The sequence below is a fragment of the Nonomuraea sp. B19D2 genome, from assembly GCF_040137845.1.
In the GTDB taxonomy this organism is placed as follows: Bacteria; Actinomycetota; Actinomycetes; order Streptosporangiales; family Streptosporangiaceae; genus Nonomuraea.
The window spans coordinates 332,852-446,650 of record NZ_JBEFAK010000001.1; the positions used below are offsets into that span (position 1 = coordinate 332,852).

At 69.8% G+C, this 113,799-nt stretch carries 104 protein-coding genes (2 of these 104 only partly in view); 49 read left to right on the forward strand and 55 right to left on the reverse strand.

What is annotated here, in order from left to right; all coding sequences use genetic code 11:
* Nucleotides 1-1,781 carry the 3' portion of a glycosyltransferase family 2 protein gene (locus ABN273_RS01755; RefSeq protein WP_349446796.1) on the forward strand. It extends 106 nt beyond the left edge of the window, so 1,781 of the gene's 1,887 nt are visible here — the last part of the coding sequence; the start codon falls outside the window, past its left edge; its stop codon occupies nt 1,779-1,781.
* Here the strand turns inward: ABN273_RS01755 and ABN273_RS01760 are convergent, their stop codons facing one another.
* Together ABN273_RS01760 and pseB are read right to left on the reverse strand one after the other, a co-directional pair.
* A complete protein-coding gene (locus tag ABN273_RS01760; protein ID WP_349446797.1) occupies nt 1,782-2,906 on the reverse strand; it encodes a DegT/DnrJ/EryC1/StrS family aminotransferase in 1,125 nt (374 codons plus the stop codon).
* Nucleotides 2,906-3,880 (reverse strand): UDP-N-acetylglucosamine 4,6-dehydratase (inverting), encoded by a 975-nt coding sequence (gene pseB / locus ABN273_RS01765; protein WP_349446798.1) that lies wholly within the window; start codon nt 3,878-3,880, stop codon nt 2,906-2,908. The genes ABN273_RS01760 and pseB overlap by 1 nt, the downstream gene beginning before the upstream one ends.
* A 103-nt stretch (nt 3,881-3,983) precedes the next feature.
* Between pseB and ABN273_RS01770 the strand changes: the two genes are divergently transcribed.
* Nucleotides 3,984-4,712, forward strand: coding sequence for a cytidylyltransferase domain-containing protein (locus tag ABN273_RS01770; RefSeq protein ID WP_349446799.1), 729 nt, complete (start codon nt 3,984-3,986; stop codon nt 4,710-4,712).
* Nucleotides 4,709-5,674 carry a PseG/SpsG family protein gene (locus tag ABN273_RS01775; protein WP_349446800.1) on the forward strand — a complete coding sequence of 322 codons (966 nt, stop codon included), beginning with the start codon at nt 4,709-4,711 and terminating at the stop codon, nt 5,672-5,674. Before ABN273_RS01770 ends, ABN273_RS01775 begins: the two co-directional genes overlap by 4 nt.
* Here ABN273_RS01775 and pseI read toward each other — a convergent pair.
* Both pseI and ABN273_RS01785 read right to left on the reverse strand, forming a co-directional pair.
* The gene (gene pseI, locus ABN273_RS01780) at nt 5,655-6,698 is read right to left on the reverse strand and encodes a pseudaminic acid synthase (RefSeq protein WP_349446801.1); all 1,044 of its coding nucleotides are present in this window, start codon (nt 6,696-6,698) and stop codon (nt 5,655-5,657) included. The two genes, ABN273_RS01775 and pseI, sit on opposite strands and share 20 nt — an antisense overlap.
* A complete protein-coding gene (locus tag ABN273_RS01785) occupies nt 6,695-7,186 on the reverse strand; it encodes a GNAT family N-acetyltransferase (RefSeq protein ID WP_349446802.1) in 492 nt (163 codons plus the stop codon). The genes pseI and ABN273_RS01785 overlap by 4 nt, the downstream gene beginning before the upstream one ends.
* 146 nt (nt 7,187-7,332) lie before the next feature.
* Between ABN273_RS01785 and ABN273_RS01790 the strand changes: the two genes are divergently transcribed.
* The 3 genes from ABN273_RS01790 to ABN273_RS01800 are packed head-to-tail and all read left to right on the forward strand — an operon-like array spanning nt 7,333 to nt 10,705.
* Nucleotides 7,333-8,778 (forward strand): glycosyltransferase family 2 protein, encoded by a 1,446-nt coding sequence (locus tag ABN273_RS01790; RefSeq protein ID WP_349446803.1) that lies wholly within the window; start codon nt 7,333-7,335, stop codon nt 8,776-8,778.
* Between the two features lie 48 nt (nt 8,779-8,826).
* Nucleotides 8,827-9,645, forward strand: coding sequence for a CDP-alcohol phosphatidyltransferase family protein (locus ABN273_RS01795; RefSeq protein WP_349446804.1), 819 nt, complete (start codon nt 8,827-8,829; stop codon nt 9,643-9,645).
* A gap of 22 nt (nt 9,646-9,667) precedes the next feature.
* The gene (locus tag ABN273_RS01800; RefSeq protein WP_349446805.1) at nt 9,668-10,705 is read left to right on the forward strand and encodes a sulfotransferase family protein; all 1,038 of its coding nucleotides are present in this window, start codon (nt 9,668-9,670) and stop codon (nt 10,703-10,705) included.
* Nucleotides 10,706-10,737: 32 nt separating this feature from the next.
* On the opposite strand, the gene ABN273_RS01805 is transcribed toward ABN273_RS01800, so the two are convergent.
* From ABN273_RS01805 to ABN273_RS01840, 8 genes are all read right to left on the reverse strand, one after another.
* Nucleotides 10,738-11,760, reverse strand: a complete 1,023-nt coding sequence (locus ABN273_RS01805) for a glycosyltransferase (RefSeq protein ID WP_349446806.1) — start codon at nt 11,758-11,760, stop codon at nt 10,738-10,740.
* Nucleotides 11,757-14,384, reverse strand: coding sequence for a CDP-glycerol:glycerophosphate glycerophosphotransferase (locus ABN273_RS01810; protein ID WP_349446807.1), 2,628 nt, complete (start codon nt 14,382-14,384; stop codon nt 11,757-11,759). Before ABN273_RS01810 ends, ABN273_RS01805 begins: the two co-directional genes overlap by 4 nt.
* A 92-nt stretch (nt 14,385-14,476) precedes the next feature.
* Nucleotides 14,477-15,181, reverse strand: coding sequence for an SRPBCC family protein (locus tag ABN273_RS01815; RefSeq protein ID WP_349446809.1), 705 nt, complete (start codon nt 15,179-15,181; stop codon nt 14,477-14,479).
* Nucleotides 15,182-15,257: 76 nt separating this feature from the next.
* Entirely contained in the window at nt 15,258-16,112 is an 855-nt protein-coding gene (locus ABN273_RS01820) for an FAD binding domain-containing protein (protein ID WP_349446810.1), read from the reverse strand.
* Nucleotides 16,109-18,475: a xanthine dehydrogenase family protein molybdopterin-binding subunit gene (locus ABN273_RS01825; RefSeq protein WP_349446811.1), complete on the reverse strand. Its 2,367-nt coding sequence runs from the start codon at nt 18,473-18,475 to the stop codon at nt 16,109-16,111. Before ABN273_RS01825 ends, ABN273_RS01820 begins: the two co-directional genes overlap by 4 nt.
* Nucleotides 18,472-18,954, reverse strand: a complete 483-nt coding sequence (locus ABN273_RS01830; protein ID WP_349446812.1) for a (2Fe-2S)-binding protein — start codon at nt 18,952-18,954, stop codon at nt 18,472-18,474. Before ABN273_RS01830 ends, ABN273_RS01825 begins: the two co-directional genes overlap by 4 nt.
* Nucleotides 18,955-19,025: 71 nt before the next feature.
* The gene (locus tag ABN273_RS01835; RefSeq protein WP_349446813.1) at nt 19,026-19,229 is read right to left on the reverse strand and encodes a hypothetical protein; all 204 of its coding nucleotides are present in this window, start codon (nt 19,227-19,229) and stop codon (nt 19,026-19,028) included.
* Nucleotides 19,219-20,739, reverse strand: a complete 1,521-nt coding sequence (locus tag ABN273_RS01840) for a PspC domain-containing protein (protein WP_349446814.1) — start codon at nt 20,737-20,739, stop codon at nt 19,219-19,221. The genes ABN273_RS01835 and ABN273_RS01840 overlap by 11 nt, the downstream gene beginning before the upstream one ends.
* Before the next feature lie 113 nt (nt 20,740-20,852).
* On the opposite strand from ABN273_RS01840, the gene ABN273_RS01845 reads away from it, so the two are divergent.
* The 3 genes from ABN273_RS01845 (at nt 20,853) to ABN273_RS01855 (ending at nt 23,783) form a co-directional block, all read left to right on the forward strand.
* A complete protein-coding gene (locus ABN273_RS01845; RefSeq protein ID WP_349446815.1) occupies nt 20,853-22,061 on the forward strand; it encodes an ATP-binding protein in 1,209 nt (402 codons plus the stop codon).
* Complete coding sequence (locus tag ABN273_RS01850) at nt 22,058-22,690, forward strand: response regulator (RefSeq protein WP_349446816.1); 633 nt, start codon at nt 22,058-22,060, stop codon at nt 22,688-22,690. Before ABN273_RS01845 ends, ABN273_RS01850 begins: the two co-directional genes overlap by 4 nt.
* A 139-nt stretch (nt 22,691-22,829) precedes the next feature.
* Nucleotides 22,830-23,783 (forward strand): L,D-transpeptidase, encoded by a 954-nt coding sequence (locus tag ABN273_RS01855; RefSeq protein WP_349446817.1) that lies wholly within the window; start codon nt 22,830-22,832, stop codon nt 23,781-23,783.
* Between the two features lie 123 nt (nt 23,784-23,906).
* On the opposite strand, the gene pcrA is transcribed toward ABN273_RS01855, so the two are convergent.
* The gene (gene pcrA / locus ABN273_RS01860; RefSeq protein ID WP_502910907.1) at nt 23,907-26,159 is read right to left on the reverse strand and encodes a DNA helicase PcrA; all 2,253 of its coding nucleotides are present in this window, start codon (nt 26,157-26,159) and stop codon (nt 23,907-23,909) included.
* A 95-nt stretch (nt 26,160-26,254) separates the two neighbouring features.
* Here pcrA and ABN273_RS01865 point away from each other — a divergent pair, with 95 nt between their 5' ends.
* Entirely contained in the window at nt 26,255-26,974 is a 720-nt protein-coding gene (locus tag ABN273_RS01865; RefSeq protein ID WP_349446818.1) for a PIG-L deacetylase family protein, read from the forward strand.
* Nucleotides 26,975-27,163: 189 nt separating this feature from the next.
* On the opposite strand, the gene ABN273_RS01870 is transcribed toward ABN273_RS01865, so the two are convergent.
* The 6 genes from ABN273_RS01870 to sucC all read right to left on the reverse strand — a co-directional run bounded on the left by ABN273_RS01870 (nt 27,164) and on the right by sucC (nt 32,598).
* Nucleotides 27,164-27,847, reverse strand: coding sequence for a CPBP family intramembrane glutamic endopeptidase (locus tag ABN273_RS01870; protein ID WP_349446819.1), 684 nt, complete (start codon nt 27,845-27,847; stop codon nt 27,164-27,166).
* Between the two features lie 102 nt (nt 27,848-27,949).
* On the reverse strand, nt 27,950-28,207 hold the full coding sequence (locus ABN273_RS01875; RefSeq protein ID WP_344997369.1) for a WhiB family transcriptional regulator: 258 nt from the start codon (nt 28,205-28,207) through the stop codon (nt 27,950-27,952).
* A gap of 121 nt (nt 28,208-28,328) precedes the next feature.
* Nucleotides 28,329-28,973 carry a neutral zinc metallopeptidase gene (locus ABN273_RS01880; RefSeq protein ID WP_349446820.1) on the reverse strand — a complete coding sequence of 215 codons (645 nt, stop codon included), beginning with the start codon at nt 28,971-28,973 and terminating at the stop codon, nt 28,329-28,331.
* On the reverse strand, nt 28,970-30,370 hold the full coding sequence (locus tag ABN273_RS01885) for a glutamate-cysteine ligase family protein (protein WP_349446821.1): 1,401 nt from the start codon (nt 30,368-30,370) through the stop codon (nt 28,970-28,972). The genes ABN273_RS01880 and ABN273_RS01885 overlap by 4 nt, the downstream gene beginning before the upstream one ends.
* 167 nt (nt 30,371-30,537) lie before the next feature.
* Nucleotides 30,538-31,413, reverse strand: coding sequence for a succinate--CoA ligase subunit alpha (gene sucD, locus ABN273_RS01890; protein ID WP_175600409.1), 876 nt, complete (start codon nt 31,411-31,413; stop codon nt 30,538-30,540).
* Nucleotides 31,414-31,416: 3 nt separating this feature from the next.
* A complete protein-coding gene (gene sucC / locus ABN273_RS01895; protein ID WP_349446822.1) occupies nt 31,417-32,598 on the reverse strand; it encodes an ADP-forming succinate--CoA ligase subunit beta in 1,182 nt (393 codons plus the stop codon).
* Nucleotides 32,599-32,913: 315 nt separating this feature from the next.
* On the opposite strand from sucC, the gene ABN273_RS01900 reads away from it, so the two are divergent.
* On the forward strand, nt 32,914-33,726 hold the full coding sequence (locus ABN273_RS01900) for a hypothetical protein (RefSeq protein ID WP_349446823.1): 813 nt from the start codon (nt 32,914-32,916) through the stop codon (nt 33,724-33,726).
* Nucleotides 33,727-33,943: 217 nt separating this feature from the next.
* Here ABN273_RS01900 and galE (ABN273_RS01905) read toward each other — a convergent pair whose 3' ends face one another.
* Nucleotides 33,944-34,921: a UDP-glucose 4-epimerase GalE gene (gene galE, locus ABN273_RS01905; RefSeq protein WP_349446824.1), complete on the reverse strand. Its 978-nt coding sequence runs from the start codon at nt 34,919-34,921 to the stop codon at nt 33,944-33,946.
* Nucleotides 34,922-35,165: 244 nt separating this feature from the next.
* Here galE (ABN273_RS01905) and ABN273_RS01910 point away from each other — a divergent pair, with 244 nt between their 5' ends.
* Nucleotides 35,166-36,791: a cell division protein PerM gene (locus ABN273_RS01910; RefSeq protein ID WP_349446825.1), complete on the forward strand. Its 1,626-nt coding sequence runs from the start codon at nt 35,166-35,168 to the stop codon at nt 36,789-36,791.
* Between the two features lie 58 nt (nt 36,792-36,849).
* Here the strand turns inward: ABN273_RS01910 and ABN273_RS01915 are convergent, their stop codons facing one another.
* Nucleotides 36,850-37,269, reverse strand: a complete 420-nt coding sequence (locus tag ABN273_RS01915) for a hypothetical protein (protein ID WP_349446826.1) — start codon at nt 37,267-37,269, stop codon at nt 36,850-36,852.
* Between the two features lie 68 nt (nt 37,270-37,337).
* On the opposite strand from ABN273_RS01915, the gene purN reads away from it, so the two are divergent.
* Together purN and purH are read left to right on the forward strand one after the other, a co-directional pair.
* Complete coding sequence (gene purN, locus ABN273_RS01920) at nt 37,338-37,973, forward strand: phosphoribosylglycinamide formyltransferase (protein WP_349446827.1); 636 nt, start codon at nt 37,338-37,340, stop codon at nt 37,971-37,973.
* On the forward strand, nt 37,970-39,508 hold the full coding sequence (gene purH, locus ABN273_RS01925) for a bifunctional phosphoribosylaminoimidazolecarboxamide formyltransferase/IMP cyclohydrolase (protein ID WP_349446828.1): 1,539 nt from the start codon (nt 37,970-37,972) through the stop codon (nt 39,506-39,508). Before purN ends, purH begins: the two co-directional genes overlap by 4 nt.
* A gap of 206 nt (nt 39,509-39,714) precedes the next feature.
* On the opposite strand, the gene ABN273_RS01930 is transcribed toward purH, so the two are convergent.
* The gene (locus ABN273_RS01930; protein ID WP_349446829.1) at nt 39,715-40,761 is read right to left on the reverse strand and encodes a trypsin-like serine peptidase; all 1,047 of its coding nucleotides are present in this window, start codon (nt 40,759-40,761) and stop codon (nt 39,715-39,717) included.
* Between the two features lie 224 nt (nt 40,762-40,985).
* On the opposite strand from ABN273_RS01930, the gene ABN273_RS01935 reads away from it, so the two are divergent.
* Nucleotides 40,986-41,162, forward strand: coding sequence for a hypothetical protein (locus tag ABN273_RS01935; protein ID WP_349446830.1), 177 nt, complete (start codon nt 40,986-40,988; stop codon nt 41,160-41,162).
* Nucleotides 41,163-41,387: 225 nt separating this feature from the next.
* Here ABN273_RS01935 and ABN273_RS01940 read toward each other — a convergent pair whose 3' ends face one another.
* From ABN273_RS01940 to ABN273_RS01950, 3 genes are read right to left on the reverse strand one after another with little or no spacing between them, the layout of a single operon-like run.
* Entirely contained in the window at nt 41,388-42,311 is a 924-nt protein-coding gene (locus ABN273_RS01940) for an ROK family protein (protein ID WP_349446831.1), read from the reverse strand.
* Nucleotides 42,311-43,279: a DUF7158 domain-containing protein gene (locus ABN273_RS01945; RefSeq protein ID WP_349446832.1), complete on the reverse strand. Its 969-nt coding sequence runs from the start codon at nt 43,277-43,279 to the stop codon at nt 42,311-42,313. Before ABN273_RS01945 ends, ABN273_RS01940 begins: the two co-directional genes overlap by 1 nt.
* A complete protein-coding gene (locus ABN273_RS01950; protein ID WP_349446833.1) occupies nt 43,276-47,544 on the reverse strand; it encodes a glycoside hydrolase family 38 N-terminal domain-containing protein in 4,269 nt (1,422 codons plus the stop codon). The genes ABN273_RS01945 and ABN273_RS01950 overlap by 4 nt, the downstream gene beginning before the upstream one ends.
* 261 nt (nt 47,545-47,805) lie before the next feature.
* Here ABN273_RS01950 and ABN273_RS01955 point away from each other — a divergent pair, with 261 nt between their 5' ends.
* Nucleotides 47,806-48,654, forward strand: coding sequence for a bifunctional methylenetetrahydrofolate dehydrogenase/methenyltetrahydrofolate cyclohydrolase (locus tag ABN273_RS01955; protein WP_349446834.1), 849 nt, complete (start codon nt 47,806-47,808; stop codon nt 48,652-48,654).
* Between the two features lie 115 nt (nt 48,655-48,769).
* Here the strand turns inward: ABN273_RS01955 and ABN273_RS01960 are convergent, their stop codons facing one another.
* From ABN273_RS01960 to ABN273_RS01985, 6 genes are read right to left on the reverse strand one after another with little or no spacing between them, the layout of a single operon-like run.
* Nucleotides 48,770-50,230 carry a benzaldehyde dehydrogenase gene (locus ABN273_RS01960; protein WP_349446835.1) on the reverse strand — a complete coding sequence of 487 codons (1,461 nt, stop codon included), beginning with the start codon at nt 50,228-50,230 and terminating at the stop codon, nt 48,770-48,772.
* Nucleotides 50,231-50,240: 10 nt separating this feature from the next.
* Entirely contained in the window at nt 50,241-51,827 is a 1,587-nt protein-coding gene (locus ABN273_RS01965) for a thiamine pyrophosphate-dependent enzyme (protein WP_349446836.1), read from the reverse strand.
* Nucleotides 51,824-52,594, reverse strand: a complete 771-nt coding sequence (locus ABN273_RS01970) for an ABC transporter ATP-binding protein (RefSeq protein ID WP_349446837.1) — start codon at nt 52,592-52,594, stop codon at nt 51,824-51,826. The genes ABN273_RS01965 and ABN273_RS01970 overlap by 4 nt, the downstream gene beginning before the upstream one ends.
* Nucleotides 52,587-53,378, reverse strand: a complete 792-nt coding sequence (locus tag ABN273_RS01975; RefSeq protein ID WP_349446838.1) for an ABC transporter permease — start codon at nt 53,376-53,378, stop codon at nt 52,587-52,589. The genes ABN273_RS01970 and ABN273_RS01975 overlap by 8 nt, the downstream gene beginning before the upstream one ends.
* Complete coding sequence (locus ABN273_RS01980; RefSeq protein WP_349446839.1) at nt 53,375-54,154, reverse strand: ABC transporter permease; 780 nt, start codon at nt 54,152-54,154, stop codon at nt 53,375-53,377. Before ABN273_RS01980 ends, ABN273_RS01975 begins: the two co-directional genes overlap by 4 nt.
* Nucleotides 54,151-55,077, reverse strand: coding sequence for an ABC transporter substrate-binding protein (locus ABN273_RS01985; protein ID WP_349446840.1), 927 nt, complete (start codon nt 55,075-55,077; stop codon nt 54,151-54,153). The genes ABN273_RS01980 and ABN273_RS01985 overlap by 4 nt, the downstream gene beginning before the upstream one ends.
* Nucleotides 55,078-55,178: 101 nt before the next feature.
* Here ABN273_RS01985 and ABN273_RS01990 point away from each other — a divergent pair, with 101 nt between their 5' ends.
* The gene (locus tag ABN273_RS01990) at nt 55,179-55,949 is read left to right on the forward strand and encodes an IclR family transcriptional regulator domain-containing protein (RefSeq protein ID WP_349446841.1); all 771 of its coding nucleotides are present in this window, start codon (nt 55,179-55,181) and stop codon (nt 55,947-55,949) included.
* A 29-nt stretch (nt 55,950-55,978) separates the two neighbouring features.
* Here the strand turns inward: ABN273_RS01990 and ABN273_RS01995 are convergent, their stop codons facing one another.
* Together ABN273_RS01995 and ABN273_RS02000 are read right to left on the reverse strand one after the other, a co-directional pair.
* Nucleotides 55,979-56,851, reverse strand: a complete 873-nt coding sequence (locus tag ABN273_RS01995) for a MurR/RpiR family transcriptional regulator (RefSeq protein ID WP_349446842.1) — start codon at nt 56,849-56,851, stop codon at nt 55,979-55,981.
* The gene (locus ABN273_RS02000; protein WP_349446843.1) at nt 56,836-58,272 is read right to left on the reverse strand and encodes a glycoside hydrolase family 3 protein; all 1,437 of its coding nucleotides are present in this window, start codon (nt 58,270-58,272) and stop codon (nt 56,836-56,838) included. The genes ABN273_RS01995 and ABN273_RS02000 overlap by 16 nt, the downstream gene beginning before the upstream one ends.
* Before the next feature lie 88 nt (nt 58,273-58,360).
* Between ABN273_RS02000 and ABN273_RS02005 the strand changes: the two genes are divergently transcribed.
* Entirely contained in the window at nt 58,361-59,890 is a 1,530-nt protein-coding gene (locus ABN273_RS02005; protein WP_349446844.1) for a glycoside hydrolase family 10-like protein, read from the forward strand.
* 215 nt (nt 59,891-60,105) lie between these two features.
* Here ABN273_RS02005 and ABN273_RS02010 read toward each other — a convergent pair whose 3' ends face one another.
* Nucleotides 60,106-60,753: an FHA domain-containing protein gene (locus ABN273_RS02010; RefSeq protein WP_106236302.1), complete on the reverse strand. Its 648-nt coding sequence runs from the start codon at nt 60,751-60,753 to the stop codon at nt 60,106-60,108.
* Between the two features lie 237 nt (nt 60,754-60,990).
* Between ABN273_RS02010 and ABN273_RS02015 the strand changes: the two genes are divergently transcribed.
* The 3 genes from ABN273_RS02015 to ABN273_RS02025 all read left to right on the forward strand — a co-directional run bounded on the left by ABN273_RS02015 (nt 60,991) and on the right by ABN273_RS02025 (nt 63,878).
* Nucleotides 60,991-62,112 (forward strand): citrate/2-methylcitrate synthase, encoded by a 1,122-nt coding sequence (locus ABN273_RS02015; protein WP_349446845.1) that lies wholly within the window; start codon nt 60,991-60,993, stop codon nt 62,110-62,112.
* A 192-nt stretch (nt 62,113-62,304) separates the two neighbouring features.
* Nucleotides 62,305-62,607: a DUF3017 domain-containing protein gene (locus ABN273_RS02020; protein WP_349446846.1), complete on the forward strand. Its 303-nt coding sequence runs from the start codon at nt 62,305-62,307 to the stop codon at nt 62,605-62,607.
* A gap of 53 nt (nt 62,608-62,660) precedes the next feature.
* Nucleotides 62,661-63,878: an NADP-dependent isocitrate dehydrogenase gene (locus ABN273_RS02025; RefSeq protein ID WP_349446847.1), complete on the forward strand. Its 1,218-nt coding sequence runs from the start codon at nt 62,661-62,663 to the stop codon at nt 63,876-63,878.
* 104 nt (nt 63,879-63,982) lie between these two features.
* Here the strand turns inward: ABN273_RS02025 and ABN273_RS02030 are convergent, their stop codons facing one another.
* Complete coding sequence (locus ABN273_RS02030; RefSeq protein WP_349446848.1) at nt 63,983-64,123, reverse strand: hypothetical protein; 141 nt, start codon at nt 64,121-64,123, stop codon at nt 63,983-63,985.
* A gap of 126 nt (nt 64,124-64,249) precedes the next feature.
* Here ABN273_RS02030 and ABN273_RS02035 point away from each other — a divergent pair, with 126 nt between their 5' ends.
* Nucleotides 64,250-65,281 (forward strand): polysaccharide deacetylase family protein, encoded by a 1,032-nt coding sequence (locus tag ABN273_RS02035; protein WP_349446849.1) that lies wholly within the window; start codon nt 64,250-64,252, stop codon nt 65,279-65,281.
* Nucleotides 65,282-65,305: 24 nt separating this feature from the next.
* Here ABN273_RS02035 and ABN273_RS02040 read toward each other — a convergent pair whose 3' ends face one another.
* Nucleotides 65,306-66,433, reverse strand: a complete 1,128-nt coding sequence (locus ABN273_RS02040) for a saccharopine dehydrogenase family protein (protein ID WP_349446850.1) — start codon at nt 66,431-66,433, stop codon at nt 65,306-65,308.
* Nucleotides 66,434-66,590: 157 nt separating this feature from the next.
* Here ABN273_RS02040 and ABN273_RS02045 point away from each other — a divergent pair, with 157 nt between their 5' ends.
* Nucleotides 66,591-68,603, forward strand: a complete 2,013-nt coding sequence (locus ABN273_RS02045; RefSeq protein WP_349446851.1) for a protein kinase domain-containing protein — start codon at nt 66,591-66,593, stop codon at nt 68,601-68,603.
* A gap of 56 nt (nt 68,604-68,659) precedes the next feature.
* Nucleotides 68,660-69,631, forward strand: a complete 972-nt coding sequence (locus ABN273_RS02050; RefSeq protein WP_349446852.1) for a malate dehydrogenase — start codon at nt 68,660-68,662, stop codon at nt 69,629-69,631.
* Nucleotides 69,632-69,840: 209 nt separating this feature from the next.
* Here the strand turns inward: ABN273_RS02050 and galE (ABN273_RS02055) are convergent, their stop codons facing one another.
* Complete coding sequence (galE, locus tag ABN273_RS02055) at nt 69,841-70,791, reverse strand: UDP-glucose 4-epimerase GalE (protein ID WP_349446853.1); 951 nt, start codon at nt 70,789-70,791, stop codon at nt 69,841-69,843.
* A gap of 86 nt (nt 70,792-70,877) precedes the next feature.
* Between galE (ABN273_RS02055) and ABN273_RS02060 the strand changes: the two genes are divergently transcribed.
* Nucleotides 70,878-72,191: a hemolysin family protein gene (locus tag ABN273_RS02060; protein ID WP_349446854.1), complete on the forward strand. Its 1,314-nt coding sequence runs from the start codon at nt 70,878-70,880 to the stop codon at nt 72,189-72,191.
* Between the two features lie 14 nt (nt 72,192-72,205).
* Nucleotides 72,206-73,210 (forward strand): tryptophan--tRNA ligase, encoded by a 1,005-nt coding sequence (gene trpS / locus ABN273_RS02065; RefSeq protein WP_349446855.1) that lies wholly within the window; start codon nt 72,206-72,208, stop codon nt 73,208-73,210.
* A gap of 60 nt (nt 73,211-73,270) precedes the next feature.
* Here the strand turns inward: trpS and ABN273_RS59360 are convergent, their stop codons facing one another.
* From ABN273_RS59360 to ABN273_RS02080, 4 genes are all read right to left on the reverse strand, one after another.
* A complete protein-coding gene (locus ABN273_RS59360) occupies nt 73,271-73,558 on the reverse strand; it encodes an alpha/beta hydrolase (protein ID WP_502910925.1) in 288 nt (95 codons plus the stop codon).
* A gap of 13 nt (nt 73,559-73,571) precedes the next feature.
* Entirely contained in the window at nt 73,572-73,787 is a 216-nt protein-coding gene (locus tag ABN273_RS02070) for a hypothetical protein (protein WP_349446856.1), read from the reverse strand.
* Between the two features lie 77 nt (nt 73,788-73,864).
* Nucleotides 73,865-75,055 carry a helix-turn-helix domain-containing protein gene (locus ABN273_RS02075; RefSeq protein WP_349446857.1) on the reverse strand — a complete coding sequence of 397 codons (1,191 nt, stop codon included), beginning with the start codon at nt 75,053-75,055 and terminating at the stop codon, nt 73,865-73,867.
* Nucleotides 75,056-75,275: 220 nt separating this feature from the next.
* A complete protein-coding gene (locus ABN273_RS02080; RefSeq protein WP_349446858.1) occupies nt 75,276-75,401 on the reverse strand; it encodes a hypothetical protein in 126 nt (41 codons plus the stop codon).
* A gap of 354 nt (nt 75,402-75,755) precedes the next feature.
* Between ABN273_RS02080 and ABN273_RS02085 the strand changes: the two genes are divergently transcribed.
* Nucleotides 75,756-75,962, forward strand: a complete 207-nt coding sequence (locus ABN273_RS02085; protein ID WP_349446859.1) for a hypothetical protein — start codon at nt 75,756-75,758, stop codon at nt 75,960-75,962.
* A gap of 32 nt (nt 75,963-75,994) precedes the next feature.
* Nucleotides 75,995-76,945 (forward strand): YihY/virulence factor BrkB family protein, encoded by a 951-nt coding sequence (locus tag ABN273_RS02090; protein ID WP_349446860.1) that lies wholly within the window; start codon nt 75,995-75,997, stop codon nt 76,943-76,945.
* Here the strand turns inward: ABN273_RS02090 and ABN273_RS02095 are convergent.
* Nucleotides 76,934-78,043, reverse strand: a complete 1,110-nt coding sequence (locus tag ABN273_RS02095; protein ID WP_349446861.1) for a D-alanyl-D-alanine carboxypeptidase family protein — start codon at nt 78,041-78,043, stop codon at nt 76,934-76,936. The genes ABN273_RS02090 and ABN273_RS02095 overlap by 12 nt on opposite strands.
* Before the next feature lie 83 nt (nt 78,044-78,126).
* Here ABN273_RS02095 and ABN273_RS02100 point away from each other — a divergent pair, with 83 nt between their 5' ends.
* Complete coding sequence (locus ABN273_RS02100; RefSeq protein ID WP_349446862.1) at nt 78,127-78,372, forward strand: SCO4848 family membrane protein; 246 nt, start codon at nt 78,127-78,129, stop codon at nt 78,370-78,372.
* On the opposite strand, the gene ABN273_RS02105 is transcribed toward ABN273_RS02100, so the two are convergent.
* Nucleotides 78,344-79,696 carry a peptide ligase PGM1-related protein gene (locus ABN273_RS02105; RefSeq protein ID WP_349446863.1) on the reverse strand — a complete coding sequence of 451 codons (1,353 nt, stop codon included), beginning with the start codon at nt 79,694-79,696 and terminating at the stop codon, nt 78,344-78,346. The two genes, ABN273_RS02100 and ABN273_RS02105, sit on opposite strands and share 29 nt — an antisense overlap.
* A 569-nt stretch (nt 79,697-80,265) precedes the next feature.
* On the opposite strand from ABN273_RS02105, the gene ABN273_RS02110 reads away from it, so the two are divergent.
* Nucleotides 80,266-81,417, forward strand: coding sequence for an amidohydrolase (locus tag ABN273_RS02110; RefSeq protein WP_349446864.1), 1,152 nt, complete (start codon nt 80,266-80,268; stop codon nt 81,415-81,417).
* A gap of 222 nt (nt 81,418-81,639) precedes the next feature.
* Nucleotides 81,640-82,014 (forward strand): hypothetical protein, encoded by a 375-nt coding sequence (locus ABN273_RS02115; RefSeq protein ID WP_349446865.1) that lies wholly within the window; start codon nt 81,640-81,642, stop codon nt 82,012-82,014.
* Nucleotides 82,015-82,440: 426 nt separating this feature from the next.
* On the opposite strand, the gene ABN273_RS02120 is transcribed toward ABN273_RS02115, so the two are convergent.
* Nucleotides 82,441-84,285: a Xaa-Pro dipeptidyl-peptidase gene (locus ABN273_RS02120; protein ID WP_349447174.1), complete on the reverse strand. Its 1,845-nt coding sequence runs from the start codon at nt 84,283-84,285 to the stop codon at nt 82,441-82,443.
* 308 nt (nt 84,286-84,593) lie between these two features.
* Here ABN273_RS02120 and ABN273_RS02125 point away from each other — a divergent pair, with 308 nt between their 5' ends.
* From ABN273_RS02125 to ABN273_RS02150, 6 genes are all read left to right on the forward strand, one after another.
* Nucleotides 84,594-85,661, forward strand: coding sequence for a BMP family lipoprotein (locus ABN273_RS02125; RefSeq protein ID WP_349446866.1), 1,068 nt, complete (start codon nt 84,594-84,596; stop codon nt 85,659-85,661).
* Between the two features lie 83 nt (nt 85,662-85,744).
* On the forward strand, nt 85,745-87,331 hold the full coding sequence (locus tag ABN273_RS02130) for an ABC transporter ATP-binding protein (protein ID WP_349446867.1): 1,587 nt from the start codon (nt 85,745-85,747) through the stop codon (nt 87,329-87,331).
* A complete protein-coding gene (locus ABN273_RS02135; RefSeq protein WP_349446868.1) occupies nt 87,331-88,473 on the forward strand; it encodes an ABC transporter permease in 1,143 nt (380 codons plus the stop codon). The genes ABN273_RS02130 and ABN273_RS02135 overlap by 1 nt, the downstream gene beginning before the upstream one ends.
* Nucleotides 88,470-89,750, forward strand: a complete 1,281-nt coding sequence (locus tag ABN273_RS02140; protein ID WP_349446869.1) for an ABC transporter permease — start codon at nt 88,470-88,472, stop codon at nt 89,748-89,750. The genes ABN273_RS02135 and ABN273_RS02140 overlap by 4 nt, the downstream gene beginning before the upstream one ends.
* Nucleotides 89,747-90,145, forward strand: coding sequence for a cytidine deaminase (locus tag ABN273_RS02145; protein ID WP_349446870.1), 399 nt, complete (start codon nt 89,747-89,749; stop codon nt 90,143-90,145). Before ABN273_RS02140 ends, ABN273_RS02145 begins: the two co-directional genes overlap by 4 nt.
* Nucleotides 90,145-91,422 (forward strand): thymidine phosphorylase, encoded by a 1,278-nt coding sequence (locus ABN273_RS02150; RefSeq protein WP_349446871.1) that lies wholly within the window; start codon nt 90,145-90,147, stop codon nt 91,420-91,422. The genes ABN273_RS02145 and ABN273_RS02150 overlap by 1 nt, the downstream gene beginning before the upstream one ends.
* A gap of 108 nt (nt 91,423-91,530) precedes the next feature.
* On the opposite strand, the gene ABN273_RS02155 is transcribed toward ABN273_RS02150, so the two are convergent.
* Nucleotides 91,531-91,917, reverse strand: coding sequence for a MarR family winged helix-turn-helix transcriptional regulator (locus ABN273_RS02155; protein WP_349446872.1), 387 nt, complete (start codon nt 91,915-91,917; stop codon nt 91,531-91,533).
* Between the two features lie 135 nt (nt 91,918-92,052).
* Here ABN273_RS02155 and ABN273_RS02160 point away from each other — a divergent pair, with 135 nt between their 5' ends.
* From ABN273_RS02160 to ABN273_RS02180, 5 genes are all read left to right on the forward strand, one after another.
* A complete protein-coding gene (locus ABN273_RS02160; protein ID WP_349446873.1) occupies nt 92,053-93,420 on the forward strand; it encodes an MFS transporter in 1,368 nt (455 codons plus the stop codon).
* Nucleotides 93,421-93,523: 103 nt separating this feature from the next.
* Nucleotides 93,524-94,111, forward strand: a complete 588-nt coding sequence (locus ABN273_RS02165; protein ID WP_349446874.1) for an AMIN-like domain-containing (lipo)protein — start codon at nt 93,524-93,526, stop codon at nt 94,109-94,111.
* 4 nt (nt 94,112-94,115) lie between these two features.
* Nucleotides 94,116-94,466, forward strand: a complete 351-nt coding sequence (locus tag ABN273_RS02170; RefSeq protein ID WP_349446875.1) for a cupin domain-containing protein — start codon at nt 94,116-94,118, stop codon at nt 94,464-94,466.
* A gap of 33 nt (nt 94,467-94,499) precedes the next feature.
* Nucleotides 94,500-95,573, forward strand: coding sequence for an adenosine deaminase (locus ABN273_RS02175; RefSeq protein WP_349446876.1), 1,074 nt, complete (start codon nt 94,500-94,502; stop codon nt 95,571-95,573).
* Nucleotides 95,570-96,181 carry a PH domain-containing protein gene (locus ABN273_RS02180; RefSeq protein ID WP_349446877.1) on the forward strand — a complete coding sequence of 204 codons (612 nt, stop codon included), beginning with the start codon at nt 95,570-95,572 and terminating at the stop codon, nt 96,179-96,181. The genes ABN273_RS02175 and ABN273_RS02180 overlap by 4 nt, the downstream gene beginning before the upstream one ends.
* A gap of 53 nt (nt 96,182-96,234) precedes the next feature.
* On the opposite strand, the gene ABN273_RS02185 is transcribed toward ABN273_RS02180, so the two are convergent.
* The 3 genes from ABN273_RS02185 to ABN273_RS02195 are packed head-to-tail and all read right to left on the reverse strand — an operon-like array spanning nt 96,235 to nt 99,102.
* Nucleotides 96,235-96,963: an enoyl-CoA hydratase/isomerase family protein gene (locus ABN273_RS02185; RefSeq protein ID WP_349446878.1), complete on the reverse strand. Its 729-nt coding sequence runs from the start codon at nt 96,961-96,963 to the stop codon at nt 96,235-96,237.
* Nucleotides 96,960-98,420 (reverse strand): AMP-binding protein, encoded by a 1,461-nt coding sequence (locus ABN273_RS02190; protein ID WP_349446879.1) that lies wholly within the window; start codon nt 98,418-98,420, stop codon nt 96,960-96,962. The genes ABN273_RS02185 and ABN273_RS02190 overlap by 4 nt, the downstream gene beginning before the upstream one ends.
* Complete coding sequence (locus ABN273_RS02195) at nt 98,380-99,102, reverse strand: TetR/AcrR family transcriptional regulator (protein WP_349446880.1); 723 nt, start codon at nt 99,100-99,102, stop codon at nt 98,380-98,382. The genes ABN273_RS02190 and ABN273_RS02195 overlap by 41 nt, the downstream gene beginning before the upstream one ends.
* A gap of 81 nt (nt 99,103-99,183) precedes the next feature.
* Here ABN273_RS02195 and ABN273_RS02200 point away from each other — a divergent pair, with 81 nt between their 5' ends.
* From ABN273_RS02200 to ABN273_RS02210, 3 genes are read left to right on the forward strand one after another with little or no spacing between them, the layout of a single operon-like run.
* Nucleotides 99,184-99,999: a MerR family transcriptional regulator gene (locus ABN273_RS02200; RefSeq protein WP_349446881.1), complete on the forward strand. Its 816-nt coding sequence runs from the start codon at nt 99,184-99,186 to the stop codon at nt 99,997-99,999.
* Entirely contained in the window at nt 99,999-100,910 is a 912-nt protein-coding gene (locus ABN273_RS02205; RefSeq protein ID WP_349446882.1) for a sigma-70 family RNA polymerase sigma factor, read from the forward strand. The genes ABN273_RS02200 and ABN273_RS02205 overlap by 1 nt, the downstream gene beginning before the upstream one ends.
* A gap of 10 nt (nt 100,911-100,920) precedes the next feature.
* A complete protein-coding gene (locus ABN273_RS02210) occupies nt 100,921-101,406 on the forward strand; it encodes a GyrI-like domain-containing protein (protein ID WP_349446883.1) in 486 nt (161 codons plus the stop codon).
* 144 nt (nt 101,407-101,550) lie between these two features.
* On the opposite strand, the gene ABN273_RS02215 is transcribed toward ABN273_RS02210, so the two are convergent.
* The 5 genes from ABN273_RS02215 to ABN273_RS02235 all read right to left on the reverse strand — a co-directional run bounded on the left by ABN273_RS02215 (nt 101,551) and on the right by ABN273_RS02235 (nt 107,808).
* A complete protein-coding gene (locus ABN273_RS02215; RefSeq protein ID WP_349446884.1) occupies nt 101,551-102,954 on the reverse strand; it encodes an ATP-binding protein in 1,404 nt (467 codons plus the stop codon).
* A 96-nt stretch (nt 102,955-103,050) separates the two neighbouring features.
* On the reverse strand, nt 103,051-104,679 hold the full coding sequence (locus ABN273_RS02220; RefSeq protein ID WP_349446885.1) for a phospho-sugar mutase: 1,629 nt from the start codon (nt 104,677-104,679) through the stop codon (nt 103,051-103,053).
* Between the two features lie 28 nt (nt 104,680-104,707).
* Nucleotides 104,708-105,511: a purine-nucleoside phosphorylase gene (locus ABN273_RS02225; RefSeq protein WP_349446886.1), complete on the reverse strand. Its 804-nt coding sequence runs from the start codon at nt 105,509-105,511 to the stop codon at nt 104,708-104,710.
* A gap of 3 nt (nt 105,512-105,514) precedes the next feature.
* Entirely contained in the window at nt 105,515-106,819 is a 1,305-nt protein-coding gene (locus ABN273_RS02230; RefSeq protein WP_349446887.1) for a M20/M25/M40 family metallo-hydrolase, read from the reverse strand.
* Nucleotides 106,816-107,808, reverse strand: coding sequence for an Lrp/AsnC family transcriptional regulator (locus ABN273_RS02235; RefSeq protein ID WP_349446888.1), 993 nt, complete (start codon nt 107,806-107,808; stop codon nt 106,816-106,818). Before ABN273_RS02235 ends, ABN273_RS02230 begins: the two co-directional genes overlap by 4 nt.
* A 111-nt stretch (nt 107,809-107,919) precedes the next feature.
* Here ABN273_RS02235 and ABN273_RS02240 point away from each other — a divergent pair, with 111 nt between their 5' ends.
* Complete coding sequence (locus ABN273_RS02240) at nt 107,920-109,221, forward strand: MFS transporter (protein WP_349446889.1); 1,302 nt, start codon at nt 107,920-107,922, stop codon at nt 109,219-109,221.
* On the opposite strand, the gene ABN273_RS02245 is transcribed toward ABN273_RS02240, so the two are convergent.
* Nucleotides 109,218-109,709, reverse strand: coding sequence for a gamma-glutamylcyclotransferase family protein (locus ABN273_RS02245; protein WP_349446890.1), 492 nt, complete (start codon nt 109,707-109,709; stop codon nt 109,218-109,220). The two genes, ABN273_RS02240 and ABN273_RS02245, sit on opposite strands and share 4 nt — an antisense overlap.
* Before the next feature lie 184 nt (nt 109,710-109,893).
* On the opposite strand from ABN273_RS02245, the gene ABN273_RS02250 reads away from it, so the two are divergent.
* Nucleotides 109,894-111,282, forward strand: coding sequence for an NAD(P)H-quinone dehydrogenase (locus ABN273_RS02250; RefSeq protein WP_349446891.1), 1,389 nt, complete (start codon nt 109,894-109,896; stop codon nt 111,280-111,282).
* Here ABN273_RS02250 and ABN273_RS02255 read toward each other — a convergent pair.
* Nucleotides 111,236-111,694 carry a MarR family transcriptional regulator gene (locus tag ABN273_RS02255; protein WP_502910911.1) on the reverse strand — a complete coding sequence of 153 codons (459 nt, stop codon included), beginning with the start codon at nt 111,692-111,694 and terminating at the stop codon, nt 111,236-111,238. The genes ABN273_RS02250 and ABN273_RS02255 overlap by 47 nt on opposite strands.
* 257 nt (nt 111,695-111,951) lie before the next feature.
* Here ABN273_RS02255 and ABN273_RS02260 point away from each other — a divergent pair, with 257 nt between their 5' ends.
* Entirely contained in the window at nt 111,952-112,197 is a 246-nt protein-coding gene (locus ABN273_RS02260) for a hypothetical protein (RefSeq protein ID WP_349446893.1), read from the forward strand.
* Nucleotides 112,198-112,460: 263 nt separating this feature from the next.
* Nucleotides 112,461-113,799, forward strand: the 5' portion of a protein-coding gene (locus tag ABN273_RS02265; RefSeq protein ID WP_349446894.1) for a TIM-barrel domain-containing protein. It continues 950 nt past the right edge of the window; the window shows 1,339 of its 2,289 coding nt (coding positions 1-1,339); its start codon is at nt 112,461-112,463; its stop codon lies off the right edge, out of view.

Below are 113,799 nucleotides of genomic sequence, written 5' to 3' on the forward strand. Positions count from 1 at the left end.
GCGTCGACGACGGCAGCGTCGACGGCGGCCCGGCGGTCGTCGAGTCCAGGCTGGCCGGTGACCGTCGGATCAGCCTCATCAGGCAGGACAACCAGGGCGTGGGCCGCGCCCGCAACGTCGGGGTGCGCCGGGCGACCGGCCGCTACCTCGCCTTCGTGGACGGCGACGACACCGTGCCGCGCGACGCGTTCAAACGCATGGTGTCCTCGCTCGAAACCACGGGCTCCGACCTGGCCTGCGGAAACGTCATGCGGCTCTACCGCAACCTGCTCATGCCGTCGTGGGCCCACAGGGAGGCGTTCGCCAGGCCGATCAAGGGCACCCACATCACCCGTCACCCGCTGCTGATCCGCGACCGCATGTTGTGGAACAAGGTCTACCGCCGCTCCTTCTGGGACCGCCTCGGCCTGAGCTTCCCCGAGCGCATGTACGAGGACCAGCCGGTCGCCGTGGCGGCCCACGTGGGGGCGGAGAAGGTGGACGTGCTGGCCGCGATCGTCTACCACTGGCGGCAACGCGACGAGGAGGGCGCCTCGATCACCCAGCGCTGCCTGGAGCCGGACAACCTGCGCGACCGCCTCCTGTCCGTGCTGGAGACCGCGGCCATGCTGACCCGCGGGGCGCCGGACCTCAAGACCGACTTCGACCGCGACACGCTGGACATCGACATGTCCGTCGCCGTGGAGGCCGTGGCCGCCCTGGGCGCGGCGGCGGACCCCTCCCTGGTGGACCTGGCCGTCCGCTACCTCGACGGCGTGTCGCGCGAGGCCTGGCAGAGCATCCCGTACGGGCTGCGCCTCCAGGCTCACCTGCTGCACCAGCGCCGCCTGGCCGAGCTGGCATACGTCTTCGCCCAGGACCGCTGCGGGCAGCTGCAGCCCCGGGTGGGCTCGACCGGGCTGCTGCGCAGGCGCTGGTACGGCAGGCACCCGTCGATGCCGGAGCACCTTTCGGAGGTCTCCGGCGAGCTGGCCCTGGTCGCCAGGCTGGTGAGCCTCGACTGGCGCGACGGCGTGCTCCACGGGGTGGGCCGCGTGGGGTTGGGCAGGTTCGATGTGGGAGAGCTGCGCCGGATGCGGGTCAGGGTCTGGCTGGAGGAGCGCAGGACCGGCGAGAGCGTGCTGCTCTCCGACGAGGAGAGCGCGCCCACCTGGGAGAGCGTCGCGCAGGAGGAGGGCGGCGCGCTGCCGGAGCACGCGTTCCCGTTCAGGCTCGCGTTCGACCCGGCCGCACTGACGCCCGCGCAGCTGGCCAGGCGTGGCCGCTGGGACCTGTGCGTGCGGCTCAGGGGCCACGGGCTGCGGCTCGACGGCCGGGTCGCGGGACCGCGCTGGTTGCCGCCCCTGATCCCCGCGCCGCGCCTCAGCAAGGGCGTGTGGCTGGTGCCGGTACGCAGCCCCAAGGGCGCTTGGGGCCTGCGTCTTCGCACGGCGCAGGCGACCATCGGCGAGTGCCGGGTGGACGACGGCGACCTGGTGTTCTCGGGCGAGCTGTCCGACTTGGGCGACGGGGAGCCGGTGGTCAGGCTGCGGCGCAGGAGCGACGGCGAGGAGATGTACTTCCCGGTGACGCTGGCGGGCCAGGGCTTCCAGGCGCGGGTGCCGCTGGCCGACATCGACGAGAGCGTCGGCCACGAGTCGTGGTGGGAGGTCGTCATCGACCAGGGCAAACCCATCCGGCCGCTGGTACGGACCAGGGAGCGGCCGGTCGCGACCGTCGCGGACCGGCGCTTCCTCGTCGACCGGGGTGAGGACGGCTGCCTGCTGCTGGCCGAGCGCTAGTCAGGTCAGGATGCCCGTGAGCCTCTCCACGACCCGGTCCTGCTGGGCGTCGGTCAGATCGGGGAACAGCGGCAGCGACAGCTGCTCGGCACAGTAGGCCTCGGCCCGCGGGCAGAGCCCCCGCCGGTAGCCGAGGTCCTCGAACGCCGGGTGCCAGTACGCCGGCAGGTAGTTGACCTGCACGCCGATGCCGGCGGCCCGCATGCGGTCGTAGACCTCGCGCCGCCGGCCGTCGTGGACCCTGACCGGGTAGAGGTGCCAGCTCGGCCGCACGTACGCGCGCTGGGCCGGCAGCGTCAGCCCCGGCACGTCGCGCAGCAGCGTGTTGTAGCGCGCGACCAGCTCCGACCGCCGCTCGCGGAAGGCCTGGAGACGCCTGAGCTGGCTGAGCCCGAGCGCGCACAGCACGTCGGGCAGCCGGTAGTTCAGCCCGAACTCGTGCACCTCCTGATGCCACCCGCCCACGTCCGGCTCGCGCTGGCCGGCCGGGTCCCTGACCAGGCCGTGGTTCCTGAAGCGGGCGGCCCGCAGCAGCAGCGCGGGATCGGCCGCCGCGACCGCGCCGCCCTCGGCGGTGGTCACGGTCTTGGTCGGGAAGAAGGAGAACGTGGTCAGGTCGGCGAGCGCGCCCACGGGCCGGTCCTTGTACGCGGCCCCGATCGAATGCGCCGCGTCGGCCACCAGCACCGCCCCGGCCGGGTCAGCGGCCGTGCGCAGCTCGTCGTAGTCGGCGGGGTGGCCCGCGTAGTCCACGGCCGTGACCGCCCGCGTCCGGTGGCCGACCAGCGCGGCGACCGCGTCGGGGTCGAGGTTGCCCGTGTCGGGCTGCACGTCGGCGAAGAGCACCCGCGCGCCCAGCAGCGCGGCCGTGGCCGCCGTGGCCACGAACGTCAGCGGCGAGGTGACCACCTCGTCGCCCGCCCGCACCCCGGCCGCCTCGTACGCGACGAGCAGCGCGGCCGTCCCCGACGTGACGGACACGGACGGCACGCCGCCCGTCCAGCGGGCCAGCTCCGCCTCGAACCGGCCGACGGCGGGCCCGGTGGTCAGCCAGTCGCCGCGCAGCACCTCGGCGACCGCCTCGACGTCGGACTCGGCGATCGACTGCCGCCCGTAGGGGAGCATCAGCCGGCCGCCATGGCACGCAGGTCGTCCACCGAGAGCCACTGGTCGTTGGTGTCGGAGCGGTAGGTGAACCCCTCCGGCAGCACCTCTCCGCCCGGCGGCGTGTAGCCCCAGGTGGCGATCGTGGGCTGGACGATGTACCGGTCGGCCAGGCGCAGCGTCCGGCGGCCGTCGTCGGGCGCGATCATCTCCTCGTGCAGCTTCTCGCCCGGCCGGATGCCGATCTCGTAGATCGTGCTGTCGGGCGCCAGCGCCTCGGCCAGGTCGGTGATGCGCATGCTGGGGATGCGCGGCACGTAGAGCTCGCCGCCCCGCATCAGGTCGAACGAGTCGACCACGAACCTGACGGCCTGGTCGAGCGTGATCCAGAACCTGGTCATGCGCTTGTCGGTGATCGGCAGGCTGGTGCCCTGCTCGGCCAAGCGCAGGAAGAACGGCACCACCGAGCCCCTGCTGCCGACCACGTTGCCGTAGCGGACGACGGAGAAGCGGGTCTCGTGGGCGGCGGCGTAGTGGTTGGCCGAGACGAAGAGCTTGTCCGCGACCAGCTTCGTGGCCCCGTACAGGTTGATCGGGCTGGAGGCCTTGTCGGTGGAGAGCGCGACCACCTTGCGCACGCCGCAGTCGATGGCGGCCTCGACGACGTTCTGGGACCCGGCGACGTTGGTGCGGACGTACTCGAACGGGTTGTACTCGGCCGTGTCCACCTGCTTGAGCGCGGCCGCGTGGACCACGTGGTCGACGCCGTGCATGGCGCGGGTCAGCCGGTCGCGGTCCCTGATGTCGCCGATGAACCAGCGCAGGCGGTCGTCGTCGCTGAAGAGCTGCCTGAGCTCGTACTGCTTGAGCTCGTCGCGGGAGAAGACCACCAGGCGCCGCACTCCCAGCGAGTCGAGGGCGTGGCGGATGAACGCCTTGCCGAAGGATCCCGTGCCTCCGGTGATCAGAATCGACGAACCACTGAGAATGCTCACGTGCCCCCCTGAAATCGCGTTTACACGCTGTAGTCGTTTGAGCAGGCGGTAGCATAGCGCGATCGATTGACCACGCAGAGCCACACGGGGGAATGGGGCTTCGGTGCGTATTGTCGGGGTTGTTCAGGCGCGCATGGGCTCGACCCGCCTGCCGGGCAAGGTGCTGCGGGAGCTGGGCGGCAGGTCGGTGCTGGGGTGGGTGGTCCGCGCGGCACGCGAGTCCGGCGTGCTCGACGATCTGGTGGTGGCCACCACGACCGAGGAGGCCGACGACGCGGTGGTGGCCGAGTGCCGCCGGCTCGGCGTGGCGTGGCATCGGGGGCCCGTGGACGACGTGCTGACGAGGTTCATGGAGGCGCTGGCAGGGCGGCGCGGGGACGCGGTGATGAGGTTCACGGCGGACTGCCCGCTGCTGGATCCCGCCGTGATCAGGGAGGCGGCGCTGGTGTTCCGCGCCGTGCGCGGGCTCGGCTATCTGAGCACGAGTCTGGCACGTACGTTGCCGCGCGGGCTCGACGTCGAGATCGTGAGCAGGGGCGCGCTCGAGCGGGCCGACGCCGAGGCCACCGGGTTCCACCGCACGCACGTGACCTCCTACGTCTACTCGCATCCGGGTGACGTGCGGCTGCTCGGGCTCGCGTACCAGCCGGCCGCCGACGACCTGCGGGTCACGCTCGACACGGAGGACGACTGGCGGCTCATCTCCCGGGTGGTGGACGCGCTGGGCGACCGGTGCCTGCCGTTCGGCAGGGTGGTGGGGTGGTTGCGCGAGCGGCCGGAGGTGTGCGGGCTCAACGCCCACGTACGGCAGAAGGCCCTCCAGGACGCGTGAGCGGCATCGGCTTCCGGTGCGACGCCGGCGTCAGGAGCGGCGTCGGCCATCTGGTGCGATGCGTGGCGCTGGCCGAGGAGCTGTGCGCGCGGGGCGTGCCGGTGGTGTTCCTCGGTGAGGTGCGCGGCTCGGACTGGGCGCGGGCCCAGCTCCGGGAGCGCGGCCTGCCGCTGGTGCCCGCTCCCGGGCAGCCGGCACGTCTGGCGGCGCTGGCCCGCGAGCTCCGGCTGGACGCCGTGGTCCTCGACTCGTACGAACTGCCGGACGGCACGGGCGCGGCACTCAGGGGAGCGGGTCTGGCCGTGCTGGCGATCGTGGACGGCGACCCGCTGGGCCAGGAGGCCGATCTCTATCTCGACCAGAACCTCGGCGCCGAGCGCCGCCCCTTCCCCCGGCCCGCCCGCCGCCTGGCCGGGGCCCGTTACGTGCTCCTGCGGGACAGCGTGCGGCGGCGCAGGCGGGCGCGCCGGGCCGGGCCGGTGCCGCGTGTGTTGTGCTTCTTCGGCGGGACCGACAGCGCAGGCGTGGCCCCCGCCTGGGCCGAGGCCCTGCGAGCGACCGGGGCGGCGTTCGAGGCCACGGTCGTCAGCCCGGCGCCGTTCGAGGCGGACGGGCCGATCACCGTGATCCCGCCGACCGACAGGCTGCCGGACCTCATGGCCGAGGCCGACCTCGTGGTCACCGCGGCCGGGTCGGCCATCTGGGAGCTGCTCTACCTCGGCGTCCCCACCGCCCTGAGCTGGGTGGCCGGCAACCAGCTCATCGGCTATGAGGAGCTCGTGGGCCGGGGCGTCGCGGCCGGGCTCGGGCGCACGGCCGACGCCCAGGCCGTCGGCGTGCTGGCCCGCCTGCTCACCGACCCCGCCGCCCGCGAGGAGCACGGGCGGCGGGGCAGGGGCCTGGTGGACGGCAGGGGCAGGGAACGCGTCGCGGATGCCCTTCTCAGATCAGATCCCAGCTGAGCGGCGTGCCGAACGGGACATCGCGGGTGAAGCGCCGCCCCATCACCTCTCCGGCCGCGTCGGGAGGCAGGCCGCCCGCGGGCCGGATCGAGCGTACGTTCGCCGGGGTCACGGCCTCGCCCGCGCGCACGTCCCGCACCACGTACAGCGACCGGCGGAACCGCAGTCCCTCCCGCTCGGACGGCCGCGGCCCGATGGCCACGCTCCCCAGCGACTGCCACGCTCGCCCGCTCTCCACCACGAGCGCCGCCAGCTCGGCGGGCTCCAGCGAGAAGGCCGCGTCGACCCCGCCCTCGGCGCGGGACCAGGTGACGTGCTTCTCGATCAGGCAGGCCCCCAGCGCCACCGCTGCCAGCGGCACCCCGATGCCCGGCGTGTGGTCGGAGACCCCGACCACCTCGCCCGTGAGCGCCGCCAGCAGCGGCAGCGACCGCAGGTTGCTCTCGGCGGGCGAGGCGGGGTAGGAGGCCGTGCAGGACAGCACGGCGAGCTCGGTGCAGCCCGCTTCGCGGGCGGTGGCCAGCGCGGCGTGGATCTCGCCGATCGAGGCCATCCCCGTGGAGACGATGAGCGGCTTCCCGGTGGCGGCCGCGAGCCGGATCAGCGGCAGGTCCACGATCTCCGAAGAAGCGATCTTGTACGCCGGCACGCCCAGCTTCTCCAGGAACTCGACGGCCGTGGGGTCGAAGGGCGAGGAGAACGCGATGAGCCCGTGCTCGCGCGCCCGCTCGAAGATCGGCTCGTGCCACTCCCAGGGCGTGTGGGCGCGTTCGAAGAGCCGGTAGAGGGTCTCGCCGCCCCACAGCTCGTGCTCCTCGCCCACGCGGAACGCGGGCCCGTCGCAGTCGACGGTCAGCGTGTCGGGCCGGTATGTCTGCAGCTTCAGCGCGTGCGCCCCGCTCGCCGCCACCGCGTCCACGATGGCCAGCGCCCGCTCCAGGCTCCCGTTGTGGTTGCCGGACATCTCGGCGACGACGAACGGCGGATGACCGGCCCCGATCGCCCGCCCCGCGATGGAGATCATGTGTGCTCCTTCCTGAGCCGGATGGTCACGACGTCTCGCGGCACGCCGTCGACGTCCCGCAGGTAGGCGCCGACCTCCACGAACCCGAACCGCCTGTGCAACTGCCTGACCGGATCGTTGCAGGCCAGCACCTCGCCGCGCAGCGTCGTCAGCCCGAGCGGCCCGAAGGCGTACTCGACGGCCGCCTGCTCCAGGCCGATCCACGCCCGCAGCAGCGCCCTGGACTGCTCCAGCCCGTCGAGGTCCAGGTAGAAGCCCCAGGTGGCGCTCTCGGACGACAGGCCCGAGTAGGTCACCACACCCGCGGCGGTCTCCCCGTGCTCGTAGATCAGCACCTGCTTGCGCGTGTCGGCGCGGGTGGCCTCCCACCAGCGGGCGTGCTCGTCCTCGGAGATCTCATGCGTGGTGAAGCTGGCCGCCCGCACGCGTGGATGGTTGCGCCATCGGCGCATGACCGGCAGATCGTCGTCCCGGACGCTTCTCAGCACCGCTCCCCCTACTGATCGTGCTCACCTCATTGCCCAACGTAGCGGATTATGCGTCCGGTAAAGAGCTGATCAGGGCTGCGGAATCCGCCGGGCGGCCGGGGCATGCTGCCCCTGTAGCCGTCCCGAGAGCCAAGGAGCAATTCGGCATGATCCCCCTGCTCAGCGTGGTCGTCCCGGTCTACAACGTGGAGCCGTACATCATCGAGTGCCTGAAGTCGCTGGCCGCGCAGACGCTGGACGACATCGAGGTCGTCCTCGTGGACGACGGCTCCTCCGACGGCAGCCGGCGCGTCGCCGAGGACTTCGCCGCGAGGGACGACCGCTTCGTCCTCCTCGGCCAGCGGAACCTGGGGCCAGGACCGGCCCGCAACGCGGGGATCCGGCAGGCCCGGGGCGCGTATCTGGCCTTCGCCGACAGCGACGACGTCGTGCCGCCCGATGCGTACCGGCGGCTCGTCGGCACGCTCGGGGAGACCGGCTCGGACCTCGCGTGCGGCGCGGTGGGGCGGCTCGTGGACGGCGTGCTGGAGGAGTCGATCCTGCACGAGAAGGCGTTCAGGCGGCCCCAGCTGTGTACCCACATCACCGACAAGCAGGTGCTCATCAGGGACCGCACGGTCTGGAACAAGGTCTACCGGCGCGACTTCTGGGAGCGCAGCGGCCTGGCGTTCGCCGCGGGCATCTACGAGGACGTGCCCGTCGCCATGCAGGCGCACGTCCTGGCCACCAGCGTGGACATGATCGGCGACGTGGTCTACCACTGGCGCAAGCGCGACGCGGGGGAGACCTCGATCACGCAGCGCCGGGCCGAGCTGCCCAACCTGTACGAGCGGCTGACGGCGATCCGCGCGGTCCGCGCCTTCCTCGACGAGCGGGCGCCCGAGCTGCTCGACGGCTTCGACGCGCTGGTGCTGGAGAAGGACATCGTCTTCCTGTTCCAGGCGCTGGAGGCGGGCGAGGAGAGCGGCTCGCTGCTGGAGCTGGCCGACGCGTGGCTGGCCGCGCTGAGCCCGAAGGCGCTGGCCACCGCGCCGTCGCTGCGCCGCCTGGAGCTGCACCTGCTCAGACGCGGCATGGTGGCCGAGCTGTGCAAGGTACGCGAGTTCCGGCGCACCCGCGAGGACGGCACCCGTATCGTGCCGCGCGGGCGGCGCAACACCAACTGGTACGGCGACTACCCCTTCTTCCGCAAACGCCGCCGGCTCGGCATCCCCGACGCGGTGTTCGACGCCCGCGACGAGCTCAAGCTGGTCGCCAGGGTCGAGGAGTGCACCTGGACGGGCGGCGAGTACCACCTGCGCGGCCAGGTCGCGATCCACCGGGTCGACCGCAAGGTGAGCAAGGTCAACCTGTGGCTCAGCGACGGCCGCCGCCGCGTGCCGCTGGAGGTGCGCCGCGCGGGCCGCTACGGCATGTCCGCGGTCATCGACCCGGAGCGGCTGGAAGGCGGAGGGCCGAGCTGGCGGCTCCAGGTGCGCGGTGAGACCCGCGGCCTCGTGCTCAAGGGCTGGGCCAGGGACGGCGAGGTGAACTCGGCGTGGCGGCTGTCCGTGCCGGGTTGGTCAAGAAGCGGCATGGACATGCCCCAGTAGTTCCAGAGAGTAATCGCTCGGGCGCGTCGCGTCGTCATGCTGGAGTCCATGAGGACCTATTCGCTCGATGACGTCTACGAGACACGCAAGCGGAGAGACTCCTGGTGGACCGTCTATTTCGTGGATCCGGTCGCCTGCCGGGCCGCTCTCCCCGTCGCCAACCACACCCGGCTGACGCCCAACGGCCTCACCGTGTTCTCGCTGGTCCTCGGCGCGGTGTCGGCCGCCTGTTTCGCGACGAACTACCTCATAGCGGGCGCGGTCATCTTTTATCTGAGCTTCATGATCGACTGCGTGGACGGCAAAATCGCCCGGCTCAAGGGCACGGGCACGCCGTTCGGCCTCTGGCTCGACTATGTGGGGGACCGGATCAGGGTGGTCCTGTGTGCCGGGGGGCTGGCATACGGGCAGTACGCCCTCACGTCGGATGTGCGCTACATCCTGCTCGGGGCCGCGGTGGCCGTGCTGGACCTGTTCAGGTACGTCAACGCGCCGCAGATGAAGCGGGTACGCGAGGCCGTCAGGGAGGAGCGGGGGGAGCGGGAGCCCGAAGAGGATTTCATCGAGCCCCTGGAGCGGGTGCCGCTCACCGAAAGGACGCGGCGACCGCGCAGCTTCCCCAGGCGGCTCAACAGGTTCCTGGCCCGGCACAGGGTCCGCTCGCACCTGATCAGCGGCATCGAGTTTCACGCGGCGGTGTTCGTGGTCGCGCCCCTTGCGGGGGCATGGGCGCTGATCCCGCTCGCCGCGCTGGCCGGGGTGCTGCTGCTGGTCAACGAGATCTTCCTTGTCTACCGGATGTGGCGCTTCACACGCAGGCACGGCGTCGCGTCCTCTCAGGAGAGCCGAGAGCACGTTCTCGTCTAAGTTTTTCGGGGGTTACAACGAAATGTCCGACCGGCCAGTCTTCGTCATCGGATGTCCGCGGTCCGGCACCACGATGCTCCAGCTCATGCTCCACTCGCACCCCCGCATGGCGGTGCCTCCGGAGACGCGCTTCCTCATTCCCGCCTATTACCGGCGCCGCACGTGGGGCGATCTGCGGACCGTCTCCCGCCGCCGCGCCCTGGCGCAGTGGATCGCGACCGACCGCAGCACGAAGTTCCGCGAGCTCAAGATCGACAAGGACGAGTTCATCAGGCAGGTCGTCGAAGGGCCCGGCTCGCTGGGATCGGTGTTCGGGACGGCCTTCCGCATGTACGCCGACCGGTTCGAGAAGGCCCGCTGGGGGGACAAGCGGCCCAGCTACGTCAAGCAGGTGGACCTGCTGCTCAGGCTCTTCCCCGACGCCCAGTTCATCCACCTCATCAGGGACGGCCGCGACTGCGTGGCCTCGCTGAAGGAGATGCCCTGGTACACGCTCGACTCCTTCCACGCCATCTCCACCTGGGCCGAGGCGATCGACGCGGGCGGCCGCCTCAGGCGCACGCTGAGCGATGACACGTACTACGAGCTGCGCTACGAGGACCTCACCGACGACCCGACGACCGAGCTGAAGAAGCTCTGCCACTTCCTGGACGAGGAGTTCTCGCCGGCGATGATCTCGCCGCGCGAGGCGGCCAGCGTGGCGGTGCCGCAGCACAAGGTCTGGCACAGCAACACCCACGGCGAGGTCACCCGCAGCCGGGTCGGGAGCTGGGCCAAGCGGCTGGACGACTGGGAGATCGCGGTCGCCGAGCACCTGCGCGGCGCCCGCGTGGAGTCCATGGGGTACGAGCTGACCGGCGCGCCCAAGCCGGCCAAGGAGCACGTGACGGCCTGCCAGAAGACGATGCAGAGGCGCAGGGCCAGCCGCATGCGCAAGCACATGCGCGACCGGCTCAACCGCCTGCGCGAGCCCAGCCCCGTGGCCGCGATGCTCACCTCGGGCCAGCGTGCCCTGGCGGGACTGCCCCAGCAGCACCCGGAGCTGACGGAGCCGGTCTAGGGGCCGGTCTAGGGGCCGGTCCAGGGGCCCGCCTAGCGCTCGATGTGGGCGAAGAGCCGTTCCCAGTCATCCAGCACGTGGTCGAGGCGGAACGCCTCGGCCCGTGCGCGCGCGCCGGCCCCCAGCCGCCGCCGCTCATCGGGGGAACCGGCCAGCTCGCCCAGCACGGCGGCGAACGCGTCGACGTCTCCCGGCGGGACCAGCACGGGCCCCGCGCGGCGCACGCCGCCCGACACGTCGAACGCCACCGACGGCACGCCGTGCGCGGCCGACTCCAGCAGCACGATGGGCAGGCCCTCGTGCTCGCTGGTCAGGCCCAGGACGGAGGCGTTCAGGTATTCGGCGGGCATCCGCGCCGCCGGCACCAGCCCCCTGAAGACCACCCGATCGCCGACGCCCTCCCTGCGCGCGTGCGCACGCAGCCGGTCCAGTTCGCCGCCGTCGCCGATCAGGTGCAGCTCCCACGGCGGCGGCACGCCCGAACGGGCGAACGCGCTGATCAGCCGGTCGAACCGCTTGACCCCCTCCAGGCGGCCCACGCCGAGCACGCGGGGCGCGGCGAGCGAGGAGAGCCGCTGCGGCCAGTAGGGCAGGGGGTTCGGCAGCGTCCAGGTGTTGGGCAGCAGCGCGTGCTCGGCGAACAGCCGGGCGTCGTCCTCGCTGAGGAAGACCGCCTGGTCGAGGTGGAGGTAGTGGCGCCTGATCGAGGCGAGGTGCCGGCAGCCGAGGGCGTGGTCGTACGAGCCGTGGTACTGCCCGATCGGCCGGAACGCCGCAGGCAGCAGCTCCGACAGCCGGGCCACCACGGACGGCGAGGTCATGACGGCGTAGCCGGGCTCGATCGCGCCGAGCAGCCTCCTCAGCCGCCACCCCGGCCCGATCACATGCCGGCGGTACAGCGGCCGGTCCACGTACCGGAACGGGGAGCGCGACCGCTCCAGCCCGATCACGTGCACCTCGTGCCCGCGCCCGGCCAGGCCCTGGGCCAGCGTGTGCGTCACCTGCTGGACGCCGCCCAAGGTGTCGGCGTCCAGGCAGGCGAACACGACACTCATGGGAAGAAATCCGCCACGATGCGCGCGGCCGCGTCGCCGCGCTCGTCGGCGCACCACAGGGCGCGGAAGGCCGCGTACCGTCCGGCGAAGGCCGCGTGGGCCTCGGGCAGCCGCCTGATCACGGCCACCAGCTCCTCGGTGGTCGTGACGCACGGCCCGGGCGCGATGGCGGGCAGGTCGTGGTAGACGCCGCGCTCCGACAGCCGGTAGTCGTCCCAGTCGTCGATGAAGAACACCATCGGCTTGCCGGTGATCGCGTAGTCGCACATCAGCGAGGAGTAGTCGGTCAGCAGCGCGTCCGAGGCCAGCATCAGGTCGTTGATCTCGGGGTAGGACCCGGCGTCCCGTACGAAGTGCCTGAGGTGCTCGGGCGGGCCGTAGCGCTCGACCGGATGCGTACGCAGCACCACCACCCATTCGCCGGCCAGCTCGGCGGCCAGCAGCTCCAGGTCGACCCGTACGGACCTGCCGCCGCCCTTCGCCCGGTCCCGGTAGGTGGGCGCGTAGAGCAGGATCTTCCGCCCGCGCGGGATCTCCAGCCGCTCCCGCACGTCTCCGGCCGCCTCACCCCTGACCAGCGCGTCGCAGCGCGGCGTCCCGTACCGGTAGACCTTGCCCGTGTACCCGTTGGCGGGCAGGAACAGCCGCGAGAACTCCGCGCTCGGCGAGACCAGCGCGTCCCACCGCGCGACCGCGGCCCGCCACTGCGCGCGCGGCTGGTCGAAGTCGGTGCGCAGGTCGGGCGCGTCGAACCCGATCGACTTGATGCCCTGCCCGTGCCAGGTCTGCAGGTAGCGGGTGCCACGCGGCTTCGGGTAGTCCAGCGGGAAGCCGTGGCTGTCCACCCAGATCCCGGCCCTGGCCATCGTCCAGATGTAGGCCCAGCTGCCCCTGCGCACGAGCCGGGCGCCGGGCGGGAAGTTCTTGCGCCCCCTGGCCACCGACCAGACCACGTCGATCGGCAGCTCGCGCCGGCGCAGCTCCTCGTAGATGGCCCGCGGGCTGCCGTCGCAGCCCTTGCCTACGTCCGACTCGAACAGCGCGAGATTCCGCCGCGGCGGCAGCACCTTGATGAGCAGCTTGTACGCACGCAGCTTGTTCTCCGGCGTGTTGAGCCGCCTGATCAGCGCCCGCCCGGCCCGCCACAGGAACGGCCGGGCGCCGGGCCGCACACATAGGTATGCGGCGTACCCCTCGACCGTCACCGCGCACCCGGCCAGCTCGATGGGCTCGGTGCGCGGATCGGCGATGAGGCGGTCCGTCGTGGTGTGCCCGTCGGAGGTTCTGGTGAAGCCGATGCGCGGCGCGCACTTGCCCGTGGGGGTGAAGGTGACCTCGCTGACGTACCCGCCCTCGCCTGACGGCTCCGGCTTTATCGGGATTTTTTCGGTTCCGAGCTGCAGGAACGCCGTCCAGTCCAGCGGCAGCGCCCCGAACGGGTCGTACGTACGCACGACCATCCGCACCCGCTCGCCGCCTGAGGAGATGTCCGAGCAGATCTCCGACACCTCGTGCCGCAGCCTGGACTCGGAGAAGGGCAGCTCGGCCAGGTGCAGCTTCGTGATGTCCATGCCGGGCGAGACCGACGTCCCCCAGTACGTGCGCCCGTCGAGCTGCACCGCCGCCCGCGGCGCGGACCTCGCCCCGTTGAGCGAGGCCGCGGCCACCCGCAGCTCCTCGGTCCGGTCGTCGAGGATGAGCTGGCAGCAGACCCGGTCCAGCGGCTCCATCCCGTCCAGCACCCAGCCGGGGATCTCCTCCAGGTACGGCCGCACGAGCGAGGCGAACTCCTTGACCCACACCAGGTCCCGCGCGGGCAGCGGATTGAGATAGACCCGCAGGTCCTGCCGGAGGAACCGGTGCTGGCGGTGCGGCACCAGGTCCCCGGCCCCGCGCTCCCACAGGACGTCGTCGCTCAGCCGGGCCGCGAGGACCCGCTGCCGCACGTTGTCCAGGTCGCCGACGCGCTGCGAGATCGAGTCGTTCGCCGGTGCCCGGTGCCAGTGGTAGACCACCCACGGCACGATCGCGAACCTGCGCGAGACGGCGTACAGCTCGGCCGCGAAGACATGGTCCTCGTAGAGGACGTCCTCGGGGAAGCGCACGAGACGGTCCCGCAGGAGGCGCACGTCGTAGAGCTTGTTCGTGCTGAAGCAGTCGAGGAAGAGCTCGGGCTCCCGGCGGATCCCCGCCACCACCCGCCGCCTGGCGAAGAGCGAGGGATAGTACGGCTTCAGCCGCCCGCTCGGCTCGAACAGCCGCGAGATCTGCCCCGACACGAAGTCGGCCCCGGTCCGCTCGATCTCGGTGAGCAGGCTCTTGCACGCGTGCCTGGGCAGCTCGTCGTCGCTGTCGAGGAACATCACGTACGGCGAGTCCGCGGCGTCGATCCCGTAGTTCCTGGGCGCGCCGCAGCCCCCGCTGTTGACCGGCCTGCGCAGGTAGCGCACCCGGCGATCGCGCTCCATGAGCCGGGCGGCCACCTCCGGCGTGCCGTCCGTGCTGGCGTCGTCGACGACGATCACCTCGAGGTCGCGCAGCGACTGGCCGAGCACGGAACGCACGGCCCTGGGCAGGCGGGCCGCGTCGTTGTAGGAGATCACGACAACGGTGCAGTCCGGCATCCCAACCCCCCGCTGGTCCAATCACCTGCGGGAATGGCACTTCCCCCGGACTGGGGGAAGTGTCCGGACTTGATGGAGTGTTTGCTGGAAAATCAGCGCATAAGCCGACGAATCACCCAAGCGATGACAAGCAGGGCTGCGAGGGCGCCCGCGACCGGCGCCAGGCGCTTCAGCAGCGGCTGACCCGCGATCTCCAGCAGGTCGAGTGCCTCCTCCTCAGGCGTGCGCGAGGTGCGTATCGTCCCCGCGGGCCGCGCCTCCGGCTCGGGGACCGGCGGCACCGCACTCAGGTGCCGCTCCTCCTCGTGGCTCGCCACGGCCGCGGGTGCCGGGACGGGCTCGACCATGGGCTCGGAGAGCAGCTCGGCCAGGTTGGCGGCGAACTTGTCGATGAGCTTGCCGCCGACCTCGGCCATCACGCCGCGCCCGAACTGGGCCGGCCGCCCGGTCACGTTGAACGTCGTCTCCACGGTCACCGTCGTGGCCCCGTCGCTCGCCTTCATCCGCGCCTTGACCGTGGCCGAGGCCGTTCCCGAGCCCCTGGCCTCCTTGCCCGACGCCTGGATGGTGAGCGAGTAGGCGTCCTTGTCCACGTCCTCGAATCTGGCCGAGCCCTTGTAGGTCACCACGATCGGGCCGACCTTGACCTTCATCCTGCCGGTGAACTCGTCGCCCTCGAAGATGTCCAGCGTCGCCCCCGGCAGGCACGGCGCGACCCGCTCGACATCGAGCAGCACGGCCCACGCCTGCTCGATCGGGACTGGAACAGTGAACTCGTGCTCGAACCGCATCGCCATCGATACGCTCCTTCCCGGTGGTTGCGACACTACGTCTGGACGGGGGCGCCCCGGAAGAGGCGCCCCTCTTACCCGCTCAGGGTGCTCCGGCTGCCGTGCGTATCGCGCGGTGGGTCAGGACCTTGGCCAGGTGCCGGCGGTAGTCGGGCTGGGCGTGCAGGTCCGCCGGGGGCGAGGCGCCCGCGGCCGCCTCCTCGCACGCCTGGCGCACCTGGTCGCCCAGCTCCACGCCCTCCAGCGCGGTCTCCGCGGCGCGGGCGCGCAGCGGCGTCGGGCCCATGTTCGTCAGCCCGATCCTGGCCTCGGCGATCGAGCCGTTGGAGCGCCTGACGGCGGCGGCCACGCCGACGATGGCCCACGCCTGCGCAGTCCTGTGGAACTTCTCGTAGTGGAAGCCCCAGCCCGCGCCCAGCTTCGGGATCTTCACCCCGACCAGGATCTCGCCGGCGTCCAGCGCCGACTCCAGGTAGTCGACGAAGAACTCGGCGGCCGGGATCTCCCGCTCGCCCCGCTCCGACCTGGCCACGAACACGCCGTCCAGCGCCAGCACCACGGCGGGCAGGTCACCCGCCGGGTCAGCGTGGGCCAGCGAGCCGCCGAACGTGCCCCGGTGCCTGATCGCCGGATCCGCCACCGTGGCGGCGGCCAGCGCCACCAGCGGGCAGTCGGCCCGCACGACGCCGGAGTGCACGACCTCGTCGTGGGTGGCCATCGCGCCGATGAAGACGTGGTCGCCGCGGTCGTGCACGCCCTTCAGCTCGGCCAGCCGGCCCACGTCGACCAGCGTCGACGGGTACGCCAGCCGCAACCGCAGCAGCGGCAGCAGCGACTGCCCGCCCGCCAGCACCTTGGCGTCCTCGTCGGAGGCGAGCGCCCGGCACGCCTCGTCCAGCGAATCCGGACGAACGTAGTCGAACTGCGCGGGAATCATCGCCGCACTCCTTCCTGCGCCCGTTCTTCCAGTGCCCGTTCGTTGAGTACCCGCCAGACGCGTTCGGGCGTGCACGGCATCTCGACGTCGTGGATGCCGTGCGGGCGCAGGGCGTCCACGATGGCGTTCACGACGGCCGGGGTCGAGGCGATGGTGCCCGCCTCGCCCACACCCTTGGCGCCCAAGGGGTTGCCGGTCGCCGGGGACTCGGTCCTGTCGAGGCTGAACGTCGGCAGGTCCGCCGCCGACGGCAGCAGGTAGTCGGCCAGCGTGGTGGTCAGCAGGTTGCCCTCGGCGTCGTAGACGGCCTCCTCGAACAGCGCCTGCGCGATGCCCTGCGCGATGCCGCCGTGCACCTGGCCCTCGACGATCAGCGGGTTGACGACCTTGCCGACGTCATCCACCGCCACGTACGAGCGGATCTTCACCATGCCCGTCTCGGTGTCCACCTCCACCGCACACAGGTGGGTGCCGTGCGGGAAGGAGTAGTTCTCCGGGTCGAACGTGGCGTCGGAGTCGAGCCTCGCCTCCACGCCCTCCGGCAGGTTATGCGCCGTGAACGCGGCGTAGGCCAGCTCCTGGATGGTCTTCTGCTGGTCCGTGCCCCGCACCTTGAACGCCCCTGCCTGGAACTCCAGGTCGTCGGGCGAGCACTCCAGCACGTGCGCGGCCAGCTTGCGGGCCTTCTCCTTGACCTTGTCGCACGCCTTGAGCACGGCCACGCCGCCGACGACCAGCGAGCGGGAGCCGTACGTGTCCATGCCCTTGTGCGCGATGGCCGTGTCGCCGTGCAGCACCGTGACGTCCTCGAACGGCACGCCGAGCGCGTCCGCCACGATCTGGCTCCACGACGTCACGTGCCCCTGCCCGTGGGGCGAGGTGCCGGTGATGACCTCGACTTTGCCGGTGGGCAGCATGCGTACCGAGCCGTGCTCCCAGCCGCCCGCGCCGTAGTTGGATTCGCCGAGCATCCTGGACGGCGCCAGGCCGCACATCTCCGTGTACGTGCTGACCCCGATGCCGAGCTGCACCGGGTCGCCCCTGTCGCGCCGGTCGGCCTGCTCCGCCCGCAGCTTGTCGTAGCCGAACAGCGCCAGCGCCTTGTCCGTGGCCGCCTCGTAGTTGCCCGAGTCGTACGTCAGGCCCGAGATCGTGGTGTACGGGAACTCGTCGTGCTTGATCCAGTTGCGCCTGCGCACCTCCACCGGGTCCAGCTTCAGCTCGGCGGCCAGCTCGTCCATCACGCGCTCGATGCCGAACGTGGCCTCGGGACGGCCCGCGCCCCGGTAGGCGTCCGTGGGCATCTTGGTGGTGAACACGCCCGTGCAGCCGAACTCGTACGCGTCCATCTTGTAGATCGCGTTGAACATCGACGCGCCGAGCAGCGGGATGCCCGGCGTCACCAGCATCAGGTACGCGCCCATGTCGGCCAGCAGGTCGACCTGCAGCCCGCGGATGCGCCCGTCGGCGTCGGCGGCCAGCCGGATGTGCTGGATCTGGTCGCGGCCGTGGTGCACGGTCAGGTTGCCCTCGGAGCGGGACTCCGTCCACTTGACCGGCTTGCCGAGCCGGCGCGCGAGCAGCAGGCAGAGCACCTCTTCCGCGGTGACCTGCAGCTTCGAGCCGAACCCGCCGCCCACGTCGGGGGCGATCACGCGGATCTTGTGCTCGGGGATGCCGGTCACCACCGCCAGCATGACCCGCAGCACGTGCGGGATCTGCGTGGACGACCAGATCGTGAACGCCTCGCCGTCGGTGTCGGCCAGCACCGCCCGCGGCTCCATCGCGCTGGGGATGAGCCGCTGCTGCCGGTACGTACGGTCGATGACGACGGGAGCGTCCCTGAACGCGGCCTCGATGTCACCGGAGTTGATCTTGACGCTGAACGCCTTGTTGCCCGCCTCGTGCACCTTCGGGCTGCCGGCCGTCAGCGCCTCGTTCATGTCGAGGACCGCGGGCAGCGGCTCGTACTCGACGTCGATCGCCTCCAGGGCGTCGGCCGCGCGGTAGCGGTCGGTCGCGATCACGCAGGCCACGGCCTCGCCGACGTACCTGACCTCGGACACCGCCATCGGCGGGTGGTCGGGGATGACGATGTCCTCGCTCACCGGCCACGCGCACGGCAGGCTGCCCTGCTCGGCGGCGAAGTCCTGCCCGCTGAACGCGGCCACGACCCCGGGCAGATCGCGCGCCCCCGACACGTCGACCCTGGTGATCCTGGCGTGCGCCATCGGGCTGCGCAGGAACGTCACGTGCAGCATGCCCGGGCGGGAGAGGTTGTCCGTCCACTGGGTGCGCCCTGTCAGCAGCCTGGTGTCCTCTTTCCGCCTCCGCGGCCGGCCCACCTCTTGCTGGATGGTCATGACGTTCTCACCGCCTGGCCCATCTCCTGCGCGCCTCGGCGTACGGCCTTGACGATGTTGCAGTAGCCGGTGCAGCGGCAGAGATTGCCTTCCAGGCCCTGCCTGATCGCCTCCTCCGACGGCTCGGGATCGTCTCTGAGCAGGTCTATCGCGGCCATGACCATGCCGGGCGTGCAGTAGCCGCACTGCAGAGCGTGCTCTTCGTGGAAGGCTTGCTGCATCGGGTGCATCGACCCGTCCACGCCCAGGCCCTCGATCGTGACGACGTCGCAGCCGTCAGCCTGCACGGCGAGCACGGAGCAGCTCTTGACGCTCTTGCCGTCGAGCATGACCGTGCAGGCGCCGCAGTTGCTGGTGTCGCAGCCGACCGGTGTGCCGGTCTTGCCCAGCCGTTCTCGTAGGAGATGGACGAGAAGGAGCCGCGGCTCCACTTCCTCCTCGTACTTGATCCCGTCGACGGTGACGGTGATTCGGGGCATACGTCCTCCCTCGGGAGCAGGGGATCAGCGGACACACCCGAACCTACGCCGGTGTTTATCCCGGTCAAGGGTTACTTACCGCGGAACACCCTGGCGATGATCGCCACCAGCCCCGCGAACGCCAATCCCAGCACCAGGACCCCGATCAGAACCAGCCAATCCGTGACCGCGCCTGTCACAATCAAGATGCCCAGAACAACGAACAGCACACCGCTGAGCAGGGCCATCCAGTCCGTCCTGTGGAGGCGGCGGGCCCGCTCGACCTCACGCGGCACGCCGCACCTCCACGTCGCCGATGCCGCCCCTCAGCTTGAGCACGATGGTGGAGACCTTGCCGTCCGGTTTGATCTCGGGCTCCAGGATCTTGTCGCAGTGCACGTCCACGCCGCTCTTGACCGAATGGTCGAGCGTGATGTCGCCGATCTTGTTGGTGGCGTGCACCTCCACCCGCGCCGTCGGCGGCACGATCACCTGCAACTCACCCAGCGTCACCGACGCCTTGAACGTCACCGTGGCCCCTGGGGCCAGCGCCAGGTCCGACAGGTCCAGCCGGCCGTCGCCGACGCCGACGTCGTACGGCGTGCTCGCCTCCGCCACGCTGGTCGGGGCCCATTCCGACTCGCCGACGTTCCGCGGCACGCTGCCGAGCATCAGGCCCAGGCCCATGATGAGCGCGACCATGGTCCCCCAGGCCACCAGGCCGGCGCCACGCCCCCACCAGGCGGCGACCAGCAGCCCGGCGCCGATCGTGATGAGCATGGCGCCGCCGACGATGGTCGGGCTCACTCCGGCGGCCGACCTGGCTTGGACCGCCACGACGATCCCTCCAATGATGATTGTCAGCAGGATGGTGATGGCGCCGATGAACGACCTCGGGCGCGGCTTCCGCTCCGTCCTGGGGATCGGGCGGCCGTACAGGACGGGGTCGTACGGCGAGTGGCCGGCCCGCTTGGCCGGGTCGAGCGGCCGGAAGGGGCCGTTCGGCGCGAAGGGCTCGCCGTACGGGGTGTAGTCGACGCGGGTCTTGGGCTCCGGCCGGTACGGCGGGACGGGATGCTGGGCGGTCACCTTGGCGTCTTCGCCGTCGGCCGGTGCTTCGGCGGCGCTCGCTTGGGTGGCGCTTGCCTGGGCGGCGCTTGCCTGGGCGGCCCTTGCCTCGGCGGCGTGCGCCTGCGCGGTGACCTCGTCCACCTCGATCGGCGGCTCCTGGGCCTGGGCCGTTTTCCGGGCACGTTCCTCAACCGGCTCCTGGACCGGCTCGGGTCCCTTGACCGGCGGCGCTTCAGCGGCAGGGGCGCTGGGCGGGACAGGGGCGCCGACGGAGGCACTGCGCCTCCTGCTCAGGCGTTCGGGCATCGAGCGGGCCAGCGCCAGCAGGTCCACTCCGCTCGAGTGGGCGGCGAGCAGGGAGACGGCCAGGAAGACACCCACCACCAGCGTGCCGGTGTCGAGCCAGACCGTCGCCAGGTTGAGCGCGAGCCCGAACGCCAGCACCGCCGTCAGCAGCGCCATCACGGCCTCGGCGTCGAAGTCGCGGCGCGTCCACTGCTCGATGATCCCCGGCTTGCCGTTCGGCTCCTTCATCAGCAGGAACGCCGCCAGGTAGAGGAACAGCCCGATGCCGGAGCCGAGCAGGAGCATGACGAAGCCCACGCGGAACACCACGGGGTCGATCCCGGTGTACCGCCCGAGACCGGCGCAGACTCCCATGAGGAAGCGCCCTTCGCTGCTACGTCGCAGCGCCCGGGGCGGGGCGTCCGGTTGTCTGGGTGGAGCTTCTGTCATGGAACCATCGTGGACCCACGCGCGGGGTGCCCGCATCCGGGACACCCCTGACCCGACCCGGGGGTTGTTCCCTGATGCCCGCAGTGCCCCCGACATGTGACTATGGCCATGTTATGGCTGACCAGAAGACTCTCGCCGAGCCGACCGGCGACGCGCCCTACCGGCGGATGATGCGCCCCATGGAGGGCCGCCTGCTCGGCGGTGTCGCCCAGGGGCTGGCGGCGCAGCTCTCGCTCGATCCCGTGGTGATCAGGCTGATGTTCGTGCTGCTCAGCGTGGTCGACGGGATCGGCATGGTGGCGTACGCGGTGCTGTGGATGGTCACGCCGCGGCAGCCGTACGAGGGGCAGCCGCCGCAGCGGGACTGGAGCCAGCTCGCGGCCTTCAGTGCGATCGGGGTGGCGCTGTTCGCGTTCGGCTGGCTCACGGGTGCCTCCAAGGGCGGGATCGGCATGTTGCCGTTCGCCGTCGGCGGTATCGGCGCGTTGATCCTCTGGCAGCAGGCCGACCCGGAACGCCGCAAGAACTGGGTCCGCGGGGCCACCACGAGCATCAGGAAGAACCGGGTCCGCACGCTGCTCGGCGTGGCCCTCGTGGTGGTCGGCGCGGCCGGCTTCCTGTACGCGCAGGGCGAGCTCGCACAGGCCAGGCCCGGTCTGCTGTTCACCGTCGTGGTCGTCGGCGGCCTGGCGGTCATCGCCGCGCCCTGGCTCGCCGGTCTGTGGAAAGAGCTGCAGCTGGAGCGGCGCGAGCGCATCAGGCAGGAGGAGCGGGCCGAGGTGGCCGCCATGGTGCACGACTCGGTGCTGCACACGCTCACGCTCATCCAGCGCGTCGCCCACGACCCGCGCGAGGTCACCAGGCTGGCCCGCTCCCAGGAGCGCGAGCTGCGCAACTGGCTCTACCAGCCCGCCCAGGACGCCGACGCCACGGTGGCGGCGGCCGTACGCAGGATCGCGGCCGAGGAGGAGGACGCGCACGGGGTGCCCATCGAGGTCGTCTGCGTCGGGGACACCGCCCTCGACCCGGCGGGCAAGCTGGCCGCCACGCTCAAGGCGGCCCGGCAGGCGATGGTCAACGCCGCCAAATACTCTGAGAGTCCGTCTATTTCCGTCTATGCGGAAGTGGAGGGTGAAGAGGTCACGATTTTCGTGAAGGATCGGGGTAAGGGCTTCGACCTCGAGGCGGTGCCGCTCGACAGGATGGGCATCAGGGAGTCCATCATCGGGAGAATGGAGCGCCACGGGGGAGTGGCCAGGGTGCGTACCTCGGTTGGCGAGGGCACGGAAGTGATGTTGACGATGAAGGTGGAGAAGGCATGACGCGCGTGTTGATCGTCGACGATCACCGGCTGTTCCGCTCCGGCGTGCGCGCGGAGCTGGGCGACTCGATCGAGGTGGTCGGCGAGGCCGAGGACGTGGAGACGGCCGTCAAGGCGATCGCCGAGCACAAGCCCGACGTGGTCCTGCTGGACGTGCACATGCCTGGGGGCGGGGGCCAGGAGGTGCTGCGCCGGGTGCTGGGCGCGGGCTCCCAGGTGCGCTTCCTCGCCCTGTCGGTCTCGGACGCCGCCGAGGACGTCATCGGCGTGATCCGGGGCGGTGCCCGGGGCTACGTGACCAAGAACATCAGCGGCAAGGAGCTCACGGACGCCATCCGGCGGGTGGCCGAGGGCGACGCGGTCTTCTCACCGCGGCTGGCGGGCTTCGTCCTGGACGCGTTCGCCTCGTCGGAGGCGCCGTCGATCGACCCGGAGCTGGACTCGCTGACGCAGCGGGAACGCGAGGTGCTGCGGCTGATCGCGCGCGGGTACGCGTACAAGGAGATCGCCAAGGAGCTCTTCATCTCGGTCAAGACCGTGGAGACCCACGTCTCGTCGGTCCTGCGCAAGCTCCAGCTCTCCAACCGCCACGAGCTCTCCCGCTGGGCCACCGCCCGCCGCCTGGTCTGACCCGCGCTTCCCCTCTGGGTGGTTGGTCACTCGTGCGAGGTTGGACCGTTACGGGATAGTTATCGCTGATCCGCCCACAAATCTCCCGTCTCAGTTGTCACACAGGAAGGAGAAAAACACATAGTCCAGGAGTACCCCCTTGAAACGCGTCCCCCGGATGCTGCCGGCCCTGGTCGCATTGGCCGCCCTGACGGCCTGTGCGGCGGAAAGCGGCCACGTCCCGCAAGCGCAGGCCCCGGTGGTGAAAGCCATCAGCGCGGCAGGCGTCACAGCGCCGGCGAAGAAGGTCAAGCTTGATATAGCTGACATAACCCCGATGGGGGAGAAGTCCGAGAAGGTAGGCGTCGGCTTCCCGATCATCGTCACGTTCGACCGCGACGTCAAAGACAAGGCGGCCGTGGAGGCGCTGCTGGAGGTGCAGGCGGACAAACCGGCCGAGGGCGCCTGGCGCTGGGTGTCGGCGCGCAAGGTCATCTACCGTACGAAGACGTACTGGAAGCCCCACCAGAACGTGCTCTTCACCGCCCGCCTGTCCCAGCTCCCCGGCAACACCGGCGCCAAGGACGTCTCCCGCCGCTTCGCCGTGGGCACGCAGAACATCTCCGTGGTCAACACCCGCAAGCACCAGATGAGGGTGTACCGCGACGGCAAACTGGCCAAGAAGATCCCGATCAGCGCAGGCAGGGGCGGGCTGATCAGGAACGGCGTGGACGTCTACCTCACCACCAGCGGCGTCCACCTCACCATGGGCAAGAAGGCCGTGGAGACCATGACCTCCTCCTGGATGGGCGTGACGGACCCGAAGGACCCGCGCTACTACAAGGAGGAGATCCCGTGGGCGGTCCGCATCTCCGACAGCGGTGAGTACGTCCACCAGAGCGCCGGCTACTACCACTTCCTCGGCCGCTCCAACCAGAGCCACGGCTGCGTACGCGCCACTCCTGCCGGGGCCAAGTGGTTCTACGGCATCGCCCAGCGCGGCGACGTCGTCAAGATCACCGGTACGAAGCGCAAGCTGCAGTGGAACAACGGCTGGAGCTACTGGCAGCTCAACTGGACCCAGTGGAAGAAGGGCAGCGCCCTGAAGAGCTGACCCCACCGGGCCCCCGTGTCAGAGAGCGTAACCGTGGCGGCCGCCTCTTAGCGATTTTGCTTAAGAGGCCGGCCCGCCTACGCCGACGTGGACCTGACCAGTGGAGGTGTCCGGAGCGCGGCGTCAGAGCTTCTCGAGCGGGGCGTACGCCAGCAGCAGCGTCTTTTCCCCGCCCCCGCCAAAGTCGATCTTCACCTTGGTCTTCTCCGCCACCCCGTCCACGGACACCACCGTGCCCAGGCCGAACGCGTCGTGCGTCACCCGGTCACCGGGAGCCAGCGAGGGCACCTTGCGCCCACCGCTCTTGGCCGGCGCGGGGCGGGCGGCGGGCTCCCGGCGGGTGGCCGCGCTCCAGGCGGACTTCTCCGGGTCCGTACGCCAGTCGATGAGCTGCCCCGGCACCTCGTTCACGAACCGCGAGGCCGGGTTGAACGACGGCGCGCCCCAGGAGCTGCGCACGGCCGCACGCGTGATGTAGAGCCGCTTCTGCGCCCGGGTGATCCCGACATATGCCAGCCGCCGCTCCTCCTCCAGCTCCTTGGGCTCCCCGAGCGACCGGATGTGCGGGAACACCCCGTCCTCCATGGCCGTCAGGAAGACGACCGGGAACTCCAGCCCCTTGGCCGTGTGCAGGGTCATCAGGGTGACGACCCCCTGTCCGCCGTCCGCCTCGGGGATCTGGTCGGCGTCGGCCACGAGCGACACCTGCTCCAGGAACTCCACCAGCGTCCCCTCCGGATTGGCCTCCTCGAACTCGGAGGCGACGGAGATGAGCTCGTTGAGGTTTTCCAGACGCGACTCGTCCTGCGGATCCTCGGAGGCCTCCAGCTCGGCGCGGTAGCCGGTGGCCACCAGCACCTCCTCGGCCAGCGCCGACGGGGGCATGCCCGCGGCCTTGGCGATGAGCTCCTCGAGCATCGCGACGAACTCGCGCACCGCGTTGAGCGAGCGCGTGGCCATCCCGTACGCCTCGTCGGACCGGCGCAGCGCGTCCCAGAACGAGATGCGCTCGCGCGACGACAGCGCCTCGATCGTCGCCTCGGCACGCTCGCCGATGCCGCGCTTGGGCACGTTGAGGATGCGCCGCAGCGACACCACGTCGGCGGGGTTGGCGAGTACGCGCAGGTAGGCCAGCAGGTCCTTGACCTCCTTGCGCTCGTAGAAGCGCACGCCCCCGACCACCTTGTACGGCAGGCCGGTGCGGATGAAGATCTCCTCGAACACCCGGGAGGCGGCGTTGGTGCGGTAGAAGACGGCGACCTCGCCCGGCTTGACGTCCTCCTCGTCGCTGAGCCGATCGACCTCCTGGGCCACGAACATGGCCTCGTCGTGCTCGTTGTCGGCGACGTAGCCGACGATCTTGGGCCCGTCGCCCTGGTCGGACCAGAGGTTCTTGGGCTTGCGCGACTCGTTGCGGGCGATGACCGCGTTGGCGGCGGCCAGGATGTTCTGGGTCGAGCGGTAGTTCTGCTCCAGCAGGATCGTCCGCGCATCCGGATAGTCGCGCTCGAACTCCAGGATGTTGCGGATCGTCGCACCGCGGAAGGCGTAGATGGACTGGTCGGCGTCGCCCACCACGCACAGCTCGGACATGTCGGCGCCGGACCGGACCAGCTCACCGTCGGTCGTGCGCAGCTCGGGATGCCCGACCAGCTCCCTGATCAGGATGTATTGGGCGTGGTTGGTGTCCTGGTATTCGTCCACCAGCACATGCCTGAACCGCATCCGGTAGTGCTCGGCCACCTCGGGGAAGAGCTGGAACAACGTCACCGTGTTCATGATGATGTCGTCGAAGTCCATCGCGCCGGCCTCGGTCAGCTTGAGCTGATAGGCCTTGTACGCCTGCGCGAGCGTCTTCTCCAGATGCGAGCCGGCCTTGTCGAGCGCGGTCTCGTAGTCGATCAGCTCGTTCTTGAAGTTGCTGACCTGGGCCGAGAACGAGCGCGGCGGGTAGCGCTTCGGATCGAGGTCCATCTCCCTGCAGACCATCGCCATGAGCCGCTGCGAGTCGGCCTGGTCGTAGATCGAGAAGCTCGACGGGAACCCCAGCCGCTTGGCCTCCCGCCGCAGGATGCGCATGCAGGCACTGTGGAAGGTCATCACCCACATCGCCCTGGACCGCGGGCCGACCAGCTTGTCGATGCGCTCCTTCATCTCACGGGCGGCCTTGTTGGTGAACGTGATCGCCAGGATCTCGCCCGGATGCACATTGCGCTCGGCCAGCAGGTACGCGATGCGATGCGTGAGCACCCGCGTCTTCCCGGATCCCGCCCCCGCCACGATGAGCAGCGGACTGCCATGATGGATCACGGCCTCGCGCTGCTGTGGGTTGAGGCCGTCGAGCAGGGGGTGGTCTACAGAGACTTGGGTGGGCACCTACCTAGGTTAAGACGCCCCACCGACAATCGTTGACCGGAATGCCATCAGAGGGGCGCGCGGTTGTCCTTCGTAGAACATCAGAAAGGGGAGCCATGCTGCCGGAAGCCGAGATCAACAGGGTCCTTGTGGTGACGGCCCACCCAGATGACGTCGATTTCGGAGCGGCGGGCAGCGTGGCGCTGTTCGTCGACAAGGGTGTCGAGGTCACATACCTGCTGGTCACGGACGGAGACGCGGGCGGCAACGAACGCACCCTGGACAACTCCGGCATGGCCGAGCTCCGCAGGACCGAGCAGCGCACCGCAGCCAAGGCGGTCGGCGTCACGGACGTGCGTTTCCTCGGCTACTCGGACGGGCAGGTGGTGCCCTCGCTGGAGCTCAGGCGCGACATCTCCCGTGTCATCCGCCAGGTCAGGCCGGACCTGGTCATCACCCACCATCCGGATCGCAACTACCAACACGTCGCCCCCAGCCACCCCGACCATCGGGCGGTGGGCGGCTCCGCCCTGGACGCCGTCTACCCGGACGCCCGCAACCCCTACGCCTTCCCCGAGCTGATCAAGGACGAGGGCCTGGAGGCGTGGACCGTACGCGAGGTGTGGCTCAACGGCGGCTCGACCCCCGACCACTGGGTGGACATCACCGAGGCCATGGACCGCAAGCTCGCGGCCTTGCAGTCACATGTGAGCCAGATCGCCCATGTGGAGGGCTTCGTCGACTTCGTCAAGACCCGCTTCGCCACCTGGGCCGAACAGGCCGGCTTCCCCGCCGGCCACTACGCGGAGGCGTTCCAGGTCGTCCCGACGGCTTGAGCTCTCTCTAGGGGATCGAGCCTGGCGGCACGACCCAGAGCGACGGCTGCCCGGTGGCTTTGGAGATGATGTCGAAGCCGCGGTCGCGGAGGTGAAGGATCTTCCATCGACGGGGGAGAACCCTCACGCCCGGCATGCCAAAGATCCACCGAGCGTTGCTTACTTTCCGTGGCCGACCGGGCAAAAGCCCTACTCTCGCTTGGCGGCGATCCGGGCGTAGAGGTAGCCGAGGGAGTTGGTGGCGAAGTGCAGCATGGCCGGGGTCAGGAGACCGCCGTGGCGGCGCAGCTCGCAGAACAGCACCCCAGCCGCCGCCGTGGACACCACGCTCCCCGCCACCACCCGTGCGGTGTCGAGGTGGGTGGGGGACTCGCCGGCCGTCAGAGCGCCGAGTGCGGGGTTGGCGCGGGCCATGTCGATGGCCGGGAGGATGTGCCACAGGCCGAACAGCGCCGAGGAGATCGCCGTGGCGGCGACCGGGCCGCGGCGCTGGCGCAGCATGGCGTGAAGGGCGCCTCTGAAGCCCACCTCCTCCAGCAGGACGGTGCCCAACGGGACCTGGAGCAGGGCCTCCTCCAGGGCGCGGGCGTGTGAGAGCGACAGGGCGCGCTCGTCGTGGAAGAGCGGCCGGGTGCGGGGGTTCGCGATGCCGACGGTGTAGACGGCCGCCACCGCCGCCGCTAAGGCGCCTCCCGCCACGGCGCCCCGGCGGCCGTGCTCGAACCCCAGCTCCTGCCACGACAGGCCGGACCGGCGAGCCATCGCGACCAGGGCGGCGGTCGCGGCGGCCGACGTCAGGGGCGCCAGGCGGGGGGCGACCTTGTTGTTCATGATGTTGGCCGCGGTGAGCACGGCGATCGAGCGGAGCAACACCCTTGCAGGCTACGTCGCGCCCCTGGCCTGCGAGGAGGGTCAGGGGCGCGACATGCACGCCGGCAGCGCGGCCCCGTCGCGGGCGGTCGCTCGGGCGGGGCGCTACGAAGCGGCGGGGCGGCGCCAGCCGGTGGGGAAGCGGGTGCGGCGGCGTTCCTCCGGGGTGAGCCCACCCCAGATGCCCTCCGACTCGCCCGCGCGTAACGCGTACGAGCGGCACTCCTCGATGACCTGGCAGCGCGCGCACACCGCCTTGGCGCGGGCCTCCTGCAAGGGGGTGGGGGCGAGCGGGAAGAAGAGGTCAGGGTCGCTGGACCTGCACGCACCCCTGCGCAGCCAGCCGATCTCCTCCAAAGGCATGGGTCAAAGGTAGAGCGTGGTCATGATCAGACACATCATCCTCTGGGTTGACCCAGGTATACATCCCCGAGTCTGATCCGTGCGCAGGCGCGTACATCCCCGGAAGTCCCGGCCGGCCTGGTCAGCAGGCGCCCACTCCGTTGCTCCAGCCGGTCGCGAACGACGCCTGGCGCTGCTCGGCCGTCCCATGCGCAGCCGGGTTCAGCCAGTCGTCCGTCGGGTCGCCGGCGGCCTCCAGACTCAGGAGCAGCTCGTCATCGTCGCCTGACTGTGCCTGGAGCGCGCCCGAGCCGACCAGGGCCGAGAGGGTGCCGCCCGCGTAGCAGTCGGCCTGGAGCTCCATTTGTACGTTCAGCTCGAAGCCGGTCTGGAGCTGCGCCTGCACGGCATGCCCGAACTCATGCGGGATGATCACATAGACCGACCCGTCACCCATTTCGTTCCAGAGCGACTCCATCCAATCCTGGTCGTAGGCGATGAAGTGGCCGACCGGGCAGTAGAAGGCGTTGTTCGAAACGGCCGGCTCGTTGCCGCACCTGGGGCCGGAGTTCCCGGAATAGGGGACAAAGTCGGCGATAGGTCGATAAGTCTGGTTGAGCTGCTGGAAGTACTGCTTCCAGAACGCCTCCGTCAGCGTACGCGCGGCCCGCACGCCGTCCTCGAACGAGTCGGCCCCCTGCGCGTCCATGGACCGCGGCCGCACCAGGCCACAGCCGCCGAGCAACAGGACCAGGCCGATGATCAGGATGCGTTTCACGAGCGTCACACGTCCCAAGTGTGCACGGGCTCATTGCTGTGCATCCGCTCGATGTACTCAAGGGTCATGGATCGCAACGCTTCATGCCGATCTCCCCCGTGCGCGCGTACGCGTTCCACCTGCCAGCTCGCCCCCGTACGGCCCGTCAGGCAGCGGCCCTCGATGATGCCGAGCAGCCGGTCGGCGACGGGGCCGTGCACGCCCCACTCGGCCAGCCCTTCGTGTGCCATCGGCAACAAGCGGCGCAAGATCAGCTCGGCCGCGGGCACCTCTCCCATCCCCGGCCAGTAGAGCCGCGCGTCCAGCCCGTGCCGGGCCGCCGCGCTGAGATTGTCCTCCGCCGCCCGGAACGACATCTGGCTCCAGATCGGCCGTTCGGCGTACGGCAGCACGCGCATCAGCCCGTAGTAGAACGCGGCGTTGGCCGCGATGTCGGACACGGAAGGCCCGGCAGGCAGCACGCGGTTCTCCACGCGCAGGTGCGGCATCCCGTCCACCACCGCGTACACCGGCCGATTCCACCGGTAGATGGTGCCGTTGTGCAGGGTCAGCTCGTGGAGGTGCGGGATGCGTCCCTGTTCGAGCTCGGTACGCGGGTCCTCGTCCTCGCAGAGCGGCAGCAGGGCGGGGTAGTAGCTGACGTTCTCCTCGAAGAGGTCGAAGACACTCGTGATCCACCGCTCCCCGAACCACACCCTGGGCCGCACGCCCTGCGCCTTCAGCTCGGCCGGCCGCGTGTCCGTGGCCTGCTCGAACAGGGCGATCCTGGTCTCGCGGTGCAGCTCCTTGCCGAACAGGTAAGGGGAGTTGGCCGCCACCGCGATCTGCGGCCCCGCGATGGCCTGGGCGGCGTTCCAGTGCGCGGCGAACGCCTCGGGGCTGACCTGCAGGTGCAGCTGCACGCTGGTGCACGCGGCCTCGGGAGCGACGCTGTCGGCATGCGTGTCCAGGCGTTCGACGCCTTCGATGGCCAGGTGCAGGTCCTCCCCGCGGGCCGCGAAGATCTGCTCGTTGAGCAGGCGGTAGCGGGGGTTCGCGGAGAGCGTGCCCTCGCCGATGTCCTGCTCGCGCAGCGTGGGCAGGATGCCGATCAGGACCAGGTGGCCGTTCTGGGAGCGGGCGCGCTCCTCGGCGTGGTTGAGCCGCGCCCTGACGTCCTCCTCCAGGCGCAACGCGCCGTCGCCGCCCAGCTCCTGGGGTTCGATGTTGATCTCGATGTTGAACTGTCCCAGCTCCGTCGCCCAGTCCGGCTGCTCGATGGCGGCCAGCACCTGGGCGTTGCGCATGGCGGCCTCGCCGTACGCGTCCACGATGTTGAGCTCGATCTCCAGCCCGGCGAGGGGCCGTTCGTCCTCGAAGCGGGATTCGCGGAGCATCTGGGCGAAGACGTCGAGACATCGACGCACTTTTTCACGATATTTCCGGCGGTCGTCCCGGCTGAAGACGACGACTGGCACGTCCCTGCCCATAACAGGAAATGTCGCACGCCAGCGCCGACAAGACCAGCCCGGACCTGCCCAATGGAAAGCCCCGCGTGGCGAAAGAACCACGCGGGGCTTCGAAACGCAAGCGATCAACGAGCCTGCATGATCTCCCGCATGAGCCGGGCGGTCTCGGAGGGGGTCTTGCCGACGCGGACGCCGACCTTCTCCAGGGCCTCCTTCTTGGCCTGCGCGGTGCCCGCAGAGCCCGACACGATCGCGCCCGCGTGCCCCATCGTCTTGCCCTCCGGCGCGGTGAAGCCCGCGACGTAGGCCACGACCGGCTTGGTGACGTGCTGCTCGATGTACGCGGCAGCCCGCTCCTCGGCGTCGCCGCCGATCTCGCCGATCATCACGATCGCGTCCGTGCCCGGGTCCTCCTGGAACGCCTGGAGCGCGTCGATGTGCGTCGTGCCGATGACGGGGTCGCCACCGATGCCGACCGCGGTCGAGAAGCCGAAGTCACGCAGCTCGTACATCAGCTGGTACGTGAGCGTGCCCGACTTCGAGACCAGGCCGATGCGGCCGGCGGTGGTGATGTCGGCCGGGATGATGCCCGCGTTGGAGGCGCCGGGGGAGGCGATGCCGGGGCAGTTGGGACCGATGATGCGGGTCTTGTTGCCCTTGGCGACGGCGTAGGCCCAGAACTCGGTCGAGTCGTGCACCGGCACGCCCTCGGTGATCACCACGCAGAGCGGGATCTCCGCGTCGATGGCCTCCTTGACCGCGTCCTTGGTGAACGCCGGCGGCACGAAGACGACCGACACGTCCGCGCCGGTCTTCTCCATGGCCTCCTTGACCGTGCCGAACACGGGCAGGCCCTCGTGCGTGATGCCCGCCTTGCGGGCGTTCACGCCGCCGACGACGCGGGCGCCGGAGGCGAGCATGCGGCGGGTGTGCTTGGTGCCCTCACCACCGGTCATGCCCTGAACGATGATCTTGCTGTTCTCAGTCAACCAGATGGCCATGGGTCACGCACCTACCGCAGCGAGCTCGGCGGCCCGCTTGGCCGCGTCGTCCATCGTGTCTACCAGCTCGACCCGCGGGAGCGCGGCGTCGGCCAGGATCTGCCGCCCGAGCTGGGCGTTGTTGCCGTCGAGGCGGACCACGAGCGGGTGGGTCACGGCCTCGCCACGGCTCTCCAGCAGCTTGAACGCCGAGACGATGCCGTTGGCGACGGCGTCGCAGGCGGTGATGCCGCCGAAGACGTTCACGAAGATCGACTTGACGCTCGGGTCGGAGAGGATGATCTCCAGGCCGGCGGCCATGACCTCGGCCGAGGCGCCACCGCCGATGTCGAGGAAGTTGGCGGGGGACGGCTTGCCGGGGAACTCCTCGCCCGCGTAGGCCACCACGTCGAGCGTGGACATGACCAGGCCCGCGCCGTTGCCGATGATGCCGACGTTGCCGTCGAGCTTGACGTAGTTGAGGTCCTTCTCCTTGGCCTTGGCCTCGAGCGGGTCCTCGGCCGCCTTGTCGGCGAGCGCCTCGTGGTCGGCCTGGCGGAAGGTGGCGTTGTCGTCGAGCGTGACCTTGCCGTCGAGGGCCTTCACCTGGCCGTCGGCCGACAGGATCATGGGGTTGACCTCGACGAGCGTGGCGTCCTCGTCGACGAAGCAGCACCAGAGCTTCTCGATGAGCTCGGCGGCGCCGTCGAGCGCCTTCTCCGGCAGGCCGCCGGCCACCGCGATCTCGCGGGCCTTGGCGCGGTCGATGCCCGTCAGCGCGGAGACCGGCACCTTGGCGACCTTCTCGGGCGAGGTGTGCGCGACCTCTTCGATGTCCATGCCGCCCGCGGCGGAGCAGATGGCGAGGAACGTACGGTTCGCGCGGTCGAGCAGGAAGGAGAAGTAGTACTCCTCCGCGATCGCGCTGGCCTCCTCCACGAGCACCTTGTGGACCGTGTGGCCCTTGATGTCCATGCCGAGGATGGCGTCGGCCTTGGTGACCGCGTCGGCGGCGTCGTCGGCCACCTTCACACCGCCGGCCTTGCCTCGGCCGCCGGTCTTGACCTGGGCCTTGACAACAACGCGGCCGGTCAGCTCCTCGGCGGCCGACCGCGCCTCCTCCACGTTGTGTGCGACGATGCCGCGTGGCACCGGGATGCCGTAGTCGGCGAAGAGCTCCTTCGCCTGATGTTCGAACAGGTCCACGAGGGTCCGTCCTCTTCCCTTGGTCGCTCACCCTCTGTCGGGTTTGCGCCCTGCTTTTCCGACTGATGTTCGACGCCCCGGGCAACCCGTGCGTGCCGGGCGTTTCCGCCAGTGAAGCCTAGCCCGAAGCTTGACCTACCCAGGTCATCGGGGCATGGTTCTCCCGCTGTGTGACGCTGATCTCACTTCTCCAGGACACCCTCTGCACGAAAAGTGCACCGTTTTGGCGGCCTGTACCTCGCATCCCGATATAGGTTCGTGATCTTCTATTGGCAGGATTCTGCTCCCTCTCCTTTTGAATCCGAAGGAAAACGTATGAAGCGAATTCTCGCGGGCCTGGCGTTAACCACGGCCGCAGCGCTCGTGACCGCGACGCCTGCCGCGCAGGCCGCGCCGGTGGATCCGGTGAAGGCGCTGAAGAAGCAGTTCGTCCCGGGGCACGGGGTGCGGATCTCCGAGAAGACCCGGCTCACCGTGAACGGCAAGAGCAGCGGGGCCACCACGCGGACGTCTGGAACGTTCGAGTTCGGCAAAACGGGCGTCGTCGCGTCCGATGTCAAGAACCACGCCACCGGCAGCGACAAGTCCCTGGCGGCCCTGTTCACGCCCCCGCGCACCATCACGGTCGGTGGCTACAGCTATCTCCAGGGCGGGGCGTTCAGCGAGGACCTGCCCGAGGGCAAGACGTGGGTGCGCTACCCCGGGCAGGCCTCCGGCGGCACCTACAACCAGGTCATCGACATCTTCGATCCCAAGGTGCTGAAGGCGATCGTCTCCCACGCCAAGAGCTTCAAGGGCGGCACGTACAAGGGGGCCTTGACCTACAAGGAACTGGCCAAGGTGTACGGGGGGAAGCTCAGCGGCCCGCTCGGCAAGATCAAGATCGAGTACGCGCTGAAGGTCAACTCCAAGGGCCTGGCCACCCAGCTGACGTCGGGCTGGACCATGGACCTCGGCGTCCTGGGCAAGACCCGCTCCGTCACCGAGACCCGGTACACCGGGTGGGGATCCAGGGTCAAGATCAAGGCTCCGGACAAGGACCTGTGGATCGACGTCGCGGACCTCAGTGAGGACAGCCAGATCCCGCAGGAGATCCCGGACAACGCCCTCAACTCGCTCGCCAACTAGCCCCGTCCGGCCTCCTCTCGCTTCGTGGGGGGCGGGAGGAGGCCTTCAGGCCGCGTTCCTCGACCCGGTTGACCAGTTCGGCGTTCGCGGCCCTGGACAGCTGGAGGTGCTCGGCCGGCTCGCTCAGGGCTCAGTATGAGCGGGTCCGGCGGCCTGCAGGTGGCCGAGCACGGCGTGCGACCTGGCGGCGGATCGTACTCCGGCGACCGATGCCGGTCTAGCCGAGCCGGGACTCCCGAATGCGCGCCCATTCGAGCGAGTGCCTGATGCCCTCCTCGATGGAGTGGCTCGCCCGCCAGTCCAGCAGGCGGTGGGCCAGGTCGCTGCGGGTGTAGGCGCCGGCCACGTCGCCGGGGCGCGGGGGCGCCTCGACGACCTCGATCGGCCGGTCGACGACGCGGTTGAACGCCTCGGCCAGCTCACGGACGGTGGTGCCCGCGCCGGTGCCCAGGTTGATCACGCCGGCCTCCAGCGTGTCGAACCGGCGCAGTGCCGCCACGTGGGCGGTGGCCAGATCCCAGACGTGGACGTAGTCGCGGATGCCCGTGCCGTCCCTGGTCGGATAGTTCGTACCGGTGATCTGGAAGGGCACGCCGTCCTCGTACGCCTCGATCATCTTGCCCAGGGCGTGGCTGGGGCGGCGCAGTTGCAGGCCAGTGCGCATCTGGGGGTCGGCGCCGATCGGGTTGAAGTAGCGCAGTGAGAGGATCTTGATCGGGTGACCGGCGGCGATGTCGGCGAACATGGCCTCGCACACCGCCTTGGTCCGGGCGTAAGGGCTCTGGGGGTCGAGCGGGGACTCCTCGTTCACGGTGTGGTCGTCGCCCGTGCGGTAGATGGACGCGGAGGAGCTGAAGATCATCCGGGTGCGGCCGTTGCGGAGCAGGTGATCGACGAACTCGAGGCTCTTGGCGACGTTCGCGCGGTAGTAGCCGATGGGGTCGGACACGGAGTCCGGCACCACGATGAGCGCGGCGCAGTGGACGACAGCCTCAATATCCGGATTTTCGGAAAATATCTTGTCAATCAGTGGACCGTCGCTGATATCCCCCTCATAGAACACCCGCCCCTGAGCGAACTCCCGCCTGCCCGTGACGAGGCTGTCCAGAATGACGGGCTCGATCCCGGCGTCGAGACACGCGGACGCGACGGTGCTCCCGATATATCCGGCCCCACCAGTAACCAATACACGCATCCCAGCTCCCTAGCGTCGGCCAGTTTTTGGAACCCATCATCTTGTACGGCGGAGCGCGGTGGGTGCCACCCGCCGCACCTGACCGGCCACCGTGACAACGTGCCCTGGGCCCCCTCGCGCGGCGACCGGACCCTGTGGGGCCGCGCCCGTACCCCTGAACCGGGAGGCTCTCGGGTTACAAAGTGGGCAAGGGGCGGCGCGTCAACCAAGCGCTGGTCGGGAAACCTTGAGAAAATCGCCTACTGTGACGGCGATTCTCGACCAGTTGCGCACTGCCCCCCGGTCGGTGCTCGGCAAGCTCCCCGGGGTCTCGGGCGACGATGACGAGACGAGGCGGCCGCTACCCGTGTCGGGGATGCTGGCCGCCGCATGCACGCTGGGCGTCGGGCTGGCCGCACTCACCACGCTCACCCTCGTCGGCTGGATCGCCGCGCCGCGCGGCACGCTGGGTTCTGGGCTGCCGGGCGTGTTCCGCACCGCGGCCCAGCTCTGGCTGGTCGCGCACCACGCCGGGTTCGCCATACCCGGCGGGCGGGTCGGGCTGCTGCCCCTGGGGCTGACGATCCTGCCCGCCGTGCTGCTCTATCGCGCCGGCCGGTGGATGGCGCGCGATGCGGACCTGCGGTTGCGACTGCCTGCCCGGCTGCCGAAGAACAGCCCGAAGGAGCAGGCCGGAGCCCGCCGGCGGGCCCAGCTTGTCCTGGTGGTGCAGGCCGGGGTGTCGCTGGCGGCCCCGTACGCGCTGCTCGCGGGGTTGATCGCGCTCGCGGCGAGCAACGAGATCACCCAGCCGTACATCGGCGAGGCGCTGCTCAGCCACTTCGCGCTGGCGTTCGTGGCGGGGGCGTTGGCGACGGCGCGGATGATCGGCCCCTGGCAGGTGATGCTGCGGCTGTTGCCCGAGCGGGTACGCGCGCTCACCGTCGGAACGGCGGTCGCCACGGCCGTGTTGCTCGTGGCCGGGCTCGCGCTGGTGCTGGTCGCCGTCGTGCTCAACTTCGGGCAGGTCAAGGAGCTGTCCGACGTGCTGGCGCCCGGGTTCGTTGGCGGTGTGCTGCTGTTGCTGCTGCAACTGCTCTACCTGCTGAACGCCGTCATCTGGGCCTCCTCCTACATCGCCGGGCCCGGGTTCGCGATCGGCGCCGACACCCTGGTCGCGCCCACTGGGGTGCAGCTCGGCACGGTGCCGAGCCTGCCGCTGCTGGGGGCGTTGCCGGAGAGCGGGCCCGTGCCGGCGTGGATGATGGCGGTGATCGCGCTGCCGTTCGCCGCGGGGGCCGTGGCCGGGGTGATGGTGGCCAGGATCTCGCCGTCGCCGTCCTATGAGGCCGCGCCGCTCTGGGGGTTCCTCAGCGGCGTCGTCACCGGGCTCGTGGCGGGAGGGCTGGCGGCGCTGTCCGGCGGGCCCATCGGCGGCGGCCGGCTGGCCGCGGTGGGGCCCTCGCCCTGGGAGGTGGCGCTGTCGGTGGCGCTCGAGGTCGGCGTGGCCGCGGGCATCTCCGCCGGGGTGACCAACCTGCTGCTGCTCAACAAGCGTGCTCGCGCGCCGCTCGACAAGGCGGCCGCTCCGGTGCGCAAGGCCGGGGCCGCCATCGCGAAGGCGGCGAGCAAGGTGGGGCTGGCGGAGTCCGACCCGCGCCCCCTGCCCGGCCACTGGATGGACGCCACCGAGGCCGACACCCAGGAGATCCCGGTCATCAGGGACGACTGGCAGGACGAGCACGCCTCGGCCGAGGCGGAGACCCTGGCCCAGGCCCGCCCGCGCCCGCCCGAGCCGACCCGCCCACCGCGCAAGGACATCGTGGACGAGTCAGACGACCGCGGCGGCCATGTGATCTACGTCGACCCGTACGCCTGGGACCGCGACTAGGCGGCACCAGCTCCAGCCGCGAGCGAGGGCGGTCCTGGCCGGCCGGGCCGCGCCCTGGCTAAGGCTGCATGGCGCCGAGCATCTCCAGCACGTCGGCGGGGAGCTTGCGCTGGGCCGCCTCCCTGAACTGCGCGAAGCATTCGCCCTGCGCGGAAACGGTCCCCGCGCCCTTCATGCACTCCTGGTAGGCCGAGTATTCGTCCATCAGGTAGAGCTGCATCCCCGTGGCCATGGCCGACAGCGCCAGCGCGATCGAGGAGACGGTGATGCCGCCCACGGCGGCGCCTGTGGACCGGCCCGAGGACTTCAGCAGCGGGTAAGCCCGGATCCCGGCCATCAGCGCGAACAACGCCATGACCAGTCCGGCGAGCGGCAACATGAACGTCATGGCCAGCGCTGCGATGGACAACCAGATCGCTCGGCGGCCCGCCGAATCAGCGGGCTGCTGGCCTGCCGGTGCCTTCACCGGTGTCGACACCTGACCTCCTCTGCGTCGCCGGGCGAGGAACAGATACTCTGACAGCCCTACCCTGTTTCCTCTTTGGAGTGCGCGTGTCAAAGGCTGGGCGGCTCGTCGTCCTCGTCTCCGGCTCTGGAACCAACCTACAGGCCCTGCTGGACGCTTCCGCCGACCCGTCGTACGGCGCTCGCGTGGTCGCGGTCGGCGCGGACAGGGATGGGATCGAGGGTCTGGCCAGGGCAGAGAGGGCCCATATCCCGACTTTTGTTGAAAAATTGGGCGACTATGCGACACGGGCGGAATGGGATGCCGCCATCGCGGCCAGGATCGCAGAGTACGAGCCTGACCTGGTGGTCTCGGCGGGCTTCATGAAAATTTTGGGTCAGCCGACCCTGAACGCCTTTCCCGTGCTGAACACCCATCCGGCGCTGCTGCCGTCGTTCCCCGGCGCGCACGGCGTGCGGGACGCGCTGGCCCACGGGGTGAAGGTGACCGGCTGCACGGTGATTCTGGCCGACGAGGGCGTCGACAGCGGGCCGATCATCGCTCAGGAGGCGGTGCCCGTGCTTCCGGATGACGACGAGACGGTCCTGCACGAACGCATCAAGACCGTCGAACGGCGCCTGCTCGTCGACATCGTCGGCCGGATGGTCCGCGAGGGCTGGACGGTCAGCGGACGTATCGTCCGCATCGGCAACGAAACAGGAGGGGAATCCACGTGACTCGCATCGCCATCCGGCGCGCGCTGATCGCTGTTTACGACAAGTCCGGGCTTGAGGAGCTGGCGAGGGCCCTCAACGGCGCAGGGGTGGAGATCGTCTCGACCGGTGGCACGGCCGCCGCGATCTCGTCGTACGGCATCCCGGTGACGAAGGTCGAGCAGCTGACCGGGTTCCCGGAGTGCCTGGACGGGCGGGTCAAGACGCTGCACCCGCGCGTGCACGCCGGGCTGCTGGCCGACGTCACCAAGCCGCACCACGTGACCCAGCTGCAGGAGCTGGAGATCGACCCGTTCCAGCTCGTCGTGGTCAACCTCTACCCGTTCCAGGAGACGGTGGCCTCCGGCGCGTCCGACGAGGAGTGCGTCGAGCAGATCGACATCGGCGGTCCCGCCATGATCAGGGGCGCCGCGAAGAACCACAACACCTGCGCCGTGGTGGTCGACCCCGCTTTCTACGGCGACGTACGCAACGCGCTGGCCGAGGGCGGCTTCACGCTGACCGAGCGCACGCGGCTCGCGGGCCTGGCCTACGCGCACACGGCCTCGTACGACGTGGCGGTGGCCAACTGGTTCGCGCGGACGTACGAGGACGGCGAGTTCCCCGGGTTCACGGGGGCCACGTACGAGCGCAAGGCCACGCTGCGCTACGGCGAGAACCCGCACCAGCGCGCCGCGCTCTACGTGGGCAGCGCGGACGGCCTGGCCAACGCCGAGCAGCTGCACGGCAAGGAGATGTCGTACAACAACTACCTCGACTCCGACGCCGCGTGGCGGGCCGCCTGGGACTTCGCCGAGCCGTGCGTGGCCATCATCAAGCACCAGAACCCATGCGGCATCGCCATCGGCGCCGACGTGGCGGAGGCGCACCGCAAGGCGCACGCGTGCGACCCCGTGTCGGCGTACGGCGGCGTGATCGCCGTCAACCGCGAGGTCACGGTCGAGCTGGCCAGGCAGATCTACGACATCTTCACCGAGGTCGTCATCGCCCCGTCCTATGAGGCGGAGGCGCTGGAGGTGCTGCGGGGCAAGAAGAGCCTGCGCCTGCTGCGCTGCCCGGAGGGGCCGTCGCGGCAGACCGAGCTCCGAGAGATCGACGGCGGGCTCCTGGCGCAGACCGTGGACAAGGTGGACGCACCCGGCGACTCGGCCGCCCAGTGGGAGCTCAAGACCGGCACGCCTGCTTCGCCCGAGCAGCTCGCCGACCTGGAGTTCGCCTGGCGCGCCTGCCGCTCGGTGAAGTCGAACGCCATCCTGCTGGCCAGCGACGGGGCGACCGTGGGCGTGGGCATGGGCCAGGTCAACCGGGTGGACTCGTGCCGCCTGGCGGTCGCCAGGGCGGGGGAGCGGGCGGCCGGGGCGGTCGCAGCCTCGGACGCGTTCTTCCCGTTCCCGGACGGAGCTCAGGTGCTGATCGACGCCGGCGTACGCTTCATCGTGGAGCCCGGCGGCTCGGTCCGGGACGAACTGGTCATCGAGGCCGCTGAGCAGGCCGGAATCACCCTTTACTTCACCGGCACCCGCCACTTCTTCCACTGACCCGCCACCCTCCCGGCAGGGCAGCCGCACCGCCCTGACCGGGGAGGCCCGCCATGGCCGATGACCGCTTGCTCGTCGCGTCATGATGCCGCACGAGATATCCCGTCTTCGACCACCGCCGGGCGGACCCCGCAGGTCCGCCTAGCGGCCGTTCTATCGGTTCACGGGAGCTGTGACGTCCCTTCTGAGGGGGCTGCGGGATCCGGTTACCCGGGCAGGAGCGAGCCGCTCCACGACGCGGCAGCGGCCTGGTAGATCGCCCCGAGTTCGCCATCGAAGTAAGGAGACAGGCTCGTGTCGTAACGCAGGTTTCCATCGGTGTCGGCGACGCTGACGGTGAGGCCGTTGAGGTAGCCTCTGCCGCTGCCCTTGTCATAGTGCAGCAACCAGGAGGAGCCGAGGGCGCCTTCACCGGTGAACGAGGAGTCGACGGCGGTGAACTGCTCGGCCTTCAAGCTGGGGACCATCGCGGTGGCCGTGTGGCCGCTGGACGATTCGATGGTCTCACCCGTGTAAGGCCGCTGGCCGTCGGGGTGCGGCCCGGCAGGGTAGCCGAAAACGTCGACTTGGGAGTTCAGCGGCTGGTTCCAGGCCACGCCCTGACCGCCGACGTTGTCGACCAGCCTGCCGAAATTGCTCAATTCACCTGAGGCTGAGGACACGACGCCGCTGTAGACGGTGGCGAAGGCGTAGTCGCGGTCGTAGTCGCGGTACGTGCGGAAGTCGTAATGGCCGAACCCCAGCTTTCCGACGTAGAGACCCTTTGGAGTCGTGCCATCGGCGTAGCCGGGAACGAAGACCCACTTGTCGAGCGTGGCGTCAACACGCTGGGTGTCGTACATGCAGTGGCCTGCGGTCGCCACGAGATTGCGGTACTGCGACTGCACGGCGCTACCCGTGCACCAGTGTGGCTGGCCGTCGGCGCCGACGAAGAACACCTTGCCCGAGGCGGTGGGCACCTTGCCGTTCGCCGAGCCAGAGCTGGTCGGAAGCACCGGCGAAACGCTGCCGGGCTTGGTGTCAGGGGAGACGCCGCCCCCGGAGATGACCTCGTCGACGGCGGTCTGCACGTTGTACGGGGTGGCGTTCTTCAGGTTGGCACCGCCGTTGCCAAGCCAGAACGCCGCGACCTCGACAGCGACCGTTTGAGAAGAGACCAGAGGGTCGCTCGTCACGCTGGAGGCACCGGCAGGCGCGGCAACGAGACCCGAGGCCAGCACGCCGACGGCCAATACCCCTAATATTCGCTTCATCTTGCCATCTCCAGATCTGCTCGAGGTGGCGATAATTCGAACAGGTGATCGCCACCGGGAGCAGACGCTACCTGGCTGACCTGTAACGATCAATGATTCCTGTCTGCAAACCTGCTGTGAACTGACGCGTTGAGGGGCAGGCGGGTCCCACCGATGCCCAGGCATCCGTGAGATGCGGTTAGCCTGATGGCTCCCCTACCGTGCCGACCCCCACGGAGCTTCCCTTGCTCGAGCCGATCCTGCAGGCATTCGTCACCATGAACGGCATCGCCACCAGCCCCTTCGTCCTCGTGGTGCTCGCCCTCATCGGTGCCTACCTCGGCAGCCGTGTCGTCGAGATCATCCCGTTCACCCGCCGGATCATCGAGCGCCGCGAAGCCCAGGCAGCCGAGCGCGAGTAGCCACAGGCCCGCCCACACTGGACGTCAGCGGCCGGTCCACGACCGCTGGGCGGGATACGCTCGTGGCGCTGTTCCAGCAGCACACCGGCGACACCCGCCCTCCTCGACGCCTGGCGGATCCGCGCCGAGGAACCGGCCACAGGGCGGATAAGCCCGCGGCCGGGAGGCCGACCGCGGGGTCGCGATGGTCAAGGTGCCGGCGAAAGGCCCACCCCCGAAAAGGGGCTAGCGGGCCGTAGGCATGCGCTGCCAGGCCAACCGGGCCGCCCCTGCCAGGGCCGCGTGCACGCCCAGGGTGCTCTGGTGGACCCGCACCGCCCGGACGAACGCCAGCCCTGCCACGTCGTCCAGCATGCGCTCCAGTGGGTCGAACAGCACCTTTCCCGCCGCCGACACGCCGCCCCCGATGACCACCGTGGTGATCTCGACTGCGGCCGCCGTGGAGGCGATCATCCCGGCCAGCGCCCGCGCACCGCGTTCGAACGCCGCCACCGCCACCGGATCGCCGGCCGCGGCGTCCCTGGCGAGTGCTCGCGCGTCCGCCTTCCCGTCCGATTGGCCCGGTGCGGGCGACCAGCCGTTCTCCAGGGCCCAGCGGGCGAGGTTGGGACCGCTGGAGTAGCGCTCGACGCAACCCCGGCCGCCGCACTCGCACCGCTCGCCGCTTGGATCGATGGACATGTGGCCGACGTGTCCGGCGTTCCCGGTCGGTCCCAGCAGCGGTCTGCCGTCGATCACCAGTCCGCCGCCGATCCCGGTGGACACCACGATCCCGAGCAACGAGGCACTGTCACGTCCCGCCCCCAGCCAGTGCTCCCCGAGCGCGAAGCACTGCGCGTCGCCCGCGAGCACGGTGGGCAGTCCCGTCAGCTTCCGCACCTCCTCACGCAGGGGGAAGCCGCGCCAACTGGGCATGTTCACTGGGCTCACCGTCCCGGTGGCCAGGTCCAGTGGCCCGGCGCAGCCGATCCCGACGGCTTGTGGCGGCGGGCCGTCCTCGGTCACTTCCGCGATGAGCGCCGCCAGGGCGGCCATGACGTCCGTACGTGGCGTGGGCCGCGTACCGGAACGCAACACGGAACCCTCCTCGTCCACCAATGCGGCGGCGAGTTTGGTTCCTCCGATGTCAATGGCAAGTACGTAGGTCATCAATGTTTGTGGTGGTTGTCGGGCTGGCGGGGATCGCCAGGGTGTTCAAGTCCGGGCACGAGTTCGACCTTCTGGGCGCGCATGTCATCCAGCCAGCGCGCGAAGGCCCTTCGCCGCGCGGCATCGAGCAGCGTCGCTCCACTCCGGTCGGATTGGGGGTGGGTGGTGGCTTGCTCGGCTGAGGTGGGTGCATCGCATGCGGGCGGCAAAGGAGATCTTGGTTCTGGCCGAAGGGCGGCTCCTCGTTCTTTCGGGTCGATGGTGGCACTCGCCGCGTGGCCGTTGAGGCGTTCCGCGGGGGCGGTGTCCGGCGGCAGCTGCGTTGCCGTGGCCGTAGTGGCAGCGGTGACGATTGCGACGTGCCAGCCCAAGGTGTCCTGCACCGGGCCGACCAGGGTGCCGTGTGGATGGCGTTGGAGCGCGTCGGCTATTGCCGCAGGTAGGGAGTCGAGCGAGGCCGGGCCGAGCGGGTCGAGGGTGTCGGGCGTCGCCTGGTGGGCGCTCGAGCGGTCCGGGAAGAGGCGGTGCCGGATGAGGTGCTGCGGTGAGCGCCCGGCTGGGGCGGGGGATCGCCACTCCGGTGGGGCTTCCGTGGCGGCGGTGACGTGCTTGAACACGGCGCGCACCCACGGGTTGCCGTTGTAGGCGGCGGTGTTGATGGAGCCCAGCTCGACGGCCGCCACGCCCTCGAACGGCTCGGCCTCCACCGGATCGAGCTCCAACTCCGACGCCACCGCTTCGCACAGCGCCTCGGTGAGGATGACCTGGGTCAGCCACCTGGCGAGTTGACGGTCTTCCGAGCTTCCGGGCACGGGCAGCGTCGCGCGGAAGGGCCCGTTGCGCAGGTCGGCGATTCGTCGTTGGAGCCGCTCGCGGGGGATCGGACGACCGTCGACCCACCCGGCCACCGCGCCCACGCCGGGTGCCGAGGGCGGGCCGGCGGCAGGCGGACGCACGCGCACCGTCACCGGGTCACCTCCAGGCGGATCGCCGGGCTGTACTGGCAGCGGCCGAACCACATGACCTTGGCCAGGGCCCAGGCGTGGCCGGCTGGTGCGTCCTCTGGCACCTCCACCGGGAACGCCACGTCCACCGTTTCGCCCGCTGCGACCGCGAAGCCCTGGATGACCTCGGGGAGCAGGTGCCACGTCCCCCAGGGTGACGCGAGTTGGGACTCGCCGCGGATCTCGTCGGAGGTGGTGTTGGTGAGCCTCAGCACGAGCGAGGTGCTGGTGCCGGGGCGGAGGGTGAGAGCGTCGGTGAGGGGGGAGACGGACAGGCCGGTGGGGCGGGCCTCGGCGGACTTGGTGCCGCGGTCGGCCCTGATGGTCGCGGGCGGTGCGCCCTGGACCGGGAGTTCGGGGGTGCTGCCGAGGGCGACCGTGGTGACGTCTTCGATGAGCTGGCCGCCTACCGAGGTGCGGGCGGAGATGAAGTGCAGGCCCGTGGCAGGGCCGTCGTCCGCGGGAGTGGCGGACGGAGGCTGTGCCGGCCGTGGGGTCACGGTGACCGGGAAGCGGAGGTGGCCGCCTGGAGGGAGGCGGAAGGCGCGTTGGGCGGGGGCGGCGGTCCAGCCTTCCGGGAGGCGGAGGGAGACCAGACCCTCGTGGGGCTCGTCCGTCAGGTGGGAGGAGAGCACCACGTCCACGTCGAACGGCTCTCCGTCCGGCGGGGTGACCAGGCCGGGGCTGATCGTCAGGGAGATCGGCAGGTAGCCGAGCGGGGCCGGGCCCTTGTTGTGGAGCCAGTAGCGGGTGAAGACCGGCTGGGCCTGCTCTGTTGTGGGGCCGAGCTCGGGTTTGGGCTGTGGGAGCACGGTGCCGGGTTCGCCAGTGGTGTCCCGGCTGGTGGTGGCCAGGTATGTGGCGATTTCGGAGCCAGTCAGGTGGAGGTTGGGGGCCGTGACCGGGGTGCCGGGGTGTTCCAGGAGGTTGGAGTGGGTGAGGGAGTGCAGGGGGAGGAGCGGGGAGCTGATCTCTGCTGTGGAGCCCAGGCCGGTGGATTCGACCAAGCGGATCGTCACGCCTTGGTCCGGCCCGGTGGTGTGGCCGTGGGCGTGGGGGTTTCCGGTGGCCTTGAGGGTGCCCAGGAGGACGTCTCCGGCGGGGGTGAGGGTCAGGAGGGAGTGGGTTTGAGGAAGATCGCCGGGTTGGGGGGTTGTGATGGTGCGGTGCAGCAGAGGCGTGATGTGCTCCTGGGCCTTGGCGGGCAGTTGCTGGGCTCGCCAGTCACCCTCGCCGGCGACCAGGGAGTAGGAGAACTCGTGCGTCCAGTGTTGGAGCTGGAAGCCTGAGCCGTCCGGCGTCGTGCGGTGCGGTGGGTCCAGCCAGATGCCGGACGGCCAGCCCGTGCAGGAGCGCATCAACGACAGGTGCAGTGCGCCCGATGGGTCCACCGCGAAGCCCGGTAGGCCGTAGGCGAGCAGCGCGACCGTGCGGTTGTCGAGGCTCTCCGTGCCCAGGGGGCATACTGCTTCGATCGTCGCGTCCTTCAGGTCTGTCACCAGGTCGGCGACCGGGCCTGTGACGATCAGGGCCGGGAGCGCGCGTACGTCGCGTAGGTCGGCGCTCGGCTGCCAGACCGCCGCGAGCGGGCGCTCGGCCGGGATCCACACTCGGGACGCGCCCGACTTCAGGGTGTCCAGGTAGACCGGGTCTGCTCGGGAGAGGATCTCGGCGGCGAGCGGGTTGGTGTCGGGGCCGCCCAGGACGATGCGTACGTCCGGAAGGTTCGAGTCGACGTCGAGCCAGCCGTACCTGGTGCCTGGAGCGGATGACGTGGTGGCGGTCACGCCCACGCGGGCCAGGGCCACCACCAGGTCGCGGGCCTCCGGGGCGTCCGCCAGGGTGGGCACCACGACCTCGGCCACGCCCAAGGCCCGCGCGCCCGCCTCGCCCAGATCGGCCTTCGCCGTGGCGGACAGGCCGAACCAGGTGTTGGCCGGGTTGTCGAGCGTCCACGGGTGCTCGGCCGAGTCCACGTCGGGGAGCGCGAAGCCGCGGCCCACCACGGCACCCGAGACGTCGGACACCGGTAGCGCGCCTTCGACCCTGGCCGGGAAGCGGACGCGGAGCAGGCGGTCGGCGCCGGTGTGGTCGAGCACGCGGGTGGTGAAGTCGATCCGGCCGGAGCCGTGCAGCAGGGTGAGGGTCTGCTCGTAGGCGATCTCGCCGACCTGCCCCGTGACGATCAGGCGCTGGCCTATCGGGCTGGTGTCGGTGCGTGCGGTCACCGCCTGCGCGTCGGCGGAGCCGACCACCCGGCCCGTGGGGATGAGGTGCCAGGGGCCCTCGCCCATGTCCGGGTGCTGGGGATATTCGTCGTACAGGCGGAGCTCGTTGCCGAGCCCGGTGAGCAGCTCCCGGCCGGATGAACGGTCGAGGATCGAGGTGAGCGTGCCGCCTCGGGAGGGATCGGCCGTGACCTGCCATCGGTCGCTCTGGATGGTGATCGGGTCGATGGCCGGCGCCCCGTCGGCCGTGCCGGCGGCGGCCCTTGGGGTGGTGAGGTCGTCGGCTCTGGCCGGGCGCCAGGGGGCGGGGGAGCCGTTCGCTATCTGGTATGTGCGCCAGCCCATCGACGGAACGTCGCGGGCCAGGAAGGTCAGCGTGCCCTGCTCCCAGACGGCGGGGACCTCGGTGCCGGAGGGGTCGGCGAGGGTGTGCCCGGTCGGCAGGGGGACGCGGACCAGGCCGTCGCGGGCGAAGGGCAGGGTGTTGGTCACCACCACGCTCGGCGTGTCCACCCCGATCCGGCCCGTCAGGGCGGCGAGGGCGTTGTCTCGAGCGGTCGTGGCCAGGTCGTACGCCTCTCGCCACCCGGCCAGCAGGTCGATGTAGACCTGGTCGGACTCCGAGCCGGTGATCGCGTCGTGGTGCGCGCCGTAGGCCAGCTGGCGCCACACCTTGTCGAGCGCCGTGTGCGGGTAGCCGCCGAGCCCGAGCAGGGTCGCGAACGTCGACAGCCGCTCGGCGTCCAGCGCGGCCACCTCGGCGGCGCGCTGGGCCTGCTTGGTGTCGATGTACGACACGTCTTTGCCGGTGTAGATGGGGTTCATGTCGCGGGTCTGGGGGCTGAATGACGACATGTCGGCGCGGACGGCGTCCAGGAAGTCCCGGGGCGTGGCGCAGACGAACCTGGGCCAGACATAGCGGCTCGCCCACGTGCGGTGGATGTCGGTGACCCACTTGTTGGGCGGGGTGTAGTCGGTGCCGACCGGGAGGAGGATGTTCTTGGTCGCGGCCACCGGCTTGAGCGAGCGGTAGAGGTCGTAGACCGCCTGGCAGGCCTCGTCCAGGGAGGGCGAGGAGTCCATCCTCCAGCCCGCGGAGTAGTGGGCGGGCATGTAGTGGGTCAGGACCCCCTGGCCGGACGGCGAGATCCACTCGAACTCGCTGGGAAACTGCATCAGCGCGGCGTCGTTCTTGGCCTGCTTGAAGTTTTTGCTGATCGGGCCCCACTGGTGGAACGGCCCGCGCGCCCATGCGCTGCCGGTCAGCCCGGCCGCCGCAAGATAGCCGGGGAACTGCGGGTCGTGGCCGAACACGTCGAGCTGCCACGCGGTGCGCGGGTCGCCGCCCAGGATGTCGCGCTGGTAGCCGATGCCGTAGACGAGGTTGCGGATCGTCGTCTCGGCGCCGGTCAGGTTGGTGTTGGGCTCGTTGTACGTGCCGCCGATCAGCTCGACTCTGCCCTCGGCCATAAGGGCGCGCAGGTCGGCCCGCCGCTCGGGGTGGGTGTCGAAGAACGGCTTGAGATAGTCGACCTCGGCCAGCACGAAACGGTAGTCGGGGTCGCGTAGCGCCAGCTCGATGTGGGCCTCGACCAGCGCGAACGCGTTTCGCTCCCACAGCGGTCTGGTGGTGCCGTCGCCGGACAGCAGCGCCCAGGGGCTGGTGTAGGCCGCCTGCGTGTTCCACCACACCGGGTCGTAGTGGAAGTGGGACACCATATACATCGTCCAGCCCGGCTCCTCGGCCGTGACCGTGACCTCCAGCGACTCCTCGCCCAGCATGATCACGCAGGGCACGGCGCTGCCCGGCGGCGCGGACACGGCCAGGGGCACCTCGAGAACGGCGGCGGCCGCGGGCACGGTCACCAGCTCGGCCAGCCGCACGCCCTCGCCGCGCAGCTCCAGCGGCGACTCGTGCTCTCCCTGGGCAACGCTGACTCTCAGCACCTGGCGGGGCATGTCGCGGGAGCCCACGAACAGGTCGGTCGACTCTGCGGACAACAGGCGGCAAGGCAAGGGGGGACACCTCCTGAGCATGTTGCTGGCGCCCGCAACACTAAGCCCTTCCAAGATCAATGACAACGATGTCAGCGATTGCCTGTGGATAACTCGGCGCAGGCTGCCTGCTGTCTGTGGATAACTCTCGGATTTCGAGGCCGGCGGGCGCGCCCTGCCGGTGGCGGTGGCAGGTTCCACGAGGGCGCCGCCGGTGGTGGTCGGGGGGCGTGCCGAGGCTGCGGGCGAACATGGAAGGATTGCGGCATGAGCGCAGTGAAACTCGACGGCAAGGCGACCGCCGCCAAGATCAAGGCAGACCTCACGGCCCGGGTGGCCGCGCTCAAGGAACGCGGCATCACGCCCGGCCTGGGCACCGTGCTGGTGGGCGACGACCCCGGCAGCCAGATCTACGTCGCGGGCAAGCACCGCGACTGCGCCGAGGTGGGCATCGCCTCCATCCGCGTCGACCTCCCCGCGACCGCCACCCAGGAAGAGGTCGAGGCGGCCGTCGACGAGCTCAACGCCTCACCCGAGTGCACCGGCTACATCGTCCAGCTGCCCCTCCCCAAGCACCTCGACACGATGGCCCTGCTCGAGCGCATGGACCCGGCCAAGGACGCCGACGGCCTGCACCCCGTCAACCTCGGCCGCCTCGTCCACATGGTCGACGCCCCGCTCCCGTGCACCCCGCACGGCATCGTGCTGCTCCTGCAGGAGTACGGCGTGCCGATCAAGGGTGCGGAGGTGGCCGTGGTCGGGCGCGGCATCACGGTGGGCCGCTCGCTCGGCCTCCTGCTCACCCGCCGCAGCGAGAACGCCACCGTGACCCTCTGCCACACCGGCACCCAGGACCTGGCCGGCCACGTGCGCCGGGCGGACATCGTGGTGGCGGCGGCGGGCGTGCCCGGCCTGATCACCCGCGACATGGTCAAGCCCGGCGCGGCCGTCCTCGACGTGGGGGTCTCCCGGGTGGAGGGGAAGATCGCCGGTGACGTGGCGCCGGACGTGGCGGAGGTAGCGGGGTTCCTCACCCCCAACCCGGGCGGCGTCGGCCCCATGACCCGCGCCCTGCTCCTGTCCAACGTGGTGGAGGCCGCCGAGCGCCTCCACTGAGCGGCGCCCCTGCCACGCGAGCACGGACCGCGAGACGCGACGGGCCGGACGCAAAACCGCGTGACGGACGAGACGTGGGGTGCCGCACGCCAAACGTGCGGCACCCGCGAAAGACCTAGAACGGGTACGCGGCGATGTCCCCCTGCATGGTGACCCACTGCGTCTCCGTGAAGGCGTCGACGTTCGCCCCGGTGCCGCCGAACCGGGCCCCCGTCCCCGAGGCCCCCACCCCGCCGAACGGCGCCACGGCCTCGTCGTCCACGGTCTGGTCGTTGATGTGCACGATCCCCGTCGGCACCAGGTCGGCCAGCGCCAGCCCCTTCATCACGTCGCGGGTCAGGATGCCCAGCGACAACCCGTACTCGGAGTCCGCGGCCAGCGCCGCCGCCTCCTCCAGCGTGGAGAACGTCGTCACCGGCGCCACCGGCCCGAACACCTCCTCCGCGTACGCGGGCGCGCTCACGGGCACCCCGGCCAGCACGGTGGGCCGGTAGAACAGCCCCTCGTACGTCCCGCCGGCGGCGAGCCTGGCCCCGGCCTCCACGCTGGCGGTGACCAGTCGGTGCACCCGGTCCCGCTGCCCGGCGTCGATGAGCGGCCCGAGCGCGACCTGCCCGGTGGCGGGGTCGCCGACCGGCAGGCCCGCGGCCTTGGCGGCGAGGCGCTCGACGTACTCCTCGGCCACGGCCTCGTGCACGAGGTGCCGCCCCGAGGTCATGCAGATCTGCCCCTGGTGGAAGAACGACGCCCACGCGCCCGCGGACGCGGCCGGACCGAGGTCGGCGTCGTCGAACACGACCAGCGCCGAGTTCCCGCCCAGCTCCAGGTGCACCCGCTTGAGCAGGCGCGCCGCGGCCTCGCCGACCTTGCGCCCGGCGGCGGTCGAGCCGGTGAAGGAGATCACGGGGATGTTCGGGTCGGCGACCAGCGCCTGACCGGCCTCGGGACCGCCGGGCAGCACGTGCAGCAGCCCGCTGGGCAGCCCGGCCTCCTCGAAGATGCGCGCGATCGCGAACCCGCCGCAGACGGCCGTACGCTGGTCCGGCTTGAACACGACCGCGTTCCCCAGCGCGAGCGCCGGGGCGACCGACCGGATGCCCAGGATCAGCGGGAAGTTGAACGGCGCGATCACGCCCACCACCCCGACCGGCACCCGCCGCGCGAAGCTGAGCCGCCTGCGGGCCGTCGGCAGCACCTCGCCCAGGGGCTGCGAGGCCAGCGCCGCCGCCTCGTAGCACTCCTGCGCCGCCACGTGCGTCTCGAACCCGGCCTTGCCCGGCACGCCGCCGGACTCGCGGACGATCCAGTCCTGGATCTCCTGCGCGTGCTCCTCGAACAGCCGCCCGGCCCGCCGCAGCAGCGCCGCCCGCTCCTCGTACGGCGTCGCGGCCCACGCCCGCTGCTCTTTCCGAGCCCGTACGGCCGTCGCCGCCACGTCGTCGGCGCCGGCCGTGCCCGCGCGCCCGAGTTCGTCGCCGGTCGCGGGCTCGATGACCGGGGCATCACCGGCCCGCGAGGCCGTCCATCCGCCGTCGAAGATCGATCCCGTCCAGATCTTGGGGTCGAGGAACGTCATGGTGAGCCTCCTAAGGCTGGAAATCCGGGTCCACGGTCACGGTCACGTCGAGCAGCAGGGGTTCCTCGCGGGCCGCGAGCGACGGCAGCACCTCGTCCAGCGCCGCCGTCAGCTCGTCGTACGTGTCCACCCGCCGGGCCGGGCACCCCAGCGACCTGGCCAGCCCGCCCATGTCCACCTCGGTGAACGGCGGCCACGGAGCCTTGCCGCCCTGCTTGTCGGCCAGCCGGTCCATGACCGCGTACCGGCCGTTGGCGAGCACGACGAACAGCGTGCCCACCCGGTAGTGCGCAGCGCTCCAGAGGGCGTGCATGCCGTAGAGCGCCGACCCGTCGCCCACGACCGCGACCACGGGCCGCTCGGGGAGCGCCATCCGCAGGCCGACCGCGGCGGGCACGGCGAACCCCAGCCCGCCCATGGCCGCCGACAGGAAGCCGAGCGGGGTCCTGGCGGGCACGAGCCGGTGCAGGTCGGGGCGGGAGGACGGGGTCTCCTCGATCAGCACGGTGTCGTCCGGCAGCCGCAGCGCCAGCTCACGTAGCACGTGCGCCGCCCGCAACGGCCGCCCTTCTGCTGGCAATTCGGGAATGTCGGGCACGTCCGGACGGCGCGCAACCGGAGACCGGGACGGAAGCAGGGCGGCCAGGCGGGCACAGACGGCCGACGGCGAGGCGAGGTAGGCCAGGGCGGCCGGGCTCCGATGCGCTTCGGCCGGGTCGTCCGTGACCACCGCGACCGACGTCCCCGGCGCCACCAGGGGCCCGGGTGCGAACGGGTACTGCCGGAAGACCGGAGCCCCCACCGCCAGCACCACGTCATGAGAGGCCAACGCCTCCCGCAGCCGGACCCGGTCGGCCGGCAGCACCCCGGCGTACTGCGGATGGTCCTGCGGGAACCCGGCCCGCCCGCCGAACGCCTCCTGGAACACCGGACAACCCAGCCGCCCGGCCAGCAGGACCAGCGACTCCCATCCCGCCCCCGCGCCCGCCACGATCGCCGGGGACCGGGCCCCCGACAGCAGCTCCACCAGCGGCGCCAGGTCGTCATCGGAGACGGCGACGGGCCGCACCACCCGGACCGGCGCCGCCACGCTCTCCCCGGAGCAGGGCGCCGCCCAGTCGTCCATCGGCACCACCACCAGCGCGGGCCCGCGGAAGGTCGTCGCCTCGTGAAAGGCCCGCGCCACCGCCCCCGGCACGTCCTGCGCCCGCACCGGCTGATCCACCCGCACCGGATACTCCCCGGCCAGCCCGCGAAGGTGCCCGGCCAGGAACGGCTCCAGCGCCAGATGCCGCCGGTCCTGCTGACCGACCAGGATCACCAGCGGCACCCGGTTCACCCGGGCGGTGGCGATGGCCCCCACCGCGTTCCCCAGCCCCGCAGTGGTGTGCAGGACGGCCAGCGCGGGCGCCTCGTGCCCGAGCGCCCACCCGGTGGCCATCCCCACGACCGAGCCCTCGTGGAGGGCGAGCACGAAACGCAGGTCGTCCGGCAGCCCGGTCAGCAGCGTCACCTCGGTGGAGCCGGGATTGCCGAAGACCGTGGTCAGCCCGTACCGCCTGAGCATGTCGAACGTGGCGTCCCTGACCGTCGTCATCGCTCGCCCCTGGCCCGCTGGATCTGCCGGTACACGTGGCCGCGCAGCTCACCGAAGCGAGGCAGCGACCGGGTCGCGAGCTGATCGCGTTCGGGGGGCAGGTCAATCTTCAGGTCCTCCATGATCACGGTCGGGGACGAGGACAGCACGATCACCCGCTGCCCCAGGTACACGGCCTCGTCGATGTCATGGGTGACGAACAGCGTGGTCACCCCGAGGTCCCGCCACAGCCGCAGGATCAGGTCCTCCAGGTCGGCCCTGGTCTGCGCGTCCACGGCGGCGAACGGCTCGTCCATCAGCAGCACCTGCGGCTCGTACGCCACCGCCCTGGCGATGGCCACCCGCTGCTGCATGCCGCCCGACAGCTGCCAGGGATGGGCGTCGGCGGCGTCGCCGAGCCCGACGGCCTCCAGGGAGCCGGCGACCAGCTCGCGCCGGCGCCCGGCGGGCACCTTCTTCTCCCTCAGCGGCAGCTCGACGTTCTGCCGCACGGTCATCCAGGGGAACAGGCTCCTGCCGTACTCCTGGAAGACCACGGCCATGCGCGGCGGCGGCCCGGTCACGAGCGCGCCGTCCACCCGCACCTCGCCCCCGCTGACCGGCAGCAGCCCGGCGACGCACCTCAGCAACGTGGTCTTGCCGCATCCGGAAGGCCCCACCACGCACACCAGCTCACCGGCGCCGACGCCGAAGGTGACCGAGTGGATCGCCTCCACCCGGCGACCCGGGCTCTCGTAGACCTTGTTCAACGAGGAGATCTCAAGCACGGGCGGCTCCACTGCCGTAGTACCAGGACAACACCCGCCGCTCCACGCGGCGGAAGAGGACGGACAGCGCCAGGCCGAGCAGCCCGAGCAGCAGGATCCCGCTCCACATCTCGGCGATCTGGAACTGCCGCTGGAACACCACGATCGTGAACCCCAGCCCGCTGGAGCTGGCGAACATCTCGCTGATGACCATGAGGATGATCCCGATGGACAGCGCCTGACGCAGCCCGGTCATGATCTGCGGGCTGGCTCCCCGCAGCACGAACCGCCGCAACCTGGACGCGCCACGCACCCCGTACATGCGGCAGGTGTCGGCGAGGACCTCGTCAAGCGCGCGTACGCCCGCCACAGTGTTCAACAGGATCGGCCACACGCAGCCGGACACGATGACCAGCACCTTCATGGGCGTGTCGATCCCGGCCAGCAACATGATCAGCGGCACCAGCAGGGGCGGCGGGATGGCCCTGAAGAACTCCAGCACCGGCTCAAGCGTGGCCCGCAGCCGCCACGACGACCCGATCAGCACGCCGAGGCCCACACCGAGCAGCCCCGCCACCGCGTAGCCCGCCAGCAGCCGCCCGGCGCTGGGCAGCACGTCCTCGAGCAGGCGCGCCGAGAACCAGGTCTCGGCGAACGCCCGCACCACCACGCCCGGGCTCGGCAGGTAGAACGCGCTCCCGCTGACCGCCCACCAGACCAGCACCAGCAGCCCGGGCAGGGCGAGCAGCCTGACGACTCTCATGAGCAGCCTGACGACTCTCCTGGGCTGCCTGGCGGCTCTCATGCGGCCACCTCCGACCGGACGCTCGGATGCCAGGCCAGCACCTTCCGTTCGAGCAGCCGCACGGCCGCGTTCACCCCGATGCCGACCAGCCCGGCCAGCACGATCAGCGCGTACACGGTCGGCACGGCCCCGCTGCTCTGCGCCACCTGGATCTCCGCCCCCAGCCCGGGACTGCCGATCACCAGCTCGGCAGTCACCGCGAGGATGAACGCCACCACCGCCGCCAACCTGAGCCCCGTCATGACGTACGGCAGCGCGGTCGGCCACACCAGGTGCCTGACCCTGGACCAGGCCGACAGCCCGTACGACCTGGCGGTGTCGAAGGCCACGGAGTCCACGGCCGCGACGCCGTACAGGACCTGGATGAGCACCTGCCAGAACGAGGCGTACACGACGAGCATGAGCGTCGAGCCGAGCGACGGCCCGAACAGCAGCGTCGCCAGCGGCACCAGCGCGACCGACGGGATGGGCCGCAGGAACTCGACCGTGGAGTTCGTCAGCGCGCGCAGCCCCGGCACGATGCCGATGACCACGCCGGCCACGACCGCCGCGCAGAACGCCAGCGCCAGCCCCAGCGCCCAGCCGCGCATGGTCTCGCCCAGCGCGATCCACAACTCCGGCGTGGCCAGCCCCGCGGCGAGCGTGCCCAGGATGCGCGAGGCGGGCGGCAGGAACCGCTCGTCGACCAGGCCGAGCCGCGGCACGGCCTCCGTCAGCGCCAGCAGCCCGCCGAGTCCGGCGAGACCGTACCCGATCCTCGTCAGCGAACCGGTCACGGCACCAGCGCCGAGACGTCGACCTTCTGCTTGAGCACCCCGTCCGCCAGCGCCAGGTCGGCCACGGTCTGCACGGAGGCCTTGTTCACCTCGACGGGCCACTTCGGCAGGTAGATCTTCGCGATCACCTCGGGTGTGATCTTGGTGTACGTCTTCAGCACCTCTCTGACCTCGTCCGGATGCGAGTCGGCGTACTCCAGCGACTTACGCATCGCGGCCGTGAACCGCTTGGTGAGGTCGGGGTCGGTCCTGCCCGTGGTGAAGTACATGGCGACGGTCAGATTGGGCGCGGCGTCGGCGAAGTTCCAGGCCACGGGGCGCGCTCCCTGGCTGATGGCCTGGCTGACGAACGGCTCGACCACCCAGATGGCGTCCACCCGGCCGCTCTGCAGCGCGGCGGGCGCGTCGGGGAAGGGCAGCTCCACGAACTCGATGCCGCCTGGGTCGCCTCCCGCGTTGCGCACGGAGGCGCGTACGGTCGTGTCGCCGATGTTCTTGAGCTGGTTGACCGAGATCTTCCTGCCCGCCAGGTCCTTGGCCGTCCTGATCGGGCTGTCCTGCTTGACCAGCACCGCGCTGAAGTCCTTGCCCGGCCGGCCGGTGGAGGAGACGCCGTTGGCGACCACCTTGACGTCGAGGCCCTGCTGCTTGGCGGTCAGGAGCGAGGTCGTGTTCGCGAAGGCGAACTGGAACTGCGCGCTCACCGCCCCCGAGACCGCGGCCGCGCCGCCCTGGACGGGGGTGATCGTGAGATCGATGTTCTGCTCGTCGAAGAAGCCCTTGGCCTTGCCGAGGTGGATCGGAGCGGTGTCGACGATCGCGATCACTCCGGCGTTGACCTTGGTCTGGCCGGTCGAGGTGGGCTGGGTGCCGCCGCAGGCGGCCACGAGTAAGGCGGCGAGGACGATGAGAGCGCGACGCACGGTTGCTCCTATTTGTTCGCGATGCGCACATGTATTCTCTGACCGAACATCCCCGTATCGCGGAACTTACGCCTTTACCGGCCCATGTCAAGGGGATCACGATGGTTGATCACGTGCAGTCGCTGGCCCGCGGGCTCGCGGTGATCCGGGCCTTCAGCGCCACGGAGCCCCAGCTGACGCTCAGCCAGGTGGCCCGCGCGACCGGGCTCAGCAGGGCGGCGGCCCGGCGGTTCCTGCTCACGCTCGAAGACCTGGGGTACGTGCGCAGCGACAGGCGGCTGTTCGCGCTCACGCCCAGGGTGCTCGAGCTGGGGTACGCGTACCTGTCGAGCCTCTCGTTGCCCGAGGTCGCCGATCCGCACCTGGAACGCCTCGCCGCCGAGGTGCACGAGTCGGCCTCGGTGGCGGTGCTGGACGGGGAGGACGTCGTCTACGTGGCCCGGGTGGCGACGGCCCGGATCATGCGCGTGACGATCAGCATCGGGACCAGGTTCCCTGCCTACTGCACGTCAATGGGGCGGGTGCTGCTCGCCGCCCTCCCTCCGGCCGAACTGGACGCGTACCTGGAGCGGGCCGAGCTGCGCCGTCTCACCTCGCACACGATCGTGCTGCCGGCGGCGTTGCGCGCGGAGCTGGACAGGGTGCGCGAGCGGGGGTGGGCGATGGTGGATCAGGAGCTGGAGGAGGGGCTCCGGTCGATCGCCGCGCCCATCCGCGACCGGTCCGGCCGTACGGTGGCCGCGCTGAACGTCTCGACCCACGCCAGCCGCACGACCCTCCAGGCGGCCCGGCGCGACCTGCTTCCCCCGCTGCTGGGCACGGCCGCCAAGATCGAAGCCGACCTCGCCGCTTTGACGGTCACCCGCGCCTGACCATCGACGGCGGGGTCGGTGGGAGGGGGTCAGCGGTTGCGGTAGCGGTCCGTGGCGTCGCGGGTCGCGCGGATGGCGGCGTCGGAAGCGTCGTACGTCCGCTGCGCCAGCCCCACGAAGATGCAGTCCACGATCAGCAGCTGACTGATCCGGCTGGCCAGCGCCCCGGGGCGGAAGGCCGTCTCCCGGCCCGCCGACACCAGCGTGTGGTCCGCCAGCTCGGCAAGCGAAGAGCGCGGGTTGTTCGTGATCGCCACGATCAGCGCCCCGGTCTCGGCGGCTGTGCGGGCGGGGACCAGCACGTCCGGCGTCTCCCCGCTGCAGCTGATCGCGACGGCCACGTCCCCTTCCCGGAGCAGCGCGGCGCTGGTCAGAGCCAGGTGCGCATCGCTGAACGGATGGCTCGACAGCCCGATCCGCAGCAGCTTCTGCGACATGTCCGCCGCCACCAGCCCCGAGGCCGCGACGCCGTACACGTCCACTCGACGCGCCACCGAGATGGCCTTCACCACGTCGCCCAACTGATCGGGATCGAGCTGCGCCGCGGTGTCGGCCAGCGCCTCGGACTCGGCCCGGGCCACCTTCGCGATCACGTCCGTCAGCGGGTCGTCGGGGGCGAGGTCGCCGGGCACGAGCCGTTCCGGCTCCTTGGCCACGGCCGCCGCCAGCGCGAAGCGCATCTGCGAGTACCCCGAGAAGCCCAGCGCGCGAGCGGTCCGGACGATGGTGGCCTCGCTCGTCCCGGAGACCCCGCTGAACTCGGTGATCGTGCTCCGTACCACCAGCCCGGGATCGTCCAGGATGATGCGGGCGATGGCCTGCGCCGCCGGCGTGAGCGACGGCAGCACGGCACGTACGGCGGCGACCGGGTTCGCGGGTTCGGTGGTCACTGAGTCAGCCATTCGGCCGCAGCCTGCGCGGACACGCGGGAGATCCCGTGGGTGGCCACGTGGACGGCATCGCCCGGGGGCGCCGGGACACCGGTGTCCACCACGATCGCGTCGGGCCGCATCACCAGCGCCTTGGCCACCGTCTCGCGTACCCAGTCGTGCCGGGCGGCGTCGTGCACCACGAGCACGATCGGCCGAGCGTCGCTCTTGAGGTCCGGCAGCTCGCCCGCGGGCTCCAGCTGCAGGCATGCCGTGTTCGGCAGGAGGGTGGAGAGCGCCGCCGTGATGCCCGTCGGCGTGGCGGGGTCCACAGCCTTGTTGAGGCGGGTGTTGACCTCGACGACCAGCGGTCCACGGTCGAGGGTGGCGGTGCCCGAGGTGGTCAGCGCCGCCCTGGCCGCCTCCAGGCCCACACCCCGGTCCACGTCGCTCCTGGCCTTGTCGCGCAGCGCCGCCTGCGCGACGTACCACTCGGAGAGCGCGAGCACCCGCGTGGCCGCCTCGGCGAGCCGCTCCTCGGACAGCTCTCCGGAGCGCACGGCGGCGACGATCGCGTCGCGCATCTCGTAAACGATCTCCTCGGAGCCCTGACCCACGCAGATGGCGTCCACGCCCGCGTTCAGCGCTCGCACCGCGATCTCGCCGGGGCGGAACATGGCGGCCACCGCCTGCATGTCGATCGAGTCGGTGACGAGCATCCCGTCGAAGCCGAGCTCGCCCCTCAGGAGCTCGGTCATCGCGGTACGGCTCAGCGTCGCAGGCAGCGACGGGTCGAGAGCGGGAATGAGCAGGTGGCCCGACATGACCGCGCGCACCCCCGCGCCGATCGCGGCCCGGAACGGCGGGAGGTCGCGGGAGAGTAGCACCTCGCGGGAGGCGTGCACGGTCGGCAGCGCCAGGTGGGAGTCGGTGACCGTGTCCCCATGGCCGGGGAAGTGCTTGGCGCAGGCGGCCACGCCCGCACCCTGGACCCCGTTCACGTACGCGACCGTGTGGCGGGACACCAGATCGGGGGACGGGCCGAACGAGCGCACGCCGATGACCGGGTTGGCCGGATTGGCGTTCACGTCGGCGTCGGGTGCGTAGTTGAGCGTGATGTCCAGCTCCGCCAGCATCCTGCCGATCTGGTGGCCCACCCGCTCGGTGAGGGCCACGTCGTCCACCACGCCCAGCGCCCTGTTGCCGGGAAAGGAGCTGCCGGCCAGGACCTCCAGCCGGGTGACCGTGCCGCCCTCCTCGTCGATGGCGATGACGGCGGCCGGGTTCTCGGCGCGCAAATGCCGTACGAGCTGTGCGTCGATGGCGTTGCGGGCGAACAGGACGACCCCGCCGAGACCTTCACCCAGGGCGCGTCGCAGCCAGTCGGGAGCGGAGGCCCCCTCGTACCCTGGATGCAGCACGGTCATCGCCAGTCTGGACAGGTCACCGCTCATCGGCATTTTCCTTCACGGTTGTTGATCTGAAGGTAATTTTCTGTCATCGTCGCCTTCGATACAACCACTTTCGAGAGGCCACCCCCCAATGCCCAGCAGAAGGACTCTCCTCAAGGGTCTCGCCCTCGCGGCCGCCGCCTCCGCCGTCCCGCTGCCCGCGTTAGCGCAGGCGGACTATGTTCCGCCGCTGCACCAGATGCGCGGCATGTGGATCGCCTCCGTGGTCAACATCAACTGGCCCTCGAAACCGGGGCTGACCGCCGAGCAGCAGAAAGCCGAGTTCGTCGCCTGGCTGGACGTGGCCGTGCAGCGCAAGCTCAACTCGGTGTTCGTGCAGATCAGACCGACCGCGGACGCGTTCTGGCCATCGCCCTTCGAGCCCTGGTCACAGTACCTGACCGGCACCCAAGGGCAGGACCCCGGCTACGACCCGCTCGGGTTCGCCGTGGCGGAGACGCACAAGCGCGGTCTGGCCTTCCACGCCTGGTTCAACCCGTACCGCGTCTCGATGCAGTCCGACCCCGCCAAGCTGCACCCCGACCACCCCGGGCGCAAGCACCCCGACTGGATCCTGCCGTTCGGCGGCAAGCTCTACTACAACCCGGGCCTGCCTGAGGTGCGGAAGTTCTGCCAGGACGCGATGATGGACGCGGTCACCCGCTACGACATCGACGGCCTGCACTTCGACGACTACTTCTACCCGACCAACACCGCGGCCTTCGACGACAGCGCCACGTTCGCCAAGTACGGCGCGGGCTTCCCCGACCTGGCCTCCTGGCGGCGCAACAACGTCGACCTCATGGTCCAGGAGATGCAGCAGCGGGTCCTTGCCGCCAAGCCGGACATCGCGTGGGGCATCAGCCCGTCGGGCATCTGGCGCAACAAGGCCACCGACCCGCTCGGCTCCGAGACCAGCGGCGGCCAGTCGTACGACGGCCTGCACGCCGACACCCGCGGCTGGGTCAAGAAGGGCTGGCTCGACTACATCGCGCCGCAGCTCTACTGGTACATCGGGCAGCCGCCGGCCGACTACGCCAAGCTCGTCCCCTGGTGGTCGGACGTGGCGAGCGGCACGAAGACCCTGCTGTGGATCGGCCAGGCCGCCTACAAGGCGGGCGACCCGGCGCAGGCGGCCCAGTGGCAGGCCCCCGGCGAGCTGTCCAGCCATCTGACGCTGAACAGGAAGCACCCTGAGATCGGCGGCGACATCTGGTACAACGCCAACGACGTCAAGGTCGACAGGATCGGCTCCATCACCACCGCCGTCAACGACCACTACCAGCGACCGGCGCTCGCTCCCGTGCTGCCCAGGCTGGCGAACGGCGAGCCGCCGCGCCGCCCCGTGCTGGCGTACGCGCTGCGCCGCTCCGGTGGGGTCGAGGTACGGGCCGTGGCCACCGGCAGGGACGAGCCGTTCCTGTTCGCGATCTTCCGCTTCGACGGGCACGCCTCGTCGGAGGCGTTCGCCGACGCGCGCAACCTCGTCGCGATCGTGCCCGGCGACCGGCAGGTCCGCTGGACGGACCCGGACGGCAAGCGCGGCGACCACTACTGCGTGGTGGCGGTGGACCGGGCCAACCGGACCAGCAAGCCGAGCAACGGCTTCAGAGTGATCTGAGGGCGCGCTGCGCCAACGCGCGTCGCCAGGCGGGTTTCCCGGCCGTCGACGTGCCCGCTTCCCGTGGTCGCGGGCACGTCGACACTCAGGTTCCGACGCTGCCGGAACCCCTCGCCGAAGCCCCGGTCGCGATCAGGCCCTAAGAGCCGTCCCTAAAAGAAGCCCTTTATGGTGGACCGCGTTCAGCGGTCCGCCACAGGCAGCGGTTTCTGCGCCTAGGATGCCCTTCGCCCGGCCGCCGATGGCTGCTCGGTCGAGGCGCCCGACGACCGCTGTGGTGGCACAACGGGGGTCGGGCGTACCAGACCGAGCGCGACGACCTCGTTGGCGAGGCGGGTGCGCCGGTTGGTGCCCTCGGGGATCCTGAACTTCTGGTAGAGCCGCAGCAGATGCTGCTTGACCGCGGCCTCGGTCACGACCAGGTCGTCGGCGATCTCACGTGCGGTCGCCGGGGCGACGAACGCCTCATCCGACAGCGCCGGCCTGCAGAGCGAGGTCAGCACGTCGACCTCGCGCCTGGTCAGCTCGGGCGCGGCCGCCCTGCGCAGCTCGACCTCGGGGGTGAAGTCCTCACGGGGGACTCCACCGATGCGACCCCGCGCCGCGCCGAACGAGACGACGTCGCCGTCGTCAAGAACCCTCCGGGCGATCGGCCTGCCGTTCACCCGCGTGCCGTTCCTGGACAGGCCCAGGTCGACGACGTACAGGTAGGGTCCTCGTCTGACGAACTCGGCATGGAGTCGAGACACGCTGGGATCGGTGAGCCGAATGTCGACTCCCCGGCCCCTCCCGACCGTCGTGATCTCGGGGCGCAACGGGACCACCTCGCCAGTGTCCTCGATGCGTATGAACGGCCCCTCCACTGGCGGTTCCTCCCCTTGTGAGGCAGCGTATGAACGGCACGCCTCCACCTGGGCACGGCAGTTCCTCCCCAGGTAGCCCGCCGTAACTATTACTACAGCTCCGGCTTACCCAAACGAGGGGATGCGGAATCGCCTTTGCTGAAAGGAGAATCCGGCGTGAAATTGGTCTGGACCTTTGCGGCCGGTTTTGCCTGCTCACGGGTAGACTTCGGTCGAAGATAAGCGGAGGAACCACTCATGGCGGACAAGCCCACGAAAGGTCTGGCCGATGTCGTAGCGGCGTCCACAGCGCTGAGCGACATTGACGGAAAGGCCGGTCGCCTCTTCTACCGTGGATACGACATCCACGACCTGGCCGGCCGCGCGACGTTCGAGGAGACCGCACACCTGCTGCAGCGCGGCAAGCTGCCCAACCGGTCCCAGCTCGACGCCTACGGCGAGGAGCTGGCACAGGGCCGGGAGCTGGGCGCCCTCGTCTCCGCGAACATCGCCGAGATCGCCGAGAAACAGAAACCCATGGAGGCGCTGCGCTCGCTGGTGTCGCTCTCCGGCGCGGACGACCCCGACAAGGACTCCATCGCCCCTGACGCCAACCTGCGCAAGGCGGCCCGGCTGACCGCGCAGCAACCCCTTCTGGTGGCCCGCTACCACGCCGCCCGCACCGGCGGCAGCGTCCCCGAGCCGGACCCGTCCCTGAGCATCGCCGCGAACTTCCTGCACGAGATCACCGGCCGCGTCCCCGACCCCCGTGAGGTCGAGATCTTCGACGAGTGCCTGGTGCTCCACGCCGACCACACCATGAACGCCTCCACGTTCGCCGCCCGCGTCTGCGCCGCGACCCTCTCCGACATGCACTCCGCGATCGTCGCGGCCATCGGCACCCTCAAGGGCCCGCTGCACGGCGGCGCGAACGAGCAGGTCATGAAGACGCTGGAGTCGATCCCGCCGGGCCAGGTGGCCCAGACCGTACGCGACAAGCTCGCGGCCCACGAGAAGATCATGGGCTTCGGCCACCGCGTCTACAAGACCGAGGACCCGCGCGCTACCCACCTGCGCAGGATGTCCGCCGAACTGGCTGAGGCCGGCGGCGACGACACCTACTATCGGATGTCCAAGGAAATGGAGGAGGTCGTCTTCGAGACCAAGGGCCTCTATCCGAACGTCGACTTCTACGCGGCTTCGGTCTACCACTATCTCGGCATCCCGACGGACCTGTTCACGCCGGTCTTCTCGGTCAGCCGGATGTCCGGCTGGACGGCCCACGTCATCGAGCAGCACGCGGACAACAGGCTGATCCGGCCCGACAGTGAGTACATCGGGGAGCGCGATCAGAAGTGGAAGCCGATCGACGAGCGATGAGCCTGGGCCGGAGAGAGCGAGGCACGATGCCAACGGAGGCCCGTAGCGAATGCGACCATCAACACGAGCGATGAGCCTGGGCCGGAGAGAGCGAGGCACGATGCCAACGGAGGCCCGTAGCGAATGCGACCATGAGCACGAGCGATGAGTCTGGGCGAATGCGACCATCAACACGAGCGATGAGCGAGAGCGTTGAGCGATCATCGGACTGAGCGTGAGAGCTGGGGACCGTACCCGCTGATCCTGGCGGGTGCGGTCATCGGTGTGCTCGTGATCCTTCTCTGGAACCTGCGCTGGGGCGGGTTCGTGCTGGGCGGCGTGATCATGATGGCCGCCGCTCTCCGCTTCGCCGGCTACGACGGGCAGCTGTCCGTACGCAGCAAGAGGGCCGACGTCATCACGCTTGCCGGGTTTGGGTTCGTGCTGGTCCTGACCTCGCTCTTGCTTTACAACAACGAGCTCAAGGCGCTGATCCTGTCCCTTTTCGCCCGTTGACCGGACGGTCCGATAGCCTCAACGCATCAATTCATTGAAGGGGAACCATTCGCATGCCCAAGATCAAGGTGGAGGGTCCGGTCGTCGAGCTTGACGGCGACGAGATGACCCGGATCATCTGGCAGTTCATCAAGGACCAGCTGATCCTTCCCTACCTCGACGTCGACCTGAAGTACTACGACCTCGGCATCGAACACCGTGACGCCACGGACGACCAGGTCACCATCGACGCCGCCAACGCCATCAAGAAGTACGGCGTCGGTGTGAAATGCGCCACCATCACCCCGGACGAGGCGCGGGTCGAGGAGTTCGGTCTCAAGAAGATGTGGAAGTCCCCCAACGGGACCATCCGCAACATCCTCGGCGGCGTCATCTTCCGCGAGCCGATCATCATGTCCAACGTGCCGCGCCTCGTCCCCGGCTGGACCAAGCCCATCGTGGTCGGCCGTCACGCGTTCGGCGACCAGTACCGCGCCACCGACCTCAAGATCCCGGGCGAGGGCACGCTGACCCTCACGTTCACGCCGAAGGACGGCTCCGAGCCGATCGAGCTCGACGTGTACGACTTCCCCGGCAGCGGCATCGCGATGGCGATGTACAACCTGGACGAGTCGATCCGCGACTTCGCCCGCGCGTCGATGCGCTACGGTCTGGCCCGCAACTACCCGGTCTACCTCTCCACGAAGAACACGATCCTCAAGGCGTACGACGGCCGCTTCAAGGACATCTTCGCCGAGGTCTTCGAGACCGAGTTCAAGGCCGACTTCGAGAAGGCCGGTCTCACCTACGAGCACCGCCTCATCGACGACATGGTCGCCGCGGCGATGAAGTGGGAGGGCGGCTACGTCTGGGCCGCGAAGAACTACGACGGCGACGTCCAGTCCGACACGGTGGCGCAGGGCTTCGGCTCGCTCGGCCTGATGACCTCGGTCCTGATGACCCCCGACGGCAGGACCGTCGAGGCCGAGGCCGCGCACGGCACCGTGACCCGCCACTACCGCGAGCACCAGAAGGGCAACCCCACCTCCACCAACCCGATCGCCTCGATCTTCGCGTGGACGCGCGGCCTTGCCCACCGCGGCAAGCTCGACAACACCCCCGCCGTGACCGAATTCGCGAACAAGCTGGAGGAGGTCTGCGTCGAGACCGTCGAGGGCGGCCAGATGACCAAGGACCTGGCGCTCCTGGTCGGCGGCGACGCCAAGTGGCTCACCACCCAGGACTTCCTGGCGGCGCTGGACGAGAACCTCAAGAAGAAGATGTCCGCCTAACCCCCGAATACGGCCTCTATCTGCGGTTATCTCGCAAGGTAGAGGCCGTTTCGCATGTCTGGGCCGCCGACGGCCCCGTCACCGGACGGCGGGAACGGCGCCTGTCAGCTGGACGGACCCGCGAGCAGGCCGCGCAGGACAACGGGCATGATTCCGCCGTGCCGGTAGTAGTCGGCCTCGCGAGGCGTGTCGAGGCGGAGGCGGGCCTGGAAGGTGACGGCGAACTGCAGCGGCAGGATGCCCATGCCGACCAGGCAGGGCGGCGGTCGGTTGTTCCCAGACCATCTCTTGACGGTGCGGCGGCGTGCCGTAGTTGATCAGCTGGGTAAGAGCCCCCACAGCAACAGTCGTACGTGTCTCGGGGGGTTCGGATGCGACTGCGTATTCTCAGTGGACTGGGCCTGCTGGCCGCCGCGGCGAGCCTGACCGGATGCGGCTCGCAGCCCAGCACCGTCAAGATGGCCGACACCAAGGTCGACGCCGCGGCCAAGCTCAAGGCGGCCAAGGTCGCCAAGGCCCAGTTCGCCGCCAAGGTCAAGGCGAATGAGCTGGGGCAGATCCCGGTGCTCATGTTCCACCGGGTCATCGACAAGCCGACCACGACGGATGACAGGACGCCACAGCAGTTCCGCGCGGACCTGGAGCGGCTGGCCAGGGAGGGGTACGTGCCGATCACGGCCACCGAGATGGTGACCGGCAAGATCGACATCCCGGCCGGCAAGCACCCCGTAGTCCTGACATTTGATGATTCGTCCCCCTCGCAGCTCACGCTCAACGAGGCGGGCGTCCCCGCACCCAACACGGCCGTCGCGATCCTGAAGGACGTGGCCGCCAAGAACCCGGGATTCCGCCCGAAGGCGACGTTCTACGTCACCCGCGACATGTTCGGCAAGAGCGCGCGCGAGGAGCAGGCCCAGGTGCTGCTCTGGCTCAAGGACAACGGCTTCGACATCGGCAACCACACCCGCGACCACATCAACCTGCGCGGACGCTCGCACAAGGAGGTCGAGGAGCAGATCGGCTCGATCGCCAAGGAGATCAACTCCCTGTCCAACATCAACCCGACCACGATCGCCCTGCCCTACGGCAACCAGCCGTCCAAGAGGGAGTGGGCCCTGCACGGCGGCAAGGCCTACAACCACCAAGGCGCGTTCCTGGCGGGGTACACACCCGCGGCGTCGCCCTTCAGCAAGGCGTTCGACCCGGTGGGGATCCCGCGGATCAAGGTCATGGAGAAGAAGGGCGACTGCAAGCAGTTCTGCTCGGAGGCCTGGCTGGACTGGCTCAAGAGCAACCCGGACATGCGCTACACCTCGGACGGGGACGGGAGCACGGTGGCGTATCCGAAGTTCAAGACCCCGTACCTGCGCAAGACGTTCACGCAGTGGAGCCTGCCCTACTGAGGAACGTTCCAGGCGACCGCCGGATCACGGCTTCCTGGCGAACGTGATGCCCGCCGCGCGCAGCCGGTCGATGAGCGGCTGTCCCATGGCCGAGGCCGTCGTCAGCTGGCCCGCACGATCCGGCAGGTCGTCGAAGGCGAGGCAGAGGGCCGATTCCGCGAACATCTTCGCGGTCTCGCCGTAGCCGGGGTCGCCGCCCGCGACCTCCGTCACCACGCGCTCGCCCCCGCCCTGGCCCAGGAACGTGACCTTGAACCAGTTCCGCGCGCGCCGCTCGGCAGAAGGGCCTTCGCCGGGCCGCACGCGGCTCTGGATCCGGTCGCGTACCGGCGGGATCTGGGCGAGCACGGCGAAGGCGCCCGCGCCCGCCGCCGTGGCCAGGGCGGCGGGGAGGGTCCTGACGGCGTAGTGCTGGCGATAGGTGAAGTCCGGGCCGTAGCGGTCGAGGAGGCGGGCCGAGTAGCCGACGATGAACGGGTCGACGGTCGGCATCGGGAGCGCCCAGCCGCCCACGTACCGGACGCCGCCGGGCAGGGAGCTCACCTTGCGGCCGGCAGGCCCGGGCTCGGCGGAGCGGCGCTGCGTGCCCTGCTCCACCATCTGCCGGGCGCGGCCGAAGATGGACATCATGGTGGCCAGGGTGCCGCCCGACGGGCTCATGTTCGCCCGCAGGAAGCCGCTCACCTTGAGCGGCACGCCTTCGGGGAGCTGGCTGACGGTGTGGAGCACGCCCAGGTCGTACGGGATGGAGTCGAAGCCGCAGGCGTGCACGAGCTTGGCGCCGCTCCTGGCCGCCCTGTCGTGGTAACGGACGTAGACCCGGTCCACGAACTCGAGCTCGCCCGTCAGGTCCAGGTAATGAGTGCCGGCCTCGGCGCAGGCAGCCACCAGCGGCTCGCCGTACGTGACGTAGGGGCCGACCGTCGTGGCCAGGACACGCGTCTGACGCGCGAGCCCGGCCACCGAGGCCGGATCCGTGGCGTCGGCGAGCAGGATCGGCACGTCGAGCCCCAGCCGCTCCAGCTTGGCGCGGTCGCGCCCCGCCAGCGCCCAGCGCGTGCCGGGGCCCGCGGCATCGGCCAGGTAGGCGGCCGTGAGCGCGCCGGTGAAGCCGCTCGCTCCGAAGAGCACGATGTCGTAGGGGCGGTCCATGATCCTGAGCCTCCACGCAGAAGGGCAGCGCACGCAACCCCTCCCTCGCAGGCGGCGAGTAAAACCGTGACGTCACGAACGGTTAACGGATCCCTGAGAAGTTGCTGACCGTCGTAAAGTTTGCGTGGTTGGGGTTCAGCACACGTGGGGATGACGAATGCCGCAAATATCGCCGCTGGTCGCCGGCGATCCCGCCCATCTGGGGTCCTTCCGGCTGTCCGGACGGATCGGAGAAGGCGGTCAGGGCATCGTTTACCTGGGCGTCAACGACAAGGGGGAGCGCGCCGCGATCAAGCTCCTGCATGTGAAGTTCAGCGGTGACACGATCGCCAGGTCGCGTTTCGCGAGGGAGCTGAAGGCGGCGCAGCGGGTGGCGTCGTTCTGCACGGCCCGGGTGATAGAGGCCGATCTCGACGGCAACACGCCCTACATCGCGAGCGAGTACATCGACGGCCGGCCGCTCAGGGAGATCGTCGAGACTGACGGGCCGCTCACCGGCACCGTGCTCGACCGGCTGGCCATCGGCACCGCGACCGCGCTCACCGCGATCCACCACGCCGCGATCGTCCACAGGGACTTCAAGCCCGACAACGTGCTGATCGCCGCCGACGGGCCGCGCGTGGTGGACTTCGGCATCGCCCGGATCATCGACTCCACCGGCACGATCACCAGCCGGGCCATCGGCACGCCCGCCTACATGGCGCCGGAGCAGATCGCGGGCGACGAGGTGGGGCCCTATACGGACGTGTTCTCCTGGGGCGCCACCATCGCGTTCGCGGCCACCGGGAAACCGGCGTTCGAGGGCAAGTCCATCGCGGTGGTGCTCAACCGCATTCTCAACCACGAGGTCGACGTCGGCATGATGCCGGAGCCGCTGCGCAGCGTGGTGCGCTCCGCGCTGGCCAAGTCGTCCGCCGACCGGCCGTCCGCCGACCAGATCCTGCTGCGGCTGCTCGGTCAGCCGTCCACCGTGGGGGCGTCCACGGCGGTGCTCACCCGGGGCGTGCAGGTGGCCAGCGACGACACCACGCCGTTCAGCAGGGTGTCGGCCGGGTCGATCACCGACCTGCCCGCTCGGAAGGAGGCCACCCCGACGGGGCCGCCCTCCGCGGGGAGTGCCCCCACAGCGTTCCCCTCCGCGAAGGAGAGCGCCCCGATGGGACTGCCTCCCGCTGCGAAGGAGGCGGCGGCGACGATGCCGCCCGCTCGGAACGAGGCGGCCCTGACGCCGCCGCCGCGCGAGCGGCCGTTCCCGGTGACCGAGCCCGCTGTGCCCGCGCGGTCGCGCCGCGCGAAGGTGTGGCTCGCGCTGGCCACCGCGACCGTCCTGCTCGCCGCCGCGGCCATCGCGCTGGTGCTGAAAGTCGGCTGGCCACTGGCGTTCAGTGGGGAGCCCGATCCCTCCGAGACGTTCGACGCGCAGGATCCCGGCGCGTTCGCCACTGTGGTGGACAAGGTGGCGCAGACCGGGAAGATCGTGATCGGCGTCAAGGGCGACCTGCCCGGCGTGGGCCTGGAGAACGGCACACCCGGCGACGAGTTCCAGGGCTTCGACATCGACGTGGCCAAGCGCATCGCCGCGGAGTTAGGGGCGAAGGAGACCGAGTTCGTCAGGGTCAGCAGGGACGACCGGGCGGGCGCGCTCGACGACGGGAGCGTCGACCTCGTCGTGGCCACATACTCGGTCGACAAGTCCGAGACCCAGTTCGCGGGGCCCTACTACCTGGCCCACCGCGACGTCCTCGTGCGCGCGGGCAGCGGCATCGACTCCATCGACGACCTGAAGGGCAAGAAGCTCTGCGCCCCCGACAGCCCGTCCGTCGGCGACGTGCAGGACAAGGTGGCGGTCGAGCCGGTCGGCGCCACCGACTACGCCGACTGCATGGCGCTGCTCAGGAGCGGCAAGGTGGACGCGATCCCCGGTGACGACCTGATCCTGGCCGGGTTCGCCGCCCGCGAGAACATGCGCTTCAAGGTGCTCGGCGCCAAGCTCAACAACGAGCGCTACGCCGTCGGCATCAGGAACGGCGACGTGAAGACCTGCAAGGCGGTCAAGGCCGTGATCGCCGACCTCTATCGCACGGGCTTCGTGAAGCAGCTCTTGACCAGGCATTTCGCCAAGGTTGACTTCGAGCCGGAGCTGAAGGTGCCCGCGATGGAAACCTGCTGATGACAAGCGGGTAACATCCCAAAGTCAGCGAATATCCCGCGAGTGAGGGGAAGGCCATGGGGCCCGTCAAGGTGACCGTCACCGGAGCAGCCGGTCAGATCGGCTACGCACTGCTCTTCCGCATCGCGTCGGGGCAGCTGCTCGGCGCCGACGTCCCGGTCAAGCTCAGCCTGCTGGAGATCCCGGCGGCGGTGAAGGCCGCTGAGGGCACCGCCATGGAGCTCGACGACTGCGCGTTCCCGCTGCTGTCCGGCATCGAGATCACCGACGACCCCAACGTCGCCTTCGCCGGCGCCAACGTCGCCCTGCTGGTCGGCGCCATGCCGCGCAAGGCCGGCATGGAGCGCGGCGACCTGCTCGGCGCCAACGGCGGCATCTTCGGCCCGCAGGGCAAGGCGATCAACGACCACGCCGCCGACGACATCAGGGTCCTGGTCGTGGGCAACCCGGCCAACACCAACGCGCTCATCGCCCAGCAGAACGCGCCCGACGTGCCCGCCGACCGCTTCACCGCGATGACCAGGCTCGACCACAACCGCGCGCTGTCCCAGCTGGCCGCCAAGCTGCAGATCCCAGTCACCGAGATCAAGAACATGACGATCTGGGGCAACCACTCCGCGACGCAGTACCCCGACCTGTTCCACGCCGAGGTCGGCGGCAAGGTCGCGGCCGAGCAGGTCGACCCCGAGTGGCTGCGCGAGACGTTCATCCCGACGGTGGCCAAGCGCGGCGCCGCCATCATCGAGGCCCGCGGCGCCTCCTCGGCCGCCTCGGCCGCCAACGCGGCGATCGACCACGTCTACGACTGGGTCAACGGCACCGACTGGACCTCCGCGGCCGTCGTCTCCGACGGCTCCTACGGCGTGCCCGAGGGGCTCATCTCGTCGTTCCCCGTGCGTGCGGTGAACGGCAAGTTCGAGATCATCCAGGGGCTCGAGATCGACGCGTTCTCCCGTGACCGGATCGACGCCAGCGTGCGCGAGCTGGCGGAGGAGCGCGACGCGGTGAAGGAGCTCGGCCTCATCTGACGCCTCCCGGCCCCCCGCTTCCGCGCGGGGGGCTTCAGGGCGGACAGGACACCGGCTGCTCGGCGGGAGCGGGCTGCGGTGTGGCGAAGACCACGCCTGCGGCGGCCAGGAGGCAACCCGCCACGATGAGGACACCGAAGAGCAGCTTCGTGACCCTTGGTGAAAAGTTCCTCACATTTGGGTATCACAGCACATTTCCGGGTGCCGTATCACGCATTTGCGGAAAGCGCGTCCCACGCGTCGGAAACGATGTCGCGCAGCGATGGACGTTCGGCCTTCCAGCCCAGCTCGCGCTGGATCCGGGCGGACGACGCGACCAGTACGGCGGGGTCGCCGGGGCGGCGGTCCGCGATGACGGCCGGGATCTCGTGCCCTGTGACCTCGCGGCAGACCGAGATCACCTCCTGCACGCTGAAGCCGCTGCCGCTGCCCAGGTTGTAGATCTGGTGCTCGCCCGGCACGATCGCCTCCAGCGCCAGCAGGTGCGCCCGCGCGAGGTCGGCCACGTGGATGTAGTCGCGCACGCAGGTGCCGTCGGACGTCGGGTAGTCGGTGCCGAAGACGCTCACGGACTCCCGCTCGCCGGTCGCGACCTTCAGCACGTTCGGGATGAGGTGGGTCTCGATCGTGTGCCGCTCACGGTAGCGGCCGTAGGCGCCGGCCACGTTGAAGTACCGCAGGCTCACCGCGCCGAGGCCGCGGACCTGCGCGAACGCGCTCAGCGCGGTGTCGACGGCCAGCTTGGAGGCGCCGTAGGGATTGGTCGGGCGCGTCGGGTCGTCCTCCTCGATCGGGGAGCGCTCGGGCTCGCCGTACGTGGCCGCCGTCGAGGAGAACACGATCCTGCCCACGCCCTTGTCCCGCATGGCGTCGAGCAGGGCCAGCGTGCCACCGAGGTTGTTGGACCAGTAGAGCCCCGGCTTCTGCACCGACTCGCCCACCAGCGACTTGGCCGCGAAGTGCAGCACCGCGTCCATGCCGTCGAGCGCGTCATGTGCCTCCGTGATGCTTTTTTGGACAAACCTGGCACCTTCCGGCACCGCGTCCTGATGCCCCGTTGACAGATCGTCGAGTACGGTCACGTCGTGTCCTGCCTCGATGAGCTGCGCCGCGACCACACTGCCGACGTATCCGGCACCCCCGGTGACCAATAGCCTCATGTGTGCTCCTGTTCAAATTTGTTTGATTTTGTACGGCTTGCCGTTCAGCATACGCGGGAAAGCCGCCGAGTACGCTGCCAACCACCATGTTTGACACCGTCGCGGCCAACATCGCCCTGGTTCTGCTGTTCATCCTGATCGGGGGGTTCTTCGCCGCCGCCGAAATCGCGATGGTCTCCCTCCGGGACAGCCAGGTCCGCAAGCTCTCCCAGCGGGGCCGCCGGGGCGAGCGGGTGGCCAAGCTCGCCCGCGACCCCAACCGCTTCCTGTCCGCCGTCCAGATCGGCGTGACCGTGGCCACCATGTTGTCGGCCGCGTTCGGCGCCGACCGGCTCGCCGGGCAACTGGTGCCCCTGCTCGAGCAGTGGCGGGTGCCCGGGGCCGTTGCCCCCGTGCTCGCGCTCGTGCTGGTGACGCTGGCGATCTCGTACCTCTCGCTCGTGCTGGGCGAGCTGGCGCCCAAGCGGCTGGCGCTGCAGCGGGCCGAGGGGCTTTCGCTGTACGTGGCGCCGTTCCTCGACCGGATCGCGTCCCTGTCGCGGCCGATCATCTGGATGTTGTCGAAGTCCACCGACCTCGTGGTCCGGCTGCTCGGCGGCAACCCGGCGGCCGGTCGCGAGGAGGTCACCACCGAGGAGCTGCGCGACATGGTGGTCGGGCACACCGATCTCACCGCCGACGAGCGCAAGCTGATCGCCGAGGTGTTCGCGGCGGGGAAGCGGCAGCTCAGGGAGGTGATGTTGCCGCGTACCGAGGTGGAGTTCATGGACGCCGACACCCCGCTGGACGAGGCGGCCCACCTCGCCGCCAGGCTGCCGCACTCTCGTTTCCCCGTCTACCGGGACACCTACGACGAGATCATCGGCTTCGTGCACGTACGTGACCTGCTGGACCCCGAGCTCACCGGGCGGACCGAGCCGATCAGCGCGGTGGTGCCGATCCGCGCGGCGAAGTTCGTGCCCGCGTCCAAACGGCTGCTCAGCACCCTGAACGAGATGCGCGACGAGGGGCAGCACCTGGTGATCGTGGTGGACGAGTACGGCGGCACGGCGGGCATCGTGACCATGGAGGACCTGGTCGAGGAGTTGATCGGGGACATCAGGGACGAGTACGACGTCGAGGAGGACGTCGTGGTCCTGCCCGCCGGTGAGATCGAGATCGACGGCCTCACGAACCTCAACGACGTCGCCACCGAGACCGGCATCCGGCTGCCCGACGGCCCGTACGAGACGCTGGCCGGATTTGTCATGGCGATGCTGGGGCATGTGCCAGCTGTAGGGGAAAAGGTGGAAATAACGGGATTTGAGATGACAGTAACCGAGCTGGACGGGCGCCGTATCTCCAGGGTTAGAGTGAAACGCCGTCCAGCGACCGAGTCGCCGCTCGAGCGGGATTCCTGACACAATTGCCTGCTATGGCCAGACCTCGTGTTCTCTCCGGCATCCAGCCCACTGCGGACTCCTTCCACCTGGGCAATTACCTGGGTGCCGTCCGCCAGTGGGTCACGCTGCAGGAGACCCACGACGCCTTCTACTGCGTGGTCGATCTCCACGCGATCACGGTGCCGACCGAGCCCGACGCGCTGCGCCGCCGCTCCCGCGTGGCCGCCGCCCAGCTCTTCGCCGCCGGCCTCGACCCGGAGCGGTCCACCGTCTTCGTGCAGTCGCACGTACGCGAGCACACCGAGCTCGCGTGGATCCTGATCTGCCTCACCGGCATGGGCGAGGCGGGCCGGATGACCCAGTTCAAGGACAAGTCGGCCAAGTTCGGCGAGAGCGCGGCCAGCGTCGGCCTCTTCACGTACCCGATCCTGCAGGCCGCCGACATCCTGCTCTACCAGGCCGACCGCGTCCCGGTGGGGGCCGACCAGAAGCAGCACCTGGAGCTCACCCGCGATCTGGGCCAGCGCTTCAACCACCGCTTCGGCGACACGTTCACGCTGCCGGAGCCGTACATTCTCAAGGAGGTCGAGAAGATCACCGACCTCCAGGACCCGACGGCGAAGATGTCGAAGAGCTCCTCGAGCCCCGCCGGCATCCTCGACGTCCTGGAGCAGCCCGGACCGCTGCGCAAGAAGGTCATGCGGGCGGTCACGGACACCGGCACCGAGGTGCTGTTCGACGAGGAGAACAAGCCGGGCATCTCCAACCTGCTCCGCATCCAGTCCGCGCTGACCGGCACGCCCATCCCCGAGCTGGTGACCCGCTACGAGGGACAGGGGTACGGCACGTTCAAGAAGGACGTGGCGGAGGCGGTGGCCGACACGTTCACGCCCATCAGGGAGCGTACGGAGAAGCTGCTGTCGGACGAGGCGGAGCTCGACCGGCTGCTGGCCATCGGCGCGGAACGCGCGTCGGCGGTGGCCAGGCAGACCATGGCCGAGGTCCGCGACAAGGTCGGCTTCCTCCCCACCCGGTAACCGGCACCGGGCTCGTGCGCGTTCAGCGCACACGCACGAGCCACGGCTCCGCTGAAGCGATCAGAACGAGAAGTGCCAGCCCGGCGTTCCGGGCAGCGGAGTGACGGGCTCCATGAGCGTCCTGGTCTCAGCGGGCGGGACGGCCGGGCAGCGGGTCCCGGGCGCCGGCAGGGTCTGCGAGATCAGGTAGGCGTCGGTGGCCTCTGTGGCGCACGTACCGCGGCGGTAGACGATGCGGCCCCAGCCCTCGTACGTGAGCAGCCGGCCAGAACGGCCCAGCTGGTGGCCGGTGCTCAGGGAATCGGGCGGAAGTATGAATTGCCGGATCCTTGGCGAGGATGGCGTCAGGGGGACCGTGGTCTTAGCCGCGCAGGGCCTGCCCGGGCTGGCTCGGTGCCGCCCGGTGCACCCGCAGCAGGGCCCGCAGGGCGGCCAGGGTCGGCCGGGTGAGCCGGATGTCGCCGTGAGTGGCGGTCCAGCCCAGACGGTCCCGCCGGAACGACCATCCGGGGAACTCCCGCGTAGCCTCCTGAAGCAGTCGTTCCATGACGAAATCGGCACTCGGCGCACTGGTCATGAGCGCAGCGTGTCACTCCAGCCCCGTTCCGTGACGAACTCGAGCAAGAGAACTCCCCGTTCGCCGCGACCGAACTCCTAGTTCGGGATGTCGTGCCGTTCGGCGAGATAGCGGACCTCCGGCGCCCACGACGGGCGCGCCCGCCGGGCCAGCGAGCGCACCATCTCCCTCAGCAGGAGCTTGTGGTCCAACTCCTCCGGGCTCTCACGCTCGATCCGCAGCAGGTGGAGCAGGCTGGCGGCGTCGTCGCCCACGTCCTCGCAGGCGCGGGCGACCTGGCTCAAGTGGGTGGTGCGCCGCTCGATGGACGGCGTACGCCGCAGGTCGATGTCGTCGGCGATCTGCAACACCGCCTCCGGGCGGCCGGTGTCGCTCTCGATGCTGGCCATGTGGATGGCGACGTTGGTGGGCCCGAAGAAGGCCAGGTCGTAGACGCCCGACCCGTCCTCCACGCGCTGCGCGAGCTGCGCGGCGGGCCCGCGTACCCGCTCCCTGGCCTCGTCGTCGTTGCCCCCGCGGGCCGCGCTGACCGCGGCGAGCAGGTGCAGCGCGCCGAGCGCCTTGATGTGGCGGTCGTCGCCGTCGGCGACGTGCGGCTCCAGCATCTCGAGGCCACGCCGGGCGACGTCGTACGCGATCTGGTGCATGTCGTCCGACAACATCGACTGTCCCAGATTCCAGTACGCCCACGCGCGGATCAGCGGATCCGCCGTCTCCTCCGCGAAGCGCATGGCCCGGTCCGCCGCGAGATGCGCCAGGTCCACCCGCCGCAGGTGCTTGAGCACACCCCTGGCCAGCATGTACGTGTCCGACGCCACGCTGTGCGCCCGCGGCGTGCCCTCGAGCGCGAGGTTCTCGGCGTCGGAGATCAGGGACGGCAGGGCCGACATCAGGATCGAATAGCGGCGCGTCGAGGAGAACCAGGCGTTGCGCGCCGACGCCACCCGTTCGGCGAGTTGGTCGGCGTCGGGCGGCTCGATGTCGGGCGCCAGCGACCGGCACGTGAACAGGGCACGCTCGATGTCGCTGATCTGCGGCCTGCTGGGCTCGTGCGAGTCGCGCGGGGCCTCGCCCAAGAGCACGGCGGTCCGCACACCCAGCACTTTGGCGATCTCCCGGAGGAGGGGGAGCGAGGGTGTTCGCTTGCCGTGCTCGATCAGCTCGATGTGCCTGGGGGTGCAGCCGGACTGGGTCGCCAGCGCGGTGGTGCTCATTCCCCGCCGCTCGCGCTGGAGCCTGATCATCTGCCCGGTGCTGATTTCGGCCATGGGCGTGCCGCCTCCTGGGTCGGTCCCGACGTCCCATCAGGCTAGGGCTCAGGGAGATCGCCTGCCATGGATTCAGCCCTGCTCAGAGGAGCTGCCGCGGCGCGAATGGCGCTCCAGGAGGCGGGCCGGCAAACCCGACAACTGCTCGCGTTCCGGCCGGCTCAAAGGGGCCAGAACGTCGTCCTGAAGGCTTGCGACGAGGGCGTGCGGTCGCTCCGTACTAGCGGTAGCGGCGCCGGCCGACGTGGGAGAGGACCTTGCGCAGCGCGTCGGCCGCCTCGCGCACGACCTCGTCCGGGATCCCGGCCGCCCCCGGAGGTGAGGAACAGCGCCTTCGACAGCTCACTCGGCTTCATCCGGTACGGCGGCGCCGCCCGGCCGCGGGCCCCGCCAGGGCGGCGGGGATCCCGACGGGCCCGGAGACATGTTCAGCGTCTTCAGCCCTCTGTGTTTACGCGAGTAAAACGGACATCGGCGTAGCCTCGTCGCATGCCGGCCGAGGCCGGGATGCGATCTGGTGGAAGCCGACGCCGCGTCCGTCCGGTGAGCCGGGCGGACCGTGGGTGAGAGCCGCGTTGTCGGGGCCTGACTCCGCATTCCTGGAGGGAGTGCGGCTCTTGGGCCACCGCCCCGCCGGACGCTTTCCCGTTGGTGCGGACACCAATGGGGGCGGGACCGGGCGCCAGTCAGGCACCCGGCTGTGACTGAACATTACCGCCCACTTACTCTCAGTCGCAACCTGGCCACGATCGAGGGCGCCGTCGTGCTGAACGCCGACACCAGCTCGGTGGACACGGTTCTGGTCGCGGGGCGTGCGGTCAAGCGTGGTGGGCAGTTGCTCCACCACGACCTGACGGCGGTCCTCGCGACCCTCGCCGAATCGGCAGGTGTGGTCATGAGCGCGTGATCGCCGGATAGCAGGCCGCCGGGAGGCGCGTGATGGCGAGCTGGATGGAGCGGATCGAGGCGATCAAGGCCTGGGGCCGCGGCAAGGTGGACTCCTGGCGGGTCCGCAGCCTGTGGCTCGACCATCTGATCAGGGCGGTCCAGCGCTACCAGCTCCAGAACGGCGACCGGCTGGCGGGCGCGGTCACGTACTTCGCGTTCCTGTCGTTCTTCCCGTTGATCTCCCTCTCGTACGCGGTGCTCGGGTTCGTGGTGGCGACCAGCGAGACCACCAGGCAGGCGCTGGAGCAGGCGATCGTGGAACGGCTGCCCGGCATCGCCGCCCAGCTCAACCTCGAGGCCATCGGCAAGGCCAAGGAGGCCGCCGGGATCATCGGTCTGCTCGGCCTCCTCTACGCCGGGCTCGGCGCCCTCGACGCGCTGCGCGGGGCGTTGCGCGAGATGTCGATGACCACCACGCCGCCGCTCAACTTCTTCGTGGGCAAGCTCCGCGACCTGGCCTCGCTCATCCTGCTCGGGCTGACGATGATCACGTCCGTGCTGGTCGCGGGGTTCGCCACCACGGCCACGGACAAGGTCATGCACTTCGTCTTCGGCAGCGAGTCGCCGGTGGCCACCGGGGGGCTGCGGGCCGCGGGCGTGGCGGCGAGCGTGGGGGCCGACTGGCTGCTGTTCGTGATCCTGCTCGGGTGGGTGGCCAGGCCGACCCAGCCGTTCCGGGTGATCGCCAAGGGGGCGTTCCTGGGCGCGATCGGGTTCGGGCTGCTCAAGCAGGTGGCGACGTTACTGCTGGGGCAGACGCTGGGCAACCCGATCTACGGCACGTTCGCCGTCATCGTCGGGCTGCTCATCTGGATCAACTTCTCCGCCAGGCTGGTGCTCTACGTCGCCGCCTGGACAGCCACCGCCGGCTACTGCCCCCCGCCGGCCCCCTCTCCGATCCCGTCCTCGGGCGCGGGGCCGGCGGCGGCCTCAGGCGCGTGACCCGCCGCGGCGACGGCGGCGGATGCCGTACCCGAGCCAGATCAGCCCGAACAGCAACCCTCCACCGATCACCACGAACCCAATCAGATTGGTGGAATCGCTCTTTTTGGCGGTGTCGTTCAGGAGCGGCGGCTGGGCGGCCGGCGTGACCTGCGCGGCCGGGGCCGAAGCCCGCGGGGCGGCCTGGGCGTCCGGGGCCGGGTCCACGAGCTTCCCGACCGGCCTGGCCTTGCCTCTGACCGAGAAGCCCCAGTCGAGCAGTCCGGCCACCTCGTCCCAGAAGGAACCCTCGTGCCGCATGACGGTCACCACGATCGTGTGCCCGTCGCGGGTCGCCGCGCCGACGAAGCTGCCCAGGGCCTTGGAGGTCCAGCCGTTCTTGACGCCGATCATGCCCTGGTAGCGCCCGAGCAGCTTGTTGTGGTTGCTGATCTCGTAGTGGCCCCTGGGAGCGGGGAAGTTGGCGGTCTTGGTGCTGATGTATCCCCGGAACGCGGGATTGGCGAGGCCGGCCCGGGCGATCAGCGCCAGGTCGTACGCAGAACTGCTCTGTCCCGGCTTGTCCAGCCCGCTGGGCGTCTTGGCCACGGTGTCGTACGCCTGCAGCCGCTTGGCCTCGGCGTTCATGTCACGCATGGTCTTGGCCAGGCCGCCGTTCGTCTCCGCCAGTGCCATGGCCGCGTCGTTGCCCGACGACATCATCAGCGCCCTGAACAGGTCGTCGACCTTGTACGTCGCCTTGGGCGACAGGCCGACCGCCGAGCCCTCCTGGTTGCAGGCGTTGTCGCTGGGCCGGATCCTGCGGTTCTTGTCGAGCTTGGGAATGAGGGTGAGCGCGGTCAGCGTCTTGAGCGTGCTGGCCGGCAGGTAGCGCCCGTGGGCGTCCTTGGCCGCGAGCACGTCACCCGTCTCCACGTCGGCGATGACGTACGACGTGGCCTGGCTCTTGGGCGGCCTCTTGACGCCTTCGGGCGCCACCAGGCCGTGGCTGCCCAGCGCCTCGCCGCCGACCGGCGTGGTCGGCGCGGCATATGCGGTCCCGCCGGTGAGCGAGACTGAGGCGAGGAGTGCCGTGACCGGCACGATTTTCGTCCACATGGCGGTCTCAGCGTAGCTTCGTGTGAATGCCCATGTGGCGACACATCCCCCGAAGATCCACCTTTGATACAAGAGAGGCGCTGATGTCCCGAAAGATCGCCGGATTCCTCATCATCCTGGGCGTATTCATGATTTTCGAATGGGTGAACCTCGGGTTTAACTTGGCCGACGGGCATCCGACCAGCTTTTACGTGGTGCACGGCATCCTGATCGCGGTGAACATCGTGCTCGCCGTCGTGTTGGGGATCATCGGCTGGCGCGGTCTCCAGGGTGCCACGAAGAAGGCGCCCGGCGGGTCCGTCAAGGGCCGCACAGGAGACGCCGGGTGAGGGCGTGCAGTTCGTCGGCCTCCTCGCGCGAGTCGCCTATCGAGGTGAAGCCCAGCTTGCCGTGCTCGGGGATGGCCCCGAGCAGGTGGAAGACGTTTCCGGTGCGCCGCTCGGCGTCGAAGCCGACCCCGAGCCGCTCGGCCGTACGCATGACCTCGCCCGGGGTGCGCTCGCGTAGGCAGGAGGAGGAGCAGTTGTCGGTCGCGGTGTAGTACTTCGGCTGATTTCCGGACATGAGGAGGCCGGTGGCCGGGTCGTACGAGGCCCCGGTCGTCAGCACGGCCGCGCCGAGTGGATGCGTGGTGCCGCCGATCCGCAGGTTGATCTCGCACAGCAGCGCCGCGTACCCGGCGTCGGCCTTCAGCGCGAAGAAGTCCATCCCGAACAGCCCCACCACGCCCCGCTCCGCCAGGACGCGCGCGATCCGCTCGGCCGACGCGCCCACCTCGGCGCGGTACTCGGGCGCGGCAGGGAACGTGCAGCCCTGGTAGACGTGGCCGTTCGGGCCGCCGAGCACCTGGTCGTGCGTGGCCAGCACCCGGGCGTCGCCGCTGGGCGTGATGCGGGCCAGCGCGCTCGGGTAGTACAGCGGCCGGTGCTCGATGAACTCCTCGACCACCGCCCCGCGATCTCTGACCTTCGCGGTGAAGCTGTCCCAGGTCTCGCCGGCCGCCGAGAAGCTGGTCTGCGACCGGTCGGCCTTGGTGACGATCACGTTGCCGAGCCCGGAGTAGCCGTCGTTCAGCTTGACGATCACCCGCTCGCCCGGCAGGGCCTCCATCGCCTCCTCGAGTTCGAGCACTTTCCGCACGTCGCCGAAGCCCCGCGGCATGGGCACGCCCGCCTCGTGGCCGACCTCGCGCGCCCCGCTCTTGGAGCCGTAATAGGCCAGAGCGGTGGCCGGGCCGTAGAGCGGAACATTGAGTAACGAGGCGAGCTCCTCCTCGAGCTCGCTGAGGACGAACGGCACCAGCCAGGCGTCGCCCTCGATGGCCGCGCGCAGCTGCTCCAGCGCGTCGGGACGGGCGAGCAGGGACTTGGTCAGCGGCTGGGACCAGGGATCGTCGAGGCTGATCAGCGTGAGCCGCTTGGCGGCGTCATCCGGATCGGGCAGGAACGCGAAGTAGTAGTCGATGATGTCGGGATCGATGGGGGCAGAGGAGAGGTAGATCACCTTGACCCCGGGTTCGCGGAGCGTGAGCAGCAGGAACAGCAGGCGTTCCTCGTACGATCTGGCTCCCGTGATCCGGCGAAGCTCATCCTGCGGGAGGGAGAGCGAGGGTACGACCACCATGGTCCCCTCGCTCGGCTCGAAGATGCTCAACCCAGCATACTTCTCCCCGAACGGGATATTAGGGATCATATTGCGAGTGAAACACGCATTCTTCTCAAATGCAGCCAGCGCCGAAGTGGCATGACCATGACGGAAGGTGACAGGATTCGGAATCGCTGACCACGTTTGAACTGACAGCATCGGGTCATGATCTACTGATCCGTTGTGACTATTTCCGGGTCGCGTTGACGTTCACGTAACGTGACGACCGGTGGTTACGGTCATGCTGTCGGCTATCTTTAGGGTAGAAAACTCCCTGCAGGGCTAGCGGCGAGATAGAGTCAAGGCACTATCGGAGCGCCAGGTGGCCTACCGGCCTCGGCGTGTGCCCGACGCTTAGCTCACATGCAGTTGCACCCGTGACCCGGGCCTGAGTGCGCATTCGTAACAGTAGGCGGAGCGTGCACGTCTCATGGGGCGGCCGGGACGGTGACACTGAGTCAGATGTGTGAGGATGAAAGGCATTGGACATGTTGTCGAGAGTCGTTGAGGAAGAGTCGACTCCGGAGGGCCCGGCAGGACGCGATCTCGTCGGGCAGCTCGATGCCTTTCTCCAGAAGATGGAGCCTGAGCTCATCGCCTTCCGTCGTGACCTGCACATGCATCCTGAGGTCGCCTTCAACGAGCAGCGCACGACCGAGCGGATCGCCGAGCGGCTCGCGGGCGCGGGCCTGTCTCCGCATCTCCTGACGCGTGGCACCGGTTTGTGGGCCGACATCGGCGGCGAGGGCGGTCCGACCGTGGCGCTGCGTGCCGACATCGACGCCCTGCCGATGGAGGACGAGAAGACCGTTCCCTATCGTTCCAGGAACCGCGGTGTCTGCCACGCGTGCGGCCACGACGCTCACACGGCGATCGTCCTGGGGGTCGGCCTGTTCCTGGCCGAGCAGGCGCGCCAGGGGGCGCTGCCAGGGCGGGTGCGGCTGATCTTCCAGCCGGCCGAGGAGGTCGCCGGCGGCGCGCTCGAGGTCATGAAGGACGGCGGGATATCCGGCGTCGACCGGATCTTCGCCCTGCACTGCGATCCGCGCATCGACGTCGGGCAGCTCGGGCTTCGGGTGGGCCCCATCACCGGCTCCTGCGACCACATCAAGATCAAGGTGACCGGGCCCGGCGGGCACACGGCCCGGCCGCATCTGACCGTCGACGTCGTCTACGCGCTGAGCAAGCTCGTGACCGAGCTGCCCGCCGCGCTCTCCCGCCGGGTGGATCCGCGCTCCAGCCTGAGCCTGGTGTGGGGGCAGATCACCGCCGGGTCGGCCTTCAACACGATCCCCGACGAAGGCTTCGTGCAGGGCAGCGTTCGCTCGCTGGACGAGGCGGCGTGGCACCAGGCGCCGGACCTGATCAAGGCGCTGGTGGAGTCGGTGGCCGCGCCGTACGGCGTCGAGGTCGACCTCGACTACCGCCGCGGCACGCCGCCGACCGTCAACGAGGCCTCCAGCATCGAGATGCTCAGCAACGCGACGACGCGGGTGCTCGGCGGCACGGCCGTGGTTCCCACCCCGCAGAGTCTCGGCGGTGAGGACTTCTCCTGGTACGTGGAGTCCATCCCAGGGGCGCTCGCCCGGCTCGGCACGCGGGGCCCGGACGCGCCCGCGGTCGACATTCATCATCCGCTCTTCGACATCGACGAGCGGGCGATCGGCGTCGGCGTGCGTACCTTGGCCACCACCACCTTTACCTCGCTGTGGGAGGGTGCACAGTTGTGACTGTTTCGTAATCCGCACGACGACGTATTGCGCGAGCAGCAAACGGTCGAAAGGCGCTTTGTCCGACGCCGGCTACACCATTCAGACCAGGAGAATCGTCGCTCCGGTCGCCATGGCGGAGCTGGCCCGGTTCACCGACGGGATGGACATCTATCCGAGCGTCGGCAGATTGTCCGTGGACGGATTCATCGGCAGCTCGACGCCTTTTACGCGAGCGAGCGCATGTGCTGCCACCTGGACCTGACCGATGAGGAGCCGACGCTGGACCATGTCGCGCTGCTCATGAGGTTCGTCCGGGAGGCGGCGCCGAAGACGTTCTATTTCTCCTACGTCTTCAGCAACGTGCCGTCCAGTCCGTTCTTCCCCTCCGCGGCTTATGAGCGCCCGGGTTTCTCCGTCGGCCTGCAGCCGACGGACCTGGCCGCCGGCTGCGAGTCGCAGGAAGAATGGTTCGCGAGGATGCGGGCCGCCTGGGAGGAGATAGTCGCGGCGCTGGGAGACATGCCGGGCTTTCTGGGAATTGATTCCTCGGTCGCGCCCCTCGGCTCCGGGGCGGGCAGCCTCATCGACTTCGTCGGCAAACGCTGCGGCGACTGACCGTAACTTCTTGCACTCACTCGGCTACTGTGGGTATGGTTCGAGTGATCGAACGGGAAGGCGATAGCCAAGCCCCTCGGGAGATCGTGTCCTTGTCGGTACGGCTAGGCCGCCGGAACGGCGGTGACAGCGCGTGGAGACTCGGGGTTGCCCGGGTCGGTGAAGCGCGAACCCCCGCACTTGAGGGTGACGGGAAGAATCTCCACTGTTAACGGTGGAGAGGAGTTCAAGTACGCACCACCACGTTCGTCAAGCAGCACAATCCGAACCTACAATGCAGAGATCATCGACGCTCTGATCAGCCACTTCGACTCGGCCTGGGCATGCGTGACGCCCATTCTCAAGGCCGAGGAGCTCGAGCGGCAGACCCGGGCCATATGACGGCCGTCGCCGCCGCAGGCGCGGCGGCGACGACCGATCGTCACCTCAGAGGCCGAAGGCCACGGGCAGCCGCAGCGACGACTGTCCCGGCGAGAGCGTGATCCTGGTGCCCGGCGGGTAGCGCAGGGTGTAGTCGTAGTCGGTCGAGATGATCACCAGGCCCAGCCGGTGGCCCTTCTTGAACAGGTAGTCCGTCGGCTGGAAGTCCCAGGTGAACGAGTACTCCTTGCCGGGGCGCAGGGCCTCGGTCCGGTCGGCGCGGTGGCGGTTGCGGACGTCGAGCCACCCCCGCGTGACGATCTTGTACGGGGTCGTGGCCGTGCCGAGCGTCCTGAGCGTCGTGCAGCCCGTGTCACCCGGGACGCCCTGGCCGTAGCAGTAGGTCTGGCCCGTCGAGAGCAGGGTGCCGTTCGCGCGGACGTCCGTGCCGTAGTCCACCAGCAACGCCGTCAGGTACGGTGACGCGCCGTCCCTCAGCGAGGCCCGCACCGACACCGTGGGCGTGCCGGAGATCCGCACGTCGGCGGGCAGGTCGCCGGTCAGGTACGCCAGCCGGTTCGGATCTGTCCCGGTGGCCTCCACCAGCTGCTCGGCCGTCCTGACCTTCTGGTCCGTGAACGTCTCCTTGACCGATCGCGGGCTCGGCACCAGCCCCAGCTTCGAGCCCGAGCCCAGCCAGAGGGGCACCGTGGCCGAGCCGGGCAGCGGCCAGGAGGCGTGCTGCCCCCACTGGCCGGGCGCGAGCTCCACGTCGGCCTGAGGCTCGCGCATGATGCCCGAGTCGATCCCGTACAGCCAGTAGTCGAACCAGCCGTGCAGCTGGCGCAGCCACTCGGCCGCGCGGAAGTTGAAGGGGCTCATGTGGGTGCCCTGGTGCAGCCAGATCTTGCCTGGCACATGCCGCTTGGCCAGGGCGTACCACCACTGCGCGAACTGCTTGGTCTTGACGTTCCAGTCGTTGAGCCCGTGCACGAGGAAGACGCTGGCCTTGACCTTGCCGACGTCGTTCAGGTAGTTGCGGGCGTCCCAGAAGGGGCTGTAGTCGCCGGTGACGCGGTCCTGGGCCGCGGTGATCCCGTCGATCAGGGCGCCGCAGGCCTGCTGGCCGTTCTCCCTGGTGAGCACGTACTTGGCGAGCACGTCCAGGTCCTCGCCCTGGAATCCGCCGGGCGCGAGGACGCCGCCGTTGGCGCGGTAGTAGTCGTACCAGCTGGAGATCGAGGCGATCGGGACGATCGTCTTCAGGCCCTCGACGCCCGTCGCGGCGACCGCGTTGGGCAGCGTGCCGTTGTACGAGACGCCGATCATGCCGACCTTGCCCGTGGACCAGGTGGCCTCGACCGGGTTGCCGTCGGCGTCGAAGCCCTTGGCACGGCCGTTCAGCCAGTCGATCGCGGCCTTCGGGCCGGCCGTCTCGTTGCGGTCGCCGGAGGTGGGACAGCCGGTGGCGCGGCCGCTGCCGAGGTTCTCCACCAGCGCGACGGCGTACCCGCGGGGCAGGAAGTAGTTGTCGTAGTAGCCGTCGAACGGCCCGGCGGCCAGCTTGTTCGCCATCGCGACCATGGCGGGTAGCGGGTTGCCGTTCTCGTCCACGTCCACGGGGTGGTTGGCGACGTCGTTGCCGCCGGCGAAGTACGGGCTGGCCTCCATGATGACCGGGACCTTCAGCCCCTGGTCGGTCTCCTTGGGCCGCAGGATGTCCACGGCCACGCGGTCGGGCCTGCCGTCGTCGTCGCTGTCGGTCCCCTCGACCTCGACGAACACCGTCTGCTTGACGGCGTCGGCCCTGGAGAAGACCGGCTGGGTGGCATTGTTCTCGATCTTGATGGCCGGGGTGCCGGCGGTGGCGGGGGTGGTGCCGCTCAAGGCCGCGACGAGCAGCGCGGCCATGGGCACGGATAAGACCTTCCAAGGATGCATTTGGGACTCCAGATAAAGACTTCCACCGTCTGTCGGAATCTCCGTCATGATCCGCCTCGACACAAGAGGTCAAAGTTGGGCAAATCTTTCTCCGCGTCGCGACGTGTGTCCGAATCGTTCTTCAGGTCACGGACGCGAGTGATGTCGATAACGGAGCGGTTTCGACCCCGTGTGCCAGTTTGGTCCGCCCTGGTCAAGCAACTATCTTCCGTGCAGGTGCCGTACGTTCTTTGGGCCTGACAGCGGCGAGGACGACGGGGAAATGGAAGGGAGTCGCCTTGCTCGGCAAGCGATTCAACAGGATGGCGATCGGCTCCGTGGCCGGCGTCATGCTCATGGCAGCGGCGGCCTGCGGCGGCAGTGGTGGGGGTACCACGGCCAGCGAGGCGCCCAGCGCCGGCGCGAGCAGTGAGGCGCCGAAGGGCGCGCTCAAGGTGGGACTGGCGTTCGACGTCGGCGGTCGCGGTGACAAGTCGTTCAACGACGCCGCCTACGCCGGTCTGGAGAAGGCCAAGACGGACCTCGGCGCGGACATCAAGGAGCTGAGCCCGGCGGCCGACGGCTCCAACCGCGGTGACCTGCTGCGTCAGCTCGCCGACGCGGGCTACAACCCGATCATCGGTGTGGGCTTCGCCTACGGCGACGACATCAAGAAGACGGCGGCCGAATACCCGGACATCCAGTTCGCGGTCGTCGACTCCGCGTCCAACGGGCCCAACGTGACCGGCCTGCTGTTCGCCGAGGAGCAGGGCTCCTACCTGGCAGGCGTGGCCGCCGCGAGCAAGACGAAGGCCGACCACGTCGGCTTCGTCGGCGGCGTCGAGAACGACCTGATCAAGAAGTTCCAGGCGGGCTTCGTGGCGGGCGCGAAGTCGGTCAAGCCGGACATCAAGGTCGACATCAAGTACCTCTCGCCCGACGGCGACTTCAAGGGCTTCAAGGACCCGGCCAGCGGCAAGGTCGCGGCCGAGAAGATGTACCAGGACGGCGCCGACATCGTCTACCACGCCTCCGGCGACTCGGGCCTGGGCGTGTTCCAGGCGGCGGCCGCGGCCAAGAAGAAGGCCATCGGCGTCGACTCCGACCAGCGCCAGACGGTCAAGGAAGCCGACCTGCAGCCGGTCATCATGACCTCGATGCTCAAGCGCGTCGACGTCGGTGTCTTCGAGTTCATCAAGGCCTTCCAGGGCGGCGCCAAGGGCGGCAGCAACGTCACGTACGACCTCAAGGTCGATGGCGTGGGCCTGTCCACCACCGGCGGCGAGATCGACGACATCAAGGACAAGCTCGACGCGGCAAAGAAAGACATCGTCGACGGCAAAATCACGGTTCCGTCGAAGCCGTAATCGGGGTAGGAGTGACAGCTGAGGGCCCGGAGTCCTGACTTCGGGCCTTCTGTCTATCCCCCCGCCCCCCGCTAGGAGAGGCAATGAGTGCTGACACCCTGGCCACGGTGAAACCCGCCGTTGAGCTGGAGGGCATCACCAAGCGTTTCCCCGGTGTCATCGCGAACCACGACATTCGCATCACCGTCCAGCAGGGCACCGTGCACGCCATCGTCGGGGAGAACGGCGCGGGCAAGTCCACGCTGATGAAGATCCTGTACGGCATGCAGAAGCCGGACGAGGGCACCATCAGGGTCAACGGTGAGGAAGTGAGCTTCCGCACGCCCAGCGACGCCATCGACGTGGGCATCGGCATGGTCCACCAGCACTTCATGCTGGCCGACAACCTCACCGTGCTGGAGAACATCGTCCTCGGCGCCGAGCCGAAGAAGGGCGGCAGGCTCGACACCGCCTCCGCCAGGAAACGCATCACCGAACTGGCCGAGAACCACGGGCTGCGGGTGGACCCCGACAAGCTCGTGGAGGACCTCGGCGTCGGCGACCGCCAGCGCGTGGAGATCCTCAAGGTCCTCTACCGCGGCGCCCGCATCCTGATCCTCGACGAGCCGACGGCCGTGCTGGTGCCGCAGGAGGTCGAGGAGCTCTTCCAGAACCTGCGCGAGCTCAAGGCCGACGGCCTGACCGTCATCTTCATCTCGCACAAGCTCGACGAGGTGCTCGGCATCGCCGACGCGATCACCGTGATCCGGCGCGGCACCACGGTCGCGAGCGTGGATCCCGGCGAGGTCACCGCGCGCCAGCTCGCCGAGCTGATGGTCGGCAGCGAGCTGCCCACGCCCGAGACCCGCGAGTCCACGGTGACCGACGTCGTGGCGCTCAAGGTCGAGCACCTCACCGTGGAGGCCGACGGCCACCACCCGGGCGCCGACCTCGGCAAGCTGCGCGAAGAGGGCAAACGCCTGCTCCTCGACGACGTGTCGTTCGAGATCCACAAGGGCGAGATCCTCGGCATCGCCGGGGTCGAGGGCAACGGCCAGTCCGAGCTGATCGAGGCGATCATGGGCATCAGGCCCGCGCACGGCGGCATCGGGCTGGACGGGCAGGACATCAGCGCCTGGTCCACGCTCAGGCGCAGGGAGTCCGGGATCGGCTACATTCCGGAGGACCGGCACCGGCAGGGCCTGCTGCTGGAGGCCTCGCTGTGGGAGAACCGCGTGCTCGGCCACCAGACCAGGAAGCCCGCCCGCAGCGGCATCTGGATCAACCGCCGGGCCGCCAAGGCCGACACCGAGCGCATCGTCAGGGACTACGACGTACGCACGCCCAGCGTCGACACGCTGGCCCTGGCCCTGTCGGGCGGCAACCAGCAGAAGCTGATCGTGGGCCGGGAGATGAGCGGCGAGCCCAAGTTCCTCATCGCCGCCCACCCCACCCGCGGCGTGGACGTCGGCGCGCAGGCCGCCATCTGGGACCACCTGCGCAACGCCAGGGCGGCCGGCCTGGCCGTGCTGCTCATCTCGGCCGACCTCGACGAGCTGATCGGCCTGTCCGACACGCTGCGGGTGATCTACCGGGGCCGGCTTGTGGCCTCTCTCGATCCTTCCGACATCACGCCCGAGCGGCTGGGCGGCTACATGACCGGCGCCATCGCCGGAACTGAGGAGACGTGATGCCCGCCGGGCTCAACCGGGCGCTGCTCACCGTGGCGGGCGCCGTCATCGCCATCATCCTGGCGATCGGGATCTCCAGCGTGGCGATCGTCGCGGCTGGGGCCAGCCCGCTGGACGCGTTCGCCGCCTTCTTCGACTTCGGCGCGACCCCGCGGGCGGTCTCCAACGGCATCGCGGCCTTCGTCAACCGGGCGGTGCCGCTGTTCATCGCCGGTCTGGCGGTGGCCGTCGGCTTCCGCATGAACCTCTTCAACATCGGCGTCGAGGGCCAGTACCGGCTCGCGGCCATCGTCGCGGCGTACGTGGGCTCGACCTTCCAGGCGCCCGCGCCGATCCAGATTGGTGTGATCATCGTGGTCGCGGCGGCCGTCGGCGGCCTGTACGCGCTGATCCCCGCGGTCATGAAGGTGACCAGAGGGGTGAACGAGGTCATCGCCACGATCATGCTGAACTACATCGCGATCAACCTGGCCTCCTACCTCGTCCGCGGCCCCTTCGCGGGACAGCGGGCCCAGGGCCAGCTCACCACGACCACGCCGGCGCTGCCCGACTCCGGCATGTTCCCCAACCTGAACTTCCTGTTCGAGGGGCTCGGCCTGCTGCCGCCCACCCGCGGCGGCGGCCTGTGGGGCTTCCTGATCGTGGCGATCGTGCTCGGCGTGGCGATCTGGGTGCTGCTGGAGCGCACCAGGTTCGGCTTCAACGTCAAGGCCAGCGGCCTCAACGGCCCGGCCGCGCTCGCCTCCGGCGTGAACCCCAAGAAGATGGTCATCGCGGCGATGGTGCTGTCCGGCGCGATCGCCGGGCTCATCGGGCTGCCCGAGATCCTCGGCGACAAGGGCGCGTTCAACTCCAACTTCACCGCGGGCCTGGGCTTCCTCGGCATCGCGGTGGCGCTGCTCGGCAGGAACAAGCCGGTCGGCATCGCGATCGCCGCGCTGCTGTTCGCCTTCCTCGACCGGGCGCAGGGCGCGCTGCAGTTCGCGGACATCCCGCCGTCCGTCATCACGATCATCCAGGGCGTGATCGTCCTGCTGGTCGTCGTGGCGAACGAGGTGACGAACCGGCTGGCGCTCAGACTCGAAGAACGGCGGGCCGCCCAGCAGCTCGGCAGGAACACTCCGGTTGAGGTGGCAGCATGACCAGGCTTGGCAAGTACCACGTGGCGCTCGTCGGCGTCGCCGCGCTCATCCTGCTGATGTCGCTGGTCCGCGTCGTGTCCGGGCAGGACGACATCACCTCGTCCGGCACGTTCGCCGCCGCGCTGCTGCTGGCGGTGCCGATCGGCCTGGCCGGTCTCGGCGGCCTGTGGGCCGAGCGGGCCGGTGTGGTCAACATCGGCCTCGAAGGCATGATGGTGCTCGGCACCTGGTTCGCCGGCTGGGCCGGTTACCAGTGGGGTGCCGTGGCCGCGCTGCTGGCGGGACTGCTCGGCGGCGCGCTCGGCGGGCTCATCCACGCCGTCGCGACCGTGACCTTCGGCGTCGACCACATCATCAGCGGCGTCGCGATCAACCTGCTCGGCCCCGGCGTCACCCGCTTCCTGTCCGAGGTCCTGTTCAAGGAGGGCACCCCCGCGGCCGACGCCGGTGCGGGCATCACCAGCTCGCCCGCGATCACCTCGCCCGCGCCGTCGGTCAGCCTGCCGTTGCTGTCCGACGGGCCGGACCTGCTCGGCAAGCTGGAAGGCACGCACTGGTTCCTGCTCTCCGACCTCGCGGGCATCCTGCGCGGGCTCACGCACAATGTGAACGTGCTGGTCATCCTGGCGGTCCTGCTGCTGCCCCTGACGTTCTACGTGCTCTGGCGCACGGCGTTCGGCCTGCGGCTGCGTTCGGCGGGCGAGAACCCCTGGGCGGCCGAGTCGCTGGGCGTGAACGTCTATCTGATCAAGTACATCGCGGTCGTGATCTCCGGCGCGTTCGCCGGGCTCGGTGGCGTGTTCCTGGTCTTCGTCTCCACCAAGTACGTCGAGGGCCAGACGGCGGGGCGCGGCTTCATCGGCCTGGCCGCCATGATCTTCGGCAACTGGCGTCCCGGCGGGCTCGCGATCGGCGCCTCGCTGTTCGGCTACGCCGACGGCCTGCAGCTGCGCAGCACCGGGTCGATCACCTCGTTCTTCCTGTTCGGCGCCGTGCTGCTGCTCGTCTACCTGGGCGTCATGGTCCGCCGGCGGCTCGCGCCCGGCCGGCCCGCCGATCTGGCGGCCAGGGGCGCCAAGGAGTACACGCTGATGGCGGTCGCCGCCGCGGGCATGGTCGTGCTCTTCTGGCTCTGGCTGACCGTGGACCAGCTGCCGAACGAATTCGTCTTCATCACACCACACGTGCTCACGCTGCTCGTGCTCCTGGTGGCTTCGCAGCGGCTGCGGATGCCCAAGGCCGACGGCGTGCGCTATCGCCGGGGGGAGCAACATTGACCACCATCGACTGGGACGGCCTGCGGGACGCGGCCTCGCAGGCCATGCGTAACGCGTACGCGCCCTACTCGAAGTTCCCCGTGGGAGCGGCGGCGCTGGTGGACGACGGGAGGGTCGTCACCGGCTGCAACGTCGAGAACGCCTCCTACGGCGTGGGCCTGTGTGCGGAGTGCGGCCTGGTGTCGGCTCTCCAGTCGTCGGGCGGCGGCCGGCTGGTGGCCTTCACCTGCGTGGACGGCCACGGCGAGCTGCTGATGCCGTGCGGGCGCTGCCGCCAGCTCCTCTACGAGTTCGGCGGCGACGACCTGCTGGTCGAGACCGTGGACGGGCCGAAGCGGATGACGGAGATCCTGCCGTACGCGTTCGGCCCGCAGGACCTCAGCCGGAGCGCCTGATGGACGCCATCGAGGTCATCCGCGCCAAGCGTGACGGCGTGGAGCTGACCACGGCCGAGATCGACTGGGTGATCGACGCCTACACCCGCGGCGGCGTGGCCGACGAGCAGATGTCCGCGCTGGCCATGGCGATCCTGCTGAACGGCATGAACCGCCGCGAGATCGCCGACTGGACGCAGGCCATGATCCGCTCCGGCGAGCGCATGGACTGGTCCGCGCTCGATCGGCCGACCGCCGACAAGCACTCGACGGGCGGCGTCGGCGACAAGATCACGCTGCCGCTGGCCCCGCTGGTGGCGGCCTGCGGGGCGTACGTGCCGCAGCTCTCGGGCCGCGGCCTCGGGCACACCGGCGGCACGCTCGACAAGCTCGAGTCGATCCCCGGCTGGCGTGCCTCGCTCTCCAACGGCGAGATGCTGAACGTCCTGCGTTCGGCGGGCGCGGTCGTGTGCGCGGCGGGCTCGGGGCTGGCCCCGGCCGACAAGAAGCTGTACGCCCTGCGCGACGTCACCGGCACCGTCGAGTCGATCCCGCTGATCGCCTCGTCGATCATGTCCAAGAAGATCGCCGAGGGGACGGGCTCGCTCGTCCTCGATGTGAAGGTGGGCTCCGGGGCGTTCATGAAGACCCCTTCGGCGGCTCGCGAGCTGGCCGAGACCATGGTCGCCCTGGGGACGGACGCCGGGGTGCGCACGGTGGCGCTGCTGACGGCGATGGACCGGCCGCTGGGACGGGCCGTGGGGAACGCGCTGGAGGTCGCGGAGTCCGTCGAGGTGCTCGCGGGCGGTGGGCCCGCCGACGTGGTGGAGCTCACCGTACGGCTGGCGCACGAGATGCTGGAGGCCGCGGGGGTGTCCGGCAAGGATCCCGCCAAGGCTCTGGCGGACGGGTCGGCCATGGACGCCTGGCGCCGCATGATCCGCGCGCAGGGCGGGGATCCCGACGGGCTGCTGCCCCGTTCCGCGGAGACGCTGACGGTGGAGGTGCCCTCGTCCGGCATACTGACCCGGCTGGACGCGTACGCGGTAGGCCTGGCGGCGTGGCGGCTCGGGGCCGGGCGGGCGCGCAAGGAGGACCCCGTGTCGTTCGGGGCCGGGATAACGCTGCACGCCAAGCCCGGAGACCTGGTGCGTGCGGGGCAGCCGTTGATGACGCTGCACGCGGACGAGACGGAGCGGTTCTCGCGGGCTCTGGAGGCGCTGGAGGGCGCGTACGCGGTGGGGGAGACGGGCGAGGAGCTGCTTCCCCTGATCATCGACCGCATCACAGCGTCGTAGCCGTCCCCACGGTGATCCGAGGGGGCGTCCGGCCGTACGAGGTGCGCGGGCGTCCCTTCGGAGCGGCGCGCCTCTGAACGGCCCCGGTCGGTGGGACGCCGGGCGTCGTCAGCGGGCGAGGGCCGGGGCGTCGGCGAAGATCTCGGACAGGACGGCCCGCTGCGTGGGAAGGGCCTCCGCGTGGCGGGCGCGGCCCTCGTCCGTGATGCACACGAACACGCCGCGCCGGTCCGCGTCGCAGACCCCGCGTGACACGAGCGCGGCCTTCTCCAGGCGGGCCACCACCCGGGACAGGGCGCTCTGGCTCAGGTGGACCTCGTCGCAGAGCTCCTGGATGCGCAGCTTTCTGTCGTGATGGACGATCCGATCGAGCACCTCGAACTCGCTCGGTCCCAGCCCGTGCCGATCGCCCAGCTCACGCTCCAGCGCGCACATGGCCTTGGCGTGCTTGGCCAGGACGTAATGCCAGGTCTCGACCACGAACTCCTCGTCCATGTCGCGGAGGTTACCACTTCGCTAAATCTCATGCAACGGCATTAAATGCGTTTGCATAAGATGCGTCTGCATGTATTGTTCAGTTCCATGTCCTCTTCCTCATCCCGTTGGGGCGCGCTCGCCGTGCTCTGCGCAGTGATTTTCCTTGACGCCCTGGACGTCTCGATGGTCGGTGTCGCCCTGCCCGCCATCCAGCACGACCTGGGCCTGAGTACCTCGTCTCTGCAGTGGGTGGTCAGCGGCTACGTGCTCGGCTACGGCGGTCTTCTGTTGCTCGGAGGCAGGACCGCCGACCTGCTCGGGCGGCGCAGGGTGTTCCTGGTCGCCTTGGGCGTCTTCGCCGTGGCGTCGTTGCTCGGTGGCATTGTGGACGACGGCGGGTTGCTGATCGCGGCCCGGTTCGTCAAGGGGGTGGCCGCCGCCTTCACCGCCCCCGCGGCTTTGTCGATCATCACGACGACTTTTCCCGAGGGCCCGGAGCGCAACAAGGCGTTGAGCATCTTCACCGCCTGCGGCGCCAGCGGTTACTCGCTCGGTCTCGTGTTGTCCGGCCTGCTCACTGAGATCGGCTGGCGGTGGACGCTGCTGATGCCGGTGCCCGTCGCGCTCCTCGCGCTGCTCGTCGCGCCGAAGGTGCTGCGCGGCCGGGACGAGCGGGCAGAGGGCGGCCACGACCTGATCGGCGCGGTGCTGATCACCGCCTCCATGTTGCTGCTGGTGTTCACGGTCGTGCAGGCGCCCGAGGCCGGCTGGGCCTCGCTGCAGACGATCGGCTCGCTGGTGGGCGTGGCCGTGCTGCTCGGCCTGTTCATCCTCGCCGAGCTGCGGATGCGCCACCCGCTGGTGCGGCTCGGCATCCTGCGCTCCGCCCACATCGTCCGGGCCAACCTGGGGCTGCTGATCCTCATGGGCTCGTACGTCGCGTTCCAGTTCGTGGCCATGCAGTACTTCCAGAACCTCCTCGGCTGGTCGGCCCTGGGCACCGCCCTGGCGTTCCTGCCCGCGGGCCTGCTCGTCGCGGTCACCTCGACCAAGATGGGCGACTTCGCCGACAGGTTCGGCACCGGCAAGCTGATCGTCATCGGCTCCGCGGCGCTGGCCGGCGGGTACGCGATCTTCCTCGGCATCGACCGCACCCCGAGCCTGGGCGGCATGGTGATCCCGGGCATGATCCTCATGGGCATCGCGTTCGCGCTGTCGTTCCCCTCGCTGAACATCCAGGCCACCAACGGCGTGGACGACGACGAGCAGGGGCTGGCCTCCGGGCTGCTCAACACCTCCGGCCAGGTGGGCGGCGCGATCGTGCTGGCCGTGGTCACCGCCGTGCTCACCTCGGGCGGAGGCGGCGAGACGCTCTCGATCGGCGCGCTGCGCTCGGCGATCGTGGTGTCGCTGGTGCTGGCCCTGGTCGGGCTGGCGATCGCGGCGACCGGCCTGCGCGCCCGCAAGGCCGCGACCGTCACGGAGGCCGACGAGAACGTGCAGGTGTACGAGACCGTCTGACCGTCCTTCACCACGGGGCCCGCCAGTCCGGCGGGCCCCGTCTTTTTCATCCCAGTGTGCGGATCCGCCGCTTGCAGGCCCGTAACCTGGGCATCTACCGGGCATGCGCTCGTCATCCCCGTCCGCGCGCCGGTCGTCGCGCTGCCGCGCCGTCCTCCCGTTCGCCTGCCTGGCGCTGCTCACCGCCTGCGGCACGGGCACCCAGGCCGTCCTGACGGACACCCCGTCCGCCACCGGGACGGCCAGGCACGAGAGCGGCAAGCCGACGAGCACCGCCGAGGTGGACGTCCAGCGCGACGGCATCGAGCCCGCCGTGGTGACGGATGTGCGCTACGCCGCCCACGACACGTACGACCGCGTGATCGTCTACCTCGAGGGCGAGATCCCCGGATACAACGTCAGGTGGGTGGAGCAGTTCCTGGAGGAGGGCTCGGGCAAGCCCATCGAGGTGCGTGGCGGCGCGTACCTCCAGGTCACGCTCTTCCCGGCCAACGCCCACGACGAGAACGGCAAGCCCACGTGGGCCGGCGGCCCCGTCTTCCCCGCGGACCTGGGCAACCTCACCGACGTCGTCAGGACCGGCGACTTCGAGGGCCACGTCGGCATCGGCCTGGTGCTGGCCAGGCAGGCGGCGTTCCAGCTCAACGAGCAGGGCGATCCCAGCCGCCTGATCATCGACGTGGCACACTGACCTCGTGGTGAGAAAGATCGAGGCCCCGGCCCGCATACCCGTTCCCGGCGGAAAGCTCATCGACGAGCACATCGGCCGCGTCAACAGTGGTGACGACGCGATCTCCATAGCCCACATGACGGCTCCGCCCGGCTGGGAGGAGCCGCCGCAGACGCCGCTGTTCACCGAGTACACCGTGGTCCTGCGCGGCCTGCTGCTGGTGGAGCACGCCGAGGGCACGACGCAGGTCGCGGCCGGGCAGTCGGTGGTGACGTCGCCGGGGGAGAAGGTCCGCTACAGCGTGGGTCCCGAGGGCGCCGAGTACATCGCGGTGTGCCTGCCCGCCTTCTCGCCGGAGAGCGCCGGTCGCGACTGAGCCGCATGGGGAGTCCGCCCTTATCATGGCCAGATGAGACCCACGCTTGACGACATCCGGCGGGCTCCCAAGGTGCTGCTGCACGATCACCTCGACGGCGGGCTCCGCGCCGAGACGATCGTCGAGCTGGCCAGGGAGACCGGCTACGATCGGCTGCCGACCACCGATCCCGACAACCTGCGCCAGTGGTTCGAGGAGGCGTCCGACTCCGGCTCGCTCGAGCGCTATCTGGAGACGTTCGACCACACCGTCGGGGTCATGCAGACACGCGAGTCGCTCCAGCGCGTGGCCGCCGAGTGCGCCGAGGACCTGGCGGCTGACGGCGTGGTCTACGCCGAGGTGCGCTACGCGCCCGAGCAGCACACCACCATGGGGTTGACCCTCGACGAGGTCGTCGAGTCGGTGCTCGAGGGGTTCAGGCAGGGCTCCGAGGGGCGCGGCATCCGGGTCGGCACACTGCTCACGGCCATGCGGCACAAGGCGCGCTCCATGGAGATCGCCGAGCTCGCCGTGCGCTACCGCGACGTGGGCGTGGTGGGGTTCGACATCGCGGGGGCCGAGGCGGGCTACCCGCCCACGCGGCATCTCGACGCGTTCGAGTACCTCCAGCGGGAGAACGCCCACTTCACCATCCACGCGGGCGAGGCGTTCGGGCTGCCGTCGATCTGGCAGGCGATCCAGTGGTGCGGCGCCGACCGGCTCGGGCACGGCGTGCGGATCATCGACGACATCTCCGTGGCCGGGGACGGGTCCGCCAAGCTGGGGCGGCTGGCGGCGTATGTGCGTGACAAGCGCATCCCGCTGGAGATGTGCCCCACGTCCAACCTGCAGACCGGGGCCGCCACGTCGATCGCCGAGCACCCCATCGGCCTGCTGCGGCGCCTGAACTTCCGGGTCACGGTCAACACCGACAACCGGCTGATGAGCTCGACCAGCGTGTCGCAGGAGTTCGCCAAGCTGGTCGAGGCGTTCGGCTATGGCTGGGATGACCTGCAGTGGTTCACGGTCAATGCGATGAAGTCGGCGTTCATCCCGTTCGACGAGCGGCTGGCGCTCATCAACGGCGTGATCAAGCCGGGATTCGCGCAGCTCAAGTGGCAGCCGTGAAGCAGACCTACCGGTCCAGGACGGCGTTCGTGCTGGCGTGGGTGTGGCTGGTCTTCGTCGCCTTCAACGTGTGGGACCTGATCGCCCACTACACCGGCAAGTCGTCGCTGGTGGCGTTGGCCGTGCTGGGCGCGCTGACGGCGTTCGTCTACGTAATCGCGCTGCGCCCCGCCACGGTGTTCACGGAGGAGGGGCTGGTGGGGCGCAATCCGCTCCGCACCACGTTCCTGCCGTGGGCCTCGGTCGAGGACGTGACGGTGTCCCACTCGATCAACGTCTCGTACGGCGACGGGCGGGTGCTGCGGCTCTGGACGCCGATGAGCAGCGCTCGGGAGCGGGCCAGGGCACAGCGGCGCGGGATGCCCAGGCAGGAGCGAGGGCGCCTGCGCACCGAGCCCACGCTGCCGAAGGCGGAGCAGGCGGCGGCGGAGGCGTTCGCGGGCAAGACGCATGCCGACTGGGTGGGCGAGCAGATCCGCGAGCGCGCCGAGTCGGCCAGGCGCCGCGACCAGGAGGCGGCGCCGGGCCGGGTGACGTGGTCCTACGACGCCATCGCGGTGCTGGCGGCGGCCGTGGCGCTCCTGGTCGCCGCCATCGTCATCGCCTAAGCCGTCCGGCGGCGGCGGTCGTCATCGCCTGCGCCGTTCGGCGGTGGCGGTCGTCACCGCCTGGGCCTGTTGACGAAGCGGGACATGCCCGCCTGGGCGATCCCCGACTCCTCCACCTGCTTGGCGGCCTCCGTCTCCTTGGCGAAGGCCCGCTCGACCTCGTCGACGGGCGGCCGCAGCAGCCCGAGGTGCACCGCCGTGGCGGTGCCCGGCCGCGTCCAGTGGTGCACGCGCTCGAGCGCCGTGTCCAGCAGCGTCTCGGGGGCGACTATCTCGTCCAGCAGGCCCGTGGCCAGGGCCTGCTCGGCGGTCATGCGGGTCGAGTCGAGCACCAGCCGCAGCGCCTTGGCGCCCACCAGGCGGGGGAGCAGGTAGCCGGCGGCGTTCGAGATCGACAGGCCGATGTGGTTCTCCGGGAAGAAGTACTCGGCCGCCGGGGTGCCGATGCGGGTGTCGAAGCAGAGCGTCCACTCGGCGGCCCCGCCCACGGCCAGGCCGTTGACCGCCGCCACGACCGGGACCTGGGTCTCCAGCACCGCCCTGGTCATGTCGTGGAAGAGCGCCACCTCCTCGACCAGCGACTTGCCGGCCGCCTCGTGGATGTCCTCACCGGCCGAGAACGCCCGTCCGGTGCCGGTGACCACGATGCCCCTGGCGCTCCCGCCGTGCTCACGGATCGCCGCGGCCAGGTCCCTTCGCATGCCGGCGGTGAGGGCGTTGAGTTTTTCCGGGCGCGCGAGCGTGATCACGGTCACCTGGTCGCGTTCGGTTACTTCGATCACGGTCTCTCCTTGCCAATGAACAGAGCGGGGGCGGCGCGCTGGTCGCGTTCCGGGTGGAGAAGGCGGCGCTTCTCGATGCGGGCTGACGGGGTCAGCGCGAACCCCGCCACGAACTCCACATACTCCGGGATCTTGAAGCGGGCCAGGCGGCCTCTGGCGTGCTCGATCACGCTCATGGCCGTGTCCTCATCGGCGGCGTGACCGGGGCGGAGCTGGAGGAACGCCTTCGGAAGCTCGCCCCACAGGTCGTCGGGGATGGGCACGAGGGCCGCCTGGAGGACCGCCGGGTGCTGGGTGAGCACGCTTTCTACCTCGGCGCACGAGATGTTCTCCCCGCCCCTGCGCACCATGTCCGTCAACCGCCCGGCGTGGTGGATGTAGCCGTGCTCGTCGCGCAGGCCCAGGTCGCCGGTGTGGTACCAGCCGCCTCTGAAGGCGCGTGCGGTGGCCTCCGGGTGGTTCCAGTAGCCCTTCATCATGGGCGCGCCTCTGACCAGGATCTCGCCGGTCTCCTCGTCCAGCGTGACCTCCTTGCCCGGGTACGGGAGGCCCATGGCGCCAGTGCCGACCGTCTCCTCGGCGTCGATGGGCACCCCCAGGTCCGGGCCGCTCTCCGTGGAGCCGTACAGCTCGCGCCACGGCGCGCCCCAGCGCTCCTCGAACGCCCTGTGCAGGTCCGGCCGGATGCCCGAGCAGAGCACCAGACGCATCCGGCCGGCGCCGTCGTCGGCGTGCGGCGGCTGCTTGTGCAGCAGGAGAGGCATCGAGCCCAGCATGTACGTGAGCGTCGCGCCGTGCTCTCTGGCCGAGGCCCAGAAGCCGGAGGCGGAGAAACGGGGGAGCACCACGAGGGGGATGCCGCCGATGAGGCAGAGGAGGGTGACCCATTGAGGGTCCATGTACGAGTACGGCTGGGCGATCAGCATGACGTCGTCGTCGCGCAGGCGGACCTGGTCGGCGACCAGCCGGGCGGTCCTGAGCCAGTAGTCGTGGGTGAGCATGCAGGCCTTGGGAAACCCGGTCGTCCCCGACGTGTACTGAAAATTCGCGATCTCGTGGGTTCTGGCGGGGATCCTGGCGGGTGGGGCCGAGTCGAGGACGTAGACCGTACCCGGGATGTGCGGGACGTGCTCCTCGGTGGTCAGCGTGGCCACGGCGCCCGAGTCGCGCAGGACGTGCTCCAGGTCGGCGGCCCGGTAGCGGACGTTCACCGGCACGGTGATCGCGCCCGCCTTGAGTATCGCCAGCCAGCTCAGCGGCCAGTCCGGGACGTTGTCCATCATGATCGCCACCCGGTCGCCTGGCCGGACGCCCTTGTCGATCAGGGCGGCGGCCAGGCTGTCGGACCGGGCGTCGGCGTCTTCGAAGGTGAGCGAGGTGTCGGGGAAGCGGAGGAACTCGCGCGTGCCGTACGTGCTAGCGGCGTGCCTCATCAGGTCGGGGATCGTTTCGTGCATCCGGCGGCTCCCACGGGAAGTCGGGCAGCAGTGAGAGATCGAGGGTTGCCTCGGCCCGGGCGGGCGCGCGGACGGCGGCCAGGCCGATCGTGACGAACTCGGCGCACACCTGCTCCAGCGTGGAGGCCCCGTCGGGGCGGTACCACTCGCTGGTGCCGGTGCACATGGACATCAGGGCCAGTCGGGTCAGTTTCTGGTCGGCGACGCGGAACGCCCCGGTTTCGGCGCCTCGCGCGAGGGCGTCCCTCCAGTAGTCCTCGTACGCGTCGCGCAGGGCGATGATCTCGTCGCGGGCGGCGGAGCCGGGCGTCAGGGAGCGCAGCTCGCCGTCCATGACGCGGGTGGTCATGGGGCTGAGCGCATGGACGGCGGTGAGCGAGCTGATCAACAGGGCGAGGCGGTCGGCAGGGCCTTCGGCGTCGTGCAGCATGCGCTCCGTGGCGTCGATCAGCCCTTGCTGGGCGACGCGCATGAGGTCGGCGAGCAGGGCCTCCTTGCTCGACACGTGGTGATATATCCCGGCATTGGTCATGTTGACCGTTCTGGCCAGGTCGCGGATGCTCGTGGCCGCATAGCCCTGCCGGGCGAACAGCAGCACCGCCGCCGTCCTGATCCGCTGGTTCGCATCCGCGTCCCGGTCAGTGAGGTCCACCGTCGACCTACCGAACGTTCGGTCGCCCATGTCTCGAAAAATACCCTATGGATCCCTGAATCGCCATAGGTTGACCCTGACACCGTGTCAGGCCCTATCCCTGGAGGCGCCATGTTCAGCATCGGAGATTTCGCCAGGCTCGGGCTGGTGTCCGTACGCATGTTGCGCCACTACGACGCCATCGGCCTGCTGCGCCCAGCGCACGTGGACCCGGTCACCGGCTACCGGTCCTACCAGGCCGCGCAGCTGTCCAGGCTCAACCGGATCGTCGCCATCAAGGACCTCGGCTTCACGCTGGAGCAGGTCAGGGCGATCCTGGACGAGAAGGTGAGCGCGGAGGAGCTGCACGGCATGGTACGGCTGCGCCGCGCCCAGCTGGAGGCCCAGATCAGCGCCGACCTGGCCAGGCTCCGGGGCGTCGAGGCGCGATTGCGCACGATCGAGACGGAGGGGCACATGAGGACGGCCGAAGTCGTGCTCAAGAGGGTGGACGCGGTCAGGGTCGCCGAGCTCAGCGCCAGGGCGGCCAGCTACGAGGGTGCGGACATCGGCCCGGTCATCTCGCCGCTGTTCCTGGAGATCTGCCGCCGGGTGGAGGCCGCCGGGGTGAGTGTCGTGGGTCCCGGCCTGGCCTATTACGTGCCGGACGACGACGGCTCCGTCATGGTGCACACCTGCCTGCCGGTTTTCGCGCCGCCCGGCTCCTACGACTTCGAGATCGTCGACCTGCCTCCCATCGAGACCGCGGCCACGATCATCCACGAGGGGCCGATGGAGGCGGTGGGGCCGACGTTCCAGGCGCTGGCCCACTGGATCGAGGAGAACGGCTACCGTTCCCTGGGCCTGGCGAGGGAGATCTCCCTGCACTGCCCGGAGAACAAGGACGAATGGGTCACCGAGCTCCAGATCGAGGTGACTTCGGCGTAGTGGACGCGACGGAGCTGGAGTGGCACCGGGGCGAGCTGACCGGCTACTGCTACCGCATGCTGGGCTCGGGGTTCGAGGCCGAGGACGCGGTGCAGGAGACGTTCGTCAGGGCGTGGCACACGTACGACGCTTCGCGCGGACCGCTGCGCTCGTGGCTGTTCCACCTGGCCACGAACATCTGCCTCGACATGCTGCGCGGCCCGCAACGCCGCGCCCGCGCCATGGACCTCGGCCCCGCCGCCGTCCCGGGCGCCGAGCTGGGCGCGCCACTGCCTCCCGAGCGCTGGATCCACCCCATCCCGGACAGCCGCCTCAGCCCCGAGGACCTGGCGGTGAACCGCGAGACCATCCGCCTGGCCTTCGTGGCGGCCCTGCAACACCTCCCGCCCCGGCAGCGCGCCGTCCTCATCCTCCGCGACGTGCTCAAATGGTCCGCCGCCGAGACCGCCACCCTCCTGTCCACCACGGTCACGTCCGTCAACAGCACCCTGCAACGGGCCCGCGCCAAGCTCCCCGCTGTGGAGCCCGCCGACCCGGAGGTGGACGAGGAACTGCTCTCCCGCTACGTGTCGGCCTTCGAGCGGTACGACGTGGCCGCCCTGGTGTCGCTGCTGCACGAGGACGCCACGTCGTCGATGCCGCCGTTCACCTGGTGGCTGCGCGGGCGCGAGAGCATCCGGGCGGTCCTGCTCGCGTCGGACGCGCCGTGCGCCGGCGCCCGCCTCCTGCCCACCAGGGCCAACGGCTCCCCGGCCTTCGGCCAGTACGTGGACGGCAAGCCGTTCGCCCTGGTCATCCTGGACATCGCGGACGGCCGCATAGCGGGCACGACCACGTACCTGGACCCCGGCCTGTTCCCCTTCTTCGAGCTGCCGATGAGTTTGGCTAGCCCGCTCCGTACTGAGGGATGAAGGAGGAAACATGCCACAAATCATCGATTTCCTGGACCGTCCTTACCTCGGGATCCGCAAGACCATCACCATGACCAGCTTCAACCTGGTCGGGGACCGCATCGCGGGCCTGATCGGCTGGCTCGCCGAACGCGGCGCGGCCCCCGCCGGAGCCCCGTTCTTCAGGTACGACAGCATCAACATGGCCGAGGACCGGCTGGTGGTGCAGGCCGGAGTGCCGGTCGCCACGCCGGTCGCGGGAGAGGGCGAGATCTTCGCCGACGTCCTCCCCGCGGGCCGCTACGTCACGGCCTCCCACCACGGCCACCCCGACCGGCTGGTCGGCGTCATCTCCTCGGTGCTGAAGTGGGCCGAGGAGCAGGGGCTGACCTGGGACATGACCGAAAAGGACGGGACGGAGCACTGGGGCTGCCGCCTGGAGCTCTACAGGACCAATCCGCTGGAGGAGCCCGACATGAACAACTGGGACACAGACCTCGAGTTCCGCCTGGCCTAACCCCAAAGACGCGCGGGGCGCCAAGGGAGGCGCGGCACCACAGTTGGTCTCATCGTTGAGACCAACTGAAGGAGTTGGTCTCAAGGGCCGTCCTGCGCGGACCTCGCCTCCACTTTGGTCTTATTGGTGAGACCAAGAGCGCGCTCATCGCCAGAGGTCCAGCAGTTCTTCCGGCGTGATGTGCGTGATGCCTGCCACACCACACCCGCTTCGGGAGACCGCATAGAGCGGCGTGGACGTGTCTGCTCCTCGCATCTTTGACTGATGGACGATGAGTTCTTTCATGTCGTGCTGGTCGAATGGCCGGTTCTCCAGCCACTTGATGGAGCCGAGCATGGTGATCTGCTTCGCGATCGGCTCCCGGTCGGCGCCGACGATGTCGATCTCCGGGTCATTGCTTCGTGTCCAGTAGCCGCCGATGGCGCCAGTCGGCTCAGGCAACCCGTCCATGCGTCGAAGGGACTCCCGGATGACGGGCTCCACGGCTGTACCGCGCCAGGCCGTCCATGAGCGGGCGATGCGCCGCAGCACAAGATCGCCCCGGCCGCGGTAGATTTCCGGCATGCCTGGGTCGATGAAGGACAGCCAGAAGCGCAGCTGAGTGTCCGTCACGTGGTAGCGGCGGTCCTTCGAAGGGCGGACGGACAGCGGTAGTTCCGCTGTGATGATGCGCTTCTCGAGGAGAATCTGCAGGCCGCGCTGGACCGACGTACCAGGTATCCCGCCACAGGCCTTCGAGATGGCCGAGTAGGTTCGCTGACCTGAGCCGATGGCCTTCAACAGGACTCTGGCCTGGGCTTCCGGCGGGAATTCGGCGGCCACGGCGCGCTCGCCGCTCACGGTCAAGGCCGAAGTGGGGTCAGGTATGGCGGTGTTCAGAAAGTCCCACACGGTGGCGCCCGCGGGCCATTCGTCCAAGATCATGGGGAGGCCGCCGGTGACGAGGTACGCGTCGATCGCATCAGCGGGCGGCAGGTTCAGTTTCTCGGCAACGTCCGCGGGGGTGAGAGGATTGATCACCATTTCTGACGCCCGCATGTAGAACGGGCGGTCGTACTGGTTGATCGCTTCCATGATGGACAGATCTGAGCCGATCAGGATGAGCAACATGGGGCGGCGCGAGAACTCGCGGTCGAAGAGCCGCTGCAGCTTTCCCTCCAGATGAGGGTCATGGGCGATCATGAAGGGCAGTTCGTCGAGGACCACGATGCTTGGCGAGTCCTGGGGAACGGCCTGAGCCAGCAGCCTGAGCGCGCTGTCCCACGAGGTCGGGGTCACCCCCTCGAAAAGCGAGGCGTCGGGGAGGTCGGATGCCGCCGCGTCCGCGATGAAGCGTTCAAGCTGGTCGCTGATCGGCTCGTGGGCTGCGGTGAAGAACAGGCTGGGCACGCCGCTCCGGTGGATGAACTCCTCCGCCAGGCGCGACTTCCCCACGCGGCGACGGCCTCGCATGAGGATGGCACGCCCGGGCCGGTCTCCAGTGCCTACGCGCGCGAAGTAGCGGCCGAGCGTGGCGAGCTCTCGACCCCGTCCGATGAATCCGTCCACGACACCTCCATCCGCCAAGCAACCATTTTTAGTTGTACCAGAGTTGGGACAACCAAATTTGGTTGCTTCTCGAGGGGAGGGGCTTTCTCCAGACTGCTAGAGGCCCAGAGACATGGACAGGTCGGCCTTCAGGGCGTCGAGGTCGCGGGCGGCCTGTGCGCGGGCCTCCGCCACCTCGTCGGTCACCGGGACGACGACCTCCAGATAGCACTTCAGCTTGGGCTCCGTGCCCGAAGGGCGGACCACCACGCGAGCGTCACCCGCGAGCCGGTACCGCAGCCCGTCCGTCGGCGGCAGGCCCCCGTCGCCCTTCGTCAGGTCGTCCACGCGCACGACCTCCCGGCCGCCCAGAGCGGACGGTGGGTGCGCGCGCAGGCGGGTCATGGCGTCGGCGATCAGGGACAGGTCGCTCACGCGGAAGGAGAGCTGGGAGGTCGCGTGCAGGCCGTAGCGGCGGGCCTGGTCGTCCAGGATGTCCAGCAGGGTACGGCCCGAGCGCTTGGCCGCCGCGGCGATGCCGGCCACCGTGAGTGCCGCCCCGACGCCGTCCTTGTCGTGGACCGGGAGGCCCGCGTCGGAGCCGACGCTGTAGCCGATGGCCTCCTCGTAGCCGAAGACCAGTCCGGGACCCGCCTTGATGATCCACTTGAAGCCGGTCAGCGTCTCGCCGTAGCGGACCCCGTGCGCCTGGGCGATCTTGCTCAGGAGGGTCGAGGAGACGATGGTGGTGGCGACCATGCGGTCGCCGGTGGTGTGCGTGATCACGTGCTCGGCCAGCAGGCCCCCGACCTCGTCCCCGGTCAGCATGCGGCACGTCCCGTCAGGGAGCGGCACCCCCACCGCGCACCTGTCGGCGTCCGGGTCGTTGGCCAGGACCAGGTCCGCGTTCAGCTTGGCGGCCAGCGCGACGGCCAGGTCCATCGCCCCGGGCTCCTCCGGGTTGGGGAAGGAGACCGTGGGGAAGTCGGGGTCGGGATTGCGCTGTTCCTCGACGGCCACCGGGCTTTCGAAACCGGCGGCGAGGAAGGCGCCCGTGAGCGTGGCGCTCCCGACTCCGTGCAGGGGCGTGTACGCCACGCGCAGGTCGCGGGCGTCGCCCAGGGGCAGTGACGTCACGGCGTAGACGTAGTCGTCGATGATGCTCTCGCCGAGCTCCGTCAGCGTGCCGGGACCGTGGAGAGGGAGCAGGTCCACGCGGCCCGCGGTGTCGATGGCGGCCGAGATCTCGCGGTCGACGGGAGGCACGATCTGGGAGCCGTCGCCCCAGTAGACCTTGTAGCCGTTGTCCCGTGGCGGGTTGTGGCTGGCCGTGACCGTCACCCCGGCGTCCGCGCCGAGGTGCCGTACGGCGAAGGCCAGGACGGGCGTGGGCAGCGGGCCGGGCAGGAGGGAGGCGTGCAGCCCGGCGCCCGTCAGCACGGCGGCCGTGTCGCGGGCGAAGACGTCGGACTTGTGGCGGGCGTCGTAGCCGATGACCACGTGCTTGCCCGGCCCGAGCACCTTGGCCAGGCCGGCGGCGGCACGCATGACGGTGACGCGGTTCATCCGGTTGGGGCCCGCCCCGAGCTCGCCACGCAGGCCCGCCGTGCCGAACTCCAGCTTGGCCCCGAAGCGGTCCTGCAGCGCGGGCAGGTCCCAGCGCTCCAGCAGGTCGGAGAGCTCCGCGCGGGTCTCCGGGTCGGGGTCCTGGGCCAGCCACTCGCGGACGGCCCGTTCCAGAGTCACAGGCTCTCCTTCTGATCGGTGTGCTTACTCATAGTTTGTCCACCACCTTGGCCAGGAGCACGCCCATGCGGGCCGCCGTGGCGCGGCCGACCTCCAGGACCTCCTCGTGGTTGAGCGGCTCGCCCGACAGCCCCGCGCCCGGATTGGTGACCAGGGAGACGCCCAGCACCTCCAGGCCGGCCTCGCGGCCGGCGATGGCCTCCAGGACGGTGGACATGCCCACCATGTCGCCGCCCAGCGTGCGCAGCATGCGGATCTCGGCCGGCGTCTCGTACGTGGGCCCGCGGAAGGCCACGTACACCCCCTCGGCCAGGCTCGGGTCGATCTCGTGCACGAGCGCGCGCAGGCGGCGCGAGTAGACCTCGGTGAGGTCGATGAACGTGGTGCCGGTGATCGGGTTGGCCCCGGTCAGGTTGATGTGGTCGCTGATCAGGACCGGGTCGCCGACGTTCTGCGTCTCGGGGCGCAGGCCGCCGGCCGCGTTGGTGAGCACGAGCGTGCGCACGCCGGCCGCCGCCGCCGTGCGTACGCCGTGCACGACCGCGTCCACCCCGAGCCCCTCGTACAGGTGCGTGCGCCCGAGGAACACCAGCGCGTGCCGCGCCGCCGGGGTGCGCACGACGCGGATCTTGCCGCCGTGCCCGGCCACGGCGGGCGCGCGGAACCCGGGCAGGTCGGTGAACGGCACCTCGCTCACCGTCTCGCCGATCGCGTCGGCGGCGGGCACCCACCCCGACCCCATGACAAGTGCCACGTCGAAGGTGTCGAGGCCGGTCGCGCTCCGGAGAGCCGCGGCCGCCTCGGAGGCCAGGGTGTATGCGTCGATGGTCACAGCTCAGTAGTTTAGGAGGAGCCTGTCCAGCACCCGCACGCCGAACTGCAGGGCGTCCACCGGCACCCGCTCGTCAACGCCGTGGAACATCGAGGCGAAGTCCATGTCCGCGGGCAGTCGCAGCGGCACGAACCCGAACCCGCGCACGCCGAGGTCGGCGAAGAACGTCTTGTTGTCGGTGCCGCCCGACATGCAGTACGGGATCGCCCGCGCCGCCGGGTCCTCGGCCTTGAGCGCCGCGATCATCGACTCGACCAGCGCGCCGTCGAACGAGGTCTCCAGCGCGATGTCGTGGTGCACGAACTCGCGCCGCACCTTCGGCCCGAGCAGCGAGTCGACGGTCTTGAAGAACTCCTCCTCGAACCCCGGCAGGAACCGCCCGTCGATCACCGCCGTGGCCTGGCCGGGGATGACGTTGGACTTGTAGCCGGCGTTGAGCTGGGTCGGGTTGACCGTGTTGCGCAGCGTCGCGCCCACGAATCGCACGAGCGGCCCGATCTTGTCCAGGACCGGCTGCGGGTCGTCCTCGTCGAACGGGATCCCGAACGCGTCCGCGACCTCGGTGAGGAACTGCCGCACGGTCGGCGTGTACGTGAGCGGCCAGTCATGGTCGCCGATCCTGGCCACCGCCTTGGCGACCTCGGTGACGGCGTTGTCGGAGTTCAGCATCGAGCCGTGCCCCGCCGTGCCGTCGGCGATGAGCTTCATCCAGGCCAGGCCCTTCTGGGCGGTCTCGATCAGGTAGAGCCGCAGCGACGGGTCCACCTCGAGCGAGTAGCCGCCGACCTCGCTGATCGACTCGGTGACGCCCTCGAACAGCTCGGGGTGGTTCGCGGTGAGGTACTTGGCGCCGTACACGCCGCCGGCCTCCTCGTCGGCCACCCAGGCGAACACGATGTCCCGGCGCGGCCTGCGCCCCTCGCGCTTCAGCTGGCGCAGCACGGCCAGCATCATCGCGTCCATGTCCTTCATGTCCACGGCGCCGCGGCCCCAGATGTAGCCGTCGCGCACCTCACCGCCGAAGGGGTCGACGGACCAGTCGGCGGCGTTGGCGGGCACCACGTCCAGGTGCCCGTGCACGAGCAGCGCGGGCAGTGACGGGTCGCTGCCCTCGACGCGGGTGATCACGTTGCCGCGGCCCGGCTCGCTCTCGATGTACGTGGACTCGATCCCGACCTCGGCCAGCCTGGCCATGACGACCTCGGCCGCGGCTCGCTCGCCGGGACCGCTGCCGTCCCCGTAGTTGCTGCTGTCGGCGCGGATCAGCTCCACACAGAGGTCGGCGACTTCCTTCTCGGCGGGTGTCATGGCGTTTTCTCCCAACGGTGATCCAACGTGAGCAGTCCGGACTTATGGAGATGACCGCGCTTGTAGGCGCGGGTGATCAGGGTGAGGTCGCTGTCGGTGATCTCGTCGTACTGTCCGACAACACGGGTCATGAAGCGGTAGAGGTCGGCCTCGTGCGCGGCCACGACCTGCACGATCAGGGAATGGGTGCCCGAGGTGGCGGCGCAGTAACGCACGTCGGGATGCGCGGCCAGCCGCTGGCCGACCAGATCCAGCCCGTACGGCCGGACCTTCAGCCAGAGCATGGCCTCGACCTCCAGCCCGAGCAGCGCGGGCTCGACCTCGGCGCGCGGCAGCAGCAGCCGCCGCTCGATCAGCGAGGTCACCCGCCTGCGCGCGGTCGGCACGGAGACGTCGAGGCGCTCTGCGACGGTGGTGAACGCGATCCTGCCGTCCGCGGTGAGCAGTTGGGCGATCTCCTCCTCCAGCGGTGACAGGCCCTCCTCGTCGGGCAGGCATTCAGGCGGCGGCGCCGGCCGCAGCTCGGCCACCTCCTCCTCACTGAGGTACGGCGCGTGCCACTCGGCCACGGTCCTGAACGTGTGGAGGACGACCTGAGCCTGCGTCTGCCGCACGCCGTCGATCTCGGAGACCTGCGCGGACAGGATGTGGTGCAGCTGCTCGCGGGAGGGCGAGACCAGCTCGCAGCCGATGTCGGCGGCTCCGGTCAGCGCGTAGACCGATCGCGTGTCGGGCCGCTCCGCCAGCGCCTCGGCCACCTTGCCCGCCGTGCCGGGACGCACCTGGACGTGCAGGTGCACCGGACGCCCGTGCCCGGTGCGCAGGTCGTCGTAGATGGCGGTGACCCGCACGACCCCCTCGGAGATCAGGCGCTGCAGCCGCCTGGCAACCGTGCGCTCGTGCTCGCCCACCGCCCTGCCGATCTCGCCCCACGAGGCGCGCGGACTGACTTGGAGCGCGGCGACGAGGCGCCGGTCGAGATCATCCACCTGCAACCTGTTCTGTGTCGGGTTTGTAAATATCTGGCCAGATATTTGACTGTTTCGGTCGTCCAATAGCACAGTAAGCCATCTCCGCACATTGCAGCAAAGGAGCCCATCGTGGCGACCTCCCCCGTGGCACATTCGCCAGTCGGCATCCCCAAGAGCCGCGTCCGCCAGCTCATGGCGGCCAGCATCGGCAACGTCGTCGAGTGGTACGACTGGTATGCCTACACGTTCCTCGCGACGTACTTCTCTGCCCAGGTCTTCCCCAAGAGCGAGGGCGGCCTCGTCGCGCTGCTGAGCGCCTACGGCGTGTTCGCGGTGGGGTTCTTCATGCGCCCGCTGGGCGGCCTGCTGGTCGGCGCGTTCGCTGACCGGTTCGGGCGCAAGGCCGCGATGACGTTCACGATCGTGCTGATGGGCGCGGGGTCGCTGCTGCTCGGCCTGACCCCGACCTACGAGGCCGTCGGCCTCCTGTCGCCGATCATCCTGACCCTCGCCAGGCTCATCCAGGGCCTGTCCGTGGGCGGCGAGTTCGCCGCCGCGACCACGTTCCTGGTGGAGTCGGCCCCGCACGGCCGGCGCGGCCTCTACTCGAGCTTCCAGTACGTCAGCACCACCATCGGCCAGCTGCTGGCCTCCGGGCTGGCCGCCCTGCTCGCCTCCAGCCTCGTGAAGGAGGACATGGGCTCGTACGGCTGGCGCATCCCCTTCATCGTGGGCGCCGTGATCAGCCTCGTGGGCCTGTGGATCCGCAAGGGCGCGGACGAGACCTCCGCCGTGGCGGAGGAGATCCAGCGCGGTGAGGCCAAGCGGCCGAAGCTCTTCGAGTTCCTGGTGGGCTACCCGAGGGCGGCCGCCACGATCGTCGGCATCACGATCGCGGGCACCGTGGCGTACTACACCTGGACGAGCTTCCTGCCGATCTACGCGCAGATCACCGTCAAGTTCGACGCGGCGCAGTCGCTCCAGGTGGGCACGATCTCGCTGTTCTTCTTCATGCTGCTCCAGCCGCTGCTCGGCATGTTGTCGGACCGCGTCGGGCGCAAGCCCATGCTGATCACCTTCGGCGTCGCCTTTGTGGTGCTGCCGGTGCCGCTGCTCAGCCTGCTGTCCAACTCGTTCGTCAGCCTGCTGGTCGTGCAGCTGATCGGCATGCTGTTCCTGGGCTGCTTCACCTCGATCTCGGCCGCGGTGAACTCCGAGCTCTTCCCGACCAGGGTGCGCGCGGCCGGCGCCGGCTTCCCGTACTCGCTGACCGTGGCGCTCTTCGGCGGCACCGCGCCGCTCATCGGCACGGCGCTCAAGGACGCGGGCAACGTCCAGGTGTTCCCGTACTACATGTCGGCGCTGGCGCTGGTCTCGCTGCTGGTCTACATCTTCGTGCTGAAGGAGACCAAGGACCAGCCGCTGAGCTAACCGCCGTAAGAGGTGCAGGGGCGCTCCCGCAGCTCCTTGACGTAGTCGTCGGGGGCGCCCGCCCGCTCCGCCGCCTCGGCCAGGCTGCCGAGGTAGCGGGCCGAGGGCAGGCCGCCCTCGTAGCCGTCGAGCACGTAGAACCAGGCCACGACCTCGCCCTCGAGGGTCTGCACGCGCAGCCGCACCTTGTGATAGGCCCCGCGGACCGCGCCCTCCCACTGGTCGAGCGAGGTCTCCTCCCAGTCGGGCACGTCATAGAGCACCACGAACACGTGCTCATCGGGATCCTCGACGATCGTGGCGAGCGCGCCGTCCCAGGCCGGGTCATATCCGCCGAACGTCAGCCGCCAGCCGGTCAGCCACCCGACGCCCCAGATCGGAGAGTGCGGGGCACGCATGGCCATCTGCTCCGGGTCCATGTTCGAGCCGTACGCGGCATAAAGCCGAGGGTCATTCGGCTTGCCTGAAGGACCTGAAAGCCACGCCACGATCCACCCCTCTCACCGGGTGCCGCCCGTCATCCAGCTACCGCGCCATCCTGTCACGCTGGACGGCCGTCTCGGTCCATCGGCATCAGACCGGAGGGCGACGTGTCACGCTTCGTCGCCAAAGCTCTTGAGACGTGATGGGCCAGTTGCAGCCTTACCGAGCTCATGCGGGAGAATGGGTTATGTGACAAGCATCGTGATCATTGGTGGCGGACCAGGCGGCTATGAGGCGGCACTGGTGGCCGCCCAGCTAGGCGCACAGGTCACGATGGTCGAGCAGGACGGCCCGGGCGGGGCGTGCGTGCTGACCGACTGCGTGCCGTCCAAGACGCTGATCGCGACTTCCGTGCGCAAGCAGGCGCTGCTCGACGCGCCGTCGCTGGGCATCTCCTTCGACGGGGGGCCCGACGGTGAGGCAGGCACGGTCGACATCGACCTTCCCCTGGTCAACAAGCGGGTCAAGGAGCTGGCCCAGGCCCAGTCGGCCGACATCGCCACCCGGGTGGAGGCCGAGGGCGTCGAGATCATCAGGGCGCGCGGGCGGCTGGTCGATCCGCAGGTGGTCAGGGCGGGCAACCGTACGATCAGGGCCGACGTGGTGATCGTGGCCACCGGCGCGACGCCGCGCGTGATGCCCTCCGCCGAGCCCGACGGCGAGCGCATCCTCACCTGGCGCCAGCTCTACGACCTGGAGGAGCTGCCCGAGCACCTGATCGTGGTCGGCTCGGGCGTGACGGGCGCGGAGTTCGCGGGCGCGTACCGCTCGCTGGGCTCGGAGGTCACGCTGGTCTCCAGCCGCGACCGGATGATGCCCAACGAGGACGCCGACGGCGCCGAGGTGCTCGAAGAGGTCTACCGCCGCCGCGGCATGAACGTCATGGGCCGCTCGCGTGCCGCAGGCGTCAAGCGCACGGCCGACGGCGTGGTCGTGACCCTGGAAGACGGCCGCACAGCCGAGGGCTCCCACGCGCTGATGACGGTCGGCATGATCCCCAACACCACGGGCATCGGCCTGGAGGAGGCCGGGGTCCAGCTCGACAAGGGCGGCTTCATCAAGGTCGACAAGGTCTCGCGCACCTCCGCGGGCAACGTCTACGCCGCCGGCGACTGCACGGGCGTGCAGATGCTGGCCTCGGTGGCGGCCATGCAGGGGCGCATCGCGGTCTGGCACGCGCTCGGGGAGGCCGTCCAGCCGCTGCGGCTGGCCACGGTGGCCTCCAACATCTTCACCGACCCGGAGATCGCGGCGGTCGGCGTCGCGCAGCGGGTGATCGAGGCGGGCGAGGTCGAGGCGAACGTGGTCAAGCTGCCGCTGGCCACCAATGCCCGGGCGAAGATGCAGGGGTTCAACGACGGGTTCGTCAAGCTGTTCTGCCGGCCGCACACCGGGATCGTGCTGGGCGGCGTGGTCGTGGCGCCGCGGGCGTCCGAGCTGATCCTGGCGGTGTCGGTGGCGGTGCAGCAGCGGCTGACCGTCGACCAGCTCGCCCACACGTTCGCCGTCTACCCGTCGCTGTCCGGGTCGATCACGGAGGCGGCCCGCCGGCTGATGCAGCCGGGCGTGTCCATCTAGCCCTTCCGATTCCGTTCGCCGTTCGCCGATCGGAGAAGACCTGCCGCCAGTGCTCGGCGGCTTGGATCATGTCCTGGCCGACGTGCTCGAGGAACTGGCTCATGTCCTCCAGCCGGACACCGGCGGGTGTGCCGGTGCCGAGGGTCTCGGCTCCCTGTAGGGCGGCCTCGGCCAGGATGGCGTTCATCCGGGCACTTGCCAGCCAGGCGCGGTACCAGACATCGTCATTGATCACGTAGCGGTCGCGTCGCCGTCGGGGGTCGCGTTCGCGTCGGATCAGTTCCTGCCCTTCGAGGTCGCTGATGGCCTTGGAGATCGATGCCGGGCTGACGTGAAGTCGTTGGACCAGGTCGGCGGCGGTGAGACTGCCGGCGTCAGTGGCGTAGAGACAGGCAAGCACTCTGGCCGTCATCCGCGGGAGCCCCGTCTTGGCCATCAGCGCGGCAAATCGTTCCTCGAAGTTGTGGACCGCCTCGGGATCGCGGCCGTGGGCGTCGGTGGCGGCGGGCGCCGTCGGGGACGGCGCCGGCTTGCGTCGGCGAGCGCGCCGTTCGGTGGCCTGGTGTGCCTGGTCGGGCCGGTAGTCGCCAGGGCCGCCGTTGCGCGTGATCTCGCGGGTGATGGTGGAGGTCGGTCGTGCCAGGCGTCTGGCGATCTCGGCGTAGGTGAGTGGTCAGGCAGGGCACCATCGCCAGGCTGGACGCTCACGCGAAGCGCGGCAGCGTGCACAATGATCTGAACGACGACGACAGCCCCGAACAGCCCGGCGAGACCGTCGAACTACGCGCCCGCACCGGTAACGGTGACATCGTGATCCGTCGTGTGCCGACCAATGATCCCGAAGTCGACATCGTCGGGGCCGATCGGGAGCCGGTGCGCAGCTCACCGGAGGAACCGCTCGATGTCTGGCGATAGGTGCACGAGACATCGATGGGACCTGGCCGCGTGGAAGCGCCGCTGACCGGGGTCGCGGGGTGGTCCGCACGGGGCCGGGGAACGACCTCGCGGAGCCCGCCGTCGAGGTGACTCCCGGATGGCAGGCCGGCCACCCGCGCGAAGTGGCAGCCGAGCTCTCGATCATGCGTCGCCACATGGAAGTGCGCGCTGACCATTGACGTTTGTTGGTATGGACGTCAAACTAATTCCCGAAGTTGGCGCAGTTGTTCAAAGGAGCTTCCATGCCCTATCGCCCCCCATTGGTCTCGCACGAGTACTTCGTCGCGGACCCGCCCGAGCTGCCGGTTCGTGCACGAGGCGAGGGTGGTCTGTCGGCGGTGACCGCTGCGGAGCTGGTCGCGGCCGACGGCGCCGAGGTGATGGTGAAGGCCGTCACCACGGCGGAGGAGACGCTGGTCGTCCAGGTGGGAGTGGCCGGTGAGGGAGTGATCCGGGTCCGGCTGTCGGAGGACCCGACCGCCAGGCCGCGTTCGGAGGGGGCCATCTCGCTGGTGACCCCCGGCACGTATCGAGGGGCACGTGCCGGGGTCGCGCCAGGGGAGCCGATCGTCGTGGACGCGGGCTCGTTGCGGGCCGAGATCAGCCTGGCGCCGTGGCATCTGCGCTTCACCGACGCCACCGGGAAGACGCTGGTCGAGCAGGATCGCGGGCACACCGACATCAGCGGGCGGCTGCGTACGCTCCCCTTCGGCCGCTCCAGCTCCAACGGCGCCCCCGTCGCGTACCACGAGAGCTTCGCCGCCGCGCCCGACGAGGCCTTCGCCGGGTTCGGCGAGTCGTTCACGCGGCTGGACAAGCGCGGCCAGCGCCCGCTCATGTGGAACTTCGACGCGTTCGGCGCCGAGTCGCAGCGGGCGTACAAGAACATCCCCCTGTACGTCTCCAGCAGGGGCTACGGCGTCCTCGTCGACAGCGGCGCCCCGACGGAGTTCGACGTGTGCCAGTCCACGCACAGCGTCGTGCAGATCATCGTGCCCGACGACGTGCTGGACTACTACGTGATCGCCGGTCCGACGCCGTCCGACGTGCTGGACCGGTACGACCTGCTGACCTCCCGCCCGTCGCTGCCGCCGAAGTGGGCGTTCGGGACCTGGATCTCCTCCGGTTTCTGCGTGGACAGCCAGGAGCGGGTGCTGGCCAGGGCGCGGACGATCAGGGAGCGCGGCATCCCGTGCGACGTGCTGCACCTGGACACGTACTGGCAGACCGACGGGCACTGGTCGGACCTGCAGTGGGACCCCGTGAACTTCCCCGATCCGGAGGGGATGCTGGCCGAGCTGGCGGGCATGGGGTTCAAGGTCTGTCTGTGGATGAACCCGTATATTTCCCACCTGAGCCCCGCCTTCGCTGAGGCCGCCGAAGCCGGATATTTCCTGAAGAACCAGGCCGGGGAGACCTATGTCGCCGACTGCTGGCACGGCTCCTTCCCGCCGTGCGGGATCGTGGACTTCACCAACCCGCAGGCCGTCGAGTGGTTCACCGGGCTGCTGAGAGGCCTGCTGCGCCAGGGCGTGGCCGCGTTCAAGACCGACTTCGCCGAGGGCGTGCCCGCCGACTCGG

What these genes read in the sequence shown, in the direction of transcription:
- ABN273_RS02130 (WP_349446867.1), top strand. Translation starts at nt 85,745, where the DNA reads ATGAGTGCTGACACCCTGGCCACGGTGAAACCCGCCGTTGAGCTGGAG.
- ABN273_RS02070 (WP_349446856.1), bottom strand. Translation starts at nt 73,787, where the DNA reads ATGACCAGTGCGCCGAGTGCCGATTTCGTCATGGAACGACTGCTTCAG.
- ABN273_RS02135 (WP_349446868.1), top strand. Translation starts at nt 87,331, where the DNA reads ATGCCCGCCGGGCTCAACCGGGCGCTGCTCACCGTGGCGGGCGCCGTC.
- ABN273_RS01955 (WP_349446834.1), top strand. Translation starts at nt 47,806, where the DNA reads ATGAGCGCAGTGAAACTCGACGGCAAGGCGACCGCCGCCAAGATCAAG.
- ABN273_RS02165 (WP_349446874.1), top strand. Translation starts at nt 93,524, where the DNA reads ATGCGCTCGTCATCCCCGTCCGCGCGCCGGTCGTCGCGCTGCCGCGCC.
- ABN273_RS02030 (WP_349446848.1), bottom strand. Translation starts at nt 64,123, where the DNA reads ATGGGCATCCTGCCGCTGCAGTTCGCCGTCACCTTCCAGGCCCGCCTC.
- ABN273_RS02015 (WP_349446845.1), top strand. Translation starts at nt 60,991, where the DNA reads ATGGCGGACAAGCCCACGAAAGGTCTGGCCGATGTCGTAGCGGCGTCC.
- ABN273_RS02100 (WP_349446862.1), top strand. Translation starts at nt 78,127, where the DNA reads ATGTCCCGAAAGATCGCCGGATTCCTCATCATCCTGGGCGTATTCATG.
- galE (WP_349446853.1), bottom strand. Translation starts at nt 70,791, where the DNA reads ATGAGGCTATTGGTCACCGGGGGTGCCGGATACGTCGGCAGTGTGGTC.
- ABN273_RS01760 (WP_349446797.1), bottom strand. Translation starts at nt 2,906, where the DNA reads ATGCTCCCCTACGGGCGGCAGTCGATCGCCGAGTCCGACGTCGAGGCG.
- ABN273_RS02075 (WP_349446857.1), bottom strand. Translation starts at nt 75,055, where the DNA reads ATGGCCGAAATCAGCACCGGGCAGATGATCAGGCTCCAGCGCGAGCGG.
- galE (WP_349446824.1), bottom strand. Translation starts at nt 34,921, where the DNA reads ATGCGTGTATTGGTTACTGGTGGGGCCGGATATATCGGGAGCACCGTC.
- ABN273_RS02035 (WP_349446849.1), top strand. Translation starts at nt 64,250, where the DNA reads ATGCGACTGCGTATTCTCAGTGGACTGGGCCTGCTGGCCGCCGCGGCG.
- trpS (WP_349446855.1), top strand. Translation starts at nt 72,206, where the DNA reads ATGGCCAGACCTCGTGTTCTCTCCGGCATCCAGCCCACTGCGGACTCC.
- ABN273_RS01965 (WP_349446836.1), bottom strand. Translation starts at nt 51,827, where the DNA reads ATGACGACGGTCAGGGACGCCACGTTCGACATGCTCAGGCGGTACGGG.
- ABN273_RS01865 (WP_349446818.1), top strand. Translation starts at nt 26,255, where the DNA reads ATGCTGCCGGAAGCCGAGATCAACAGGGTCCTTGTGGTGACGGCCCAC.
- ABN273_RS02150 (WP_349446871.1), top strand. Translation starts at nt 90,145, where the DNA reads ATGGACGCCATCGAGGTCATCCGCGCCAAGCGTGACGGCGTGGAGCTG.
- ABN273_RS02040 (WP_349446850.1), bottom strand. Translation starts at nt 66,433, where the DNA reads ATGGACCGCCCCTACGACATCGTGCTCTTCGGAGCGAGCGGCTTCACC.
- ABN273_RS01810 (WP_349446807.1), bottom strand. Translation starts at nt 14,384, where the DNA reads ATGCCGGACTGCACCGTTGTCGTGATCTCCTACAACGACGCGGCCCGC.
- ABN273_RS01830 (WP_349446812.1), bottom strand. Translation starts at nt 18,954, where the DNA reads ATGCCCCGAATCACCGTCACCGTCGACGGGATCAAGTACGAGGAGGAA.
- ABN273_RS02155 (WP_349446872.1), bottom strand. Translation starts at nt 91,917, where the DNA reads ATGGACGAGGAGTTCGTGGTCGAGACCTGGCATTACGTCCTGGCCAAG.
- ABN273_RS01820 (WP_349446810.1), bottom strand. Translation starts at nt 16,112, where the DNA reads ATGATTCCCGCGCAGTTCGACTACGTTCGTCCGGATTCGCTGGACGAG.
- ABN273_RS02140 (WP_349446869.1), top strand. Translation starts at nt 88,470, where the DNA reads ATGACCAGGCTTGGCAAGTACCACGTGGCGCTCGTCGGCGTCGCCGCG.
- ABN273_RS02200 (WP_349446881.1), top strand. Translation starts at nt 99,184, where the DNA reads ATGTTCAGCATCGGAGATTTCGCCAGGCTCGGGCTGGTGTCCGTACGC.
- ABN273_RS02210 (WP_349446883.1), top strand. Translation starts at nt 100,921, where the DNA reads ATGCCACAAATCATCGATTTCCTGGACCGTCCTTACCTCGGGATCCGC.
- ABN273_RS01815 (WP_349446809.1), bottom strand. Translation starts at nt 15,181, where the DNA reads ATGGCGATGCGGTTCGAGCACGAGTTCACTGTTCCAGTCCCGATCGAG.
- ABN273_RS02230 (WP_349446887.1), bottom strand. Translation starts at nt 106,819, where the DNA reads ATGACACCCGCCGAGAAGGAAGTCGCCGACCTCTGTGTGGAGCTGATC.
- ABN273_RS02120 (WP_349447174.1), bottom strand. Translation starts at nt 84,285, where the DNA reads ATGGCCGCGCTGCTCGTCGCGGCCTTGAGCGGCACCACCCCCGCCACC.
- ABN273_RS02175 (WP_349446876.1), top strand. Translation starts at nt 94,500, where the DNA reads ATGAGACCCACGCTTGACGACATCCGGCGGGCTCCCAAGGTGCTGCTG.
- ABN273_RS01800 (WP_349446805.1), top strand. Translation starts at nt 9,668, where the DNA reads ATGTCCGACCGGCCAGTCTTCGTCATCGGATGTCCGCGGTCCGGCACC.
- ABN273_RS01840 (WP_349446814.1), bottom strand. Translation starts at nt 20,739, where the DNA reads ATGACAGAAGCTCCACCCAGACAACCGGACGCCCCGCCCCGGGCGCTG.
- ABN273_RS01825 (WP_349446811.1), bottom strand. Translation starts at nt 18,475, where the DNA reads ATGACCATCCAGCAAGAGGTGGGCCGGCCGCGGAGGCGGAAAGAGGAC.
- ABN273_RS01960 (WP_349446835.1), bottom strand. Translation starts at nt 50,230, where the DNA reads ATGACGTTCCTCGACCCCAAGATCTGGACGGGATCGATCTTCGACGGC.
- ABN273_RS01940 (WP_349446831.1), bottom strand. Translation starts at nt 42,311, where the DNA reads ATGACCTACGTACTTGCCATTGACATCGGAGGAACCAAACTCGCCGCC.
- ABN273_RS02050 (WP_349446852.1), top strand. Translation starts at nt 68,660, where the DNA reads ATGGGGCCCGTCAAGGTGACCGTCACCGGAGCAGCCGGTCAGATCGGC.
- ABN273_RS02255 (WP_502910911.1), bottom strand. Translation starts at nt 111,694, where the DNA reads ATGACGGCCAGAGTGCTTGCCTGTCTCTACGCCACTGACGCCGGCAGT.
- ABN273_RS01875 (WP_344997369.1), bottom strand. Translation starts at nt 28,207, where the DNA reads ATGCCTTTGGAGGAGATCGGCTGGCTGCGCAGGGGTGCGTGCAGGTCC.
- ABN273_RS01930 (WP_349446829.1), bottom strand. Translation starts at nt 40,761, where the DNA reads ATGAAGCGAATATTAGGGGTATTGGCCGTCGGCGTGCTGGCCTCGGGT.
- pseI (WP_349446801.1), bottom strand. Translation starts at nt 6,698, where the DNA reads ATGATCTCCATCGCGGGGCGGGCGATCGGGGCCGGTCATCCGCCGTTC.
- ABN273_RS01805 (WP_349446806.1), bottom strand. Translation starts at nt 11,760, where the DNA reads ATGAGTGTCGTGTTCGCCTGCCTGGACGCCGACACCTTGGGCGGCGTC.
- ABN273_RS02000 (WP_349446843.1), bottom strand. Translation starts at nt 58,272, where the DNA reads ATGAGCGGTGACCTGTCCAGACTGGCGATGACCGTGCTGCATCCAGGG.
- ABN273_RS02095 (WP_349446861.1), bottom strand. Translation starts at nt 78,043, where the DNA reads ATGTGGACGAAAATCGTGCCGGTCACGGCACTCCTCGCCTCAGTCTCG.
- ABN273_RS01790 (WP_349446803.1), top strand. Translation starts at nt 7,333, where the DNA reads ATGATCCCCCTGCTCAGCGTGGTCGTCCCGGTCTACAACGTGGAGCCG.
- ABN273_RS02025 (WP_349446847.1), top strand. Translation starts at nt 62,661, where the DNA reads ATGCCCAAGATCAAGGTGGAGGGTCCGGTCGTCGAGCTTGACGGCGAC.
- ABN273_RS01900 (WP_349446823.1), top strand. Translation starts at nt 32,914, where the DNA reads ATGAAGCGAATTCTCGCGGGCCTGGCGTTAACCACGGCCGCAGCGCTC.
- ABN273_RS02005 (WP_349446844.1), top strand. Translation starts at nt 58,361, where the DNA reads ATGCCCAGCAGAAGGACTCTCCTCAAGGGTCTCGCCCTCGCGGCCGCC.
- ABN273_RS02090 (WP_349446860.1), top strand. Translation starts at nt 75,995, where the DNA reads ATGGCGAGCTGGATGGAGCGGATCGAGGCGATCAAGGCCTGGGGCCGC.
- ABN273_RS01845 (WP_349446815.1), top strand. Translation starts at nt 20,853, where the DNA reads ATGGCTGACCAGAAGACTCTCGCCGAGCCGACCGGCGACGCGCCCTAC.
- ABN273_RS02190 (WP_349446879.1), bottom strand. Translation starts at nt 98,420, where the DNA reads ATGCACGAAACGATCCCCGACCTGATGAGGCACGCCGCTAGCACGTAC.
- ABN273_RS01975 (WP_349446838.1), bottom strand. Translation starts at nt 53,378, where the DNA reads ATGAGAGCCGCCAGGCAGCCCAGGAGAGTCGTCAGGCTGCTCATGAGA.
- ABN273_RS01795 (WP_349446804.1), top strand. Translation starts at nt 8,827, where the DNA reads ATGAGGACCTATTCGCTCGATGACGTCTACGAGACACGCAAGCGGAGA.
- ABN273_RS02115 (WP_349446865.1), top strand. Translation starts at nt 81,640, where the DNA reads ATGTGCTGCCACCTGGACCTGACCGATGAGGAGCCGACGCTGGACCAT.
- ABN273_RS01995 (WP_349446842.1), bottom strand. Translation starts at nt 56,851, where the DNA reads ATGGCTGACTCAGTGACCACCGAACCCGCGAACCCGGTCGCCGCCGTA.
- ABN273_RS02195 (WP_349446880.1), bottom strand. Translation starts at nt 99,102, where the DNA reads ATGGGCGACCGAACGTTCGGTAGGTCGACGGTGGACCTCACTGACCGG.
- ABN273_RS01850 (WP_349446816.1), top strand. Translation starts at nt 22,058, where the DNA reads ATGACGCGCGTGTTGATCGTCGACGATCACCGGCTGTTCCGCTCCGGC.
- ABN273_RS02045 (WP_349446851.1), top strand. Translation starts at nt 66,591, where the DNA reads ATGCCGCAAATATCGCCGCTGGTCGCCGGCGATCCCGCCCATCTGGGG.
- ABN273_RS01990 (WP_349446841.1), top strand. Translation starts at nt 55,179, where the DNA reads ATGGTTGATCACGTGCAGTCGCTGGCCCGCGGGCTCGCGGTGATCCGG.
- ABN273_RS02060 (WP_349446854.1), top strand. Translation starts at nt 70,878, where the DNA reads ATGTTTGACACCGTCGCGGCCAACATCGCCCTGGTTCTGCTGTTCATC.
- sucD (WP_175600409.1), bottom strand. Translation starts at nt 31,413, where the DNA reads ATGGCCATCTGGTTGACTGAGAACAGCAAGATCATCGTTCAGGGCATG.
- ABN273_RS02110 (WP_349446864.1), top strand. Translation starts at nt 80,266, where the DNA reads ATGGAGCCTGAGCTCATCGCCTTCCGTCGTGACCTGCACATGCATCCT.